This is a genomic window from Victivallis sp. Marseille-Q1083 (assembly GCF_903645315.1).
In the GTDB taxonomy this organism is placed as follows: Bacteria; Verrucomicrobiota; Lentisphaeria; order Victivallales; family Victivallaceae; genus UMGS1518.
Genome location: NZ_CAHJXL010000002.1, coordinates 288358 through 403700 on the forward strand (window position 1 = coordinate 288358; position 115343 = coordinate 403700).

Below are 115343 nucleotides of genomic sequence, written 5' to 3' on the forward strand. Positions count from 1 at the left end.
TCGGCAATCTGAATTATTTCCGTCCGGAAAAACGGCCGGCCGGTGCGGCGGACCGTTGTCTGGATTGTCCGCTGTGCGACAGTTGCATCTATTCGGCCAAAACCTTCTATCTGCGGAAGCTGTATTCCGGCGACCATTATTGGCCGTTGAATGTCATCACCCGCGATTTTACCGAGCAGGGCGTGTTGAATGCGCTGCGGGAAGGACCGTACGGCCGCTGCGTGTTCGCCTGCGACAACAATGTCGTCGACAACCAGGTGGTCTGCATGGATTTCGAAGGGGATGTTTCGGCCTCTTTCACGATGACGGCATTCACGCCGGACGGCGGCCGGGAAACCGAATTCATGGGGACGCACGGCCGGGTGTACGGCGACGGCCGCTATATCACCGTCCAGCGTTTCGGCGCGGAGGAGACCGTCACCTATGATACGGAAGTGGCCGGCGGCATGTTCTCCGGGGGGCACGGCGGCGGCGACCAGGCGATGATGCATGAATTCTACGAGGCGATCACCGCCAACGATCCTTCGCTGCTCTGTTCCGGGCCGGATATTTCGCTGATGGGCCATTTGATGGCTTTTGCGGCGGAGGAATCGCGGATCACCGGCAAGACCATCACGCTGAGTTGAAAGGCGCAGTCCTCTTGCCGGAGGCAAAAACGGGATGCGGGCGCCGCAGCGTCGCATCCCGTTTTTTTTTGCGAATCGGCGGTTCGTCATTTTTGGCAGTTTCGGATTGAAGCTGCTTGAAAAACTCCATTGCAGGAATCTAGTAAAAGGACGAATGAGCAATGGAACAGCGATGAAATAGAATTGTAACATGATTCAAAACGGTTTCAGCTATCTGGCGCTGCTGGTTTTCCTGGCCGGCGGCCTGAAAATTCTTGAAGAGCGCGTCAAAGGCAAGTGGTTCGAATACGTGCCGGCGGTGGTTTGCCTTTACCTGTTGACCATGCTGCTCGGCAGCTCCGGCCTCTGGGAAATGAATGAGGAGATCCGGCAGTTGTCTGCCGCTTTGCAGGCCAATTTGATGCCGGCGATGCTGTTCCTGATGTTGCTGAAAAGCGATTTGCGGCGTATTGTCCGGCTGGGCGGCCGGCTGCTGCTGGCATTCTTCATCGCTTCGTTCAGCATCGCCGCCGGCTTTATTCTGACGTTTGCCTTGTTTCGTTCGCTGCTGGAACCGGACAGTTGGAAAGCGTTTGCGGCGCTCTGCGGCAGTTGGATCGGCGGTTCGGCCAATATGATGGCGTTGAAGGGAATGCTGGAAGTGCCGAATGCCCAATTCGGTTATACGCTGCTGATGGATTCGGTTGATTATTCGCTGTGGCTGATGGTGCTGCTGGCCCTGGTGCCGTATGCGCACAAATTCAACCGCTGGACGAGAGCGGACAGCGGCGTGCTGGAGGAAATCACCCGCAAGCTGGAGCGGGAGGCGGAACATGACCGGCGGCATATCACGTTCGGCGATTTGATTTTTCTGCTCGGCCTGGGGCTGGGGGTGGCGGCGGTGGCCCAACTGGCCGGCTCCTGGCTGCCGGTCAGCGACTATATCCGGAGTTCGACCTGGACGGTGCTGCTGGTGACGGTGGCCGGCTGCCTGCTGGCGATGACGCCGATCGGCAAATTGCCGGGAACGCTGGAATTGTCCAATACGATGCTTTACATCCTGATCGCCCTGATCGGTTCGATGGTCAATCTGAGCGAACTGCAGGCGGCGCCGCTTTATATTGCGCTCGGCCTGGTGATCATTGCCTTCCATGCGTTGATCATGGCCGGCGCCGCCCGGCTGTTGCGCTTCGATTTGTTCACCTGCGGCGTCGCGTCGCTGGCCAATATCGGCGGCGTCGCGTCGGCGACGATCATCGCGGCGACCTATTCGCCGGTGTTGATTCCGGTCGGAGTGTTGATGGCGATGCTCGGCTTCATTACCGGCACCGGCGTCGGCATGCTGGTCGGCCGGATTCTTTCATTGCTGTGAAGAACTGTCCGGCGCGGGAAACGCGCCGTTGCCCAGCTTGGTCCGGGTTCAAGCTGGCAGACAAGCCGGGTTACTTGATGTCCTCGTCTCCGGGCAGGATGACGCCGGGATGCTTCTTCAAGCATGCCGCGCTGTTCACATCGAGACCGAAGGCTTTGAAGATCAGCGCCGCCATCTCCAGGTGGCCGAGCGCCCCCGGATGGATTGTTTCCCCGAGCCAGCTGTGCAGCACCTCCGGGTCGGATGCGTGTTTTTGCCAGAATTTGAAATGGTCGATCAGGATGACATCGTTGTCGGCCGCCGCCTGGCGTATCACCTCCATATAGGCGGGCAACTGCTCGTAGCGGAGGATATAGCCCTGATAATAGCCGTCCAGCGGTTCACCGTCCGGCGAGACGTAATATTCGATCGTGTTGCTGGTCTGCAGAATCGGAATGGCGTCGTCGGTTCGCACCCGCTTCACCAGTTCGTCCAGGTTGGCCCGGAACGCGTCCGGCGAAACGCCGCTCGGAATATCGTTGGAGCCGATCATGAGAAACACCACGTCCGGCCGCCGGTCGCGGACCATCGTGTCGTAATTGGCGAGCAAATCCTCCGAACGCCAGCCGCTGCGGGCGGCGTTGATGACGATGTCGCCATAATGACGCAGTTCCCAGGTGAACATCTCCTGGAAGATTTCCGGATAGGCGCGCCAGCCGTGGGTGTGTAGGGCGCCGTGGGTGATTGAATCGCCGTAAAACACCCAGGTGCAACGGCTGTTCCGGCCTTCTTTCAAACGCTGTTGAATGACCGCCAGATCTTCCGCCGCGCCGCCGCGTGCCATCAGCGGCAGCAGCCAGAGGCCGAGCAGCAGCACGGTCAGACTTTTCCATTTCGTATTGAACATGTTTCCTCCTTTACAGGGTTTGAATGTGAATGATCGCCATGATCCGTTTTTTCAAGCCAGCCGCAATGCCAGGCGGAAGGATTCGCTGAATTTGTTCACGAGCTTTTCGGAAAACTTGATTATTCATAACCGGAAACCGCCAGCAGCAAGTCGTCGTTCGCGTCATAGATGAGATGAAAAGAAAACCATTGAAATGGTGAAAAGCGATAAGTATAACGATAAATTTTAACCGGCTGGTCGAGGGGAAGCTGCCAGAGCGGAAAGCCGCCGGCTTCAATCTCGAACAAGGAGGCCGGCGTTTCGGCAAATTCGGACAATTGCTTTTTTATGGTACTCCGGGACGACCCGGGGAGTATGTCCCGATACGCCCGATCCGTGCGATTCAGGCAGAAATACACGCCTGCCATCGTCAATAATGCCAGAATTCCGACAATGCCGATAAACCAGGAAAAAAAAGTTTTAATTTTTAGTTTCATTGCCATCTCTTTGCCCCGGTTCTATTATAGAATGTCTCCTGGCTTTTTACCAGTTGGAATTGCCGCTTTTCAGCAATTTATGTCGTACGCCGGCCGGCGGCAATGGTCCGCAGCGTTTCCTGCGGTACGTTCCGCGGTCCGGAAGAGCCCGGAGCGAGATGGGAAAATGGCTCCAAGCCGTTTGACTTGGAGCCACTCCTGGCGGCGATGATCAAGGAAGAACGTCTTGTCCGGCAAGCCGGGCTGCGGTGGACAGGACCGCCTCGAGGCTGGCAAAATCACCCTGCAGCAGCCAGGTGGTTGCCTCCAGTGTGCTGCCGGTGACGCGGCCGGCCTGCAACGTCACCGGCGCCAGCGCTTCCAACTCAAAGAAGCCCAGTGGCCCGCCGGTGAAGATGCTGTAGACATCGCTGGCGGAAAAAACACCGTGCGGCTGGTCGTTGTCGGCGAAATTCAGATAGCGGCCGGCCGGATCGACCGGCGTCCGCCGGCAGATCAGGAGTTTGCGCTCCGGCAGCCAGGCGCCGATCAATTTCGGCTCCGCCGCCTGGCTGATGCCGAGCTGCAACCGTTCCGCCGCATTCAGGCGAAAGGTGAAATATCCCCGGCCGAATGTCAACTGCGGAGTCGGATCGCCATAGAAGTCGGTATTGACCGCCCGGCGGGAATCGCCGCCGACCAACGCGAAGCCGATGGCATCGCCGGACAAGTCGAATTGTTCCAGCGACCAGGCGCTGATTACGAAATCGTCGATCCGTTGCGGTTCCTTCAAGTGAAATGAATCCCGGGAGTGGTAACCGGTGGCGGCAACGGCGTCCAGTCCTCGAAACGCCGCCGCCGGCAATGGCCTGACGGTTCGCGTTCTGGTCATTTCCACTGCAATATTCCGCCGGTTGCGAAGGCGGATCGTCTGGCTGGCGGTAATCTGCCCGGCGGCGACTGCGACCGCCGGCCGAGCCGCGGCGATGCCGGGCTGAACCAGCCAGCCGGGTTCGCCGGGCAGATAGTTGAATGCCAGCGGGCCGCCTTCCGGCGCCGGCCACAGCGAGTTGCCGCCCAGATTGTCGTATCCGGCCAAACGGGGACCGGCTGCCAGGCGCCGGTCGAAACGGTGGAGCAGTTCCCCCTGGAGCGACGCCAGAATCCGTCCCTGGAAATGCGGACTGACCATCACTTCTCCGTCCCCGGACGGCAGGCTTGCCAGTTCCGGGTCGAGCTGCAGCAGCCGTTCCATTATTTCACCCCTGCCGCATAGTCCAGCGCCACTTCCGCCGCGGTCTTGAACCTGCCGCCGGCCGCTTTCAAGCCGGCCAGCACCCGGTCGAATTGGCGGCAGGCCTCTTCGCCGCAGTTCTGAGTGATAAACGGCAACGGCCGGACGCTGGCTTCGCCGTAGTCGATCGCCCCCGACGGCATCGGATGAAATTCCCACGGGTGGAAGTAAAAACACAACACAGGATGGACATGGCGTTCGCTGACGTAATCGACGAAGCCGGCCGCCTTGGCCAGCAGCGCCTCGGCGCCGGCGGTCCGGAACAGCGGCCACTGGTCCCGATCGCGCTGGCAGGGATCGCGGCTTTCCATCGCCAGGTCGCAGAAATTCGGAATTTCCACCAATTGCAAATCGCCGGGTTCCGTCCAGTCTGCCGCCGAAGGATGGTAGGGCGCCAGGCGGTTGCGGTAAAAGAACAGCGGCAGCGAAGCGTCGGCGAGATAGCCGAGCGCCTCGAGTTCCCGAACCACCCGGGTGCTGCCCCACAGCCGGGGACAGCGGAAACTGGTCGGCCGGGTTCCGCCATTGGCTTCCTGTACCAGACGGGTCGCCTCCCGGATGCGGCCGGCCACTTCAAAGTCGCAAACCGGCCAGTTGTTCGGCAGGGGAAACAGCGGATCGCCGAGCGTCTCATGATAGAGCGAATGACAACCGATCTCATGACCGGCTGCTGCAACCTGTCGGACAATCTGCGGATGCTGCGAGGCGGCATGACCGGTCCAGAAAAACGTGGCGCCGGCGCCATGGCGCTCCAGGAGTTCCAGCAGCCGGAAGGTGCCGAATTTGACTCCTTCGTAAAAATCGGTGAAACTGCCGATGTCATTTTCCATATCGATGCCGAGCACCACGTCGAATTGCGTTTCCATTCAAACAACCTTTCCTGAGTTTTCCTGAATATAACTTCAGAATTCGAAATGGTCCAGGTCGGAATGGCGTTTATCCAACGCCGGGCTGAACGGCACCGCGCCGGCGGCGGTGATCTCATAACCGCTTTCGATACGGATGCCGTTGAATTCCGGATGGCCGAAGAAACTGATGTCGACGCAGACGGTCATGCCGGGTTCCAGCACATCGTCGCTGTTCGGGCCGAAAAATGGCCCTTCCGCCTCGTTGAGGCCGATGGTGTGGGCGAACGGGCAGACCAGGTAGGACTCGAAGCCGTGCTGACGGAAATACCGCCGGGCCGGCGCGTCGATTTCCCGTCCGGTCAAGCCAGGCTGCAATTTTTCTCGGGTCAGGACGAACGCTTCACGCAAATACTTCATGCTCTCAATCTGCCGGGCCGAGTAGACTCCGTTGACCGGCAGAGCGTCGCCGACCACGCCGGCGTAACCGCATACTTTCGGCGCGATACCGATCATCACCATCTCGCCGTCCTGCATGATTTTGTTGGTTGAGGTCGGCACTACGGCGTTGCTGCGGCTGCCGCTGCCGACGATGGCGGTGAAGCCGAAGCCGGTGGCGCCGCGGCTGCGCGCGGCATATTCGCCGGCTGCCGCCACTTCGATTTCACTGTTGCCGACGGCGATTTTCGCTTTCATCGCTTCATAGGCAAAATCGGCCAGCTTGAAAGCGGCGCGAATCTGTTCAATTTCCCATGGTGATTTCCCGGCGCGGAAAGCCAGAAATTCGGTCGTGATGTCGGAAATTTCCACACCGGCGAAACCCGCTTCGATCTCGCGGCGGCAGCGGTAGGGCATCCGGTCGCCGCCGACCAGGCCGATCCGGCGAACGCTGCCGAGGGTTTGCTGCAATTCGGCGAACAATTCCGGAAAACCGATGATTTCGGCGGCCGGGTACTCTTCGTCCGGCACCATGAACACCGGAAAATTCCGGGTATTCTTGACCGCGCTGTCCTGCCGGGCGAACGGTTCGCTTTCGGGGCCGCCGAGCAGCATGGCCGGTCCCTTGCGGGGCACCAGCACCGCTCCGCTCTCGAACTGCGGACACCAGCCGGTCAGGTACCAGCCGTTGGCCAGGTTGCATTCATCGTAATAGACCAGGGCCAGGTCGAGATTTTTGGCCTCCAGCAATTTTTTTACGGCGTCGAGACGTTGTTCACTTTCACTCGCAATCAGGTAACTCATGAGCCTTCTCCTTGACTTTGGGACCATTTAGGGGTGGTGAAATGTTATATTTAACAGTTCTATGTTAAAAATGTCTGGATTTTCGGAAAAATCAAGCGCCGATTGGAAAAAAATCTTGTATTTTCACATTTAAATGTTATTTTTAACTTTATAAAAGCGGAAAACCAAACTGAAACGGGACCGAAAAAAGCCGGCATTTTCGAATGACGATCACTGTGAAATCAATTTAACTTTGCGGAGTGGGTGGAAAATGAAAGCGAGCAAATCCAAAGGGGTTTCGATCGAAATGATCGCCGCCGAATGCGGACTCAGCGCGATGACGGTAAGCCGGGCGTTGCGGCAGCAGGTCAGCGTGGCGGAAAAAACCCGGGAAAAGGTCTATGACGCGGCGGCCCGGCTGGGGTATTTGCGGTTGTCGCGGGCCGGGCGGAAACAGAATGAACCGGAAGCGCAGCACCGCCGGCTGATCCAGTTGATCGTCAGCACCCAGCAGGGATCGATGGCGCGGTTTCACTCCGAAGTGATTGCGCTGCTGGTCCAGGATCTGGCGATGCACGGTTTCGAGTGCATCATCCGGACGACGGACTGCAATTACACCAATTTCCTGCGGCTGATCGAAACGGCCAAAAACGCCGACGTCGAGCGGACGGTGATCATCGGTTCGTTTTCCGACGCCGAACGGCGGGCGCTGTTGGTCGCTTTGCCGAACTCGCTGCTGCTGGACGACTCCGGCCGGGACGTGCTGGAAGCGGCGTACAGTTCCTTCGCATTCGACAATACCTGTGCGGCGGCGCTGGCCGTGCAACATCTTTTGAAGAATGACCGGCAGCGGATCGCTTTGATCACCGGGCCGGCCGAACATTATTTTTCCCGGGAGATCGAATTCGGTTATCGCGATACGCTGGAAACCGCCGGTTTCGAACCGGACGATCAATTGATTTTATACACCGATTTTACGGCGGAAGGCGCCCAGGCGGCGGTCAATACGCTGCTGAACCGGCAGATTCCGTTCGACGCCATTTTCACCAACGATGAAATGGCCGCCGGTGTTTACCGGGCGCTGTACGAACATAACCTGCGGATTCCGGACCAGATTTCGGTCTGCGGCTGTGACGGCCTGCCGCTGGGAGAACAGCTTTATCCGCGGCTGACGACGGTGATGCTCGACTACCGGCAACTGGCCAAGCAGGCGGTGGAATGTATTTTGAACAGCAATGTCAACCCGATGAAAATCCGCCTGATCCCTTCGCTGCTGGTCCGGGAAAGCTGAGCGCCCCGGCGGCGGCTTGCCGGGATGAAATAAAGAACTTATTCAGCCATTCCTCCGCGCCGGCGATGCGGCCGCGGAACGGTTGACGATGTGTGCACGATGCAAAAGCAGGAAAAAGAAGGAGCTTGACGATGGAGTCGATGATGCAGGCGCCGGCCGCGCTGACCTTTCCGCATTTTCCCAATCCGGTATGCTGCTTTCTGTTTCGCAACTGGAATATCGTCCCTCTCGCGAAACTGGCGGGTTTGATCGGAGCGACACCGGCGCAATTGCGGGAGCTGGCAAAGCGGATGGGATTGCCGCCGGCCGATGACCGCCATGCCGCGGCATGGCGGAGCCGGGGTTATTGTACAATCATCCGCCAGAATTGGCATCTGCTGACCGAAGCGCAACTGTTGGAATTGCTCGAACTCTCGGCCGGCGAATTGGAACATATGCTGAAGGAAGACGATTTCCTGTGGGCGAAGCTGGGCTATCTGAAGCCGGCGGCGACCCCGCTTGGCTACCGGCCGCCGAGCGCTGAAGAGTGGAAGCAACTGGAAAAGTTGCGGCAATGGATCGAAGCGGACTTTCCGCCGGAACTGCGGTCGTTCCGGCCGTTTGAATTCCGTCCGGGTGCAGTGGCCGGGGCGGCCGGGTCGCCGCATCTGCGGATGATTTACCCCTATTGCGCCTCCTATGGCGACTGGTTGCTGGATGATGCGCTGTCCGACTTTCCGGAACAATTGCTGGCAGAATATCAACAGGCCGGCATCAATGCGTTGTGGTTGCAGGGGTTGCTCTATCAACTGGTTCCCTGGCCGGGCCGGGCGCCGGCTTTGTCGGCCGGTTTTGAACGGCGGCGGCGCAATTTGCAGCGATTGACCGAACGGGCGGCGGGGTACGGCATCCGGATCCTCCTGTATTTCAACGAACCGCGCAGCATTCCCAAACGTTATGCGGCCGAATTTGCCGATTTGAAAAGTTTCGAACTGGAGCGCGAAGTGACATTGTGCACGTCGCGGCCGGCCGTGCTGGATTATCTGCGCCAGGCGACAACCGAACTGTTCCGGGCCTGTCCGCTGCTGGGCGGCCTCCTGACCATCACCCGGTCGGAGAATCCGACCAATTGCGCTTCCCACGACCGCAAGGGCGAATGCCCGCGTTGTGCGAAGCGGCCGACGGCGGAAATCATCGCCGAGCTGCTCAACGCCTATGCCTCCGGCATTGCCGCCGCCGGTTCGGCGGCGCCGGTCCTGGCATACACCTGGGCCTGGGACGCAGAGGAGATTGAAGCGACCATCCGGCGCCTGGCCGGCAACATTTCCGTCCTGACGGTCAGTGAATGGGGCGTGCCGACCGATTGCGGCGGCTATTGTTCCGAAGTGATCGATTACTCGATTTCCCATCCGGGGCCGTCAGCGCAGGCGCGCCGCAACTGGCAACTGGCCGGACAAGGCGGCCTGGGAAGGGCGGCGAAAATCCAGATCAACAACTCCTGGGAGATGAGCGCGGTTCCCTATCTGCCGGTTTTCGCACTGGTCGAAACCCATCTGAACCGGCTGCGGGAGAGCGGTGTCGCGGATTTCATGCTCTCCTGGACTCTGGGCGGCTGGCCATCGCCGTTGATCGGCTTGCTGTCGGCCGACCGGGAAACGATCTTTCGTTCACTCTACGGCGAACCGGCCTTGCCGCTGCTGCTGCGGGCCGATGAACAACTGAGCCGGGCTTTTCAACTTTTCCCGTTCGACAAGGTGTCGGCGATCTATTACGCGCCGGTCAACTGCGGGCCGATGAATCTGTTGTTCGCGTCGCCGACCGGTTATCGCGCGTCGATGGTCGGCTTTCCCTACGACGATCTGGCCACCTGGCGCGGCATCTATCCGGAAACGCTTTATGCCGAAACCTTCCGGACGATGAGCGAGGCGTGGGACGCCGGCGTGAAGCTGCTGGAGGCGGCGGCGGACCTGGTGCCGGAAGCATTGCACGATAATTACGACGAGTTGCGGCGCTATGCGCAGGTGACCGGCGCCCATTTCGCTTCGGCCGCCAACCAGATCGCCTTCATTCTGCTGCGCTCGGAGCCGGAGAAAAATAAGGAAGAGCTGCGGCAGATTCTGACCGATGAGATTCGGTTGGCGGTCTTGGTCAACCAGTTGCAGCACGAGGACGCTAAAATCGGTTTCGAGGCGAGCAATCACTATTACTATACGCCGAACAGTTTGATGGAAAAAGTATTGAATTGCCGGCAGCTGCTCGAATCTTTGCATTGAAACGGGCGGTATGATCGATTGTTTGATTTAACATTTTTGTTGTTATTTATTTTGATTTTTGTTATGGAAAGGGGTTGACTTTTTTCGTTTTTTGTCCTATACTTTAAATATGGATAATATTTCGGCGAACAGTTCGTTGGGGTGGTAAGGAAAATTGCCGGAGTGTTGTGAAGCGGTACGGAATCAGAAATCTGAAACAGAAGGAAGGCGAGTCTGAAAGATGAAGAACAATGAAAAAATTTTCACATTGATCGAATTGTTGGTCGTGATCGCGATTATCGCGATATTAGCCAGTATGCTGCTGCCGGCGCTGGGCAAGGCGAAGGCGGCGGCCCAGCGGATCAAATGCACCAGCAATCTCAAACAGGTCGGACTTTATCTGACGATGTACGGCAATGACCATGACGACACGATCGTCCCGGCGCTGTCGGAAGGCCTGCCGTGGGGAATGCTGTTGTTCCGGGCCGGCTTTTTCGGCGGCAGCAAGACGGAACCGAATACCGACAGCGAATTCGAACAGGAGATTCTCTATTGCCCGGTGGCGAAAACCTATGTCGGGACGGAAGTGCCGAGCCTGGCCGGAAAGCAAAACTGGCTGAGCGGTTATTACGTCTACGGTCTCAACTGGTATACCGGCGGCGGCGATCTGGCCGGCTGGCCGAAGACGCTGAAATTCACCCGTCTGGAGACGCCGAGTGAAACGATGTTGCTGATGGAGACCAATCCGAATGGAATATGGACGGGGTATTATGCCAATGCGGATGCCAATTTGCATGACAAGCGCCATGGCGGGACGATGAACTGCACCTATTCCGACGGTCACCTCGACATCAAGAAATATCTCCCCGGCGAAGTCAACAGCGAAGATTTGCCGTTCTGGGGATTGAACAATACGATCACCTTCAATTGATGCGGACGATGAAAAGGAGATGGCTGATGCTGACCGGCATGGTCCTGGCCCTGGGAATGAGTGTGCCGTCCGGTGCGCTCGAAGCAGAATCCACCGTCGACGGCGCAGTCGTGCGCACATCAAAACTGGAGCTGGAAATCGCCGCCGGCAAGATCGTCCGGATCAGGGAATTGACTACTGGAGTGGAGTTCGGCAGCCCGGCCGGCGCCGCCGCCGGTATTCCGGCCGGATTGGGGGTGTTCGACGGCGATGCGGCGGAATTGAGCCGGACGCATATTCAGTGGGGCAATCTTGCCACCGGTTCGCTGTTGGCGCCGCAGACGTTCCGCCAGTATCACCGGCCGGTGGAAGGATCCGGATTCCACTGTGAAGTTACGCCTGATCGTGTGGTGCTGCATTACCGCGGGCTCGGCGGCGGTGAACAATTTTTTCCGGAAGAAACGCTGACGCTGACGTTGTCGGAGGCGGACGGTGCGGTGGCGGTCGTCGCCGCCGGTGCCGCGCCCGGCGGGATTTTCGGCGGGCAGTTGCCGGGGGTCGGTTTGCCGGTCGCCAGCCGGCTGGTGCTGCCGAATTTCGGCGGCATGGAATATCGCGGGACAGGGGCCGAAGGCATTATGCCGTTGGGCGGAGCACCGTTTCTCGAAGCGCCGGTCCTGGCGGCTGAACTGGACGGCGCAGCGCTCGGCCTGTGGCTGGAAGACGATCATTTCGGCCCTTATTACGCATTCATCAGCCGCTTGAACGGCCAGTTTTCGCTGGCTTTCGAGCCGCAGAATCTGATGCCGTTCGAGTCGCAGACTTCCCTGCGGCCGGTGACGCTGAAAATTACCGCGGTTCCCGGCTCCTGGCAGCAGGCGATGACTCCGTATCGCGATTGGTACCGCCGGAAATTCGCCGCTGAACTGGCGGTCCGGGATGCGGTGGAGTGGGCCGGCAGCATCCATGCGGTCATCGACGTCGTCGGCAGTGAGGACGCCGAACGGCTGGCGGCATATTTCCCGCCGGAAACGGTGCTGTGCCACGACTGGAACGGCCGGGCGCCGGACTTTGATACCGAACTGCCGGATTGGACGCCGCGGGCCGGTTATGTCGAAAAGGTGGCCAGGCTGCATGAATACGGCTTCAAAACGATGGCGTACATCAACACTTACTGCGTCAATGTCGGCTCCCGGATTTTCGAGCGGGAAAAGCTGGTGGATTTTTTTCTGACCAGAAAAAACGCGATCTATCAGTACAACCTGACCCGGAAACCGGCGGAGGTCAACGAATTGCTGACTGGCACCATCGTACCGCAACTGCCGGGGGCCGGGCCGCTGGACGGCATCCGGCCGGGACAACTGCTGTACGGCGACCCGTTGTCAAGGCGCTGGCGCGAATTCCATGCCGCCCAGGCCGCCGAATGGAACCGGGGCACCGGCACCGACGCCAATTATGAAGATACCGCCGGCTGTGCCGGCGATTTCGGCAACGGCGTCGTCGACGGGCTTTCGGCCGGGGAGGGGACGGTGGAACAAATGCGTTTGCTGCAGAAAACGCAGCCGCAGGTGCCGATGGCATCGGAATACGGACCGCCGGAAATCGCCTTTGCCGTCAAGTGGCCGCTGAATTACGCGCAAGTCTGGGGAGATGACGCCTGGCGGCGTTACCGGCTGCATCATCAACTGCCGGTGACGGCTTTCCTGTTCGGATATTCGACCTGGGTGCCGTCGGTGGCGGCGGAACGCGATTTCCTCAAACATACGCTGATGGCGGTTTCCGATGCGGCCGGCGGCATGGGCGTCGTCATGGGGGCGGCTTTCGAGCCGGAATCGGTCGGCGGTTTTGCCGGCCTGATGACGCTGCGGACCCGCATTTTTACGACCAAACGCTTGAAGCCGTATTTCCCGCCGCAACCGGCCGGCGAATACATTCGCTGCGTTTACCGCGGCATCGACGGCATTTATCGTTATTATGACGACGGCACACTTCAACAGATGCTGGATCCGGACGGCGTACCGCTTTACGGACGGCTGGACGGCGCCGGTTCCTATGCCGGCAGCTTGACTCTGCCGGGCTGGCCGCTGCGGCGGGGAAATCGGCTGGAAGGATTGGATCCGAAACGTTCCTATGCGCTTTTTCCGGCCGCGCCGGAGGAGGGGGATGCGGCGGCTTTCGAGTTTGACCCGTTGCCGGAGGGCGTCTGGCTGGAGCGCTACTGCGATACCCCGGAACTGGTTTACTGCGAATTCGTTTGCGCTCCGGAACGCATGCCGGAGCGTTTCAGGCTGAAATGGCAGGAGACTTTTGCGGAAGTATCGGTCAATGGCCGGCGTTGTCCGGCCGCCGGGCAAGTTGACCTGGCCGGTCCCTATCCGGTGCGGATTGTTGCGCTGCGGCAAGCCGGCCGGCCAGTCATTCCCGGAGAAACTCTCGAGACGGCCGGTGTCATGGTGCGGAACCTCGGCAGCAGCGGCATCGGCGAGGGGGAAGCCGAACCGTTGGCCGTATTGCATCGCGGAAGGTTTGCCGACGGCGAGGAACGCTATCGGCTGGACGGCCGCCGGGTCCGGCGGCTCGACTGGTTGATCAAAGCGCCGGAAGAAAATTCGGAATTGCTGTTCCACTTGCAGAATGCCGCCAATTCTCACGGCAACGGCACGGTTGTCCGGCTGCTGGTGAACGGTGTGACCGTCAACGAATTGGATTGCCGGCCGGAAGCGACTACCCAGGTTCCCTGGGCATTGTCCGGCGCATTCGACACGGATTTGCATGAATGGCGGGTGCCGCTGGAGCGGTACTGCGGGGAAAATGTATTGATTACCGTCGAAGTGGACCCGAAAGGGGACAGCAACGGCGACGAGCAATATATTTCGATTCCACGCCTGGTGCGAGCCGGCGACGGGCTCTGACCGAACAAGTGCATCGATAAGGTGGATTCAGACGATTTCGCTTTTGAACGGGCAGATCGTGTCAATCCGGCCTTATCGATGAATTCTATCGGTTTTCCCTTAGCTCAAGCGTCGCCAACTGCCCCGGCGGTAATAGCCGAGACCGATCAGCGCCGGCGGCAGCGTCGAAAGCGCCATGCCCCAGCAAACGCCAACGAATCCGCCCCCCCATACCATGCCGAAAAGCCAGCAGAGCAGCAGCCGCAGCAACACTGCTTCCAGCAACGCGTTGAAGAGAGCCAGCGATGCGGCTCCGGTTCCGGTGGCGAAGGCATCGCAGGTGTACATCACCGCGTAGGCCAGGCCGCTGAAGGAGCAGAAAATCCGCAAGTAAACCACGCCCGTCCGGATCACCTCCGGATCGGAGTTGAAGCAGCCGATCACCTGGGCGGCGAAAAGCTGGATCAAAACCACGGCGGTTCCGGTCGAAAGCAGGCTGAGCCGGATTCCGGCCAAAGCGGTTTCGGCAGTGCGGGCGATTTGGTTGGCGCCCAGATTCTGGGCCGCCATGGCGGTGACGGCCTGGCCGACCGCCCAGCACGGCATACCGGCTAGCGTACTGATTTTCAGCCCGATTCCGGCCGCCGCCGCGACGGCGACGCCATAGCGATTGAACATCCCCGTTACCAGCAGAAATGCCAGATTGACCACCAGCATCTGCAAGGCGGACGGAATGCCGGTTTGTAAAATACCGGCCACCTTGTCCGGCCTCATTACCAAGCTCCGCAACCTGAAGCCGCAGAAGAATTCCCGCTGTTTCAGATGGCCGAGCGCAACCGACAGGGCAACTCCCTGGGCGGTTACCGTCGCCCAGGCCGCTCCGGACGTTCCCAGTTGCAGCCAACCGACCAGCAGTAAATCGAGGACGACGTTGACGACTGCCGCCACCGCGACGAATTGCAGCGGCCGCCGCGAGTCGCCGCGCCCGCGCAACAGTGCGCAAACGGCATTGTAACCGAAAATGGCAATGGTTCCGCCGCTCAAAATATCCATGTAGGCGACAGCCTCCGGCAGCGCTTCGTCCGGCAATTCCAGCCAGACGAATATCTGTCTGCTCAGCATCAGGCCGGCGACCGTTACCGGCAGCGCCGCCAACGCCGTCAAGGTAAACAATGTGCCGATGGTTTCCCGTTCTCCCCGGCGATCACCCGCGCCGCGGGTGCGCGCCACCAATACCGTACCGCCGATGGTGATTCCCTGGCCGATGCCGGCGATGATGAAGCAGAGCACCGAGGCATTGCTGACCGCCGCCAGGCCGGTGCTGCCGACGAAACGGCCGACCACGATCATATCGGTGATATTGTAAAACGCCTGCAGCAGATTGGCGAAAAACAATGGGACGGTAAAGCGGAAAAGCTGTTTCGATACCTTTCCAACCGTAAGATTCTGCGCGAATTCCTTCATGATTCCGATTCTTTTTTTAAATGACTACACAAAAAAGCTGCGGACGAAACTTCGTCCGCAGCCTTCTGGTATACGACAAACCCTTGCCGCACGGCGAATGCTCGCCGCCGAACAGCCTGTCGATGAAAAAGAATCAGTTGATCAGCGCCCCGGACAATGTTTCATCGTATCCATTGTCGGAGCCTGCTTCAATGCAGAATTTTCCCAAAGTGAAATCGATCATATTTTCAGTCTTCCTTATGCCGTTTACTATAACGATGTTTTCGCCCGCTGTCAACCGCTCTCAACCGTCAGAAACGGAAAATCGCTCCGATTTTCTGCCCCAGCAGCGCTGCCGCTGCTCCGAGGGCGGAAGCCAGAAACAGCATCGCCCAAACGCCGAAGGCACAAGCGATGAACGGACCGGAACCCATGATCTGGGAGAGTTCGAAAATCGCTTTGGTGATCGGATAGAATTCGCTTTTCTGGGCTAAAATCAGCGAATCCGATACTTCCAGCATCGAAAAGCTGAAGGCGAACAAGGCACCGACGATCAGGTTGGCCATGATCAGCGGTACGACGATTTTGCGTAAGGTCATGATCCCTGAGGCACCCAGATTGCGCGCCGCCAGCTCCAATTCTTCCGGCGTCTGCTGTAAACCGGCGCTGACCGCCCGAACCACATACGGCAGCCGCCTGACCGCATAGGCCGCCGCCAGCAGCCACAGCGGGTTGTTGATGGGGTCGAAAAGCGTCCGCGCCCAACTGTATTTGATGCTCATTCCCATGAAGCCGAAGGCCATGACGATTCCCGGCACCGCCAGCGGCAGCATGGCCAGCAAATCCAGCAGAAAACCGCCCTTGAGCTTCCAGCGCACCGTCAGCAGGGCGGTCAGCACGCCGAGCCCTACCGCCACCGCCATCGCCAACAGCGAATAACGAATGCTGTTGATGATGCTCGGTACCACCAACTTGTTGGACAACGCCTGTTCGAAATGGAAGAACGTGAACCCTTCCGGCCAGACACTGCCGTACCAGTCCCGGGAAAAGGCGGTCAAAACCAACGCCAGATGCGGTGAGACCGCCAGCAATGTCACCGCTGAAAACGCTCCGCCGGGCAGCCAGCGCTTCCAACCGGCCAGGGGCCGGGCGCCGCTGCCGGCAATTCCTTTCGACAGGGAACTTGCCCCATCCCGGCCGACCGCCAGCCTGCCGCCGAGATAAAGCGCCGCGGCAATCGCCAGCATCACCATGACCAGCGTATAAGGCAGCGGATTGCTTTCCAGCTCGGAAAGACCGTTGAAAATCTGCACTGCGGTGATCCGGTTGTAGCCGAACATCAACGGCGTGCCCAATTCGGTAAAACTCCAGATCAGCACGATGCTGCCGCCGGCGAACATGCCGGGCCGGATCAGCGGCAGGGTAACCCGCCGGAAACGATACCAGGCGCCCGCGCCCAGGTTGCGGCCGGCTTCCTCCAGCGCCGGGTCGAGGTTGGCCAGCGAAGTCACCAAATTCAAGTACAGGATCGGATAGAGATGCAGCGCCTCAATCAAACAGACCGCCCAGAACCGGCCGCCGCCGCCCAGAAAATCACAGCCGGGCAACCCCAGATGGCCCAGTGCCGCATTGACCACGCCATAATGGCCCAGCAACTGTTGAAAACCGAGCGCGCCGACGAATGGCGGCAGAATCATCGGTGCCATGATCGCCAGGTTGCACCAACTTTTTCCGGGAAACTCGTAACGGTCGTACAGCCAGGCCAGCGGCAGCGAAATCAGGAAAACCAACAACGTCGTCACCACGGCCACCGCCAGAGAATTCCATAATCCTTCCAGATAAATCGGACTGCGGAAGATTTCCAGCAGCATCGTCCAATTCAACCCTTCGGCGACGACCGTATAAACCGGCCAGACCAGGAAGACGGCGAAAAATGCCGACAAGCCGCCCGCCGCCAGATATTGTAAAATTTTTCTTCGTCTCATTTGCCTTGCCTCGCCAGTTCCGCCGCCCGCAGATAATGCTGTTGCGCCTGTTTCGTCCATTCCCGCCGCAACGCCACCACCTGGGCCATCGACCAATTTTGCTGCGGATACAGTAATTCATCCAGGCGGCCGGCCTCTTCATAGGCGAACGGCAGCCAATTGAACTGCGCCATCGCTTCCGGCACCGCCTCCGGACCGCCCGCCTCCAGAATGGCCTGCCAGGCCGCCTGCAATTCATCCAGCGGGTCGAGCACCACGCATTTGATCAGGACCCGGATCAAATTGAAATAAGCGCCGGTCAAACGGCCGTCGTATTCGAATGCTCCGCCGCCTTCGTAGGGATTGTAGTCGCCGTCGGCCAGAAACGGTTTGAATTCTCCGACGTAAAGATCCCGGCGGATCGGCGGCCGCCGGATGACATATTTGACCGGGCCACCCGGGGTGCCGACCTTAAAATCCCATAACTTCTGGCCGTCGAGCGACAGCAGGAAATCAAGAAACGCTTCCGCCGCCGGCCGGTTCGGTGCTCCGCGCAACAGTTGAACCGGGTCGGCGGTGATAGAACTGCCGCTTTCCGGCAAGACATAAACAATCCGGGAAATTCCATTGTTCTGGCCGGCCGTCCATTCCGCTTCGGCGAACGCGTAGAAATCGATACACATCCCGGCGGCGGCATTGCCGGAAGCAACATCCCGGGTCACCTTGCCGGCACTGTCGGTAATCGTGACGGCGTTGCCGGCAATCCGCTTGATCAGATTCATGCCGTTCGCCCAGCCGTCCGCCACCCCATGCTCCAGATCGGATTTCTGTGCCTGCTGCATGTTTTGCTGCAGAATCATTTCGAAACATTTGGTGATCGAGCCGGATTTCGTCGGATCGGCCACCGACAGGGTTCGGAAAAACTTTCCCTCTCCCAGGTCGCTCCAGGAGTGCGGCGGCGTTCCGCCCAGTTCAGCCAGGCGGTCCGGATTGTAGCAAATGCCGAATGAAGAAAGACAGACGCCATAGGTGCGCCCCTGTAAATCAAACAGCGTCTCGCCGCTGAAACTGGCCGGAATGACTTCCGGCCGGAAAATATCCGGATGACGCCGGGCAACGCCGCCGTCCACGGCAAATCCCCGCGCCGCATGTTTTTGCTGATCGTACATGCCGCCGCCGAAAAAGAGATCGACGCCGATGCCGACATCCGAATTCAAGAACAGTTCCCGTGCTTTTACGGCGCGCGGCGAAGCCGTCGCCGGATTGAGCCGATGGTTGGCGTAGTTGACGGCGATCTCCTCATCCCAACCGCCATTGGCCGGATCGCTCAGAAAATATTCGCGGAAAGCCGCCTCATAACGGTCGTCGATGTAGCGGACGATATCGGAAGAACCGCCCGGGCTTCGCCAGTCGATGACGATATCCCGGCCATAATGTTCCCGGTAGTATTTTTGAAACGCCCGTTCAAACTCATAGCGGATCGATTCGGAATGCGGGGTCAGGACGACCAGCGTTTCCGCTCCGTCCCTGGTCAGGCGATCTTCCGCCGCCGGCTGCAGCAAAAGCGGGATTGCCAGCAGCAGCAGCGGCAGCAGTGCCAGCCCATTCTGCCAGCGTTTTTTCACCGTTCCGCCTCCAGAATGACGATATCTTCCGGCGCCACTTGCACCCGCAGGGTGTCCCCGGGCAGCCGCGGCCGCGGCGACAGTTCGTTCATCACCAGCCGGCTGCCGTCTCCGGCCTTCAAACTCCAACTGCCGCTTTCGCCAAGGAACGTTCCCTCCGTCAATACCGCTTCAAAGCTATTTTCCAATTCTTCGTCCGCCGCCGGCCGGATGCTTTCCGGCCGGATCAGCAATTCCACGCAGTCTCCGGCCGCCAACGGCTTGGCCGGCGACGGCACCGACAGTTCTCCCCAGCCGCACGCCACCCGGATTCGAACTGCCGTCACCGCCGTGATCGTCGCCGGAATAAAGTTGGCTTCTCCCAGAAATGCACCGACAAAACGGTTGCAGGGCTGCCGGTAAATCTCCTGTGGCGTCCCGATCTGCTGCAATTTGCCTTGATTCAAGACCGCGATACGGTCCGCCATGCTCAACGCCTCCTTGCGGTCATGCGTCACATAGATGGCGGTCTGGCGGCGTTCCTTGCAGATTCGGCGGATTTCCAGCCGCATGATATCCCGCAAACGGGCATCCAGATTCGACAACGGTTCATCCAGCAGCAGCACCGCCGGTTCCACCGCCAGGGCTCTGGCCAACGCCACCCGCTGCTGTTGTCCGCCGGATAAGGATGGAATTTTACGGTCGCGCAATTCTCCGAGCTGGACGATTTCCAACGCCTCCGCCACCCGGCGGTTCAATTCCGCTCCTTTGACGCCGCTGGCCCGCAAGCCGAATGCCACGTTTTCGAACACCGACAGATGCGGCCACAGCGCATAACTTTGAAATACCATCGCCGCCTGGCGTTTCTCCGGCGGCAATTGATCGATTCTGGCCGCGTTGAAGAAAATTTCGCCTTCATCCGGCGCGATCAAGCCGGCTAGAATCCGCAGCAAGGTGGATTTGCCGCAGCCGGACGGCCCCAACAAAAAAAACAGTTCTCCGGGTTGAATCGACAAATCGATCGGCTCCAACACCCGTTTGCCGGGCTGGTAAGCTTTGCAGATTCCTTTTAAATCAATTGCAGTCGCCGTCATTTTTCTTGAATTTCTACTGGTTGAAGAGATACGAATCGGCCCCCGAAGGGAAAATGTCCCTTCGAGAGCCCTGAACCCGCTGTGATTGCCTCAATGTTGCCGCCAGCCGTTGTAATGAACAAAATCGGCCCGGTAACGGGTGCGCGCTTCCGGCGTTTCCAACGGATAGCCGAGGACAATTCCGCCGACCGGAATGATCGTCTCCGGCAACCGGCACAATTTGCTGACCGGGAGCAGCCGTTCTTCGCGAGGATGAATGCCGACCCAGCAACTGCCCAGTCCCAGCCCGGCCGCCGCCAACAGAATATTTTCAATCGCCGCCGAACAGTCCTGCAGCAAATAGGAGAGGTGGCCGATATTGGCCGCCTCGATATCACCGGCGACAATGAGGACCGCCGGCGCGTCTTGCATGAATTTTCCGGTCGGCAAAGCTTCGGCCAATTGGTTTTTCAGTTCCATCTCGGTAACGACGATAAAGCGCCACGGGTCTTTGCAGCGGGCGGAAGGCGCCGCCATCGCTGCCAGCAACAGTTCATTCAGGATTTCCGGCGCAATCGCCCGTGGCTGGAATTGCCGGACACTGCGCCGGCGATAAATGAAATTCAACGCTTTATCCATGTTACACTTTTCTCCTTCCGTTACTCCGAATAGCGGCCGTCAAAAATCTTCAGCCGTTCGGGAGAACGCAGTTTCTTCAAAATTTTGATTTCCAATTGCCGAATGCGCTCCCGGGTCAGATCGAAATGCTGGCTGACTTTCATCAATGTCTGGGGTTGCCGGTCGAACAGACCGAAACGCATGATGATGATTTGCTGTTCCCGTTCCGACAACGTACTCAGCAATTCCCGCAACTGTTCATGAACAATCTTATCAGTGATGGTGTCCGACGGATCCAGCGCATTTTCGTCCGGCAGCATTTCCTCAAGACAGGAACTTTCCGCCGAACTGTCGACCGGCGCCTGCAAAGAGATGGTTTGCCTGGCCATTTTCCGGATGGCGCTGACCCGCGCTACCGGCAAATCCAGTTCGGCCGCTAATTCTTCGATTTCCGGTTCCCGGCCGTGCTCCAGAATGAAATGCTGTTCGGCATTGTTCATCGCACTGATCGTATTGATCATGTGGGAAGGGATCCGGATGATCCGGGTTTGTTCGGCAATCGCCCGGGCGATATTCTGCTTGATCCACCAAATCGCATAGGTGCTGAATTTGTGGCCGAGATGAAAATCGAATTTTTCCAGCGCCCGCAACAACCCTAGATTTCCTTCCTGAATCAGGTCATTCAAAGGCAAAACCTTGTGCCGATAGCGATGGGCGACGCCGATCACCAGGCGCAGATTGCCCTCCAGCATCGCCTGCCTGGCCCGATGCAGCGCTTCGCGGGCGGCAATGATTCTGGAACGCGCCTCAAGAAACTGATCGAAAGTCATCAGGGTTTTCTTTTCCAGGTAGCGCTTCTGGTCGGGTAATATCTTGCCGCTGGCATCGCGCCGGGAAGAAACCGTCCCATACATCTCTTCCATCACGTCGAACCATTCGTTCAACTGGTCGCCGACCATCTGGTATTCCAACATCGTTTCCACGGCGACCTGGCGGAATTCTTCCAATTCCGGATCGCGTTCGGCAAATTTCCGTACCGCTTCGTCATACCACGCGGTGAGTTCTTCCCGCCATTTCAGCATCCTGTTGTTGAAATCTTCCGGATCCTGCTCCAATTCCAGTAAAGTCGAGGGCTGCAAAATATCGCTGAACGGCAAATCTTCCGATTCGTAGTGTTCTTTCAGCAGCCGGATGTGTTCACGCAAAACAAACCCGATTCGGTACAATTCTCGCCGGAAATTCAAATCTGACCGCAATATCTCATTGCCAAGCTCCTCCTGCCGCTCCGCCGTCAACGGCGGCAGATTGCCGACCTGCCGCAGATAGCTCTGCAGCGAATCAGTGGTCGCCTCCAATTCGATAGACTCAAGAATTTCCGGCTCCGTCAATGACGAATCGAAATTTTCAGATGTCATTGGATCAAGATTATCCATAAAGTCTTTCCAGTTTTCATTGAAAAACTGTCGCAATCCCCTGTTTTTTGCCTGAATGTCCCCGAATTCCGCCGTTTCTGGTCATTCTTATGGAGATAATGTAACTTTTCTTGAGAATTATTCAAAACGACTCTTGATTTTTTTTCGAAAATATGTATTGTAAAGGCATTGATGAATGGGGCTGTAGCTCAGTTGGCTAGAGCGATACGTTCGCATCGTATAGGTCATGGGTTCGACTCCCACCAGCTCCACCATTTTTGAGGTTAAAAAGCTCGAAACGGTACCACAAAGTACCATTTCGAGCTTTCTTTTTGTCAAAACACGTCTATATTGGCTAAATCCGGTACTCTCGTAAGAAAGGATCGAAAATGGCCATCCAGAAAATTAAACTCGACATCGGAACCGTCTATCAGAAAGAGGAAGGCGGCGTCTATTACTTTCGCTACCAGGTCAATGGAGCCCGTAAGGCAATCAGCCTCAAAACCCGGAATCAAAAGGAAGCCTTGAAAGAAGCGAATAAACAGATTCCCTTGTTGAAAGCAACTTCAACGGAAGTCATCGCCGCTCATGTACAACATGCCCGCGGCCTTATTACTCCGGAAAAGAATCTGCCGCTTTCCGAAGCCTGGGCAGTCTATGAAAAGAGCCCGGAACGTGCAACTTCCGCCACGGTTGCGGAAGCTCAATCCTACCGCGCCACATTTCAGGAGTTTCTGGACTGGCTTGGCGCTCCACAGAAGAATGTACGCGACATTACCCCGGAAATAGGAGAGCAGTACGCCGAGTATATGCGTAATCAGAAAATCGCCGTTTCCACCCATAACCGTAAAATCAAGCGGCTTCGCCGTATCTTCCATGTCCTCCGGGAATATTGGAGCGGCAGCAATCCGTTTCACTCCGCAACGCAACTGCGACGGGAGCGGGAAGAGCGGGAACAGGATGTCCGCCGTCTTTCCTTCACTCGGGAGCAGGAACAACTGTTGCAGGCTGTCCTTGACGACGACAAGTACACGGTCATGAACAAACCGGAAGTCCGGGTGGTTTACTATCTCGGCATGTTTACCGGCCAGCGGCTGAAAGACTGTGTACTGCTGCGTTGGAACAAAATCAATTTCAACCTGAAGCGGATATGGGTGAAGCAGTTTAAGACCGGCAAGGAAGTGACGATTCCGATTGCACCGAAGCTGCTGGAGGTTCTGCAGGGTGCTTTGGCGTGGAAGGCCGGAGAAACCGATTACGTCTGTCCCAATATTGCCGCACGTTACAACAAGACCGACGCTCGCGGCAAGAACGTCGGCAACAACCTCGTGAACATCGACATGCTCCGGGTAATCCGCTGGATTGGCTTGGAGCCGTCCGTGGCCGTTCCCGGCAGGGATAAAAAGGTGACGGTCTACGGCTTCCATTCGCTACGGCATTCGTTCGCGTCCTATTGTGCTGAGGCCGGGGTGCCACAGGCAACGGTCCTTTCCATCCTCGGAGCCGATTCCGAAATCGTCAGCAAATTCTACACGCATATCGGAGATGAAGCCCAGCGGCAGGCCATCGCCGCGATCTCGGGCGAAATCAGCGGAAAATCCGCCCAACAACGTATCAACGAAGCATTGGAACTGATTCGTACTTCCACAGAAACGAGCGACGAAGTACTGAAAAAAATAAGGGCTATTTTAGAGAAATAGATACAAATCCGCCATTCTCCCGGTCCGGAAGAATGGCGGATTTGAAATCATTTTTTGTTGATTCGATCATTAATTGCAGTTTTTCCCAACCCCAACATGACACAGGCATTATCACGCCCGTAACCTCGATCTATATAATTATTATAAAATATTTTAAGGGTCTCGTTTTCGTCATAGCTCGGATCTACCGAATGCCACAGTTTATCCTTATTCGAATATTGGATTTGGAAAGGTTTCTTCAGCTTTTTGGGAATTCCGTAACGGTCATCCCCATATTCAATTGTTACAGGATCTTCCAAATCCTCCTGCACCACATCTGTCCTGGTAAGTTTCAGAGAAAGCGCCAACCCCTGGCACTTTTCTTTCAAGCCCTTTGCTTCACCTTCATGATTCGCGTGATGAACGATCAGTATGGCAATGTTCCTGCTTCGCAGTTTATTCATCAGATCTCTGAAATTACTCGGTGTTTGCGGAGTTTCCCCATGAACAAATGCAGAATACGTGTCGATAACCAGAAGATCAACATCAACTCCCGGTGTTCCGGAGTTTTGCGCATCGTCAATCATGTCAAGCAACTTCTGATGATGTGCAGGAAGCGTCCAATCTATGTCGCTGCCACTCATATCCTTCATCAGCAAATCAGGACAATTCGCTGCATCAGGCAAATAGGCATCCTGAAATTTTGTTTGATTATTGCTTATATTCCCTTTGTTCTCAAAATCCAAATACAAAACCTTATGTTTTCCTTTAGCTGCCCACCATTGCTCCGGAACTACCATTTTACTTGCAGCACTATTTCCGGCGGCAACTCGCGCTGCAATACTGTACGCCAAAGCACTCTTTCCTGTTTTTTCTTTGGCATACAGCATTGTGACCTCCCCTCGAATCAGAATGGGATGCATTACATAACTGATTGCCGTGAGCGATTTTTTTTCCTTTTCGATCAAACGGGATTGTTCTCCGCTGGAGTTTTCTTTTTCCCACCACTCCGCCGGTTTGGAATGGATAAACTCCACCGCTTTTTGATACTGGACCTCGAAATCGGTATCGTTCTCCAACAAAAGCAGACTTTCCGGTTTGACTTCCGGTTTCCGGTTTCGGTAACAATCCAATAGCGTATCGACCGATTCAAAGTGGCGCAGGATGGGATATTCAACCTTGAGCTGGATATATTTCAAACTGATATCTTCCTGTGCCAGCAGGAAATCGGCGATGTCTTTGGCTTTCAGATAAGCAGCTTCGAGGCTGATCCCGGAGTGATTGGCAACCAGATACCAGACCTCCTTCTCCCGCAACGGCGACCAATCGACTTGTTCGTAGCATCCCGGCGAGCAAATGAAACTCGTAAAGACGATACCGGCGGGAGCCTTGCGCTGGTTTGAATCGGCCAGCTCCACACTGTCGGTCAGGATAACCGTTTCCGTTTCCGAATCGAGCAGCAAGTCGAGGTTATAGAGCGGCTGCTTGTCCTCCGGCAGCGGAACGCAGAAGTATTGATTGTAAGGGTAATTTCCGCGCATCCAAGTCGTTACTGGAATCAAGCATTTGGTCTGCGTTTCCGGATCATACAATTTCATCAACTGCATCCGGATTTCGCCATACTCATTCCGAAATGGAAATACCTGGCAGAACCAGTTGTCGTAATATTTATTGGAAAGCTGCGGTTGTTGTGGCCCGGCCAAAGTGCAAGGTAGTATTTGCTGGAGATTCCATTGAAGTACTCGTTCTTCCGTCCATTGCATCTGCCCGTCCTGCCGGTCAACTGCCGGAGCAGCCTGTAAAAAGCAGTCCGGATGCATGTTACCGCTCTTTAGCTTCGCAAAAACCTCTCCCCGACTTCCGAAGAACCGACAAATCTGTTCCGGTGTTTTATACGGAGAAACTCGTGTACAAAGCCGGTAGAGAGAACAATACTTTTTCTGAATTGCATCTTCCACCACCTGAAATCCGGCAAGTAATTCACGATTATGAACATTATTCAAACCTTGTTTATTGCAATTCGTGAATGAAGCCAAATTCATTCCATTCTCTATTTGCCGCCGATCTCCAATCCACAACTGAATATGATTCCAACCGGTAGCTTTATCGGCAATAATTACCGAAGACTTGGAGACTTTGAACTCAGGAAAACTCCACTGCAATTGAAACGTTCCTTGAGAAAGCTTATTTTCACTCTTTGCGCTAATGGGAGAGGAGAGGCGGAAAATCCATCCAGTCCCATCATGCCGACCACACTTCATGAATGCGGGAAAAAGCTCGCCGATGCAGTTCGCTTCAATCAGCAACGATGCACGTGCTTCCATGCAACTCGAATCACGCCGGGTAATATCTTCTGAGATATTATCTACTGGCACGAAGCCATCTGCGAAAAATTTTCGCATTCGTTCATTGGATGAGGCTGAGAAATTCATGTTGAAAACTCCTTTTCTATAAGTGTGAAAATCTGATCGTATATTCCGACATTATTTCAATTATAGATCAAAGGAGTTTCAAAAGCAACTAGCCCATCTTTTCATCAATGAATGATGAAAAGTTTTGTTTCAAAAATTTCAAGTCCCTCGATATTTACTATGATCATTTCTCTAATTCAGCAGGAATAACAAAACGGCTTTGTCCATCATCATCATAGATAAACATCTCTCCTGTTTTTGGATCACTTTCTGGGACTTGATATTTTTCTCGAATTATTCTTTGGTATTTTTTAAACTTTTCCATCTTTTCCCATTTTTGGTAATACCGCCGAAAAGTTGAATACGATACACCGTTCTTATAGATTCGGCAATTAACATACGTGCAATATTTGCTTGATGGTGTATATTATCATCATGGAAACTCAAGATGCCCGAAAACTCGATAAGGTCGCTCTTGAAGAGCGGCGCAAGCAGGCCGTGAGATTGTATCAAAGCGGCAAATGTAATAATTGTACAGAAATCGGAAAAATCGTCGGAGCGCACCGCAACACGGTGGGCAAGTGGATAAGCAAGTGGAAAAAAAGCGGCTTGTCTGCTTTGAAAGTAAAGAAATGCGGTCGTCCAGTCGGCTTTGGACGCCGTCTGCTTCCGCATGAAGAGAGTAAGATACGGAAAGATTTGGTCGATCATTGTCCGGATCAGTTAAAATTGCCATTTGCGCTCTGGACTCGTCAGGCGGTACGGTTGCACATCAAGATTTCGTTTGGAATCGAAATACCAGTCCGAACCATGGGGGAGTACTTGAAACGCTGGGGATTTACGCCGCAAAAACCAGTTAAGAAAGCTTATCAGCGCAATGAGGCGCACGTTCAAAAATGGCTGATTGAGGAGTATCCCCGAATCAAAAAGCTGGCAAAATCAGAAGATGCGGATATCTTTTGGGGGGATGAAACAGGAATTCGCAATGACGAGGCCAAGGGCCGCAGTTATGCGCCGAAAGGCAACCCCCCGGTGCAAGCAGTCAATCCGGTACGCGAAAAAGTTAATATGATCAGCGCGATTACCAACCAGGGGAAAACTCATTTCATGTTTTACAGCGAAACGATGACAGCTCAACTCCTGATCCAATTCATGGAACGTCTGATTCGTCAAAATGAGCGGAAAGTGTATTTGATTCTGGATAACCTGCGGGTTCACCACAGCAAAACGTTGACTGGTTTTCTGCAGGAAAACGCGGCTTTCATCAGGCTATTTTACTTGCCGAGCTACAGTCCCGACCTGAACCCGGATGAATATCTCAACCGCGACTTGAAATCAAATCTGAGCAACAAGCCCTTGGGGCGCGCCAAAGGAAAAATAACCGAACATGCCAAGCAACATCACGCCTGTCCTAACAAACTTTTGAAAGGGTGAAAAAAGTGGAGCCAACTTGTCCGTAATAGTATATTACGGTTGCCTAAACCACAAGGAGGCTCCGTAATGAAGAATACATCAGTCAGTCTTTTTCGTCAAGTGTTGGATTTGATACCGAAGCGAGAATTTGAAGAAATAGTCATGAAACACAATGGAGACAAGCGAAAACAGTCCTTTGACAGTTGGGCACATTTTGTGTCGATGATCTTCTGCCAGTTGGCGCAGGCCAATAGTCTGCGAGAGATTTGCGGAGGTTTGAAAACCTGTGGAGGCAAATAGAATCATCTTGGAGTGGAATCCGCTCCAACCAAATCCAACTTGTCGTACGCCAATGCCCATCGCTCTCCGAAAATGTTCGGCGATATTTTCCATATGCTTCTGGGACACTGCCATGCAATTGCGCCACGGCATGAGTTTTCGTTTCCCAAGAAACTTTACAGTCTCGACGCAACGCTGATTGAGCTTTGCGTTAAAGTTTTTCCATGGGCAACCTATCGGCAAACCAAAGGGGCAATCAAGCTCAATATGCTGTTGGATCACGATGGTCATCTTCCCGTGTTCGTTGATTTCACCAATGGAGATGTTCATGAGGTAAACAGCGCCAGACGAATGGAACTCCCGCGTGACAGCATGGTGGTTTGTGATCGCGGATACGTTGATTTTTCCATGCTGTATAAATGGAATCTCTCCGGTGTGGATTTTGTCACGCGCCTCAAGACCAATACGACCTACGACATCCCGGAATACGATGTCAAGCAATATCCCGGAACCGTTTTGAGCGATGAAGTCATTTTTCTGCGTGGTTCGCAAGACAAATATCCGGAACGTCTCCGCAAAGTGGTCGTCTGCGATGTGGAAAACCATCGGACATTGACCTTGCTAACCAACAATTTTGAGCTGGACGCACAAACGATCGGCGACATCTATAAGGCTCGCTGGCAAATCGAAAGCTTTTTCAAGATGCTCAAGCAGAACTTCAAGATCAAAACGTTTATCGGCACCAGCGAAAATGCGGTTCGGATTCAAGTTTGGACAGCGCTTATCGCTATTTTGCTGACCAAGTACCTGAAGTTTTTGTCGAAAGCGCAATGGCATTTTTCAACCCTGGTCACTTTCCTGAAATGGAATCTATTTGTTTACCGCGACTTGCGCCAATGGCTGGATCAACCATTTACCAAACCACCGGAGCCGGAATCATTTCAACCAGAGTTCGCTTTTTAGGACAGCAGATTTACAACAAAGGGGGGCTACTTTTGAGAATTGGTGTGAAATAGATGAAAATGAGGGGGCGTAATCAGAAAATTACGCCATTTTGAAAATTGTTAGGACAGGTGTGAGAAAATATATAAAAACGGATTGGCTTTATACCAAGAGTCGTCACCTATGTCAGAGAAGAATAAACTGGCGGTTCAGCTCTTTAAAATAGCGGCTCAGGAGGGATATCTACCTGCGCAAATATATCTGAGTGGGTGTTATTTTCAGGGCATTGGTGTCCGTAAGAATATAAAAGCAGCACAAAAATGGTATACTTTAATTGCGGAACAAGGAATTATTTCTGTACAATATAAATTGGCTACCAGTTATTTGCACTCTAACGACAGTGGGATTCCAGACATCGATAAGTGTATTTATTGGTTAAAAAGAGTTATTTCCAATAGGGAGGCTATCGAAGTAATAGATGAACAAGAGTATAGATATACGGTCCATGGAAGAGAACTAAGTTCTTCTGAAATAAAACAGTTGCTATGGTAAAAAGGAATGAGGTAGCGGTTATGAAATGAAAGAGGCTGATTCTCAAAGATGTGATACTGTAAAATAAGACATCGGCTCTGACGGACAGAGTCATGCAGACAGTTAAAACATCACAAAAGGAGATGGTATGATAAATAACTGACGTTCGCGGAATCAGCTTTCTGCGTGTAATTTATGGCGATTAACTTACACGTTTGGAAGCGGACAGGTTGCAGACTGAATGTTTCAATGAGGCGCATCAGAAACGATGACGACCCCGGAAAGGAGATTAGTCAGATCTGTAAACCAGAGCGCCACCGTAGAGAGCGACTGATTAATCGACTACTCTGTATGGGAGGATGGTGAGGCCGTGACAGCAGTTCCGCTTCGATTCGTGAAAAACGAATGGAGGCAGAGAATGATGACAAGTTTTGTTGGAGTGGATTTGCACCGGAACAATTTTACTTATTGCATCCGGGTAAATGGGGAAGAACGGAAAATCGGCAAGTGTGAGATTACCGAACTGAAGGGCTTTGCCGCAATGCTCGGTCCGAACACGGCGATGGCGGTGGAGGCGACCGGAAATACGTTCATGTTTTGCAGCTCGCTGAAAGCTCATGTCGGGCGACTGGTGGTGGTGAATCCATCACAGTTCAAAGTCATCAGCATGTCCACCAAAAAGACGGACAAACATGACGCAAAAGTGTTGGCGGAGTTCCTGGAAAAGGATATGCTTCCGGAGGTAAGAGTGAAAGACGATTTGCAGGCGAAAATTTCAAGTCTGACGCAGACCAGGGAAAAACTGGTTCAGTTGCGTACCGTATTGAAAAACAAAGTCAACAATCTGTTAGCAGCTAACTTCATCGTGCTGAATCGGGAAGATCTGTCCACGGAGAAAGGGCTTATGAAAGAATTGAGTTATCACTTCGACCCGATAACCGACACGGAAATGCTGGTGGTTGTCGAACAGATTCGCAGTCTGAACAAAAGCATTGAAAAACTGGATAAGGCGATTGAGGATCACGGCAGCAAGATGGACGGCTTCGACAACCTGAAATCCATCAAGGGAATCGGCTCGAAAGGTGCGGCGATCCTGTTGGCAACCATCGGCAATATCGCTGATTTCCGATCGGCAAAGCAGTTGGCCGCTTATATCGGAATCGTCCCCAGAGTGAGCAATTCAAATGACACGGTTTGCCACGGAAGAATCACGAAGAGCGGCAGCAAGATCGCCAGAACCGCTTTGGTGCAATGCGCTTTGATCGCCAAACGCTACAGCCCGTATCTCAATGCCTTTCATGAATCGGTAAAAAGTCGGCGGGGAGGTGCGAAAGCCAATATCGCCTTGGCTCGCAAATTCCTCGATATCGTGTATAGAACATTAAAAAACAATTGGATGTTTGAGAATTTTACTCAATTCAAGCTCGTAAAAAATTGAGTTTTTCTCGACATCGAAGTGGAAATTTATCATGGGAGACATCAGCCATGAGAAAATGTAGCACGGTATCGTTCGAAGGTCAAGTGATATTTGTCGGAATTGATGTGCACAAGGAAAGTTGGGTGGTGAATTTGCGGCATTGCCACCGTGAACTGGACAAGTTCAGCATGAATCCGAGCCCTGAGATGTTGGCGAAGTATCTGAAGATGAACTATCCGGGCGCCGAGTACCGGAGCGTTTACGAGGCAGGATTCAGCGGATTCTGGGCGCACCGGCGATTGTGTGAGCTCGGGATTGAGAATATCGTAATCAACCCGGCGGACGTGCCGACCAGCGGCAAGGAGCGCGACCGCAAGAACGATGCGGTGGACAGCCGAAAATTGGCGCGGGAACTGGAGAACCGGACATTGGAAGGGATCTATATTCCGCCTGAAGATAATTTGGAATTGAGAAACCTGGTCAGACGTGAAACGAAACTGACCGGCAATATAACCAGGGTCAAAAACCGGATCAAAGGACACCTGAATTTCATGGGGTTGAAGTTTGGAAGTTGGTCTGGAAGTTCTTTGAAAATGATGTATGCGGACGCGGCAAAGCGTTACGATTATGCCTTGCAGAGCATGTTGCGGGAACTGCGTTTTCTCAGAGAAGAGAAACTGCATGTGATCCGCGATGAACGGCGGTGTCTGAAGCGTTTGAAGCGCGACAAAGTACAGAAGCATCTACAGAGTATACCTGGCGTCGGGTTTCATACGGCGGTGATGCTGCAGGCCGAATTGTGGGACTTGCTGCGCTTTGAAGACAAGGATTCGCTGAGCTCGTATGTGGGATTCGCACCGAGGTTGGTCGGCAGCGGCGAACACGAGGCCGTCAAATCCGCCGGGAATCGCAAGAAAAAGCAACTGCATGCCATCCTGATCCAGTCGGCGTGGAGGTCGGTGTCGTACAATCTGGAGATTCGGGCCAGATATGGAGCCTTGCTTCATAAGGGGGCCAGTCCACAACGGGCTATTTCGATCATCGGCAAGAAATTGCTCTATGCGCTTCGGGCCGTGTGGCTCCAGGAACGTGATTACATGGTATCCGCAAGTGAATAAGATTTAAGTAGTTTCGGAGATTCTGTTTGCTGTGACTGTGAAATTCGGTTCTTTTTAGCACGTCGTTCGTTTGCTCCTTGATCCGAGGGGATCATGTAAAACAGTTTGCGAGTGCTATTTCAGAGTGGAACAGCAAAATGCGAAACCTTGAATTCATTCAAGAGTTGTCGTCAATAATAGTGTCCGATTTTTGCCCGAACCGCAACCAGAAGATAATCTTTAATTGGAAGACTGTAAAAATATTTACAGATGGAAGTCCTCTGCCCTTTGAGGCGGAGTTTCGCAAATAACAACAAATAACAGGAAAAATACAAACAAAGAAAGAGTCAGTCTCTTGACTTTTTCATAATAGGAGGCAATCAATTTACTTGTCTCACTCACCTGTAAAAGTATAGAAATAGAAGCATTGCAACATGATCCACCTGATTTGCGGTCACCGGAAGAAATAGAATCTCTGCTTAATGCTAAAATAAACCCGAGTGCATTACGTGAATTAGGACTTTCCTATTACAATCAAGAACAATTTTCTTTTTCCTCAAATGATAAAAAAGCTCTCTATTATTTTACGAAAGCTGCTGAACTAGGTGATTGTGAGGCTCAGTTCCATCTGGCATGCATGTATTACGAAAAAGAATCTCTGAAAGACATAGAAAAAGCCTTTTACTGGTGGTCTAAAGCTACTGAACAGGGAATGCCAGAGGCTCAAAGCAATCTGGCATACATGTATTATCGCGAAGAATCTTTGAAAGACATAGAAAAAGCCTTTTACTGGTATTCTAAAGCTGCTGAACAGGGAATGCCAGAGGCTCAATTCAATCTTGGCCAAATGTATTATCACGAAGAATCTCAGAAAGACATAGAAAAAGCCTTTTACTGGTGGTCTAAAGCTGCTGAACAGGGAATGCCAGATGCTCAAAACAATCTGGCATGCATGTATTACGAAAAAGAATCTCTGAAAGACATAGAAAAAGCCTTTTACTGGTGGTCTAAAGTTGCGGAACAGGGAATGCCAGAGGCTCAAAACAATCTGGCAAACATGTATTACACCGAAGAATCTCAGAAAGACATAGAAAAAGCCTTTTACTGGTATTCTAAAGCTGCTGAACAGGGAATGCCAGAGGCTCAAAACAATCTGGCAAACATGTATCACACCGAAGAATCTCTGAAAGACATAGAAAAAGCTTTTTACTGGTGGTCTAAAGCTGCTGAACTAGGTAATTGTGAGGCTCAATTCAGTCTTGGCCAAATGTATTATCAGGGAGATGGAGTTGTAAAAAATTTAGAAAAGGCTTTGTCGTGGTTTAAAAAAGCCGCCGCCCAAGGTGTAACGGAGGCTGAGCAGTATTTAAGAAATGAGCTGAAAGATAAAGAAACGTTGCAGAAATCATCGGATTGAAACGAGTTGTTCAAACGTAAAGCAAAGATGTTGTTCAAAAATAATCAGCGATATATAACTTCACTGACGTAAGCAGAAAACGTCTTAATTCAGCCTCGGTGGTCATTGAGATCACCGGGGCTGTTGTCTTTTAAACTCATGGAGGTACGAAAATGAAGATCAGGAAGGGTGTGTTGCTGGAAGCGTTGAAGGTGCTCGGCAAGGTGGTGTCGCAGACTTCGCCGGTGGAGGTACAACGGTCGGTTCGTTTTTTCGGCGTCGGGGAACAGGTCTGGCTGACGGCGACCGATGGCGTGGAATCCGTCACGATCGAGGTGACTGGCGATGCTGGGGATATGGAGGAGTTCACGGTCGAGTATAAGGCGTTGCGTGAACTGATCCGTTCCACGCGCGGCGGCGAGGTTGAAGTGACCGGCAAGCGGCTTGATTGGCCGGAAACGGAGGCCGTCCCGGATGATGCTGTGACGGTCGAGTTGTCACCGGATTTCGGCAACCTGCTGGCACTGGCGGCCCCGGTGGTGAATCTGCGTGAAGCGCGGCTCGCGTTGCGGGGGATTAATCTCTCCCGCGATGGTGTGACCGCAACGAACGGCAAAGAGTTGCTCAATTTGCCGTGTCCGTTGAAAATTCCGGAAGATATGACGCTGCCGTTTCCGCTGGCATTGCTGACCGCTCGGCCGGAGGGAGCTGGAGCGCTGCACGTCTGGCGCTGCCGGAATGAGCGGTTGTTCCGCATCGTGATCGGCGGTTTCCAGTGGCAGGGGAAAGTGTTGCCGGGCAACTTTCCCGATTGGAAACAGGTGATTCCTGCCGACAAGACGCTGGATTATCAGATCGAGATTCACGAGCCGGAACGGGTCATCACGTTTCTGAAAGCGGTTCCCGACTGTCCGCCGTTTCACGCGATCGAGCTGAACGTGGTTCCGGGCGGCGTCACCGTGATTCCGAATAACTTCCCGGATATGGAGTTGCGGTTGGAGGCGACGGTGATCGGTGCTCAGCCCCGTGCTGTGCTGGCGCTCAACAAGTATATCCTGCTGCGGATGCTTCAGCAGGGCTATACGAAGTTCCGGGTACATTCGGACGGTAGGATACCGGTCATCGCCGAGGGCGGCAGCGGCCGGTATCTCGCGATGCCGATTCACATATTACCCAAACATCAACCCGAAAAGGAGACAAGCAAAATGGAAAACATCAAACGCATCGAATCCACCGAAACCGCAGCCGAGGAGACTGCCGAGCCGGTGAATCCGATGGAGGAACTGAATCACTCCATCGAGGAACTGCGTGGCAAACTCAAAACGCTGCTCGACGAATCGGCGCTTCTGGCCCGCAAGGTCAAGGAGGCTGTGCTTCAGCAGAAGCAGCGCGAACGCGAGTTCGTTCAGGCGAAACGCGCCATCGAACGAATCAGGATGGCCATCTAACGAAACAACACAAATACAAACGGACGGATAGCCGGGGGCTGCGAGGCTCCCGGCTATCCGTCTTTTATGGAGGAATGATTATGTTGAAACTCAACGCATCGTATTCGAAGAAGGTTCCGGCAGGAGAGGAATACTCTTCGCAGTCCTATCATGCTTCGGTGGAGGTCGAGCTGCCGGACGGGTTAAGCCCGGATCAATTACAGGCCCGTATTCACGAAACGTTCGATCTGGTGCGTAATTCGGTCGAAGCTGAATTACACGGAAATAAGCAAGGGAATAGCGGGAATAATACCGCATATCATGGGCCGAAAGGCAACCCGCAAGGGGGTAGGTCACGTGCCCGTTCCAACGAGGCTCCGGCAAGCCCGAAACAGCTCTCGTATCTGCTCGACCTTGCCCGGCAGCGCGGCATCACTCCGCAGCAGATCGCGGCGCGGTTTCAGGTGCCGGACATCCAACATCTGACCCGGCAGCAGTGTTCGGATCAGATCGACGAATGGAGGGCGGCGTAATGGCGACGATAGACGAACTGCGACAGGAACCGCACTGGTCGTATTCGGCGCTGAATACGTACCTCAACATCTGTCAGGCGCAATTCATGTACCGGTACGTGGATCAGGCCGAAGTTGAACGTACTTCGGTCTGCTTCCCATTCGGCAAGGCGTTTCATGCGGCCTTGACCGCTCAGGCGTGGGAGTGCATGATGGGCAGCTCGCTGACCCGCGATGAAATCGTTGACCGGTTTGAAGAGGCGTTCAAGATCGAAGCCGACGCTACTCCGAACCTGGTCTACAAGGAGGGCGAGAACTTCGACACGGTGATCGATCTTGCTGCGAAGATGCTGGATGCGGCGCTGGCGAACTGGTCGGATTACTACACGATCAAGGGTGTCGCGCAGGCGTTCAAGGGTGACGTTCCCGAACTGGACAAGCCCCTGATCGGTGAGTACGATCTGATTGTTCAGGACGGACGGGATGCCTGTATCGTGGACTGGAAAACCTCGGCCAGTCGCTGGCCTGCCGGAAAAGCCGACCGCGATCTTCAAGCTACCGTGTTCAGTTACGCCTATGAGAAACAGAACGGCACGGCTCCGCTCTTTCGGTTCGATGTCATCACCAAGACCAAGAATCCGGGTTGTGAATCGCACTACACCAGTCGCGGCTTTCACGACTTCCGGCGCTTCGAGGCGCTGGCGAACCGGGCGCAGTACGCGATCAACAAAGGCGTGTTCCTGCCGAATGAAACATCATTCGCCTGCGGCGAGTGTCCGTATCGGGACCGTTGCAGGACGTGGCATCTAAAGAAATGGAGGTAAATCATGGGACTGATGATGAGTGAAGGCAAGTTCGTCGGGCGTGACGAGATTGCACTGGTTCCGACGCCTGCGGCGACTGCGAGCTGGAAGCCGGTGCCGCACAGTGAGGTGATCGACGCAGTAACCGATGTGGTCAGGGCGCACAACTGGCAGATTCTCGACGAGCAATACGGTCTGGCCCGTGACGGTCAGCGGATGTTCGGTGTGATCCGAATCAACCGGAGTTCAAGCACGGAGTGGTCACGTTGCATCGGTATCCGTAACAGTCATGACCGCACGATTGCGGTTGGCTTGGCCGCCGGATTGAACGTACAGGTCTGCGCGAATCTCATGTTCGGTGGCAGTACGGTTCTGAAGCGACGGCATACCTCACGGATTGAGCTGAACGGTCTGGTCGTGGAAGCCATCGACGCACTCGAAGATGATTTCCTGACGCTCGAAACCGTGGCCGAAGACTTGAAGATTCAGTATGTTCGGGAAGATGCCGCCCGTGCCGCCATCGTCAAGGCGGCGGAAGCCGGTGCCGTCAACTCCTCGGACATTCTGCCGATCTTCCGGGAGTTCAAAGAACCACGTCATGAGGAGTTCGCCGAACCGACCCGCTGGGCGCTTCTGAATGCGTTCACCGAGAACGCCAAGAAGTACAGCCCAGCCCGTGCTGACATCTGTTATCGCGGACTGACCCGCCTCTTTGGTCTCGACGGCCAGCCGCCGACTTTGTGGAAATAATGCTCCTCATCCGAGGAGGCACGCCCTCTGCCGGAACATGGTGCACCCGGCAGAGTATCACGCACCCCGGCAGCGTAATACCTGCCGGTTTTTGAACCGAGGAATCCGTTATGGAAAAACAGAATAAGAATAAAAAACATGGATGTTTCCCGCGCCCGGACTGGCGTAACGAAATCATCGACGCGCTCGGCATCGGCTTTGCCGCCGGAGCCGCCGCGATGATTGCCGCAATCAAGCTGTTCCGGCAGCTTCGCGGTCAATGACCATGTACCGCCCGTATGAAGCAAAACCTTCCGGGCGGTTTATTTTTTTATCGCTCTGGATGCCGGATGTTCAGACATCGTTTCCAGATTTCCGGGACATCATCGGAATCGCCGAAGCGTTCTTTCAACGCGGGTTGCTTCAGTATCAGGTTGATGCGGACATCTTCCGGAAGAGCATCCCAACAGAAACAGTGCTCAATCAACTCCGGGCGCTTCCGCACGACCATCCACCATTCAACGGGACCGAACGCCTTCCAATCGATGGCGGCGGGAACTTCTGAACCGCTCGCAATCAGAGCGGCCTGAAGCGGCGGCGTCAACGGATACGGGCAACGGTCGAGTAACTGCGGCTGATTCAGCAGCAACATTTGCCAGTTGTGTTCAGAAAAAAGCTCCCACCTGTCACATTGTTCCGCAAATTGGGGTTGCCGCACCAGAATCAATGCCCATTCATTTTCGGTGAAATGAACAAGGCAAGGACACTCCGAAATAAGCGTGGGAACCTTTGCCGATACGGTCGCCCAGTTGCGGGAACTCCAATTTTTTGTTTCACACCGGGAACGCAAGTGCGGATAGCGGGACAGCAATTCGCTCCAATCCGCTGCGTTGAATTCATTCCAACAGTCGCATTCCGACTCGAATCCGATATTCTGTTCAAGCAGGAGCCGTTGCATTTTATGGTCCAGCTTACCGTGTTTCCGGCAGTACGTCCACAAGTCAGGCTGTTTGTTCAACAAACGCCGCCAGTGGTTTCCGGTAAGCCGATGCAGAACCGATTCAAAACATTCGATCCATTCCGGGGATTTGCCGAGCAGTCGGACGATTTCACCCCCGCTGTAAGAGTCTGGCGGCCAATACCGGAACAGTTGCGGATGCCGGGATAACAGTTCTGCCCGCTCCCAATGATCGAAGCTCTGCCGACAATCACAGTGTTCGGCAAGTTCAGGGTGAACCAGCAGAAGATCAAGCCAATTCGTAGTTGTGAAGCCGGCGGTCAGTTCGTCATCAGAAACCAATTCCGGTTCAGCCATCAGAAGCAGAAGTTGCACGTCCTGCCTGAAGCTGTCGGGAAAAGCTGTTTGCCGTAATATCTCAAGAATACGGTTTCCGCGCGCCTGTCGACGCTGTTCCATGTCTGCCCCCCAATACCGGGGTTCCTCCAGCACTTTCGACAATTCGGAAGCGTTTTCCAGCACGAGTAATTGAATCAATTCTTCTTCGGTCATCTCTTCAACCTTTCTGCTTTTGGGATTACAATCAGCATATTATGATGCATTGGCACAGAGGATAACAGTTAATGATATTAGTGTAAATACTTCTATATACGTAGCTTGATTTGAGGCAGCGTTCGCCTCGGAACTTCATGCGGAGTTATTTTTTATATAAAACGCATAATCCTATGCTTTCTCACATCTCAAGGAGTTTTTTCTATGCCACACCCTATCATCACTGGAACCGAATACCGGGGCTTTTCTTTACTGGATTATACGGGTCCTAATGCCGGTTACAATTCAGCGATCCTTGATCGAATCATCGACCGCATTGACTTCATGCTTTCCCGGCACAGCCAGGTCTTGCTGGTCCATCTGATTGTCCGCTATCCTGCCAATGTCACCGCCTCAGGCGACAACGACAGCTTTCAATATTTCATGGAGGAATACCGCCGTTTTCTCTCCCAATTCAACTACCAGCCGCATTACATCTGGGCACGGGAGCAGCATAACTCCGGCAATCCCCATTATCATTTGCTGTTGCTTTTGAACGGAAACGCTATCCGCTTTTATCTTGCTTCGCACAGGGCGAATAAACTTTGGACGGCCGCCCTGCGGAAGAATTTTCCCGACGCTGAAATTTCCGGGAGCGGCCTGATTCATCAGGCTTCCATCGGCAGCAGCCAGCATGGGCTGATGCTTCAGCGCGGCAATGAATATCTCAGGAGGGAAGCCATCCGCATTTTCTCTTACCTCGCCAAACTTAACACCAAAGGGAATGCGCCTCTCGGAATTCGTGAATTCAATTGCTCCATATTGAAGAAAGGATGACCATGTTTATTTTGGATCAGGAACAGGAAACTGCTCTGAAGCTCATGCGGAACGGGAAGAATGTCTTCCTGACCGGGAGCGCCGGAACCGGAAAATCCGCCGTTATCGACGCCTTGCGTCAATATAAGAATCGATTGGTTTGCCTTGCCCCAACCGGTTTGGCCGCCCGCAATCTCCGACAGGCCTCCACCATTCACGCCTTCTTTTCTATCGGACACTCGACGGATGAAACAGCCTTACGCAATCGCCTGCGGGCTGCGGAGACCATTCTGATCGATGAAATTTCCATGGTCCGGGTCGATCTGTTTCAGAAAATCGACCGGCTTTTGCGGCTCCATGTCGCCGACCGCCCCTTCGGAGGGAAACAGATCATCGTCGTTGGAGATTTCCATCAATTGCCGCCGGTCGCCGAATCGGCTCCAATTCAAGAGGCATTGGAAGAGTGCTACGGAGGCATATATGCCTTCAATGCGCCGGCCTGGGAGCAAGCGCACTTTGAGACGGTTCGCCTGAACCGGATTCACCGGCAGACCGACCGGAAATACATCAACTTTCTCGAAGCCCTCCGAGCCACAGCTCCAAGCTTACCGGATTATTTGAAGCTGAGTGAGTCATGTGATTCTTCGCGTCCTGCCGACTGGCCGGCTCTCTGCTGTACACGCCATGCGGCGGCGCTGATCAATGCGGGGGAAATGAACCGCCTAGCCGGGGAGGAAACCTGTTTCAATGGAAAAATCACCGGACGCTTTCCCATTCATGAACTGCCGGTCGAACTGAATCTGAAAGTGATTGAGGGAGCCCGGATGATGTTGTTGGCCAACCGCTACGACACTCAGCCAGGAGGGCAGTATGTCAATGGGGATATCGGTGTTGTCAGCACATACTCCTCACTGGGGAATTGGATTGAAGTTCTGCTGGATCGAGGCGGCACCGTACGGGTTACGCCCACAATGTGGAGCAATTGCGAATACGAGGCCGAAGTGGATAACGGAGAACTGGAATTGCACGTAAACGAAATCGGATATTTCCGGCAGTTTCCATTGATCCCGGCTTATGCGACAACTATCCACAAAGCCCAAGGGCAAACCATTCCGAAAATTCATTTGGTTCTCGGGAAAGGATGCTTTGCTCCGGGACAACTTTATACCGCATTGTCGCGCGTTCGTTCCTTTGCCGACCTGACGCTCGACCGTCCGATTCGGTTTGAAGAGACCATCGTTGATCCGCAAATTCAGGATTTTCTCCGGCGGCTCGAAGTGTAAACGGGGTCCCGTCTGTATTTTTTTATCCGCACCGACATGCTATACGCTCAAAGGAGGGGCGTATCGCATGTCATACCCCATTCGTCATCAGACTGTTATTCTCATTGGTAAGCTATTGCATCCGCTGACGGAATCCAACCTGATCCCGTTCCCCGAGTACCGGGAAATCATCGCGCAACTCAAACATCTGGCCGCCAAAGGCGAGCCGCTGCCGGACGTCGTTCCGAAACTGGTCGATATGAACGAGGCGGCACAAATGCTCGGCGTCAGTCTCGCCAACTTCAAAAAGCTGGAACCGCAACTACCCTTCAAGCGCAAGATGGTAGGTCACGCGGTCCGGTTCCGCAACACCGACATCATCCGCTACATTCTGGCAGATGAACCAAACCCAATCGAATAAACTGCGTTTTTCGCTGTTCCTCTATCCCGAGGAACAGCGGGAGACCGATAACAAATATTTTTGACATATATCATGATTTTTTCTTGAAAAACAAAAGTTTTGAATGTATACTTGTAAAAATGGAGGAAATATGAAAAATCGCCCTTTATATCTGAAAGAGCTGCAAAAGTACCGGGATAAGAGTGTCATCAAAGTTGTGACCGGCATCCGGCGTTGCGGCAAATCAAGTTTGCTTCAGCTTTTTGTGGAGTACCTGAAAGAACAGAAGGTTCCGGAGGGACGGATACTCCAAATCAATTTCGAATCGCTTCAATACGACGGAATGATTTATCGGGAGCTTTACGACCGGGTGATGGAGAAAGCGAAGGCCGGCACTGGAAAATTTTATCTGTTCCTGGATGAAATTCAGCGGGTGGAGCATTGGGAAAAGGCGATCAATTCCTTTCAGGTGGAGCTGGACGCCGACATCTACATCACCGGTTCAAACGCCTATTTGCTCTCGTCGGACCTGGCGACTTATCTGGCCGGACGCTATGTTGAAATCAGAATGCTGCCGCTCTCTTTCCGGGAATTTCTGGACTTCCATACCTTTCCGGAAACCGTTCCAGCGGAGACGAAATTTGAGCATTATCTCCGGTTCGGCGGTTTTCCCGGCCTGGCGGAATTCGACTTCAATGAGAAACAGATTCATGAAGTTCTGGAAGGCATTTACGCTTCCGCCGTGCTGAAAGATATCTATCAGCGGCTGGAAATCCGAAATTCCGATCTGCTGGATAAGGTGTGCCGTTTCTTCGCCGACAATATCGGCAATACTTCAAGCGCCAACCGCGTCGCCGGAGTATTGGAAGCGGAAGGCAATCTGCCCAAAGCGAAAAAAGGCATCTCCGCCGGGCTGGTTTCGGGGTATGTCGACGCGCTGGTGAACGCTTTCATTTTTTACCGTGCGGATCGTTATGACATCAAAGGCAAAGAGTTGCTGAAAACGCTGTCGAAATGGTACATCGTTGACATGGGTTTCCGCAACCTGCTGCTGGGTTACCGCAATGCCGACCGGGGGCATGTCCTGGAAAATCTCGTTTATCTGGAATTGCTCCGGCGCGGCTATACGGTTTCCATCGGAAAAATAGGACCGCTGGAAGTGGATTTCATTGCGACGAACCAAACGGAAAAACATTATATTCAGGTCACGGAAACCATGCTCGGCGAAGAAACCCGCGCCCGCGAACTGGAACCGTTGCGGAAAATTTCGGACAACTACCCCAAAACGGTTTTGACCATGGACCGGAATTTCCTGACCAACGAGGATGGCATTGAAATCGTCAATCTCATCGACTGGCTGCTTGGGTGATGGACGGCCTGTCGCAAAAGATCAAAGAGATTGAAAAGCGATTAGCCGAAATTGCGGCGGAACGAACGGCATTGGAGGGAGAGCTAATTTCTCTTCAACGGCAGTTCCGGAAGCAAAGCGAAAATATGTTTTCGCCAGAAGAGAAAATTGCGATTTTTCGACGTTTGTTCCATGGTCGCCAGGATGTTTATCCGCGCCGTTTCGAGAGCCGGAAAAGTGGCAAATCCGGGTATCAACCGGCTTGTGCCAACGAATGGCGTCGTGGAATCTGCAATAAGCCGAAAATCAAGTGCGGCGTCTGTTCTTCACGGCAATATCTTCCGGTTACTGACCAAACAGTTGAAATGCATCTGCGTGGAGACGATGGCTTCGGGCATGATTTCACCATGGGCGTTTATCCGTTGCTTGAAAATGACAGTTGCCGATTTCTGGCGGTGGATTTCGACAAGAAGGAGTTCGAGCGTGATGCCACGGCGTTTCTGGAGACTTGCCGCCACTACAAAATTCCTGCGGCGCTGGAACGTTCCCGGTCAGGGAACGGAGCACATATCTGGATCTTTTTCAGCGAAGAAGTTCCGGCGCGGCAAGCGCGACGTATGGGATGTTTTCTGCTGACCGAAACAATGGAACACTGCCCCGAGCTGGGGTTTGATTCTTATGACCGTTTTTTTCCGAATCAGGACAGCATGCCTTCCGGCGGTTTCGGCAATCTGATCGCCTTGCCGCTTCAGGCCAAACCCCGGCGTGCGGGAAACAGCGTTTTTCTTGATGAGGATTTTCAGCCCCACTCCGATCAATGGAAATATCTTTCCGGGCTTACCGCCATGAGTTGTGAAGAAGTGGATTCCTATGCAAACCGTGCGGCTGAAACCGGCCGGATTACCGGCGTGAAAATGCCGGTAATGGAAGATGATACGGAACCGCCGTGGGAACAGCCGCCGTCTCGGCAAAAGAAAACGGAGAACCTGCAGGCCGGATTGACGGAAGTAATCGATATCGTGATTGAAAATCAGTTTTATTTTCGGAAGTCACAATTGACGCCCCGCTTGCATACCGCATTATTGCGTCTGGCCGCGTTCCAAAATCCGGAATTTTATCGTTGTCAAGCGATGCGGATGCCGGTATATGATAAACCGCGGATTATCTGCTGCGCGGAAGAGTTCCCCGAATATATCGGTCTGCCGCGCGGCTGCGCCGATGACATTGCCAAGCTTCTGATTGAAAACAAGATCCGTTATCAGGTGCAAGACAGGCGTTTTACCGGAATCCGTCATCCGTATTCTTTTACCGGAGTTCTGCGAAGGGAGCAGGAAAGGGCAGCCGAAGCGCTGCTGAAATATGACCTCGGCGTATTGTCCGCTTCCACCGCTTTCGGAAAAACCGTGGTGGCGATCCATCTTTTGGCAAAGCGTTCGGTGAGCACCCTGATTCTGGTTCACCGGGTGCAATTGCTGAACCAGTGGAAAAGCCGCCTGACGAAATTCCTGACGATTTCGCAGGAACAGATTGGCTTCATCGGTTCCGGAAAACGGAACGCTACAAAAATCATTGATGTCGCCACCATTCAAAGTTTGGTAAAGAAAGGTGTTGTCGATGATATCGTCGCCGATTATGGAATGGTAATTGTGGATGAATGTCATCACCTTTCCGCATTTTCATTCGAGGCGGTTATTCGTCAGTGCAAGAGCAGATATGTTCTCGGCCTTTCTGCGACACTGACCCGAAAAGACGGTCACCATCCGATTATTTTCATGCAGTGCGGTCCAGTGCGCTATCAGGTGGATGACCGTCACCAAGCCCGGGAACGGCCATTCGACCATCGGGTCGTCGCCAGAGAAACTGCGACGGTTCTTCCTGAAGCCTTGAGAGCCAAAGAACGAATCGCAATCCATGAAGTTTATGATTTGCTGATCCGTGATGAACACCGGAATGCCATGATTGTTGCAGACGTTCTTGACGCGTTGAAATGCGGCAGGTCTCCGGTCGTAATTACCGAACGCAAGGAACATTTGTCCTGTTTGGAAGAGAAATTCGCCGGAGTTGAAAATCTGTTTGTACTGCGCGGAGGAATGAAGCGCAAGACATTTGAACAAACCTTGTGGCAGTTGCAGCAAGTACCGGATTCATCCCCTCGTCTGCTGCTGGCCACCGGAAGATTTCTCGGAGAAGGCTTTGATGATTCCAGACTCGACACCCTGTTTCTAACCATGCCTATTTCATGGCGTGGAACTCTAGCGCAATACGCCGGCAGACTGCATCGGTTGTATGAGCGGAAAACAGAAGTCGTCATTTACGATTATGTCGATCGAAAAATCAGAATGACGGAAAAAATGTTCGAACGGCGGCAGAAAGGGTATCGAACGATCGGTTATCGCATTTCCGATGAAAATGAATTATCCTTTTCGGATGGATGCATTCAGCCATCCAATGATGCCTGACAACTTCGCCGAACGCCTCATATAGATTCCGGCTTTTTGCCAACCGGACACGGACTTTTGAGGGAGAATGTCCGTTTTGTCGTGTCCGGCTAAAACATAAGTTTGTCCGTTTGGACAGTGGAATCGTCCGGAAGGAAGCAACAGAAATCCGTCCAGACAGCACTTGTGTCCGTCGAAAAGCGGACTTTCAACAGAAATTCTGCCGAATTTGATTTTTTCGAAAATTACACGTATATTTTATTGTAAAATAATACGTATAAAGGATTATCATGGCAACGACAAAACTGACATTGAGCGTTGACCCGGAAGTGATCGCCAAGGCCCGCCGAATCTCGAAGCTGAGAAAGACGAGCGTGTCCGCGATGTTTTCGCGTTATATCGCCACCTTGGAGGAGAGCAAACAGAGGGAAACTCCCTTGCCGCCGATGACCAAGCGCGCTCTGGCGCTCGCGGCCGGAACCGCCCCGGTGCCGGAGAATTGGGATTATCGCGATGAGCTGAAAGATATTCTTGACGAAAGGTACGGCCTTAAATGAAGAAGGTATTCATCGATACCAGCATTCTGCTGGATGTCTTTTTGAATCGGGAATCTTTCGTGGAACCAGCGGCGGCAGTCTTTGCCGACTGCGAGTCCGGCAAAGTCAAAGGCATCGTTTCGGCGATTTCTCTGAACAACGTGCATTACATTCTTTCCCGGCATATCGGGAAGAACAAGGCGTTGGAGGCGGTGCGGATTGTGCTGAACGTTTTTACTGTTGCTGCTCTGGACGAAAAAATATTGCGCCTTGCCGCCGATCTGTCGCACAAGGGTTTCGAGGATGCGATCCAGTTCCATTCCGCAGTCGCGGCCGGAGCAACCTGCATCATTACGCGCGATGCCAGCCATTTCCCGAAGGATGAAGTTCCGGTTCTGTCACCCGCCGATTATCTGGAAATGAATTTGTAAGTTCGGATTTCAGGGAGACGATTTGATTTTAGCGAAATAACATCTATAGTAAAACGGCACCGTAACATGTGCCGGGTTCATTATAGACAGGGTGCCACATCGGTACCGTTGATACTTGATTGCGATGCTGTTGAAAGGAGGAATTTTGAAATTTTCTTCCTATTTTCGCTCTTGATGGACAAAATGGGAGTTTCATGCAGGAAAAGACCCTGAAACGGTATCGAAAACGAGGTGTCAAACAGTACCGTTTGGAGACTCGAAAGTGCCGAAAGGTGCCTTTTCAGGCAGGTTGAAGCGTTCGGGGACCAAGAAGCTAAATTGGAGAACGGCTTCTTGAAAGAGAACGTGTTAGACCATATTTCAAGCTCAGAATATGGAATTGGTCAGTTCACACCAGCTCCACCATTTTTGAAGTCAAAAACCAGTAGTAATCAATGAGTTACTGCTGGTTTTCTTTTTGTCTGAAATGCGTGAAAAAACCTGCAAAAACCCGCTTTTTGATGCAAAGAAAATAAAAAGTTCCGCATTTTTCGGAGCCGTTTTTTGAAACAATTTCATATCGTAACTTTGTAAAGATTAAAGATTTATCACATCTGCTGAAATAGCATTTTTGGGCTATACTCGGCAAAAAAACGTTATTTTCACACCTGACCACGGAACCAATAATTGGTTCCGTGGTCAGGTGGTCAGGTTTCTACGTATTTGCAAGATAAATTACCAAATACGAAGGAAACCAAGAATGTGCCGGCAAGGTTTGCCGGCAACCCACTTAATGAATTCTGCGAAATATGGGCTAAGTACAATACTGCTTACTTAAAACTTGACATTTGCAGGAACAATGTTATATTATTCCTCAAATCCCCCCGGAGGACTGTATGGCGCGTACAAAAGCTTGTTTGTCGGCTAATTTTCGTGAAAGTGATTTTTTGACCTTAGCCTCTCTGCTTGGAGTTGTTTCTTTCGATGCGCTCACCAATGCGATGCAAAAATGCGGTCTTGCAACAAAACGCTATCGCAAATTGCCGTTGGAATTGATGGCATATTACGTTATTTGTCTTTCGCTCTACTCGAGCGTGTCTTTGCAGGAAGTTCTTCGATGCCTCCTGTAAGGTATGCAGTGGCTGAAGTTAAAACTTCCCTGCGGAGCCATTGAAGGCCGCGGAGGAATTTCACGCGCAAGAAAACGCTTGGGCAGTAAGTTAATGGAAGTCTTATTTCAAGATGTTTGTCGCCCTCTGGCCTCGTCGGAGTCAACATTTGCTTTTTACAAAAAATGGCGCTTGATGGCGATAGACGGAACAACTTTCGCTCTCCCGGATGAAAAAGCGAACAGTGATTATTTTGGTCTCCCGCCTTGTTCTCGCGGAACCACGGCGTTTCCTCAATTACGTTTGACGGCAATGATTGAAGTCGGCACACACGCCATCACAGCTGCAACACATGGACCTTTCCGGGAAGGCGAGAATACTCAAGCAAAGCGTTTGATTCCTCACTTGGACTCAAGCATGCTGTTGATTGCCGACCGTGGCTTCGGCTGTTATCCATTTTTTGCGGAAGCTATGACATCCGAAGCTGCTTTGCTGTTTCGGATCCGAAATAATATGAAATTTGAATGTGAAAAGATGTTGCCTGACGGCTCATTTTTGAGTACATTTTACAGCGGTTTAGAACATCGGAAAAAGATCAATGGAATTCAGGTGCGGATTATTGAATATACACTCAAAGGTGCGAAAGAGAAATACCGCCTGATCACAAATATACTTGTGCCGGAAGAAGCTCCGGCAATTGAACTCGCACAATTGTACCAGGAACGATGGGAAATTGAAATTGGGTATGACGAGTTAAAAAATCACTTGAAATTGCCGGGGACAAATCTACGAAGCAAAACCCCGGAATTGGTTATTCAGGAACTTTATGGATTTTTCCTTGCACACTATACGGTACGGACATTGATGTACAAGGCGGCACTGAAAAAACACATTGATCCGGATTCGTTATCGTTTAGCGGAACTGTCAGGATTTTGCGGAGAAAGATCACCTCCGCGCGTTTTCCCCCTCAGTAGGAATCTGATTAAAAATATCCGACGCGAAATTATTGAAGAAATCGCCGCTACGCGATGCGTATCCTCACGCGGTGTTACTCGCGAATGAGCGGTGAAGCGAAAGTCAAAGGATGGAATATAAAAAAGTGTTTTTTGTCGATTCCAAGGTGTCAACAATGCATGATTTTAACTAAGTAAGCAGTATTGTACTTAGCCTGAATATTGCATGAAGCTTTCAAATTGGCGAGAAATGTCGTAGCGCTCCGAAAGTTTTTATTTCCAAGTCGCCTGTTGCCGTTTTTTCCGTAATTTGGGCAGATTCCTCCTTACCCGCGTTGTTGTTCGGCAAGCCGGGGACAGCTCTCCAAAGTTTTATTCCCAAGCGATGATTTACGCAGCGATCAAGCGGAGGAGGTTCTGATTGGGATAATCACTTGAAAGAGCAACATAAATTTTTCTGGTATTCCGTCGCACAATGGGCCGATTTTCACCAGGTATAACCGAATATTGCCGCAGGTAGTCTCGACAAATTCAGTTCCAGTCAACAGCAATGCCCGAAACCGTACCATGAGAATATAGGCCGGACTTGAAAGCAGAAGCCGGAACTGGTTTGTTACAAAATCATGGCAACTCGTCCGATCGGCAAAAAGGTCAAGTTGTTGCTCCTTGATCATATTTGCAGGATTCATTCTGTTGCTATGACAATTGATTCAATAGTGTAAACACTATTAAAATGATTCTTTATCACCGACAGTTATATAGGAATGAAACGGTGGTGAGAGTCATTGCGGCTCGGCTTTTTGGTTATTCATCTTGACGTGGGAATCGGGATGGTGTATACTATCTGAATGAGTTCGATCATCCATATCACCAAGCCTGAAGCCAGGCGTTTCCTGGTTCGTTATCATGGTCTCGACGGGGCTGCTTCGTGGGAAGGCGCTGACGGGATCATGCAGTGTTTCGAACGGCTTGGCGCTATCCAGTACGACCCGCTGGATGTGGTTGGCCGCAATCCCGATTTGGTGCTTCAAGCCCGGATTGCCGGTTATCGTCGCGGCCAGATTGACGAACTGCTCTATCGGGAACGTCTGCTGGTCGATCAGTGGGATAAGCAGATGTCGATTTACCAGACTGCCGAATGGGCGCACCGAACCCGGCTTCGGACGGCTTATGCCGAAGCCGTCCACCATTGGTTAAGGCATTACCGCAATTCCGAAGCCGCGTTGGAGACCCTCGACGCGGTCTTGGCGGCATTGGCCGAAAAGGGGCCGGTGTTGCCGGCTAGGCTCGATTTCGGCGCCGTGCCGAATCATTCGGGGTGGGGATCGCGCAAAGTTGCCGGCGTTGCTTTGGAATATCTGGCCGCTCGTGGCGAAGTCGGAATCCATTCCAGGCGCAATACCCAGAAAATTTATGCGCTGATCGGCGATCTGTTGCCGCCGGAAGTGTTGAATGCCGCCGAACCTTTCGCCGATGAACACGAATTTCTGTTGTGGTATGCGCTGCGCCGGGTGGAGGCGGTCGGCCTGGCGGCGAACCGCTCCGGCGGCACCTGGTTGGTCAATCTGCTCGATTCGACGCCGCGGCGGACGCCGTTGCTGGAAGAACTGGTGGAGCAGGGGCGTCTTTTGCGGATTGCGGTGGACGGGAGCCGGGAGCGACTTTACATGCCGGCGCGTTACCGTCGGCTCCTGGAAACCTCGGAGGAAAGGGAACGGAGGGTACGCTTCCTGGCGCCGCTGGACAATATGCTTTTCGATCGCAAACTGGTGGCGACGGTGTTCGGCTTCGAATACTCCTGGGAAGTATATGTGTCGGAAGCCAAACGGCGTTATGGCTATTATGTGCTGCCGGTGTTGTATGGCGATGAATTGATCGCCCGTTTCGAACCGGAGCTGCATCGGGGAGATGCCCCGTTGGTCATCAAAAACTGGTGGTGGGAACCCGGCGTGCGCCGCACTCCGGAATTACGCCGCGCCATCACCGCCGCCAAACGGCAGTTTCACACTTTTCTGACGGTGAAATCACCGGAGGTTGCCGCTAAATAGGACTGCAATCAAAGACAACTGCCTCCGGGAGTTTCCCTCTCGAAAGCAGTTGTGACAGTCTATTGTTTAGATATTAGAAACCAACTTCTTTCTCTTCATTGCTGGCATCATAAACCCAAATACTTCCCAGTTTGCCGTAAAGCCATTCACAGCCTTTGAATTTTGACATTTCATTGATGTGGAAACTCGTAGCATGCCCATCCATGAACGACATATTCAATTTTCCATTGTGCCGCGCTTGCAATCCTGGAGCACCGCCGCCGTAGAAAGCGATATCCGTCGACTGAGTTCCATCAGATTTGCGGTAGGAATCAGCAGTTAGATAGTATTCCGAGGGACGTTCTACTTTACTGACCACCACCGGCAGCGGTTTGACAGTACCGTCAGCCGGAACGATGCAGCCATGATAGCCGACATCCCAATTATAAGCAGTGGTCGGCGAATCGCTTTGAGAAACAGTGGCATAACCGACGTAATGGCTGATTTTTTCCGGGCCGCTCGGGCAAAGATGAATACGAGCGTCATTGATAGGCAGGTAACCAAGGCCTAACGTCGGATTATTATCGATTGCCTTGCCAAGGATTTTGTTATCACTGTCCGGAGTCCCGTAAATGACTGGCCATAAATAGGCAGTCCCCCAGCTTTCATTGCGCACTTGGGTGTTGATATAATTGTCATAATCGTTGCTGTACAGAATCATCGCTAAAGAGATTTGTTTTTGATTGCCAACGCATTTGATCGCTTGGGCTGCTGCTTTGGCTTTTCCCAACGCCGGCAACAGCATGGATGCCAGAATAGCGATGATCGCAATGACGACCAGCAATTCAATCAATGTGAATTTCATACTTCTCATTTTACTCGGTCCTTTCATGTCTTTATCTTTCATGATACTTTTGGGATTACGTTATAAGTATAGGGTATTTTCCGTTAAAAGACAATAGCACAAGGCTTGATTTAATGATCTTATTCTAGCACAAAACGCTTTTTGTAAAAATTGCTTCCTGATTTTTTGAATATGATTTTTATTCAAAATAATTTTGGTTATAAACAACATAACTCTCATCAATTCACTTTTGTTTCTTTCAGGAAAACCATCGTTTCCCCGGATGTTTTTGTCAAAATAGCACACAATATCGGAATCGATCGCCATATGAAGATGGACAATACGCTGTTCGTTTGGTTCGGGGATTCGGGAAAAACAGCCGGTAAAAATCGAAATATCCGGTCCCGGCCGTCCGATTCGCCCATTGCGGTCCGCCTGTTGCCGCCATCGGTCTTACTGGCATGGCTTAATATTGTGAACATCGGCCGCCGGCCGGCCGGCACTGAGCGCCAGGCCGATCAGCAGACAACTGCCGAACATTGAACTGCCGCCGTAGCTGACCAACGGCAGCGTCAGGCCGGTCGGCGGCAACAGAGCCAGGTTGATGCTGATATGGAGCAGGGCTTGAATGGCCAGCAAACCGGCGGCGGCGACGACAAAAAGCCGTCCGGTCCGGTCCGGAGCGGTCATGCCGAGTTGCCATAAAAGGTAGATAAGGGCGGCAAAAGCGGTCAAATAAGGTAGGACGCCGAAGAAACCGACAGCCTCGGCCATCGCCGCGAAAATGGAATCGTTGTAGGCCAGCGGCAGGTAGGTGTTGCTCCAAAAAGCGTTACCCAGTTCGGTGCCGGTCCAGCCGCCGCGGGCGATCGCCAATTGAAATTGCCGGATATGCCAGCCGGAATGCAGCAGATCGCCGTCCGGATTCCAGAAGGCGGCGAATCGCCGCCAGACATAAGGCGACCGCCAGGCTGCCAGCAGTGCGGCGACCGGCAATGCGGCCAGAAACGCGAAGAGATAATGGCGGTGGATCCCGGCCAGCATGGCGATGAGAAAAAACGCTCCGCAGTACAGCAGCGCCATGCCGTAATCCGGCTGTAGAATTAGTAGCCCGACTACCAGACCGGTAAAGCCGGTGGCGATGGCCAACTGCCGGAACCGCAACGGGGTGGCGGTAAAGATGCCTGCCAGCACCAGCAGCACGGCTGCTTTAAGCGGTTCGGAGGGCTGCAGCCAGAAATCACCGCAGGAAAACCAGCCAAGCATCCCGTTGAGACGGACGCCGAAGAGAAGTACGCCGGCCAGTCCGGCAATCGTCAGCGCGGCCAGCCATGGCAATGCAGCGAGAATATAGCGGAATTTGAGTTGTTGCAAACCGAACATTGTGACAAAGCCCAACCCGAGCCAGCACAGTTGGCGGCTCAAGAAGCCCCAGGTATCGTCACCGCCGCTCTGGGTGGAATAAATGGTCAGGCACCCCCAGAGGCCGATCAGGACGGTCAGCGCCTCGATCAACAGCGTCCGGCGGTAATATTGCGACAGCGGACGGCTCATGGGGCACCGGCAATCAGTTCGGCCAGCCGATCAGGCAGATGGACATCCTGGCCCGGCACGATTTCGGCGATCAGTTGCCAACTGCCGTCGATCCATTGCCGGTGCTGGTCGAGCATGACCGAAAAAATACCTTCCCGGCCGGCCAACTGTTGATCGTATTGGCGTTCCCAGCCGGACCGTCCGGACATTGTATTGTTGCGGATTTCCACCGTGCCGGCCAATTCCCGGATGCGGGGATGGTCGTATACTTTGCGTCGCAGGTAGGGGACGATGGCGAAATCGGGCGAAGAGCCGATCAGTTTGACCAGACGCTCCAACTCTTCCGGCGTCAATTCGGCTTTTAAAACCTGCGGGGATTGCGGATTGCAGCCGGCGCTCGGCCAGCGCAGCTCCGGAAACTGCCGCTGCAGGGCGGGGAAGGCCTTTTGGCGGCAACTTTCCGATTGAAAACCGGCGACGGTCAGAAGCAGATCGAAACTCCGCTCGCTCCAGCACAGCGGTATGCCGTCGGCCGAGAAAATCGTGCCGCGCGGCGCCGGCAGGACGCCTTCGTAGCGGGACATCGAAACACTTTCATCCAGAAAACGATGACGTCCCGGACCGGCCAGATCGAAAAAAGCCGCCGCCGCCAGCAAAGCCCAGATGCTCAGTATCGTCAATAAAATTTTTGCCCGCAGGCTGAATTTGGATGCATCTTTCATAATATTTCCGGTCAATTTTCCGCTTCTCTAAAAGATACAACCGGAGCGGGGGCAGTGCAATTATTTTTTCAGAATCTTTTAACTAAATTTTATCGCCCAAATTTGAATCGGCTCGAAATATGGTTATATTAACTGGCTCGTAGTAATGGTTTCATCAAAGATGGAATCCGGTACTGGTAGACACGGCAATAGGAATTTATTAGTCAGAGAACAGTGAAAGGGAAGGCCGTGGTGGAAATGATAGAGTTGGTTCGACAATATGGAGTGTTGTTGCTGTTTCCGCTTGGAACATTTCTATTGGCGATGTTTTTGACCCGGCTGTGCATTGCCTGGCTGCCGCGTTTGGGGTTCATTGATTTGCCGGATCCGCGCAAGATTCATCACAACCCGATTCCCCGCGGTGGCGGGATTGCGGTGATCATCTCGTTCTTCTGCGGTTTATTCGCTTATACCTACTGGTTTGCCCCGGATGATTCAATGCAGCGGATGCTGTATCTGCTGTATCCGTCTTTGTTGATTTTTGTGATCGGAATCCTGGATGACCGTTTCATGCTGTCCGCTTTGCTGAAATTGGTGATGCAGGTGGCGGCCGGCGTGATTCTCTGGTCATGCAGGGTCCGGATTATGGAGGTGTTCGGCTGGGAGTTGCCGATCGTGTTTTCGCTGCTGGTGACGGTATTCTGGGTGGTGGCGCTGATCAACGCGTTTAATCTGATCGACGGGCTCGACGGGCTCTCTTCCGGGCTGGCGATTGTCGCGTCGTTGTGTCTGGCCAGTTGGGCGTTGTTGAACAAAGATATCGTCAGCATGGTGATGATGCTCATTCTGGCCGGCGCCTGTCTTGGTTTTCTGCGTTACAACTTTACGCCGGCCAGAATTTTCATCGGCGATACCGGCAGCATGTTTCTGGGGCTGGTGTTCGCTTATGCCGGGCTGCAGTTCATGAATACTTCGGTGACGCTGACTTCGGTGCTGGTGCCTTTGCTGGCGGTCGGCGTGCCGGTTTTCGATGTATTTCTGGCCTTCTGGCGCCGGCTGATGCGTAAACTGTGCGATCCGCAGCAGAACGGCATTATGACGCCGGACCGGGAGCATCTGCACCACCGTTTTCTGGATAAATTCCACGACCAGAAAAAAACCGCGCTTTATATGTATTGCATCGCCTTCGCCTTTGCGGTGGTGGCGCTGGTGATCACCTTCATCGGGCAGACGATGCGGGTGCCGGCTTTTTCCTATGCCATTCTGCTGATTACAGTTTTCATTGTCGTCAAGCGTTTTGCCAATATTGAACTTTACCAGTCCGCCCGTTTTATCCTGTTCGGCGTTCCCCGGCCGCGGCGGAGTTTGATGATCTTTTTGCTGCATCCTTTTTTCGATCTGGCGGTGATCACCTTTGCCTACGTGATAATCGCCTTTTCTTTTCCGGGCAAGTGGCGCGACATGTTTTTGTCCACCGGCTGTATCATGCCGGTGTTTCTGGCGTTGCTGCTCAGCGGCGTCTATCGGATTTACTGGCTGCGGGCGAATATCAGCGATTACTGGTTTCTGGCGGAAGTGATTTTTGTCGGCTGCGCTCTGGCCTTCGGTTTCTACAGTTATTATTACGCCACGGAATACGTCCGCTATTTCTATACGCCGTTTCTGACCTATTTTCTGTTGGTGCTGGTGTTGATCGGCGGGGAGCGCTACCTGTTGCGTTATGCGGAGAGTTTCATGTTGCGTTCGATGTTCATTCGCAAGAGCGGTCTGGAAGGGATGCAGAAAGTGCTGTTGTACGGCGGCGGTTTGAATTGCCGGTTGTATCTGTCCAGCTTATACCACCGTTACGAGCAGAAGACCTGGAATGTCATCGGTGTTGTGGATGATGACAAGGCGCTGCAGGGATTGCGTTTGAACGGCTTGCGGGTTCTGGGCCGCGGCGAGAATTTGGAAGAAATCTTTGCGAAATATCATTTTGTCCGTCTGGTGATTACGACGAACAATATCAGTGAGGAACGGGTAAAGGAACTGCAGAACTTCTGCCAGCTTCACGGCATTGCATTGCGACGGTTCAAAGTCGGGGAAATCAAGTTGAACTGAACGGTTTTTGAGGATAAAATCCCATTTATTTTCAAAAAGCAAGCTTGTATTTTCTGACAGACAGATTATTTTATAAAACATTTCCGGGCCAATGTAGCTCAGTCGGTAGAGCAATTCACTCGTAATGAATAGGTCATCGGTTCGATTCCGATCATTGGCTCCAGTTTAAAACACTGGAATCCAGCAGGTTGCAGAAGCAAACCACGCTGGATTTCTTCTTTTTTACCCAAATTGCCAGTTACCACACGTTACCCTCAGATACCACTGGAATAATGGTACATTTGCCAACAATTTGCCAACACGATTTTCCCCTCAAAAACGGACTGAAAGTGCGATTTATGCCGGACTTTTCGATCACTAAAGGAAAAATATCCGGAAAAAGCCGTCAGGAAGCGAACCTGCCGAGCTCAATTCTCTTTGTGAAGGTGCCGGAAGTTTGACATGCGAAGCCCCTGTCGGCAAATTTTTGCCGACAGGGGCGTAATCTGGATGAAGATGAACTAAGCGGCACAAAATTGTGTCCGATATTTGATCAGGCGCACCTTATTGATCAGCCAACACAACGCGGCGTGCCAAAGCTGTGTGCGCTGCAGCTTGGTAAGCTCGTAATAGATCGAAAGAGCCCACACGGTTTCCGGTGTACTGCATATTGCAGCTTCACCATCGCTCTCCTGCGGACAGCGGCAGCAGAACTCCCGATATGCCTGCTGCAAACAGGCCAGTACCGGAATCTCGGAAGCCTCCTGCCATCCCAGATCGATGACCGACGGTGTTCCGACTAATTCATCCGGCAGGCGGTCGAGATGCCGGGTCAGGATTTCCCACCATAGCTTCAAGGAAAAATCCCAGCCACGATACGCCTCGATTACTTCCGGTATACAGATCGTGTCGCCTGCGGTGATTGGCGTGACCAGAAAAATCCCTGCCGCCGTCCGGCAACGCGACAGTGCAGTATAAAGCTGTCCGGAGGCAAAGCAGCCACTCCCCAACCGCAGTTTGAGCTGGTTGAACGTCATCCCCTGGCTCTTGTGGATAGAAATCGCGTAAGCTGCCTTCAACGGCAACTGCGTAAAGCTCCCATCTTTTTTCAATGTCAGCCGCTCTCTGCCGTCATCGTCGTGTGCCACGGAATATCCCCAATGTTCCCATTCCATGCCTTCCACCGTAATGACCGGTCCGCGATCCAGCCGGACGATAACTCGTGGCTGGTCCTGAGATAAAGTGTCGATCCGTAAAATTACTCCAAGATCGCCATTGACATAAGGGTCTTCCGTACGGTTTTGGTTGCGTAACAGCATCACCCGTAATCCTGCCTTCAATTTCAAATCCTTGTCCGTCGGATAGCTTTGCCAGGGAAAATCTCCGGATATAACTGCCCGAGAATGGATAACTTCCCCGGAAAGTTTTTTGAGAGCCTGACGATTCAACCGTTCAGCATCAGCATTACGGGTGCACAGCTCAATGATGGATTCACCTTCCGGAACCTCTTTGCAGAACACCCGATTGGCTTCACACAGCCATTTTTCCGATTCCGAAGGTATCCCGTACCGAATGTCATTGAGGCGATTAAGAAGCCAATTGTCTTTCTGCCGCATCACCTGATGGAGGACAATGGTTCTGATTTTTGCATTCTGCCATAGCTGCGTCTGAAATGCCAGACAGCCCCCGAATTGCCGCGCCAGCCAGGCGGGAAGATCGAAATCCGGTAATGGTTTGACCACCGGCAGCAATTGACAGAAATCACCGCAGAAAACCATCTGTTTGCCGCCGAACGGCGAATTGATACCGGCAGCGTCGCGCAGCCGTTTGTCGATTGCGGCCAGACAGTCGCTGCGCAGCATGGAAACTTCGTCAATCACAATTGTTTCAACGCGCTGCAGAACTTTTCTTTTCTGATCATCCAGCGGCTCCAGCAATTCCGGGGAGAGTACCGCCAGAGGTTTCAAACTGAAAAAGCGGTGACAGGTTTCGCCGTTGATCTGCCGGGCCGCCATCCCGGTCGGAGCGAGAAATACCACGCTTCGTGCCGTCTGCTTGCGAAACGCCATCAGTACCGTACTTTTTCCCGTCCCTGCCTTGCCGGTCAGAAAAACATTTTTTCCCCTTATCAATTCCCGCAAAGCCTGCTGCTGTTCTTCCGTCAAGATCACATTTTCACTCATATTGCCTCCCGAAATTATAAAGACAATATAATACGCGCCCCCTGAAATATCAACACAAGATATTTATATGCAAATGGTTAAAAGGCATGCCAAATGATGAGCCATGAGAATAAATGAGAACCTGTGATTCAAAAAAAATTTTTCGTTTATCACATAAATTTTTGAAGAAACTGAAATTTATCCTTCCCTCGCGTGACCCGTTAATCTTGATACGAGCAGATGAAAGGCGGATATTGCGATATGACTTTTCCGGAAGCATTGAAAAATCATTTTGCAAACGACATAGTGAATGCTATATTTGATACAGTATAATGAATTTCGGGAAATTTTGAGATGCCTTCCATGGAAAATATTGCGGAACAACTGAAAGCGCTGCGCCGACAGCGCGGCTGGTCGCAGGAAGACCTGGCGCGAGAACTCGGCGTCAGCTTCTCCACCGTCAACCACCGGGAAAACGGCAAGGCCAGGCCTTCCGGACTGGCGGGAAATCAAAATTTCCGACTTCTTGATAGAAATGATGTGAGCCATTAAAGCGTTTCTGTTTCCACGAAATGGAAATAGGTTTATAAAAATCAGAAGGGCCCAATATGTCTATCTTTCAGTTGAAACAGAACAGCTTAAGCCAAATCAAGGAAATGCCGTTCAAACTGGAACGGGAGATTCAAGGTTTAGTTGAAAAAAATCTCGATATTTTGTTAGGTCTTGAGTTTGTCAAGTCGGAATTTACCATCTCCGGGACGGTTCAGCAGCTTCGGATTGATACACTTGCTTTTGATTTGAAAAACAAGGCATTTGTCATAATTGAGTACAAGCAGGATAAAAGTTTCAGTGTCGTCGATCAGGGGTATGCCTACCTCTCTGTTATGCTTAACAACAAAGCCGATTTTATCTTGGAGTATAACGAAAGCAGTGGCAAGGTTTTAAAAAAAGCGGATGTTGACTGGTCGCAATCGCGTGTTATCTTCATTTCTCAGGCATTCACTCCGTATCAGAAAGAGGCGATCAACTTCAAGGATCTCCCGATTGCATTGTGGGAGATCAAACGGTTCAGTAATCAGACCATCAGCTTCGAGGAAATTCGTAAACTCAACGCGACGGAAAGCATCAAAACGGTATCAGCAGGCAATAGTGCCGTGGATTCTGTCAGTAAAGTAGTTGTGGTGTATACTGAGAATGACCGTTTGAAAGATATTCCGGAAGATATACTTGAGCTTTACGGGCAGCTTCGTGAGAGAATCCTTGAGCTTGGAAATGTAGAAATCAAGGCAACGAAACTTTATGTTGCTTTCACCGTCAACGGCTCCAATTTCACTGATATCGCCATTCAGAAAAAAGCATTGAAACTCTGGATTAATCTTTCCAAAGGCGACTTGGAAGATCCGTACAAACTGGCCCGTGATGTAGCCAATATCGGCCACCATGGGAATGGGGATTATCAGTTGAGCATTTCCAGTGCCGACAAACTTGATTATATTATCACTTTGATCAAGCAGGGTTATCAATCGAAAGTATAGAATTCGCGTACATCGGATGCTCATTCTGGACGCAGATAAGAAAACAATATGAGAACAAAGAAAAAGACAACCTCGGCTCCGACAATTCGCAGTTCTGCTGCGGAATACTTGACTTACGTTGCTTCTATCGGCAACATTGAGCAGAATGTCGAGATTCGTTACGAGGACGAAAATATCTGGCTGACCCAGAAGGCAATGGCGTTGCTTTATGATGTGGAAACCAATACGATTAATTACCATATCAAAAAAATATTTTCCGATAGTGAGCTTCAGCCGGAATCAGTTATTCGAAAATTTCGAATAACTGCCGCCGATGGAAAAAACTATTCGGCAAACCACTATAATCTTCAAATGATTATAGCGGTCGGATTCAAGGTTAATTCCGAACGTGCCGTTCAGTTCCGCAAATGGGTCAATGAGATTGCCGCCACCTACACCATTAAGGGGTGGGTAATGGATGAGGAACGCCTCAAGCGCGGTACTTTCCTGACTGATAAATACTTTGACGAGCAACTGAACGAATTCGGGAGATTCGTGCCAGCGAGCGTAAATTCTATCAGAAGATCACCGATCTTTATGCAACAGCTTTGGATTACGACAGAACTGCCTTGGCAACCAAGCGCTTCTACGCGACAGTTCAGAATAAGATGCACTTCGCGGTTCACGGACATACTGCGGCAGAGCTGATTGTTACTCGTGCCGATGCGGAGAAGGATCACATGGGGCTGACCACCTGGCAGGATGCCCCGGAGGGGAAAATTCGAAAATCTGATGTTTCGGTGGCGAAAAACTATCTGATGGAACCGGAATTGGCTCAGCTGAATCGGATGGTTACTGCCTATTTGGATTTTGCAGAGAATATGGCTTTACGCAAGATCCCGCTCACAATGGCAGACTGGGAAAAGCGCTTGAATTCATTCATTGAAATGTTTGAATACGGCCTGCTGAAAGACGCAGGCAAAGTGACAACTGAAATCGCAAAAATTCATGCTGAAACAGAATTCGAAAAATACCGCGTGATTCAGGATAAGCTGTTTCTCTCCGACTATGATCGGTATCTGCTGGAACTGGAAGCGAAAGCCGAAGAAGCAAGATATAGTCCTAAAGAATCTGTTCGATAGTTCAGATTTAAGCCAGACTATTTCATCAAACACACATCTCCACGCTATTGGAGACAGTAAAATCCCTCATAGCAATAAGAACCAAAAGCAAACGGTGAAGCCCCGCTCACCTGAATCTTGATTTTTTTGCAGTAATCCCAAAACAACACTTGACAATTGCAAGGACTTGCGGTATAATAAAAGCAGAAAATAAAAACAACAGTAATGAGGTTACTGCAAGTTGAAAGTGAAATTAAAAGATCTGACCGATATTCAAACCGGATATCCATTCCGGGGCGCTATTGTTGCCGGATCGTCAACCGAAGGCCTTGCGGTTATTCAAATGGGAGATTTGGCCGAAAATCTTGTCCCGGATTTGAAAAATGTTATTCGGAGTGGATCTGTTTCTGTTAAAGCGGGACATGTTCTGAAATCCGGAGATATCCTATTTCGGGCGAGAGGAAATTTTCCGGCGGGATATTGGCTGAAAGAACTCCCTGAACGTATGATTGCGGCAGCGCCACTGCAACGAATCCGAATCAGAACCAACGTGCTTTTACCGGGGTTTCTGGCATGGTACTTACGGCAGAGTGCCGCACAGTCTTATTTTGAGGCCAATTCCCAGGGATCTTCTTTGCGTATGGTGGGAATCGACGTTCTGGAGAATCTGATGATTCCGGTTATTCCCTTGGAAAAACAGCAAAAAATCATTGAGCTGGTGGAGCTTTCTGAACGGGAACGGGAGCTGGCTCAAAAGTTGATCGCATTAAAATCCGTCTATATCAATAAAACCGTCAATCAGTGGCTTGGAGAATGACAATGGCAACCGATAAAATCAAGCAGGAAACGATCAGCAATGCGGCGTGGAGTGCCTGCGACACCTTCCGCGGAGCAGTCAGCCCGGAACAATACAAAGACTATATTCTGGTGATGCTCTTTTTGAAGTACATCAGCGACACCTGGAAAGCGCACTATGCGGAATATCGCAAACAATATGGGGATGATGACACGCGGATTCGACGTAAATTGGAGCGGGAACGCTTCATCCTTCCGATGGTCGATTATAAAAAAGAGAATCCCCTGACCCGGAAAATGGAAATTCAGGATACGTTCGAAGCGAGTTTCTACAGCCTGCTTGAGCGTAAAAATGCGCCGAACATCGGAGAACTCATCAATATTACCCTGGATGCGATTGAAGAGAAGAATAAAGCGAAACTCGAAGGCGTGTTCCGCAACATTGACTTCAATTCCGAAGCCGCACTCGGACGGATTCAGGACCGCAACCGCCGCTTGGCGTTGCTGCTGGAGGACTTCAACAAGCCGGAACTTGATCTGAGCCCGAACCGGGTGGATGAGGATATCATCGGCAATACCTATATGTTCATGATTTCCAAGTTCGCGGCGGACGCGGGGAAAAAAGCGGGTGAATTTTATACGCCGACATCCGTTACTGAATTGGTGGCCAAATTGGCAAATCCCAAACCGGGACAGCGGATTTGCGATCCGGCCTGTGGTTCGGGGGGCTTGCTGCTGGCGGCGGCGCGTGAAGTGGGAGAGAACAATTACGCCTTGTACGGCATGGAAGTAAACGGAGCAACCTGGGCGCTCTGCCGGATGAATATGTTTCTGCATAATGCCGACAGCGCCAGAATCGAGTGGTGCAATACCTTGACGGCTCCGACGCTGGTAGAGAATGACCAGTTGATGAAATTCGATATTGTCGTCGCCAATCCGCCGTTTTCGCTGGATAAGTGGGGGGCGGAAAACGCGGAAGCGGATCGTTTCAACCGCTTCTGGCGCGGCGTTCCGCCCAAGAGCAAGGGGGACTGGGCGTTTATCTCTCATATGATCGAGGCGGCAGAACCGGGTTCCGGCCGGGTGGCGGTGGTGGTGCCGCACGGGGTATTGTTCCGTGGCAGCAAAGAAGGAATGATCCGCAAGGCGGTGATAGAAGAAAACCTGCTGGATGCGGTGATCGGTCTTCCGGCCAATTTGTTTTTCAGCACGGGAATTCCGGTGGCGATTCTGGTCTTCGACCGCAGCCGGGAGCGCGGCGGCGTCAATGAAGCGCGCAAAGACATTCTGTTTATCGATGCGTCAAAAGAGTTTGTTCAAGACAAAAAGCAGAATTCCATGAATGACGCGCAAATCGCGCGGGTGGTTGAAACCTGCCGTAACCGTCGGGATGTGGAAAAATACGCTCACGCGGCTACGCCTGCCGAAATCAGAGAGAATGATTTCAATCTGAATATTCCGCGCTATGTGGACACCTTTGAACCGGAAGAAGAGATCGACATCGACACCGTCCAGTCCGAAATCGACCAGCTTGAAACCGAACTCGCCCAAGTTCGTATCAAGATGGCTGAACTGCTGAAAGGGATCAGGCGATGAAACTCCCTGTTGGTTGGCGAAAAATTAAATTGAAGGATTGTGGCAAATGGTTAGGTGGAGCGACCCCTTCTAAAGATAAAGCTTCTTTTTGGAATGGCGACATACCATGGGCATCGTCACAAGATATTAAGTCCAGGACGCTAAAGTCAACAACATATTCAATTACAGTAGAAGGGTTGAATAATTCATCTTCAAATCTCATACCGGTAAACTCTTTGTTGATGGTAACTAGAAGCGGAATTTTGAGACACACTTTTCCTGTCTCTAAGACATTATTTCCGGTAGCAATTAATCAGGATATAAAAGCTCTGATTCCGCATATTGAGTTCAGCACTGATTATATTCAAGCCTTATTATCCGTTGATAATGTTAATATATTAAAATTGTGTTCCAAGGTTGGAACGACTGTTGAAAGCATAGAATATGATGCATTGAGATCATATCTTTTATTGTTTCCTCCCTTGCCGGAGCAGCGACGGATTGCGGAGTTTCTGGGGACCTGGGACGAGGCGATTGAGAAGTTGGAACGACTGATTGAGGCGAAGGAGAAACGCTTAAGTTGGATTCGTGCCAATATTCTTACAGGCAAGGTTCGCATTAATGGATTCAGCTCAAAGTGGAAACAAATAATTTTTTTAGAAATCGCCTCTCGTGTAACAAGAAGTGTAGGAAAAGCGAGAGTTGCACCTGTTAGCATTTCCGCGGGCAAGGGCTTTGTCTTGCAGGAGGAAAAATTTGGACGGAATATAGCAGGGAAACAGTATTCGAAATATACTCTCTTATTTCCAGAGGAATTTACATATAACAAAGGAAATTCAAAAACTTACGAGTGCGGTTGTGTTTATCAGTGGCGAGGCAAAGCCCCCGTTGCTGTCCCTAATGTTTTTGTCAGTTTCTCACTTAATGCTAAACTAGCAGATGCACGATTTATCTCTCATTTTTTTGAAGCAGATCTTCATGCAAATGAACTGCGCAAGTTTATTAATAGTGGAGTTCGTAACGATGGATTACTTAATGTAACACCAGATTGTTTCTTTAAAATCATACTATCGCTTCCTGAGTTACCGGAGCAAAAAGCAATTGCCAATATTCTTGACACAACTTCACAAGAGATTGATATTCTACGTGCCGAGCTTATAATGTTCCAAAAGCAAAAGCGCGGATTGATGCAGAAACTTTTAACCGGAACTTGGAGGGTATGAGAATGGAAAATAAAACAAAATCGTTCTCAGCCACATTTCGGTTGCTAAAAGAGCATAAAGAAATTGCAGATGCGTTTTCTTTAGAAAATAAATTAGAGCGTATCCCCGTCAATACTACTACGAATAATATATTGGCAGATGTTCAGGTATATGCAGGACAAGTTTATGAAAGTGATCCTAGTTGGCTTGGCTTAATTTCTGAAATAACAGAAAAACCTCTTGAATTCAAAAATAAAGGTGCTGCTGTTGTTATTTTTATACCTATAAGTGAAAGATGGTTTGCAGTTTCTTTTGGCATGGCACAAATTTGCCTGAATCGAAATGCTTTTGAGTGTGATTTTGGGTTGAAGGTGTGTCTCAATAAAATTCCTCGTGATAAGATAAGAACACTGGATACTGCGTCACCAGATAGTACTACCATTCAAAAAAGAATTCAGGCAAGTGCGGAATGTGACTTCTCTTTATTTTCTATGGATATAGAAAAAGATATTCTACGTTTATTGTCAGGAAAGCCTACAGATAAAGAGTTTGCATCAAGCATGACCGGTCGAGATACTTTACAGATGACCTGTAAGATTACTATTCCTTCATTAAAAGAAAAATGCCAAGAGCTTTTAGAGACTTACCAATCAGAGGAGTACAAAAAAATATATCCTTGGATTGATCACATAAAACAGATTCGAGATGATGAAATTATCTCTATCTTAAATAGAAAATTGTCTGATGAGATTCAAGCTCTACGAGATGGGAGACAAAATAGTCTCTATCTAGCCATACCAGAAATCATTGATCCTGCAGCTGATTATGCCTATCGATATAATGGATTATCGTACCGCTCTCGGAAATATCTTACCCTATCTATTGAGGATTACAAAACGGAATTGCAGAAAGAATTGCCAAACGAGCTAAGCGATTATACTAAACACAGAATTTCGATAATCAGCAGCAATTTCCCGTGTATGGAATTCTCTATATTCGAATGCTTAAATTTTGAAACATCAATCGATGATAAGAATTATATATTATGGAATTCATCTTGGTATGAAATCGATACCGATTTTGCTCGGGAAATAGAAAAAAACTGGCAACAAGCATTAGTAGCAAACGAGTATCTGATACAAGAAACCCCAATGCCAACAGAAGAAAAACTGATTGAGGATTTAGAGAGGAAGAAGACGACTTGGCAAAAATTGGATAAGAGGAAAATTAATCCGTCCAATACTAGTTATGCAAATATTGAACCTTGTGATTTTTTTGTTCCACCAAAAAGTTTTTACCACTTAAAGGACGGCAGTAGTTCTGCTTGCATTAGCCATTTATGGAACCAAGGTCTAGTTTCTGGAGAATGTTTCCTTAAAGATGAGAAATTTAGGCAGGATTTGCGGAAGATGCTTAATGATTCTTTAAAATCAAAAGTACCTGCAAGAAAAGATACAAAGCCTGTAGCAAATGAATACAAAATTATTTTTGGAATCATGCGTAAGCCCTCGCAAGATGGAAACATCAATATTCCATTTTTCAGTAAAGTTAGTTTTCGGTCTGTATTTCAACGCTTAACTGAGCTAGGGTTTCAAGTATTTGTGAATCCCATAAGAAAGGTGTAAGTTAAATCATGAACAACTTATTCCCTGAATTTGTGATTACGCCGGTAATGGTTTCGTTGGTAGCGGCGATTTGTGAACGGCTTGGACGGCTACACGGGACGTTCCGGCGCGATTTGCGGCTGCGGCGGATCAGCCGTATCCGGACGATTCAGGCGTCGTTGCAGATTGAGGGAAATGTCTTGACCGTAGAACAAGTGACCGCCGTTCTTGACGGCAAAAACGTCTTGGCTCCGGCGCGCGATGTGCAGGAAATTCGCAATGCGCTTGCCGCTTATGATAAATTGGACACCTGGAAGGCCGCTTCGGTTGCCGATCTGTTGGATGCCCATAAAACGTTGATGACCGGATTGGTTGACCGTCCCGGGGAGTTCCGCTCCGGCAGCGTCGGAATTCAAGGAGGGCAGGAAATCCTGCATATTGCGCCACCGGCTCATCTGGTTCCCGGGTTAGTGACGGCCCTGTTCGACTATCTGCATTCCGAAGAGATGCATCCGCTGCTCAAAAGTTCCATTTTTCATTATGAGTTTGAATTCATCCATCCTTTTGTTGACGGCAATGGTCGGCTCGGACGCCTTTGGCAGACGTTGATGCTGCAGAACTTCAATCCGATCTTTGCCTATATTCCGATTGAAAATATGATTCGCAACCGCCAAACCGAATATTATCAGGCACTCAATCAGGCCAATGCCTCCGCGAACAGCGCATGTTTTGTGGAATTCATTCTCCAAACGATTTTCGATAGCCTGAATGAAACTGAAATCCATCAGGATACCAATCAAGTTACCCATCAAGTTAAATTGTTGTTGAAATGTTTGCGGAACGGTTCGGAGTTGAGTTCATCCGAATTGTTGAGCAAGCTCAAGTTGAAAGATCGGGTGAATTTGCGCAAAAACTATCTCGTTCCGGCATTGGAAGCCGGATTGATTGAATATACCGTTCCGGAATCCCCCACCAGCCGCAACCAGAAATATCGGCTGACTGCACGTGGAAAATTCGCTATGGGAGGAAAATAATCATGTTCTCGGAAAAGTACGAATCACAAATTCCGGCGCTGCAGCTTCTTGCCGCTTCCGGCTGGACGGTGCTGCCGGTTCCGGAGGCCGACCGTTTGCGCAACGGCAAGCGTTCCAATGTGCTTCTGGAATCAATGCTGACGCAAAAGCTTCAGGAGATGAATTCCATCAACCACAAAGGCGGCGTATACAAATTTTCGGAAGCCAATATTCAGGATGCAATTCAGCGGCTGAAGAATATGCCTTACGACGGGTTGCTTCGGACCAATGAAAAAATTTACGATCTTCTGACGCTCGGTTGCTCGCTGGAACAAAATATCGAAGGAGATCAGCGCAGTTTCAATTTGAACTACATTGACTGGCGGCATCCCGAGGCCAACGTTTATCACGCTGTGGCGGAGCTTCCAATTGAACGGCGTGGGAGTCATGAAACGGTCCGTCCGGATATTCTCCTGTTTGTCAACGGCATCCCGTTTGTCTCCATCGAGTGCAAGGCTCCGGGCGAAGAGATCGAACAGGCCATCAGCCAGACGTTGCGGAATCAACAGGAAGAGTATGTTTCAAAACTTTTTACCTATATTCAGTTGACGCTCGCCGTCAACCGGCAGCAGGCTTTTTACGGCACCGTCGGAACACCGCGCAAATTCTGGGCGGTCTGGCGTGAACAGCAGGATCGACCGGAAACTGTGAATGCATTGGTCAATACTCCGCTGTCGCCCATGCAGAATGACGCCATCTTCTCCGGCCCTTTTGCAAGCGCCCGGGCCGATTTCGAAGAACGGGCGGCCCTGCCGCGCGAAGTTACCGCGCAGGATGAAACCCTCTACGCTCTTTGCCGCCCGGAACGACTGTTGGAACTGGCGTGGCGTTTCATCGTATTTGACGGCTTAGAGCGTAAAATTGCCCGTTACCAGCAGTTTTTCACCGTCAATGCGATTTTGCAGCGGATTCAAACTTTCACGGAAGACGGTTCCCGCAAAGGCGGGGTCGTCTGGCATACGCAAGGTTCGGGGAAGTCGCTTACCATGGTAATGCTGACCCGCAGCCTGATGCTTTGCTCCGGCATTCCCACCCCTAGAGTCGTTCTGGTAACCGACCGTGATGATCTGGACAAACAGCTCGGCAATACCTTTCGCGCCTGTTCGCTGGAGCCGGTGCGCGCCACCAGCGGTAAGCATCTGCTGGAACTGGCGAAATCCGACAAAGCGGCCATTATCACAACTTTGATCCAGAAATTCAACAAAGCATTGAATTCCAGAAGTGAAAAAATCGATTCACCCAATATTTTTATTCTGGTTGATGAAGGCCATCGAACGAATTACGGTCCATTAGCCAGTAAGATGAGGTTGATGTTTTCCCGTGGTTGTTACATCGGCTTTACCGGTACGCCTTTGGCTAAGAAAAACAAGAACAGCTTCGAAAAATTCGGCGGCCTGATCCGCCCGGTTTACTCCATCCGTACTGCGGTCGAAGACAAAGCTGTTGTTCCGCTGTTGTACGAAGGTCGCCATGTCGATCTGGAACAGAACCGGAAAGCCCTTGATCTCTGGTTTGAACGGCATACGAAGGATCTTTCCGACGAACAGCGTCGGGATTTGAAGAAGAAATTCGCTCGGGCGGAGATGCTGAAAAAGTCAAAAGCATTCGTCTACATGTGTGCGTACGACATCTCGGAGCACTACCGAGACTTCTGGCAAGGGACCGGATTCAAAGCGCAGCTGGTCGCTCCGGATAAGGAAACCGCCATTCTCTACCACCAGTATCTGAATGAGCTCGGTGTCGTCAGCAGCGAAGTGATTATTTCCGCGCCGGATACTCGCGAAGGCAGCGACCCCGAAGGCAGGGTTTCACCCGATGTGGTGGAGTTCTGGAACAAAATGATGGTTCGCTTCGGAAAAAAGGAAGAGGAATACAACAAGCAGATCACTGACGCATTTAAGACCGCTTCCGCTCCGGAAATCCTGATCGTGGTGGATAAGCTCCTCACCGGTTTTGATGTACCGCGCAACACGGTGATGTATCTCTGCCGCTCCATTCGGGAACCGGCTACACTGCTCCAGGCGATCGCCCGTGTCAACCGGCTGTGTGAAAACAAGGAGTTCGGCTACATCATCGATTACGCTGGCGTTCTGGATCTGCTCGATGATGCCTTGCTCAAATACAGCGAAATGGAAGGGGTATCCGCGGAGGATCTGACGTCGCAGGTGATGCCTGTTGCGGACGAGATCGCAAAACTTCCTCAGCAATATGCAAAGTTATGGGAGATGTTCAAATCCGTCCGCAACAGCAACGACAGCGAGGCTTTTGAACTTTTGCTTCAGCCGGAGGATCTCCGTGAGGCGTTCTATGAAAATCTGAACGCGTTTGCCAAAAAACTCGAACTCGCGCTCTCCAGCATCAAATTCATGCGGGAAACGCCGGAAGAACAGATTGAAAAATACAAGCGTGATTTGAAGCGTTTCTGGAACTTGCGCTCCGCTGTCAAACGCCGGTATGCGGAAGCGGTGAACTATCGGGATTATGAACCGAAAATCAAGAAACTGCTCGATACCCACATTCAGGCGAATGAGGTGATTCAGCTCAACGAGCCCGTCAATATCTTTGATGAGAATACGTTCCGGGAAGTGCTCGAAAAACAGGGAATCAATCATGTAAAAGAGCAATCTGCGATGGCGGATTCGGTCGCTCACGCCACCAAGCGGTATATTACGGAACATATGGAGGAGGATCCTGCGTTTTACCATAAGTTTTCGGAAATGATCCAGCAGGCAATTGATGAATTCCGCGAAAAACGGTTGCACGATCTGGAGCATCTCGACGAGATTGTCCGGACCTATTGGGAAAAGGTTAACCACATCCGACGGATGGTGACAACCCGGACTCACGACGATATTCCGGAGATCATTTGTCATCGGGAGGACGCTATGGCCTGCTACGGCCTTCTGCTGCCATTCCTGAACAATCAGGAGGAGCAGACTGCGGAGGACGCACTGCAGATCAGCGACATCATAAACAGTTTCACCTCGCGGATTCAGTTCTGGGACGATATGGATGCGCAGAATCAGTTGAAAAACGCCATTGATGATTTCCTGTATGATGAAGTGAAAGCAAAACAGAAAATTGATTTGACTACAACACAGATGGATGAAATCATTGAACAATTGATCACGCTGGCGCGAAACCGGAGCATGCGTTCATGAGTTATGTTGTCAATTATGGTCAACACCGGATTTCTTACTCAGTGGAGTTTCGCGATCGTACCACGATGGAGATTGCTGTGTTGCCGGATGGAACAGTTCGGGTAAAAGCCCCGCTGGGAGCGGAAGACTCTCGTATCCGCGAAAAAATTCATCGCCGGGCGGGATGGATTGTGAAACAGCAGCGTTATTTTGAACAATTCGCAATCAGAACGCCAAAGCGGCAGTATCTCGGCGGCGAGACGCATTTGTATCTGGGGCGGCAGTATCGTTTGAAACTCGTTGTACATCCCAAAGTAGAGGTAAAAATCAGCCGAGGATTCATACAAATATTTTCTCCCGATATTTCGCCTGACGCAATCCAAAAAATTTTGGACCGTTATTACCGAAAACGGGCAAAAGAAAAATACCCTGAATATCTGAAGATCGTTGCAGGTCGTATTGGTTTGGCGACACTTCCTCGTATGCAAATTCGAGCGATGAAAACCAACTGGGGCAGCATGTCGCCAACAGGAATCCTATTGCTGAATCCGGAGTTGATAAAAGCACCGGTTCAGTGTTTGGAATACGTAATAACCCATGAACTTTGTCATTTACGATACCGGGAACATGATTCTGATTTTTACGGATTGCTACAATCTTACTTGCCAGATTGGAAAAAAAGAAAACTAAGGCTCGAATTATCGTTGCTATGAATGTTCATTTTTTACTCATTAGTCAAAGAGGATTTTAATGCATGGTGTAATCCAAAATAATTGACATATATATTACCTCCACGAAATCAGGATAATCCTGTTTGTGATCGGCTCCGGCGGTCGTAAGACTGCCGGGGCCGGTTGTGTTTTAACATCATGGAGGTATGAAAATGAAGATTAAAAAGAGTGTGTTACTGGATGCGTTGAAGGTGCTCGGCAAGGCGGTGTCGCAGACTTCGCCGGTGGAGGTACAGCGGTCGGTGCGTTTTCTCGGTGTCGGGGCGCAAGTCTGGCTGACGGCAACTGACGGCGTGGAATCCGTCACGGTCGAAGTGAGCGGCGATGCCGGGGAGCTGGAGGAGTTCGCGGTCGAGTACAAGGCTCTGCGGGAACTGATCCGTTCCACGCGCGGCGGCGAGGTTGAAGTGACCGGCAAGCGGCTTGACTGGCCGGAAATGGAGGCCGTCCCGGATGACGCGGTGACGGTCGAGTTGCCGCCGGATTTCGGCAAACTGCTGGCATTGGCGGCCCCGGTGGTGGATCTGCGTGAAGCACGGCTCGCGTTGCGGGGGATCAACCTTTCCCGCGACGGTGTGACCGCAACGAACGGCAAAGAATTGCTTAACCTGCCGTGTCCGTTGAAAATCCCGGAGGATATGACGCTGCCGTTTCCGCTGGCGCTGCTGACCGCTCGGCCGGAGGGAGCAGGAACGCTGCACATCTGGCGCTGCCGGAACGAGCGGCTGTTCCGCATCGTAATCGGCGGTTTTCAGTGGCAGGGCAAGGCATTGCCGGGCAACTTCCCCGATTGGAAGCAGGTGATTCCTGCAGATAAGACGCTGGATTATCAGATCGAGATTCACGAGCCGGAGCGGATCATCACGTTCCTGAAAACGGTTCCCGACTGCTCGCCGTTTCACGCTGTCGAGCTGAACGTGGTTCCGGGCGGCGTCACCGTGGTTCCGAATAATTTCCCGGATATGGAGCTGCGGTTGGAGGCGACGGTGATCGGTGCTCAGCCCCGTGCTGTGCTGGCGCTCAACAAGTATATCCTGCTGCGGATGCTTCAGCAGGGCTACACGAAGTTCCGGGCACATTCGGACGGCAGGATACCGGTCATCGCCGAGGGCGGCAGCGGCCGGTATCTTGCGATGCCGATTCACATATTGCCCAAACATCAACCCGAAAAGGAGACAAGCAAAATGGAAAACATCAAACACATCGAACACACTGAAAACGCAACCGTGGAGGCTGCCGAGCCGGTGAATCCGATGGAGGAACTCAATCACTCCATCGAGGAACTGCGCGGCAAGCTCAGAACGCTGCTTGACGAATCGGCGCTTCTGGCCCGTAAGGTCAAAGAGGCTGTGCTCCAGCAGAAGCAGCGCGAACGCGAGTTCGTTCAGGCGAAGCGCGCCATCGAGCGGATCAGGATGGCAATCTGAAGTCCATCAGCTCCATTTGATATTCGGTTTTACCTTGCGTTTGGCGCAGTCGGTCAAAAACGAATTGATAAGCGTCTGGTACGGCAGTGACACTTCGCTTGCCAGCGATTTGAAATACTCCACGGTCGCCGGATCAAGCCGGATTGTCACCGCTGTTTTCCGAGGCTTCACATAAGGGTTTTTGACTGCATTGGAAAAATCGTATTCCGCTCTCATTTCATTTCCTCCTCTTGTAGGTGGAACTTTCATTCCGGGTTGCTTTCCGTGCGGAAATGATCCGGATCACATCGTCATTGGCGCGATAACAGTGGCAGACCACTAAAATCCGCAAAATGGAACTCATTCCCAACAGGATGAAACGGTCTTCATCCTCCGAATGGTCGGGATCGAAAATCTGCAGCGCATCTTCATCCTGAAATACCGTTGCAGCTTCCTGAAAAGTGATTCCATGTTTTTGCTGATTGGTTGCCGCCTTATTTTCATCCCATTCAAAATTCATTCGCGCCTCCTTCGTCAATATCAATATAATGTAAATACAAAATATTTCAATAGGAACTCGAAAAAATGTTAAAACTCAACGCATCGTATTCGAAGAAGGTTCCGGCAGGAGAGGAATATTCCAGCCAGAGCTATCATGCGTCAGTCGAAGTGGAGCTGCCGGACGGTCTCACGCAAGATCAGTTGCAGACCCGTATTCACGAAACGTTCGATTTGGTACGGAATTCTGTCGAAGCCGAATTACACGGAAAAAGCCCCGCGAATTACGGGAGAAAATGGTCGGAAAAGCCCTGTAAAAACGGGCCTCAAGGTAACCGGTCAGGGGGCCGTCAGAATGATGTTCCGGCGAGCCCGAAACAGCTTTCGTATCTGCTCGACCTCGCCCGGCAGCGCGGCATCACTCCGCAGCAGATCGCGGCCCGGTTTCAGGTGCCGGACATCCAGCATCTGACCCGGCAGCAGTGTTCGGATCAGATTGACGAATGGAGGGCGGCGTAATGGCGACCATCGACGAACTGCGGCAGGAACCGCACTGGTCGTATTCGGCGCTGAATACGTACCTCAACATCTGTCAGGCGCAATTCATGTACCGCTACGTGGATCAGGCCGAGGTCGAACGGACTTCGGTCTGCTTGCCATTCGGCAAGGCGTTTCATTCAGCATTGACCGCTCAGGCGTGGGAGTGCATGATGGGCGGCTCGCTGACCCGTGATGAAATCGTTGACCGGTTTGAAGAGGCGTTCAAAATCGAAGCCGAAGCGACGCCGAACCTGATCTACAAGGAAGGCGAGAACTTCGACACGGTGATCGATCTTGCCGCGAAGATGCTGGATGCGGCGCTGGCGAACTGGTCGGATTACTATACGATCAAGGGCGTTGCTCAGGCATTCAGGATCGACGTTCCCGGACTGGATAAGCCCCTGATCGGCGAATACGACCTCATCGTTCAGGACGGACGGGATGCCTGTATCGTGGACTGGAAAACCTCGGCGAGCCGCTGGCCTGCCGGGAAAGCTGACCGCGATCTTCAAGCTACCGTGTTCAGTTACGCCTATGAGAAACAGAACGGCACGGTTCCGCTCTTTCGGTTCGATGTCATCACCAAGACCAAGAATCCGGGTTGTGAATCGCACTACACCAATCGCGGATTCCACGACTTCCGACGCTTCGAGGCACTGGCGAACCGGGCGCAGTACGCGATCAACAAAGGCGTGTTCCTGCCGAATGAAACATCGTTCGCCTGTAACGAGTGTCCGTATCGGGATCGTTGCAGACAGTGGCATTTAAAAAGATGGAGGTGAAATTATGGGATTGACGATGAGTGAAGGAAAGTTCGTCGGGCGTGACGAGATCGCAATGGTTCCGACGCCGACCGCTACCGCGAGTTGGAAACCGGTTCCCCATAGCGAAGTGATCGACGCTGTTACCGATGTGGTAAAGGCGCACAACTGGCAGATTCTCGACGAGCAGTACGGCCTGGCCCGTGACGGTCAGCGGATGTTCGGCGTGATTCGGATCAACCGGACTTCAAGCGCAGAGTGGTCACGTTGCATCGGCATCCGCAACAGTCATGACCGCACGATTGCGGTTGGCTTGGCTGCCGGATTGAACGTACAGGTCTGCGCGAATTTGATGTTTGGAGGCAGTACGGTTCTGAAACGGCGACACACCTCACGGATTGAGCTGAACGGTCTGGTCGTGGAAGCCATCGACGCACTCGAAGATGATTTCCTGACGCTCGAAACCGTAGCCGAAGACCTGAAGATTCAGTACGTCAAGGACGATGTTGCCCGTATCGCTATCGTGAAAGCAGCGGAAGCCAGAGCCGTCAACTCCTCGGATATCCTGCCGATCTTCAGGGAGTTCAAAGAGCCGCGGCATGAAGAGTTCGCCGAACCGACCCGCTGGAGCCTGTTGAATGCGTTCACCGAGAACGCGAAGAAGTACAGCCCCGCCCGCGCCGATCAATGCTATCGCGGACTGACGCGCCTCTTCGGTCTCGACGGCCAGCCGCCGACCTTGTGGAGATAAGTGAAAATGAAGATCTCATGTCCGCACTGTGGTACCGCCTCCAGGCCGATTACACGAGGTCAAACCATCGGCTCTGTCCTCGGAATCACTTCGGGCGGAATTTTGGCCCTGCTGGGAACAGTACGGGAAACCTCAGGCTATGGCCCGGTGGAACGTGCCGCTGCCGTTATTCTGGGCATATTGGGTGCGGCCTCCTTCGGAGGGCTTACCGGCTCGCGGGTCGGTAAACTGATTGATGAGCACGCCATCCGGCATTATCGGTGCCCGAAGTGCCGGAAAGAGTTCCGGTTGTCTTGATTTTCAGGCCCCGCCAACGGAAAAGCTTCCGCTTTTTCGGACCTGCCTGAAACCCGTGTCGTCCGGGGCCGCAAGGCAAAGGCGGCAAGCCGCGCGGAAAACCTCCGCGCGGTCTTTTTTCTGCAACCATCTGATGCTGTAACCTTGACAACCGAACGAAAGGAGGTTATGTTACAAGTACGGCTTTCTTTGAAGCCAGTTGATTCAAAACCGTATATTTTCAGCAAAATACACTCGTAAACCCGCCAAGTGAACCTTGTTATTTTGCCCTTGCAAAGATTCTGGAAATACCGGTGAGATTGTGTCTTCACATCTTACCGGGCGCTTCCTTATGTTTGCAAGGCAGGTTCTTGGCGGGACCTTCGAGTGTGCATCTGGAAGCGTCCGCCTTTAAAAATTGTACCTCGGATTGCTTCACGATGATCGTTTATCGTGAAGCTTTTTTTATTTTCCAGATAGTTAGTTTCCCTGCTTACGGATGTTATCGTAATTTAACATATTGAATTCAGGAGGTCTGCTGATGGTTTTCCATTTATCTTTATTCAAGCCATGGCTTTGAATGAAGCAATGCTTAACAAGTGGCAAAATCAGTAAAAAGAAAGAAATAATGTATGGGTATTCTGTTTGCTTTTATCGCAGTATTATTGGAGCTGGTTATTGCCGGCCTGATTATTTGGCAAGCTCAAAAACGTTTCGGAAAAAAAGGAGTATTGATGGCAGTTTCGGTATTCGCCGCATTGATCCTGTTCGGCTTCATCTGGAATTGCTGTACCAGCTGGAACCCTCATGCCCATCTGTCTGAAAATTTAACAACCGGAACCAAACGAACGATCGGTAAACATTATGTATTCTGGAAACAATTGATTACACCGGCGGGAAATCAGGGCACCCGTTAACAATAACATAGAAGGAGAATTCTAAAATGAATGAAACAATGAAATGTCCGATGTGCGCGGAAGAAATTGATTCTGGCGCGAAAAAATGCCCCATTTGCAAAAGCGATTTGGAAACTCCTGCGGTCGATCCGATCGATGCCGTCGTTGAGCCGACTTTCAACTTCGTTTGGAAAAACATTGTGACCGCCGGTTTTTACAGTGTTCTTTGGTTGAACCGATTCCGGTGGTGCGTCGGTGAAGCAATGGATCGGGTGCGCATGACGTCGGGGTTGGTGAACGCTTTGATGTATACGATAGGTGGGGCTGCGTTACTTTACACAGTTTCGTTTGCTGATGTTTCACAGATCATCCACTTGGATACAGGAGAACCGGTAATTGTGGGAGGCGATCCGGTCTACTCATTAGGTATTGGCGAAAATCTTTACTGGTTGGCGCAGCTTTGTGCAATGGTCTCCGGCATCATCTGCATACGTATCGCGTTTCTGCTGCGTTCTTACGTGAAAGATAAAGCCGCCCGATTGGGCTTGACCGATTACCGGATGAATACATTCCTCCTGGTGATCTTCAATCTCTTTTATATCAACTATTGTCTGGTGGAACTGAAAAACCGTTCCGCACAATCAAAACAGTAAAATCAATCAGAGCCGGGAGAATGGAATTATGAATCAGGAAAATACCAAACGCTGTCCGCAATGCGCTGAAGTCATTAAAGCGGAGGCCGTCAAGTGTCGTTACTGCGGAAGTGACTGCCGTTCAGATAAAATGACAGCCGAAAAGCCGCAACCAGCAGCAGTAAAAAGAAAATCCCCATGGAAATTGGGATGTGTGATCGTTGTGGGAGTTTTCGCGCTTCTGCTGATATTGTTTATGCTGGGAGGCGGAGAACCTACCATCGACTGTTCTTCTCAAGATGCCTTCAGGGAATCAAGTGGAGAAGTCATCGAATATATTGAAGAGGAAGCTAAGGAACTGCTTGAGGATGCACAACAAAAAGAATTCAAAGGTATAGATACATCTGCAGAAAAAAAACGTTTTGAAGACCTCAAACGAGCAATTAACAATTTGATAATTCTCGTTGGATATGGCCAAGGCGAACAGGTTCAGGTTTTGGACGGAATGACTCCCGAAGAAGTCGTCCAGTATTTCAAAAAACAAGAAGAGGAGAAATACAAAGGCGGATTACTATAAATGAAACGTTGCATTTTCTGCAATGAGCAGATTCAGGATGATGCGAAACTCTGCCGCTATTGCAAACGGCGGCAGAGTGTTCCCGCTTCATCAATTTTGGAAAGGATCAAGGAAAGCAGACGATTGCAGTTCGGCGGTGGCTTAGGCAAATCCCTGGGGATTTTCTTCGGGGCTAACCTCGCCGCCGTTCTCTTTCTTATTCTGCTTGGCGCTTTTCTCGCTCCTGAGCTCGGTATGCTGGCTGGATTGGGTGTCCTCATTCTCGGAAGTACAGTGCCATTTGTGATGCTGCTTTTTTCAAAGCAGATCGCGCGATGGCAAACACCGATGAAAATCCTCAAACCGGATGACGCAAACAATACCGATCAGGAAAAATCCCTGTTGGCACTGGTTGCTGCTCTGGCGGATCGTGCCGGTTTGCCAGTTGTTCCGGAGGTCGGGATTTTTGAGAGCACTGAAGTCAATGCTTTTGCAACCGGCCCGTCACGAAGCAACGCCCTGATCGCCTTCAGTTCCGGTCTTCTGGAGAAAATGGAGGAAGCGGAAGTTGCCGCAGTCGCTGCCCATGAGACTGCCCACATTGCCAATGGTGATATGCTGACCATGACTTTGCTGGAAGGTCTGGTGAATGCGGCCGTAATTCTCGTCGATTTCACGATCAGTTTGAGCGATTGGTACGAGGAATTGGAGGAGCGTATCGGCTGGTTGTCCGCCGTTGTCCGCTTCGCCATCGTCAACGTGCTGATGCTCGGTGGAAACCTGGTATTACTTTGGTTTTCGCGTCATCGGGAATTTGAAGCGGATGAGGTTGCAGCCCGATTGACCGGTATTGATTCCATGATCAGCGTACTGCGTCACTTGGAAGCCGGGGAAGCCGCTGAAAATCCAACTTGCTCCGATGATTCGGCAGCAGCCATGATGTTCTCCGCGCCTCCCGGCTGGTGTGATATTTTCTCAACGCACCCGTCTTGTGAAAGGCGAATAGCGCATCTTGAACAAGTCCTCGGCAATCAATAACTCAAAGCGAAACATGTAAAATACTGCGTTTTCTGATCAGGGAAACGCAGTATCTTTTTTATGATTACCAACAGTCAGGATGTGGGCGACGGTGTGACAGTTGCGGATATTTGGACACAAGCAGTTGCCAGTCTTTTGCTGAGAATTGTTGAATATGCGGACACTGTTTTGCCAACAAGGGAAAATCAAGCAGAAGGCTGAGCCAGACTTCCGGCGACAAATTATGAAGAATTTTCAGTGGACAATTCGAGGCAAAATCAGGCCGGGCTTTCAGCAGATACCACAACTCCCGTTCGTCAAATTCATCCCATGGAATCACCTCCGTCGCGTTATCTTCAAGCTCGCACAGCCGATCAATTTCCCCCTGCCGGTCCGTTCCTGCCAACATGTTTTTCATCCAAGGGCGAGCTCGATTTTTCGGCTGTTCAGAAGGGACTTCCCAACTTCTATTCCGATTCTGCCGCATTGATTCGGCTGCCTTTTCGATCTCCAAGGTATTATGGAATTCTTCATTTTTCATGATCAGCATCAATTTTATTGTTAAATTTTTCATTAAAAGTATAACTATAATTCGGGGAATTATTTTTGATATGGCTTTATTTGATAGTAATTATTTTTTTGTGTGTTCGGCAACCGGGAGGAAAACAGTTCGCGTTGCCCCGGCGGGGTCTTATCTTTCTGTTTTCCCTTGGCTGTATAGCTCCCCCAGTGAAAACACCGATTGATTTTTTCCTCATATTCAGGATCGCTCTTGCTGAGCATAATCCCATTCTCCTGCGGAGAACCGTAACGGCTCTTGGTGCAGTCCTCAATCAATCCCCTGTTCTTTTTTCGACATTCCGGCGGAATATCACGCTCGTCTTCGTCGACCGGCGGTAAGCCCAACTTGCGTTCCCAAATCTTTTCGGCTGAGTCGATAAAAGGCTTAAGTTCAGGCTTGCTGACAACGCCTTTGGGGTCAGGAGAAACATTGACCAAAACAATCTCGCTGTAATGCTGGTTGCTGCTATTTTCCTGTTCCCTGACCGCGACATAGCGGACATCATAATTTGCCCTTTGCAGCCCTTTCACATAATCGGCTTGAAAAGCGCAGAATTGCCGGTTGTCCCGAGGTGCGGTGTATCCCTGAGGATAACGGATATCGAACCGAAAAAAATAAACGTCATCATGTCGCGCAAGCATGTCGTCCATTTGTGATTCAATGCGTTTTAAGATCGGGGTACTGCATCGCAGCCCCTTGGCGCAGTTGGTCATGATCGGTTTCGACTTTTCGCCGAATGTCGGCTTGTCAGTCATGTTCGCATGTCTCTTAGGCATGGGGTCTCCTTGGTGTATTTTGTCTATATTATGTACACCAAGATAATTAAATACAACGGATCTCCCTTTCTATAGCTACGCGCGTATATATGCACGTGTATGCACATGTGTTAGATATTACCTAATAGGCGGGGCTTTATCTGGAAATGCCCTGTACAGCCACAGTGGTCAAGAACAAAAAACCTTGCCGCGGCAGGAAAATGGCAATATGGGCAGATGTCTGAATTAGGGATCGATAAGTCAGAAAGCAGGCAAGCGTGTTCCTGCCCTCAAGAGGTCGGAATTATTATTTATTGTAACCGGCCATTCGATAGCTAAGACGAAAGGAAGCTATCAATGACCAATAATGAACTGTTCGAGCAATTTTGCAAGGAGTGGCCTCCTGTTTTCCCCGCCGTTCAGCTTGACCGGCTTACAGGAGGCGCACTGCGCTGGACTACGATTCAAAATCTCCGCTCCATTAAGGATAAGAATAAACTGAAGCGCAAAGATGGCAGCGAAAAATCTATCCCCCCGGAAGCTTGTTTTCGCCGGGATGGATGCCGAAAAATTCTAATCATACGGGACGAATTGCTGCGTTGGTGGCTCAGTACCCTGAGTTAACAATTTCTGTTTCGCGGCATCCTGTGCCATGAAACGTTTTCTGATATAGCTCGGGGACGTTTTCAGTCGCCGAGCGATTTCATTTACTGGCAGGGAGCCCCTCAACGCCGCAATTTTTTTATCCATTCCGGTACGCCGTTTCCGTTTCAGCGGCGCATTTACTCTGATACCCGCTCGCCGCTTGATCTGTCGTAACGTATAAATACTCAGATTCAATTGCCGGGCGATTTCTTTTTCTCCTTTCCCATGGGCAGATAATTCCTGGATTTCTCGTCCCAGTCCGGCATATTTACTGCCGAATATCTCATTTTTGGCATCTGCCGAGCAGCGGTATTGTTTAGGACGGCTATCGACTCCGATAGTTGTATGTTTGGTAATAAAAAGTTGCTGTCCGTTTCGACCGGATTTGCGGATGACTGAAATTTTCTCCTGCCACTTCATCTCTAAGTTGTCAATTTCACTATGCAAACACAGCCAGACATGGTATCCGGCATCTAATAGCTCTTGGAAAAACAAACCGAGAGGACTATCTGGGCGGGGAATCAATTCACTGTCCCAGATCAGAACTTGTGCCTTACGCGAGAAAAATTCATGACAAAGCTTCCCGGCCAAGACTTCAGTATCTTTTATTGCTGACTTGGCAAAGCTGATGACCGTATGGCTGGTATTGTGGTCCAGCCATTGAATATAACCATTTTCTATGATAATATTGGTTCCGTGATAGTGGCGTATCTGGGAAAGCAAGCAGTCACCGACATCGGAGATCATAAGAATTGGGGCGATTATGTCGAGAACAAACGGAAGGGTTTTATGCCGCAGTACCACTTGGATATATTGTGCAAGAACTTCGCGGTTATGCGGAGTGGTTTCAAAAACCAGCAGCTTTCCGGCCGGCTGGGATACTGGAGCCAGCTTAGGAAGGGAATGCTTTGTCAACTGCCGATAGTCCAAAGCCAAAAACAGCTTCTGCTGTTGCTCAAAAAGCTTCTGATGAGTAAAAACGGAAACAACCCACTTTAACTGTTCCTCTATACGGAATGCAACAATATATTGCAATCTCTGCAAATGATTAAATTTTTGGGCAATTTGACAGGCCCGTTTAAAACAATCGTAAATCGTTTCTGTGGCTTCCTGCACGATAAGAAAATAAGTTTTTATTTGTTGTGGGATTTTCGAGAATGCCTTTTCGATGTTGTTGAAATCTTGTTCAAAAACCGGTAATGGATATGGCAACATCGGCCCTCGAAAGAGAATGGGCGGAATATGGAATTCTAATTCCGGATCATTGAAGAAAATTATATTGGCCCAAGCCGGAAATTGCAGACGGTCCAAGTATTCCAAACAGCCAGAAAACTTCCAGGCACTTTCCTGCAGATAGAAGCTTCGGTTGACCCATTCGGTAGTGAACTCATCAATTTCCGAAGAAGTTATTTTGTTTGTCCACATAAATTTATTTCTTTCCACGATATTCAGCGTTGTTTACTAAACAACATACAAAACAACATATCACTTTCTGTGGTGTGGAGACGCAAAAAATAAGTCGATTATTTAGGAAAATGTTCAATTTCATGTTGGGATATTCGGACGGCGCGTTTCCCCGATTGTACCTTGTGCAAACGTCCTTCCCGGAAATAGCGGTAAATCGATTTCGGGTGGCAGCCAAGAAGCTCGGCGGCTTCTTTTACCGTGTATAATTTCTCTGGCGCTTTCGGTCGGCTTTCGCCGCCGGAAGCCGCCAGCTTCAGAAGTTCATTCAACCGCCTGCCGTCAAGCAGGCCGTTTTTCACGGCTGGGGCTAAAAAGTCTTTGACCACTTTGATCTCTTCCGGAGTCAGGATCATATTACCCTCCACTGCGGTTGACTTGACCGATGTTATCCGAAAATCGGCTCATTTTACCACTATGCCGGTATCTTTGAAATTGAGAAATCTGATGCCGTCGATTTCCGGCGTCAGATCGCCGGAATAGATGACGAAACCGGGCTGGAATTTCTCCGACAGTTTGCGGAACTTCAAGAGATTTTTGCAGAAATCCTTGTTCCAGGTCATGCCGCCTTTGATTTCCACCGGTATCAACGTTTGGTTGTTCTTGCGAAACAGGAGGTCGGCCTCCAGCCCCTGCGAATCCCGAATGAAGTACAGTTCCGCCGTTTCGCCCGCGTTGAAGCGTTGTTTCAGCGCCTCAATGACCACCATGTTTTCAAAAAGGCCGCCGAACAGCGGATCGCGGGCAACCTGTTCAGGAGAATTGATTCCCAATAGCCATGTCGCCAGACCGACTTCCGTAAAGTAGAGTTTCCTGCTCTTGATCAGGCGTTTGCCGAAATTCTCATAGTATCCCGGCAGTTGAAAGATGATGAAGCTGGCTTCCAGTACGGAAAGCCACTGGGCGAGCGTCTGTGACGATACGCCCACATCTCCCGCCAGTGAGGCCAGATTGACCAGTTGCCCCACACGGCCCGCCAGCAGCTTCACAAATGTTTCAAACTGACTGAGGTCCTTGATATTCAGCATCTGACGCACATCCTTCTCCACATAGGTCGAGAAGTAATCACGGTAGAGGTTCTTCGGATCAAGCGTCGTGTCGTAAAGGCGCGGCATAAAGCCGGAATAAAGGTATTGATCGCGCTCCAGCGTAATACCGGAGGCGGTCAGCTCGGAAATGGAGAGCGGCAGCAGTTGCAGAATGCCGGTACGCCCGGCCAGCGACTGTGAAACGCCGGCCCCCAAAGCCGGTTGATGGCTGCCGGTCAGGATATACTGTCCATAGGTTTTGTTTTCATCCACGGCAGTCTGAATGAAGCTCAACAGCTTCGGGACGCGCTGGATTTCATCGAAGATGACCGGCGGCGCGTAGCTCTTCAGAAATCCCCTGGGATCGGCTTCGGCCATCTGCCGGATATCGAAGTTTTCCAGATTGACATACTGGTGCTGCGGAAATGTCATCTTCGCCAGAGTGGTCTTGCCGGACTGTCGGGGGCCGGTAAGCGTGACCACCGGATACATGGAGGCTAACTTGAGCAGTTGTTGTTGTATTTCGCGCTGAATCATTCCATGCCTCCTTATGCAGAAAAAATCCTTATTTGTTTGACTGGGGCATCAATACAATAGCATTCACTATACGGATTTCAAGTTCAAGTTTGATAATGTTTAGGCAAAGCGATACAGCTTATGCAGCCCCCCGAAAGGTTGACAATACATCTTCCAGTAAGAATGCTTTCCCACAAAAAACAGGAGGTTGATCATGGATATCGATAATATCGTTGATGCGCTTGAGGAAAACAGTAAATTCAAATACTATAAATTTGTCACGGATAAGGGGCCAACTTCATGTGCCAGATACTTGGCGCATGAAGGAAAATACTATCGGAAAGATGAAGCGCCGGCTTTGCCGATTCATCCGAACTGCAAATGCAAATTAGAACTGATTGATTCCGATCATTGGCTCCAGTTTAAGTCATGGAAATCCAGCGGGTTGCGAAAATGAATTCCGCTGTTTTTTTTTATTTTCCGAAAATCGATGTTTTCAGATTGCTGAAATTCGGGATAGGGTCAGACGTACAGTTTCCAATCGCGGAATTCCGGCAGATATTGAAGCAGCAATTCGCGGTCGAAACCGCCGCGGGCGATAATATCCCGGTAGAAATAAGCGCTCGGCTTCGGTGTCCGGCGGAAGGTTTTGAAATCCACATCGACCAGGCCGAAACGCGGCACGAAACTGGACCACTCGTAATTGTCGAGGAACGACCAGTAGAGATAACCGTCGACCCGGGCGCCGCGCCGGATGGCTTCCGCCAGCGCCTGGAGGTGGCGGGCGATATAGAGGATGCGCAACCGGTCGTCGTCGCAGGAGAGGCCGTTTTCGGTGATGATGACCGGTTTGTCGCGCAGCCGGTCGATTTCAAGGATCAGGCCGTCCGGGTAGAATTCTTCGAGATAAAAGGGACGGTCGATCATCCGGATGTGATCGCAATCGTGCCGCGGCGCGTTTTCAAACGGTTTGCGGGCCGTCAGGTAATGGCGCGTATAATAATTGAGCGCCCAATAATCGCAGGAATCCTTAAGGCCCGGAATCTGTTCGGCTTCCCGGTACGGCAGCAGCAATTCGCCGGTCCGGATGGCGTGAAAGAAGAAACCGTTGGTTTCCCAGTCGATCAGCCTGGTTTGGGTGACGTCGAATTCATCGAATTCCTGTTCCGGCGCCCAGTGGACCAGCGCGTGGGCAGTGCCGATCGGCGCGCCGGAATATTGGCGGATGATCGCTGCGCAACGGGCATGGGCGTGGAGCAGATTGGCTTTGCGCTCGTTGGCGCCGGCGCCGCGCGGCAAATTGAATTCGTTGATGATATTCCAGTTGCTGACGAACGGCGCGACTTGCGGTACCAGAAATTCGACGTGCCGCTCGAAGTATTTGACATTTTCCCGCAGCCGGAATTCGCCGAGATCCTCAAACCAGGCCGGATGAGAGAAGTGGTGCAGGGTCAGGAATACTTTGATTTGGTGCGCTTGCAGGCATTCCAGCACTTTCAGGTAGCGCTGAAGTGCCTGGCGGTCGCGCCGGCCTTCTGCCGGCTCGATTCGGCTCCATTCGATCGACAGTCGGAAAGCCCGCTGGCCGAGTTCCGCGGCCAGCTCGATGTCCTGTTCGTATAACTCCCAGGAATTGCAGGCCGAGCCGGAGGGTTCGGCAAAATGGGCTTCCAGTTCGTGACGGTAATTCTGACTGTGAAGGTTATTTCCCTCAATCTGGTGACCGGCCGTGGCCGAGCCCCAGAGGAAATCCGCCGGAAATTCGACCGGACGGGGCAGTGAAAAAATCCCGAGCATAATCTTTCCTCCCGCATTGTTTGAATTGTCATGGTTGCATGAACTTGCTCCGGCCGGTTGCGAATTTTCATTCTCGACAGAACGGAAGAACACGCACGGGCCGGTGTGAGATTACAGGTAGCTGACCGGAATTGTTTTGTCAATGAGAAGCGGATGAAAATACCGGAAAAACGGAGGAAGTTTTCAGCATTCCCGAGGTTTCCCGGGAAAAATCGTCAAAAACCCTCCACGGGAGATTGACATTTGGGAAGAAAGGTGATATCCTTAGATTGTATAAGATAGTTATGAATGGTGATAAAGTCGTGCGGCTGCCGGGATGTTCCGGAAGGCGGGGCGAATGCCGACGGAAAAAATGGAACTGGGCGAGGGAGGGGGATTTTGGGGTACAGGTTGGTTTTTGATTTGAAATCCGTGTGAGGAAGTGATATGCTTTGGACGAGATTGGAAAACCTGGAATTCAGCGATTAAAAACGGGATGAGGAAATGAAGTTGTCGACTGGGAATGAAACTGGTGGTAGGAAAGAAAAAAATTTGCGTATTTTTTCCTTTGGAGAAATTCTGTTTGATGTTTTCGCCGACGGGGCGCACCTGGGCGGTGCGCCGTTGAATTTGGCGGTTCATCTGCACCGGCTGGGGGCCGAGGTCGGATTGATTTCGGCGGTGGGAGAGGATGAACTCGGGGAAACCGCCAGGCGGGAGGTGGCCAGGCAGGGGCTTTCGCTCGCTTATATCGCCCGGGTGCCGCAACCGACCGGAACGGTTACCGTAACGCTTGATGAAGCCAAAGTTCCCTCATACTTTTTTCAATTGGACTGCGCCTACGATCATATTCCGGTTCCGGAGTTGGCGGATCCGGCGATGGATCTGTTCTGTTTCGGCACGCTGGCGCAGCGGGGGGAGGTTTCCAGAGCTTCGCTGTGGAAATTGCTGGATCAAGTGGCGGCGCCGGTCTTTTGCGATGTCAATCTGCGGCAGAATTTCTATTCGAAAGCCGTTTTGGAGGCCTCGCTTCAAGTGGCGGATATCGTCAAATTGAACGACGAAGAACTGCCGCGAATCGCATCGATGTTCGGCATGGCGCCGGAGTGCGAGGCTCTGGCCGACCGTTTCCAATTGCAACTGATCGTCGAAACGCTCGGTCCGGACGGTTGCCGGATCTGGCAGGACGGCCGGACGGTGGATTCGCCGGCCTATCCGGCTGAAATTGTCAGCACGGTGGGAGCCGGCGATGCGTTCAGCGCCGCTTTCCTCTATCATTTTCTTTCCGGCTGCGGCATTGAAGCGGCGGCAGCGGCCGGCAACCGTCTGGCGGCGGAGGTGGCGGCCCGGCCGGGTGCCTTTTAGCGTTGTAAAAAAAACAGGCGGCGGTCGGCCGCCGGAACAAGTTTCAATTTTGGAATAGGAGAAAATGTCATGATGATCAAAGGGCGGCTCTGGTTGTGGGCGGTTACTTCGGCGTTGGCCGGCTTTCTGTTCGGTTTTGACACCGTGGTCATTTCCGGAGCGGAAAAGCAGATTCAGGATCTCTGGTCGCTGAGTGGAGCGATGCATGGTTGGGCGTTGAGTTCGGCATTGTGGGGTACGGTGCTGGGCGCGTTTTGCGGCGGTTTTCCGACGTCCCGCTGGGGGCGTCGGAAAACATTGATTCTCAACGGTATTCTCTATGTGGTATCGGCGATCGGGTCGGCGTTTGCCTGGGATGTGTCGTCGTTTATCGTCGCCAGATTCATCGGCGGCGTCGGGATCGGCATTTCGACGATTGCGGCGCCGCTTTTCATCGCCGAAATTTCACCGGCCGACGACCGCGGCAAACTGGCCGGGCTCTTTCAGTTCAACATTGTATTCGGTATCCTGATGGCTTATCTGTCCAATTTCATCATCGGCAATGTTTGCGAGGCGGAGGTTGCCTGGCGCTGGATGTTGGGAGTCGAGGCGTTGCCGGCGATCGTTTATATGTCGCTGTGTTTCCTGCTGCCGGAGAGTCCGCGTTGGCTGATTGTCAATGCGCAGCGGGAAGCGGAGGGGGCCGAAGTATTTCGCAAACTCAATCCGGCGATGAGCGAAGCGGACATTCGGACTTTGGTCGCCTCGGTGGCGGCCACCGGTACGGTGGTGACCGAAAAGAAGTCGAAATTCTGGTCGAAACGGCTGCGTTATCCGATTCTGTTCGCTTTTCTGATCGCTTTCTTTAATCAGCTGTCCGGCATCAACGTCATTTTGTATTTTGCGCCGCGCCTGCTGGGGCTGGCCGGGATGAGCAACGCGCTGGCGGCTTCGATCAGCCTGGGCATCACCAATTTGATTTTTACGTTTGTCGGCTTGTGGCTGATCGACAGGCTGGGGCGGCGGACCCTGCTGTACATCGGTTCGGTCGGTTATATTCTGAGCCTCGGCGTTTGTGCGGTCGCCTTTTTCTCCTTCGCCGAATTCAAAGTGGTTTCGGCGGCGATCGATACGGCCGGCGGCGCCGACCTGCAGATGCGTATCGAAACGGAGGAGGGCTATCTGACCGCTGCCGACCAGGAACGGGCTCTCCGGGAGTATCGGACGGCGCGGGAAGCGCTGATGAAGGCCACGGCGTCGGAGCGTTACGGCGGCGATGAGGTGGTGATTCCAGAACAGGCCACGCCGCAGGAGGTTAAAATGATCGCCGCGCATTCGCAGCAGGAGGCTTCGGCTTTGCTGGGCTCTTCCAGTTGGATTGTGTTGGTCTGCATGATTGTGTTCATTGCGGCGCATGCGATCGGTTCCGGGACGATCATCTGGGTGTTTATCGCCGAAATTTTCCCGAACGACCAACGGGCGTCCGGACAGGCGCTCGGCAGCTTCACCCACTGGATTTTCGCCGCGCTCCTGACGCTGGTGTTTCCGATTGCCATCAAGGCTTTCGATGCCGGTTACATGTTCGCCTTTTTCTGCGCGATGATGATCTTGCAGTTGATCTGGGCGAAGACGATGATGCCGGAAACCAAAGGCCGCTCGCTGGAAGATATCGAAAACGAGTTGAGTCCGGTGCGATAAGGTCCGCGTTGCCGTTTCAATTCCCGTCGGTGCCTGGCGCTGACGGGTTTTTTTTCTGTTCCGGAAGCACCGAACGACCAGGGCCGGTGTCAAATATACCAAATAAAATGCAAAAGCTGTTTGTGTTTTGCCGGAAATAATTTACATTAATGTCCGATTGCGAAGGAAAGTTCAATTGGAGTGGAGCAGAAAGACCTGTTGCGGCGGCGGCGGGCTTGGCTGACCTGGAAATCGGTCGTGAAGAGGAGAGGCAATGATAGGCTCGGGTGTGTTTCGGAAATGGTGTCTGTGGATCGCGTTATCGATCCTGACTGGTTTGGCGGCCGGCGGGAATCCGCCGGCGGATCATAAAAATCAAAGCGTGCTGTGCATCTCTTCCTACAGTGCCGATTCCCAGTGGATCAATGATATTTTATTCGGATTGCGCAGCTATTTACAGCAGGGCAATCAACCGGTCGCCTTTGAATTGTTCGAGCTGGATGTCAATTTGCAGCCGGCCGCCCGGCCGCGGCCGGAAGACGTGGCGAGGCTGCAGCAGCGGCTGGATTTGCATCCCTATCAGGCGTTGATCGTTCTGGGCGATCCGGCGTTGGAACTGGTGCGGCGGCGGGAGCTCCGGTTGCCGGAGCAGTTGCCGATGGTTTTCGGCGACTGCCGGCTGGCCGGCGCAGCGTTGTGCCGGTCGCTGCCGGCCAATATGACCGGTGTGGTGATGCCGCCCGGCAATCTGAACAACCTCCGACTGGGGGTGGAATTGTTTCCGGCGACCCGGGAAGTGGTCGTGTTGTCCAATGCGGCGGAAGACGGTTCGAAACTGCTGGAAGAATTGAGCGCACGGCAGGCTGAGCTGGGGTATGACGGAAAAATAACCGTATTGAGCGGGGCGGAATATGATTCGGCGGCACTGCTGGCCTATCTGGCCCATTTGCCGGCCGATTCGCTGGTCATCTACAACGACTGGTTTGCCGCCGGCGAAGAAAATCCGTTATCCCGCAATCGGTTGCAATATGAATTGCAGAAAGCGGCCGCCCATCTGCCGGTTTTTGCCGCCTGTGACGAAATTCCCGCTTCGCTGGAATGGGGAATCGGCGGCGTTATGGTATCCGGGCGGAAGATGGGAGGGCAGCTCGGCGAGCTGTTGCTTCAGATTTTAAACGGCAGGAATCCGGCCGAACTGCCGCCGGAGACGGCGGCGACGGAAGTTAATTTCGATTACCGGGAGCTCCAGCGGTTCGGCATTCCCCATGAAGTTTTGCCGCCGGGGGCCATTCTGCACCATGTGCCGCCTTCCTTCGCCGATGCCCATGCGAACTGGCTGTTGCTGTCAAGCATAATTCTGGGCTTGCTGGTGGCCCTCGGGGTGGTCGGCTGGCTGATTCGCCGCCGCTATGCCCGGCGCATGCGGGCAATTTTCGAGGCGCTGCCGGCGCGGATCGTCGTGGTGGACGACTCCGGCAGGCTCCGCTTTTCCTGTGCCGGGGCGCATGACTCCTACCGGGAGAAATTATTGGACTTGAAACGTTTTTCGCCGCTGGAATACGAAGGATTGTGGAGTTGCGCGCAACGGGTTTTTGCCGACGGCAAACCGCATGCCGTGGATTATGCCGACCAGGATGGCCGGCGGCGGAAAGCCGAAGTGCGGAAATTGCCGGCGGCGGCGTTCGGCCGCGACGCGGCAATCTGGGTGTCGCTGGATGTCGAAGAACTGCATCGGCTGCGGCTGGACCACCAGCAGATGGCCGAACAGTTGAGCTTAACGCTGGAAGCCATCGGTGACGGGGTCATTGTCACCGATCCCGAAGAGCGGGTGGTCCTGCTGAACAAGGTGGCCGGCGAGTTGACCGGTTATTCGGCGGCGGCAGGAATCGGCCGGCCGCTGGATGAAATTTTTCAGATCGTCAGTCATCCCGACCGGGCGCCGGCCCCGTCACCGCTGCGCCAGGCGCTGGAGCAGCGGCGGATCGTCATGCTGGCGGAGCATACCGATTTGATCGCCAGGGATGGAACGCGGCGGCATATTGCCGACAGCGCCGCGCCGATTATCAATGCCGAAGGTGTTTTGACCGGAGGCGTGCTGGTTTTCCGGGATGTCTCGGTGGAATACGAACGTCTGGCGCGGCTTCATATTCAGAACGCGGTGCTGGAAAAGGCCTTGGAAGCCGGCCGGATGACATTTTTCCGCTGTGACCAGCGGCAGCAGTTCATCCAGGCGCCGCCGGAACAGCTCTGGCCGTGCCGTGACGGTGTGCCGCTGCCGGTGTCGGAATGGATGCAGGAAGAGGATGCGGAAGGGTTCCGGCATCAGTGGGAAGCGCTGTTCCGCGGTTCGATCCGGGAATTTTACGGTTCGTACCGCGTGCAGCATGACGGACAGTGGCGCTACTATGAAATCCGGATGTTCGAGGAGATTTCCCCGGTCAGCGGCCGGAAGGAGTTTTTCGGCATCATTCAGGATATGACCAGTTTCCGGGAACGGGAGCTGAATTATCGGAATACTTCGGCGCTGCTGCATAACGTCATCGACAACATGCCCGGCTATGTCTGGGTCAAGGATGCCGAAAACGACAGGCGGCATCTGCTGGTGAGTCGCAATATTGGGGATTTGGTCGGCCGGGATGCGGAGAAGCTGGTCGGTTGCCTCGATACCGATTTTCTGGAGCCGGAGGCCGAAGCGGCGTTCCGCCAGGCGGATCTGGCGACGTTGCGGGACGGCCGCTGTGAAATGCGGGTCGCTTTGGCCGATACGGCCGGCTCCGTTCACGACCTGAAGGTCAGCCAGACGCTGCTGACCCGGCCGGCCGGCGGCCGGCTGCTGCTGGGGATCGGGGTGGACATCACCCGGGAATTGAAGATGGAGAGACAATTGCAGGAAAAGAACCGGCTGCTGGAAGACATCCTCGACAATTTGCCGATTCCGCTGTTCATCAAAGATTTTTACGATGAAGGCCGTTATCTGCTGGCCAGCCGCACCTTCATCTCGATGTTCGGGCTGGATGAAAAAATGTTGTTCGGCCATACCGATTTCGAGGTGATGCCGACGGAGGCTGCCCGGAAATTCGTCGAGGACGATACCGATACCATGTTCCGCGAAACACCGCAGGTCGTCTTTGAAGATGTCACGTTGCCCAATGGCCGGGTGGCCAAATTCCAGACCTGGAAAGTGAAGCTCCGGCGCAGTTCCGGCAATGATTTGTTGTTGGGAGTCGGAATCGATATCACCGAGCTGACCGAGAATCGCAACGAGTTGAAACAGTCCAACAATCTGCTGCGGGCGATCATGGACAATTTACCCTGTTCGCTGTTCGTCAAAGATGCCGACCACGACTTCCGCTATCTGATGTTCAACCGGGCGTTTGCCGAAGCGTTCAGCCTGGTCGGGCGTGAAGTGATTGGTCACTGCGATCCGGAGTTGCTGTTGCCGGAAAATGCCCGTTCCTGCGGCGAGAGTGACCGTGCTACTTTGACGATGGGGACGACCGATACCGAGGAAGAGGTGAAATTCGAGGACGGCTCTCGCCATATGTTGCGGAGCATCAAGAGCATCGTCACCCACGAGGACGGCCGGAAGCTGTTGCTGGGAATCTGTTTGGATGTTACGCCGGAACGGCAGTTGAGCCGGGAACGGCAGCGGCTGATCGAAGAACTGCAGGCTTACGGCGACCAGCAGCGCGCTTTGAACGATGCGCTGAAAGAATTATTGCTGTCCAATGATTTTGCGTCGGCGATCGACAAAGTTCTGCTGTTGATTGGCGAACAGGTGCAGGCCGACCGCTGCTATATTTTCTACCGGGATCAGGGCGAGAATTTCTATCGGAATATTTTCGAATGGACGGCGCCCGGCGTCGCGCCGGAAATCGATACGCTGCAGCACCTGCCGAGCGAGTTGATGCCGGCGTGGGTGAACGCGCTGGAAAATCATGAAATTATTTTTTCCGCCGATCTGGAGCGCGACGCTTATAATCCGGCGATTCTGGAAGGCCGGAAGGAATTGCGGCGCCAGAACGTCAAATCCATTCTGGCGACCGGTATCTGGTCGGATGACCGGCTGTGGGGCTTTCTCGGCTTCGACTATGTCAAAGAGCGGGTTGCTTTCCCGGAAATCACCCAGAAGATGCTGATTGCGGCGGCGCGGATCATCGAGATTGCGTTGCTGCGGCAATTGCGGCAGCAGGACCTGGAGCGCAGTGAATATGAGAAAAAATTGATCATGGATACGATCAAAACGCCGATCATTTTGTACGACAAGAATATGAAGCTGCTGCGAGCCAACCATGCCGCCGAACGGGTGTCGCTGCTGCCTTTCGACCAGGTGGCGCCGGATACGCCGTGTTACAAATTCTTCTGCGGCGAAGAGCATTGTCCGGAATATTGTCCGGTCCGGCAGACGCTGGACGATTGGGTCGAACATAGCTGTGAAATGCATATTCGGGACCGGGATTATTTGATTACCGCCAATCCGATCCTGCTCGACGGCCAATTGGATTACGTGCTCAAGACGATGCTGGACATCACCGACTTCAATTTGATCGAGCAGAAACTGAAACAGGCGGTGCTCGATGCGCAGAATGCCAGCAAGGCCAAGAGTTACTTTCTGGCGACGATGAGCCATGAATTGCGGACGCCGCTGAATGCGGTGATCGGATTCAGCGAACTGCTGCGCAACAATACGTTGCCGCTGCAGGAGCAGAATGAATATCTGCAATCGATCAATCTGGCCGGCAACGCGTTGTTGACGTTGATCAACGATATTCTCGATCTTTCCAAGCTGGAGGCCGGCCAGGCCCCCATCGTGCCGGAGAAGTGCGACTTCCTGGCATTGTGCCGGGAAATCCATGCTATTTTCAAATTGCAGGCGGCGGAGAAAAAGCTGGCGTTCAAACTGGAAGCTCCCGAAACATTGCCGGCGCTCTATCTCGACAGCCAGCGCTTGCGGCAGGTGCTGTTGAATTTGATCGGCAATGCGTTGAAATTCACCGAGCGGGGAACTGTCCGCCTCTGCATCAATTTCCTGCCGGAGGAGGGACGGCAGGGAACCTTGACGATCCGGGTGATCGATACCGGCATCGGCATTTCCGAAAAGGGGCAGCGGACCATTTTCGAGCCGTTTGTCCAGGACAGCGAAGTGCGGGGCAGCCACGCCTATCAGGGCACCGGGCTGGGGTTGACGATTTCCTCGCGGCTGATCGACCAGATGGGCGGCAAGATCACGCTGGAGAGCGAGGTCGGCAAAGGCAGTTGCTTCACGGTGACGTTGCGACGGGTTCGTTCTGAAGTCATGGCGTTGCCGGCGCCGCCGGAGACGGAAGCGCATGCGGCGGAGGTCCCGGCGGAAGTGGCCGGAACGGAACGGCCGCTGGCAATCCTGCTGGTCGATGATGTGCCGATGAATTTGAAGGTGCTGGAGGCGATGCTGAAGAAACTCGGCATTGTCACCTGTTGCGCGGCTTCCGGTGCGGAGGCGCTGCAATGTCTGGAGCATTTCGAGCCGGATCTGGTGATGACCGACATGTGGATGCCGGCGATGAATGGCGTGGAACTGGCGGAAAAGATCAGGAAAAACGCTCCGAAAGAGGAATTGATGATCGTGGCGGTGACCGCCGATACCGAATCGCGCGCCAATTTCGGCATGGATTTGTTCGACGCCGTGGTGTTGAAGCCGCTGACGCTGGAAAAATTGCAGAAATTGATCGCTTATTACCGGCAGGACTCGCGACCGCCCGGCGGCATCGAATTGTAAAATGCGGCAATTGGCGGTGCCGTCGTCAGAGCGGGTGATAATAGTTGAGGCTGTAATCGGTGTCGGTGACCGGCTCATAAAGATAATCGGAATAGTTTCCGGCATAATACATTTCCTGCGGTTGGCGGCCGGACAACTCTTGCGCACCGATGTTGAAAATGAATGAAACGGCTGAAAGGTTTCTGAGAACCGGGAAAAGGCTGGCAAACGTCGTGCTTAAAATCCGCCAGGGCAAGCGATGCATTGATATTTTGAAATTATAGCTGCCTATCGCCGGGACAATAAACGCCCAGAGCGGCAGACTGATTTTCCTGCCTTGTACCGGCAAAGTACGATTGTCCGGGCTGGAGACGGTACTGCCCGGTGTGAAAAAGCTGAATGCGGCAACTGCCAGTATGATCGCGAGGAACGCCGGCCGGGGGTAGATCGCCGGAAATTCCAGGAAGCGGGAAAGGCAGAGGAGAACCAGCAGTAGGACAAGATAACCGCTGCGGTGGCCTGCAAAATTGCCGGATATCTGGCAACCTCGAAATATGCCGGAGAGAAAATTTTCTGGTACTGGTCGAAGAAAAAGACCGGACGGACCCGAAAAATCTGGCATTTGTCCAGTCGCTGCTCGCCAATGGATATTCGGCGGAATGAATTGTCTTCGACATAGTGAAGAAGGCCGGTTTGTACGATGAATGGCCGATGCTAAAGATGGTGGGAGTAGACATTATTGGGATGGCGCCGCGGCCGGCGGCTCCGGTTTGGTTGCGGGGGGCTGGGTACGGGGCGGCGCTTTCCGGTTCAACTGGGCCAGTACTTTGGCGGCGAAGGTTTCGCCGATGCCGGGGACCTTCTGCACCACTTCGGCGACGCTGGCTTTGCGCAGCTCCCGGACGGAGCCGAACGTTTCGAGCAGTTGCTTTTTGCGCTGCGGTCCGATGCCTTCGATTTCATCGAGCAGCGACTGCTGCAGCCGCTTGTTGCGCAGTTCCCGGTGGTAGCCGATGGCGAAACGGTGCGCCTCGTCGCGCATCGCCTGCAGCATCCGCAGCGCCGGGTTGTGGCGGTCGAGTCGTACCGACTGGGGACGGCCCGGCCCGAAAAATTTTTCCTGCTGTTTGGCCAGCCCGATGACCGGGAAGGGCGGGCAGCCGCATTCGACCAATGCGGCGATCGCCGAGGATAATTGCCCCTTGCCGCCGTCGACGACCAGCAGGTCCGGCAACGGCCGGTTCTCCTCCAGGCAGCGTTTATAGCGCCGGGTGATCACTTCATGCATCATCGCGAAGTCGTCGCTCTGGTGGACCGTTTTGATCCGGAAGCGGCGGTATTGGTCGCGGGCCGGTTTGCCGTTTTCAAAGCAGACCATGCTGCCGACTGCCAGCGTGCCGAGGATATTGGAAATGTCGAAACACTCCATGTGGCGCGGCGGCTTCGGCAGCCGCAGCGCCTCCTGCAATGCCAGGACGGCCGCTTCGCCGCTCTCCACCGGCAGGAAAGCCCGGGAGAACGAACGGTTTTTTTCGCCGAAAACGGTTTCCAGGTTGGTCAGCACGTCGCGCCAGTGGGCGGCCTTTTCGAATCTCTGGGCGGCGGCCGCCTCCTTCATCCGCTGCTGCAGGATGGCGGAAAGCTCCTTGATGTTGCCGTTCAGCACCGACAGCATTTGATCGACCTTCTGCCGGTACTCTTCCGGCGTCACCTGGCCGGTACAGGGCGCGCAGCAGTCTTTGACGATGCGTTTCAGGCAGCGCTTGCGGGTTTCATCGTCCGGCTGGGCGGTACGGCAGGTGCGCAATCCGAAATGGGAAAGCAGGAATTCCAGCGTCGATTTCAACGCTCCGCCATTCGGAAACGGCCCGAAGTAACGGTAGCGGTCGTCCTTGCGCACCCGGGCCAGCGTCAGGGTCGGAAACGGTTCATTCAGATTGATTTTCAGCATCAGATAACGCTTGTCGTCGCGCATCAGGATGTTGTAATACGGCGCGTATTCCTTGATCAGCCGCGATTCGAGGATCAGCGCCTCGTTTTCGGTACGCACCGGATAGAAATCCCAGTTGGCGATCGTGTTGATCAGCGAACGCAGCTTGGCGTCGGCGTACCGGGTGCGGGACGGCTGAAAATACTGGCTGAGCCGCCGCCGCAAATTGACCGCTTTGCCGACATAGATCACCTTGGCGAAACGGTCGCGGAAGACATAGACGCCCGGTGTCTGCGGCACGTCGCCCGGATGGAATTCTTTCTGAAGCTCACTCATAAAGCGACGGATCAGCGGACCAGTTGGGAGATGGCCTTGAACTGCGGGTGCTCCGCGCCGCGCAGCAGCATGAACAGCAGCGCTTCGCTGGAGGTGATCACCGCGCCGGCCTGACGCATCAGTTCGAGCGCCAGCGCGACATCGCCGGGCTTGCGGCTGGCGACGGCGTCGGCGGCGACGAAAACTTCATAGCCGCTGGAGAAGCCGCTGTTCAGGGCGTCCAGCACTGTCTGCTGCACACAGACATGCGCTTCGATGCCGGCGACGATCAACGCGCGCGGCGAAACGAAGTCGACCGCATCGACGAACAACGGTTCCCCGAAACAGGAAAAAGCGGTTTTGGCCACCACCGGCGTTCCCGCCGGCAATGCAGCGGCGATTGCCGGGACGGTCGGCCCCAGGCCGCGCGGATATTGTTCGGTGACGATGACGCGCCACCCCAGCAGCCCGGCGCCCGCCAGCAGCATTTGCTGGCGGTTCAGGCAGGATTCGATATCGCTCATCGCCTTGACCAATCGTTCCTGCATGTCGATGAGCAGGAACACGCTCTCTTCGATAACCGGCAGATTCAACATAAAATCAATCACTCCTTCTTTCGGAAATTAAGAACTTTTCTTGCCGTAATGAATTTCTTTCAGTTGCAGCACCGGCGCCGGCAGCGGTTCGCCGGCCAGGAAGCGCCGAACCAATGCCGCCGGATCCGGTTCGCTGCCGCCGCGCAGCCAGTGGATGACGGCGCCTTCGCGTTCCATTTTCCGGAAAAAGATATCCTGCCGTTTGGCGAACTGCCGGATCTTGCTCAACAATTCGTCGCGCATCGTCTGAAAATCCAGTCGATTTTGCAGGTAACGGCCGACGTAACGGTATTCCAATCCGAAAAAATCCAGTTTTTCAAAAGAGACACCATAATGTTCGTTTAGTTCGCGCACCTCTTCGATCATCCCGGCGGCCAGCCGGGCGTCGAGCCGTTCGGCGATCCGCCGGTGGACGATATCGCGCGGATAGTAGACCCCGAGCAGCAGCGCCTGAAAATCCGCCGCCGGCATTTCCGCCGCCGGCGTTTGGCGATGCCGGGCGATCTCGATTGCCCGGCGCAGCCGGGTCTTGTTCGTGCGATCCAGAAAGGTCCGGTAAAATTCCGGCGCCAATCCGGCCAGTTCGGCGTTCAGAGCATCGAGCTCCATGGCGTCCAATGCGGCGCGTTCGGCCGGGTCGGGCGCGGTGCCGGGCAAAGCATAGCCGCGCAGCAGAGCGTCGATATAGAGCGCCGTGCCGCCGCAGATGACCGGCAGCCGGCCGCGGCCGGCAATCGCCGCGATGCATTGGCGGGCATCACGGCAGAATGCGTGGAGGTTGTACGTTGCATCCGGCGGCACGCAATCGATCAGATGAAACGGCACCGGCGTTCCGCCGGCACTGTATTCGGCCAGGTCTTTGCCGGTGCCGATGTCCATGTGCCGGTAGACCTGCCGGGAGTCGGCGCTGACGATTTCGCCGTCGAATTGGCGGGCCAGCCGGACGGCCAGCGCGGTTTTTCCGGTGGCCGTCGGACCGGTAATGACGATAATTTTGGGCGATTCGGCCATAAATTTCATTCGGTTGCAGCGAAATAAGTTTAAATTTCAAAATATGCGTACTATATTATGACGTTTCAATCGACAAATACAAATTTTGAATGAGAAAATATTCATGATGGAAAAACAGCATACCATTGAGCGGCCGGCTTCGGTCTCCGGCATCGCCTTGCATACCGGCGCGCGCGCCACGTTGCGGATTTTGCCGGCGGAGACCGACCGCGGCATCATCTTCCGGCGGGTGGACCTGCCGGGCACTCCGGAGGTGCGGGCGCTGGCCACCAACGTCGTCGACGCCCGCCGCGGGACGACGATTGCCTGCGGCAACGCGGTCGTCTATACCGTCGAACACATCATGTCGGCGCTGCATGTGGCCGGCATCGACAATGCCGTCGTCGAAATGGACGGCCTGGAGCCGCCGATCGCCGACGGCAGCGCCATGCCGTACTGGGAGATGGTCAAGGCGGCCGGCCGGGTCGAACAGGCGGCGCCGGCGGAATTCTTTCATTGCCGGGAGATTCTGCACCTCAAGCACGGCGACACCCAGATGGTGATGACGCCGGCCGAGCAGTTGGAAATCAGTTGTCTGGCTTCGTTTCGCGGCTGTCCGTTCGATCCGCAGTACCAGTCGTTCGTCATCTCGCCGGAAACTTATGAAAAGGAGATCGCCGGAGCGCGGACTTTCGTCGAATACAAGGACCTCGAACAGCTGTTGGCAATGGGCCTGGTCAAGGGCGGCAGCCTGGACGCGGCGGCGATCATTCACAACGGCGCGATCATCTGCAAGGAGCGGCTGCTCTTTCAGGATGAAATCGTCCGGCATAAAATTCTTGACGTCATCGGCGACATGTATCTGTGCGGCCGCCGGGTCAAGGCCAATATCATTGCCATCAAGCCCGGTCATTCGAAAAATGTCGAGTTGGCCGGCATGATGATCAGGCAGATGTCGGCGCAGTAATTTATTTTATCGATAAGAGAAAGAAAACACAGGAGAAGAATACAATGATCGAGCCGGGCAAAGTAATGGGGCCGAAAGAGATCACTGCCGTTTTGAAACAGCGTTATCCGATGTTGATGCTGGACCGCGCCATGCTGGAAAGTGAAAATCGGATTGTCGGCGTCAAAAATCTCTGCATCAACGAGTTGTTTTTTCAGGGACATTTCCCGAACCATCCGATCATGCCGGGGGTACTGCAACTGGAAGCGATGCGGCAGCTGGGGGAACTGGCGGTGCATGACCGTTTGAAGCCGGACGATTCCCGGCAGGTCTATATGCGGGTTATCGAAAAAGTCAAATTCCGCAAGCCGATCCTGCCGGGCGACCGGATGAAGATCGAAGCGGAAGTGCTGGAATGTGCCGACGGCGAAGCGGTCATCCAGGCGAGGACCGGCAACAGCGGCGGGCTGACTTGCGAAGCGAAAATCACGCTGGCGATGCGGGAGAAGAGTTCGCCGGCGGCGATGCCGGAGTTGTACAATGAGTTCGACCTCAGCGAACATACGGCGATGGATGTGACGAAAATCATGGCGATGGTGCCGCACCGTTATCCGTTCCTGCTGATCGACAGCGTTGCCCGGATCGAAGGAGACCGGATCATCGCGATCAAGAACGTGTCGTTGAACGAAGAGATGTTTGCGGCGACGGCGACGGATTTTGCGGTGCTGCCGGAGGCTCTGCAGTGTGAAATCATCGCCCAATCCGGCTGCGCCTGCGTATTGTCCCGGCCGGAAAATCAGGGCAAACTGGGATATTTCATGTCGATCGACCGCGCGGAATCGTTCGGGCCGATTTATCCGGGCGACCAGTTGATCTGTGAAATCGTCCTGCCGCCGAGCAAGTCGCGCTTCGGCAAGGGAACCGGCACGATCCGGGTCGGCGAGCGGGAAGTGTTCCGCATTACGCTGATGTTCGCGATCGTCGATGCCTGACAAAAATTGACAACCAATGGGGAGCGAGGAAATGGCGATGGTACGGAAAATTTGGAGGATGCCGCTGCCGGCATTGTTGTTGACGCTGCTGGTGGGCTGCGTTAATTTCAGCTATCAGGGCGAGGAGTTTGCGCCGACCGAGAATGTCTCGGTGTTTTACAGCGCTTCCGAGGTGCCGGCCGATTTTGCCGTCATCGGCAAAGCCAGGGCGTCCGGCAATTACAGCGAAGTGACCAATGACCAATTGGTCGACAAGTTGATTGAGGAGGCTAAGTCCAAAGGGGCCGACGGGGTGCTGATCACGCAGACGCAGGTCAAGCCGGAGGAGGAAGACAGTGCGCTGACCCAGGAGGACGCGCGCGAGGTTTTTCCGAACAACAGTGCGGAAAATACCGGTTGGAATACCCTGCTAGCCGATTTCGGCGGCGGTTACGGCAGCGTCAATGATTCGGATTCCGGTTGGTCGAAAACGTATATCCGGATCATCCGGGCCGATTTCCTCCGCAAACAGCCGGCGGCGAAACCGTGACGGATTTTTTATTTGCCTGGCCCGTTTGAAATATCGGGAGGATGGGAGCCGGCAAGTCTCCGAAGTGAGTGGGCCGCCAGACTCCTTCCGGCCCCGGGGAACCGACCGGAGCCGGGGTGCGCGAGAAGGCCATGACGCAGTTTGAGGAGACTGGAAGGAATGACCATGCGAATCGGCTATTTGATTTTGGGGCTGACCGCCCTGGCGGTGCCGCTTTTCCGGGTTGCCGCGGCCGACCTCGAGACGCTGGACGGCAAGGTCTACCGGAATTACGAAATACGCAAAGTCCGGGAAGATTCGCTTTCGATCATCCATGACGGCGGTTTTTCCACTGTTCGTTTTGAAGTATTGCCGGAAGCGTTGCGGCAGGAGTACATCGGTTCGGTGGAGGACTTGATCGATCGGCTGCTGGCGAATGACTGGGACGTGCGCTGCGGGGAAAAAATTCCGGCGGCTCTGTTTCAGGGGAATGCCGGCAGTTCCCCCGGCGAAACGGATTCGGCCGCCTGGCTGATCCGGCCCCTGAAGCGCAATGTTTATTTCGACCGTTTTCTGGCGGTGACTTCGGCGGTCGCGCCGGAAGTGTACGGCATCGCCGCTTTCAGCTTGCTGCCGGGACGGACCGAAGCCAATGCGACGGCCGATTTGAATTACATCCGCGATTATCTGCAGAAAGCCCACGGCATCGCGTTGCAGCCGGCGGCGGAATGGGTTTACCGGGCAGAACTCGGCGACCGGCGGGAATTGGTCGTCCGGGCGGACCGGCAGCCGCCGAACGGCATCCGGGTCAGCCTGTTTTTCTGGGACCGGCGTTACTATGTCGAAGCGCCGGACAGCCGGGCGTTCGGCATTCGTTTCGGCGAGGCGTTGCCACCGGAAACGGTGGTGCGGATGGAGGAGCCCAACTGTTATGTCATCGATCCACCGGAAAAATTGCCCGATTTCCAGATTTACCAGGCCAGGCGGACGCCGGTTTCGCAAGTGGTTTTTCAGGTGACCGGCCAGGCCGATTTTGCCGGCCGGGAAGCGTTTGAGCGGCTGGAAGCGCTGAAAGCGCAGTTGGAAACGAAATACGCGGCGGCGCCGACGGCCTTCAAAAAGAAGGCGAAAGGCAGCGGTTACCGTTTCGATTTGCCGCACACCGAAATTCTGCTGGTGGCGCTGGAGCGGCCGCCGGAACGTTCTTGCCTGGTGATCATCTGTACCGATCGCCGGTTGGAGGCGTGCAACAATCGGGAGGTTGCTGACCTTGACCGGCGGTTGCGGCTGGTTTCGCCGCCTGGTTCGTGATTGATCGACGGAAAAACTTCATACATGGGGAAAGAGTCATGAAAAAAATGGCAGTTTGGTTGTCGCCGGTGCTGGCCGGCGTGCTGGCCGGTAGCGGTATGGGCGTCGAGCCGGGAGAGGAGGCGACGGCTTCCGGCTGGCAGATGGCCGATGGCGGAATTTACCGGCGGAATCCGGTGGGGTGCCGGGATCATTTGGCGATGGCCGGCCGGGCGATGGATGTCATTCTGGAGTGGCAGGTGGATGAGGACGGACGATTTTCGGCGGTTCGGGCAGCCCGTTTTCCGATGCTCCGGACGCTGCCGGACAATACTCATGCGGCGCTGTCCGTCGCCTTCGACGATGCGGCGTTGCCGCCGGTGGAATGCGACCGGCAGCCGTTGAAGCCGGGCCGGGTCGGCGAAATTCGGATTCGCGGCCGTTTCGAGGTGGTCAGCCGCCACGGAGACGACGTGACCTCCCGCCGCGTGATCTTTCCGGCTTTGAATGCGCCGGCCCTGCTGGAGCTGGTTACTTTGGAAAATAGCGCCGGCCGGCCGTTGGAAATCACCGTCCCGGCTTATGATTCGGCGACCGATACCGCGCCGGGGGTGTTCGGCGTTTATACGGTCCGGACCAACATCGTCGGTGACGGGACGTATCGCCTGGCTCCCGGCGCGGCGCTGTCCTATTGGGTGGTGCGGTCGGCGAGGTTGGCGGAGGAGCCGCCCTATTTTGCCGATGCGCTGCCGGAATTGGCGGCCCGGGAGGCTTTGACGGCGGCTACGTTCCGGGAATTGCGTCTTGAGACGCCGGACGAGGCATTGAATCTGATGTTCGATTTTGCCAAATTCCACGCGGTGGAAAGCATCTTCGCGACCCGGGGCGGACTGCTGCACGGCCCCGGCGGTTACAACCGCTATCTGGCGGCGATCTGGGCCAATGACGAAGCGGAGTATGCCAATCCGTTCTTTCCATTCCTGGGCGATGCCGCCGGCAATCAGTCGGCGTTGAATGCTTTCCGGCATTTCGCCGGTTATATGAATGAGGAATACCGGCCGATTCCCAGTTCGATCGTCGCCGAGGGGCGGGGAAATTGGCACGGCGCCGGGGATCGCGGCGACATGGCGATGATCGCGCACGGGGCGGCCCGCTTTGCCCTGGCTTCCGGCAATCCGGCCTGGGGACGCGAGCTGTTGCCGCTGATCACCTGGTCGCTGGAATATTGCCGCCGGCAATTGACGCCGGAAGGGGTGGTGGCTTCCGACAGCGACGAACTGGAAGGGCGTTTTCCGGCCGGGAAAGCGAATTTATGTACCGCGATGCTCTACTTCGACGGGCTGGAACGCGCTGCCGATCTGTTGGAGGCGTTGCAGGAGCAGCCGGAAAAAGCCGGCGAATACCGCCGGCAGGCGGCGGCGTTGAAGCGGGCGGTCGAGTCGTTCTTTGCCGCTGAAGTGGAAGGATTCGAGACCTATTGCTATTACGAAGGCAATACGACGTTGCGCAGCTGGATCTGCATGCCGCTGGTGTTCGGTTTCGAGGATCGGGCGCCGGAAACGGTGGCGGCGCTCTTTTCCGACCGGCTGTGGCTGGGCGACGGCCTGCTGACTGCCAGCGGCACCGAAACGTATTGGGACCGTTCGGCGCTTTACGCCTTTCGCGGCATTCTGTTCTGCGGGTTTCTCGAGGAAGCTCTGCCGCGCCTGATTGCTTATACGCGTTCCCGGCTGCTGGGAAAACATGTCTCGTATCCGGTCGAAGCGTATCCGGAAGGCAACCAGAGCCAGCTTTCCGCCGAAAGTGCGCTTTATTGCCGGATTTTCACCGAAGGACTGTTCGGCATCGTGCCGACCGGTTTCCGGCAGTTCTCTCTGAAAGCGCAATTGCCGGCCGCCTGGGATCGGGCCGCGTTGCGCCGGATTCATGCCTTTGGTACGGTTTTCGATCTGCAGTTGCGGCGGGTGGAGGCCGGAATCGAGGTCATCATCACCGACGAGAGCGGAGCGGTTCCGTTCCGCGAGACCGTCCGGGAAGGGACGGCGCTGGAAGTGAAGCTGTAACTCGGCCCGCCGTCATTCGGCCAGATGACGGTAATACCATTCGGCCGCCTGCCGGAGGCCGGTCTGAACATCGAATTGCGGCCGGTATCCGAGCAGCGTCCGGGCCTTGCCGATGTCCGCCAGCGAATGCGGAATGTCGCCGGGCCGCGGCGGGCCGTACTGCGGTTCGATGGCGACGACGGCCGGATCGAACCGGCCGAGCGAGTCGCGCAGAGCCTGGAAAAGCTGCAGCAGAGTGGTTCGTTCTCCGCCGGCGATGTTGTAGACGGTGTTGAGCGCTTCCGGGCATTCTGCCAGCAAAGCCAGTTCGTTGGCCTGCAGTACATTGTCGATGTAGGTGAAATCCCGGGAGTAACTGCCGTCGCCGTTGATGACCGGCGGCCGGTGTTGCAGCAGTGCGGCGGCGAATTTCGGTACCACCGCCGCATAGGCGCCTTGCGGGTCCTGCCGCCGGCCGAAGACGTTGAAGTAGCGCAGGCCGATCGTTTCGATGCCGTAGAGTTCGGTGAAATTGGCGGCGAAAAGTTCGTCGACGTATTTGGTGATCGCGTACGGGCTCAACGGCTTGCCGATGGTCTCCTCGCGTTTCGGCAGCGCCGGACTGTTGCCGTAGGTCGACGAGCTGGCGGCATATACGAACCGCTTGACCCCGGCGGCCTGGGCGGCGAAAAGCAAATTGACGAAACCGGAAACATTCACTTCCGTCGTGGTGACCGGATCCCGGAGCGAACGCGGCACCGAACCGAGCGCCGCTTCGTGCAGGATGTAATCGATGCCGTCGACCGCCCGGCGGCAAAGCTGCCGGTCGCGGATATCGCCTTCGAGCAGCCGGAACGCCGGGTGGGCGGCATACCCGGCCAGGTTGTCCCGCCGGCCGGTCATGAAGTTGTCGAGCGCGACGACTTCATTGTCCCGAGCCAGAAAATATTCGACCAGATTGGAACCGATGAAACCGGCACCGCCGGTGATCAGGATTCGGGCATGGCGCAGGGAGTGTTCCATCGCTTTACAGCCTTCCGTCGGTCCACTCTTTGGGCAGAACCCCTTTGATATCGTAGATGACCGTCTGCGGATTGCCGAATTGCCGGACGTCCAGAGCGGTGAATTCGCGGTGCGCCACCGCCAGTACGATGGCGTCGTAGCCGGCAACGGCCAACTCTTCCGGACATTGGGTCGAATGCAGCCGATATTCGCGTTCCACCTCTGCCGGCGCCGCCCACGGGTCGTAAACCGTCACCCGGCAGCCGAATTCCTCCAGTCCCCGGGCGACGTCGACCGCATGTGAATTGCGGATGTCCGGACAGTTCTCCTTGAAGGTGATTCCCAGCAGCAGCACTTTGGCGCCGGAGATCCGCTGTTCCTTGCGGATCATCAGCTTGACGATCTCCACGGCGATATATTTGCCCATGCCGTCGTTGATGTGCCGGCCGGCCAGGATGACTTCCGGCAGATAGCCGAGCGCCTGGGCTTTGTGAGTCAGATAATACGGATCGACGCCGATGCAGTGACCGCCGACCAGCCCCGGCTTGAAATTCAGAAAATTCCACTTGGTGCCGGCTGCTTCGAGCACTTCGTTGGTGTCGATGCCGATCAGATGGAAGATTTTGGCCAGTTCGTTGACAAAGGCGATGTTCAAATCGCGCTGCGAGTTCTCGATGACTTTGGCCGCTTCCGCCACCTTCAGACTGCTTACCCGGTAGGTCCCGGCGGTCAGAATGCGGTTGTACAAGGCATCGACGGCGTCGGCGGCTTCCGGCGTCGAGCCGGAGGTGATTTTCAGGATTTTCGTCAGCGTGTGTTCCTTGTCGCCGGGGTTGATGCGTTCCGGGCTGTAACCGCAGAAGAAATCCCGGTTGAATTTCAAGTTGCTGTATTTTTCCAGCACCGGTACGCACTCCTCTTCGGTACAGCCCGGATAGACGGTGCTTTCGTAAACGACGACGGCGCCGGGTTTCAGGGCCTTGCCGACCGTTTCGCTGGCCCGGAGCAGCGGCGTCAGGTTGGGACGGTTGTAGCGGTCGACCGGAGTCGGCACCGTGACGATGAAAATATCGCGGTCCCGCAGGCTGGCGGGGTCGTCTGAATAACGCAGCAGGCGGGCTGCCGCCAGGTCTTCCGCGGCGGTCTCCAGCGTCAGGTCGACGCCGTCGCGCAGCATTGCCAGGCGTTCCGGCTTGACATCGAACCCGACGGTATCGAATTGCCTGCCGAACTCCACCGCCAGCGGCAAGCCGACGTAGCCGAGGCCGATCACGCCGATTTTGATTTCGCCGGCATTGATTTTTCGTAACGTGTTCACTTCTCCAGCTCCGTTTCTCGATGGTGATTTTTGCTTGCTGAAACATTGTTTCCGGTTCCGGCCAGGCCGCGGTATTCGGCAATGGTCCGGCGGATGCCTTCCGCCAGCGAAACCGCCGGCCGCCAGCCCAGCGCCCCGGCTTTGGAACTGTCCAGCAATTTGCGCGGCATGCCGTCCGGTTTGGCCGGGTCCCAATTGATGGTGCCGCGGAAGCCGGCGGCGGCGGCGATCAATCCAGCCAGTTTCCGGATGCTCAACTCCTCGCCGGAACCAATGTTGACGAACTCCGGATCGTCATGATGCTGCAGGAAAAAGTAGACCGCTTCGGCCAGGTCGTCGACGTGCAGGAATTCCCGCAGCGGAGCGCCGCTGCCCCACAGCGTCACCGCCGGCACTCCCCGGTCGGCCGCTTCGACGAACCGGCGGACCAGCGCCGGAAAGACGTGCGAAGCGACCGGATCGTAATTGTCGTTGGTACCGTAGAGATTGCAGGGCATCAGGCTGATGGTGTTGAATCCGTACTGCCGGGTCAGATAACGGCACAATTTGTAACCGGCGATTTTGGCCAGGGCGTAGCCCTCATTGGTCGGTTCCAGCGGGCCGCCGAGCAGATACTCCTCTTTGATCGGCTGCGGGCAGGCGCGCGGATAGATGCAACTGCTGCCGAGGAAACAGAGTTTTTTGACTCCGTGCCGGAAAGCGGCCATGATGACGTTATTCTGAATTTCCAGGTTGTCGAGCAGGAATTCGGCCGGCTGGGTCAGGTTGGCCTGGATGCCGCCGACCCTGGCCGCCGCCAGGACGACATAATCGATCGGGTTGGCGGCGAAAAACGCTTCGACGGCCTGCCGGTCGCGCAAATCCAACTCCCGGCGGGTTCTGGTCAGCAGCTTCTGGTAACCGCCCCGGCGGAAACGGCGCTCGACGGCGCTGCCGACCATGCCGCGGTGACCGGCGATATAGATGGCGGCGTGACGGGGAATCGTTTCCATAGAATTTAAAATCCCAGTTCGTATTTCGGGTTGTCTAGCAGCCGCAGGTCCGCTGTCGTCATGATTTCGACCAGTTGGTTGAATTTGACCGTCGGCGTCCAGTTGAGTTGGCGTTTGGCTTTGCCGGCGTCGCCGAGCAGGCGTTCCACTTCCGCCGGCCGGAAATAACGCGGATCGACCCGGACCACCGTCTGGCCGGTGGTGGTGTCGATGCCGATTTCGTCGACACCGCAATTGCGCCACTCCACCGGCCGGCCGACCAGCGCGAAGGATTTCTCGATGAATTCGCGGACCGTGTGCATTTCGCCGGTCGCCGCAACGTAGTCATCCGGCTCCTCCTGCTGCAGCATCAGCCACATCATCTTGACGTAATCCGGCGCGAAGCCCCAGTCGCGGCCGACATCCAGGTTGCCGATGTACAAGCATTCCTGCAACTGGCGGTGAATCCGGGCGACTGCCATGGTAATTTTGCGGGTGACGAAAGTTTCGCCGCGGCGCGGCGACTCGTGATTGAACAGGATGCCGTTGCTGGCGTGCAGCCCGTAGGCCTCCCGGTAGTTGCGGGTGATCCAGAAGGCGTATTGTTTGGCCACCGCATAGGGCGACCGCGGCGCGAACGGCGTCGTTTCCGACTGCGGTATTTCGAGCACCTGTCCGAACAGTTCCGAGGTCGAAGCCTGATAGAAACGGGTGCGGACTCCGGTGGCGCGGATGGCGTCCAGCAGGCGCAGCGTCCCGACCGCATCGACGTCGGTGGTGTATTCCGGCAGTTCGAAGGAGACCTGAACGTGGGATTGGGCGCCGAGGTTGTAAATTTCATCCGGCTGGATTTCGCCGATCAGCCGGGTCAGGTTGCTTGAGGCGGTCAAATCGCCGTAGTGCAGAAACAGCCGGACATTTTCTTCGTGCTGGTCCTGGTACAAATGGTCGATGCGCGCCGTGTTGAACGAGCTGGCGCGCCGGATGATGCCGTGGACCTCGTAGCCCTTCTGCAGCAGCAGCTCCGCCAGATAAGAGCCGTCCTGACCGGTAATGCCGGTGAGCAAAGCCCGCTTGGTCATAAAATCGTTCTCCTTCCTGTTTTCACACTGCTTAATGTATCACGGCCGGCGGGGACAGTCAAGGCGGCGAGGAACAATTGAACCGCTCCGTGATTGGCAATCTCCGGCAGCCGCGTGTATATTTTGATTTCAGATACCGTTGAGCAGGGATGGAATGAACGAAACAGAAGTGGAGAAATATAATGAATTTATATGCGGTGATCATGGCCGGCGGGCGCGGCGAGCGTTTCTGGCCGCTCGGCCGGCGGGATACGCCGAAACAGTTGCTGAAGCTGACTTGCGACAACAGCATGCTGGAGGAGACGGTGCTGCGTTTGCTGCCGTTGTTGAAGCCGGAAAATATCCTGGTGGTCACCAACCGGCAGTACGTCCGGCAGATTCAGCAGTTGCTGCCGATTCCGGAGGAGAACGTCATCGGCGAACCGATCGGCCGCGATACGGCGCCGTGCGTGGCACTGGCGGCCGGAATGATACTGCGCCGGTCCGGCGGTCCGGCGACGATGATCATGCTGCCGGCCGACCAGGCCATCCGGCCGGCCAAGCTGCTGCAGCGGACCTTGCAGACGGCCGCGGACGCGGCGCAAAGCGGCGCGCTGGTGACCATCGGCATCCGGCCGACCGAAGCGGCGACCGGTTACGGCTATATTCAGCTGGGACCGCATCTCGGCGGGGATTTGTACCAGGTCGACGGTTTCCGGGAGAAGCCGGGCAGAGAATTGGCCGAACAGTTTCTGGCGGCCGGTAACTTCCGCTGGAACAGCGGTATTTTCGTCTGGACGGTGGAGGCGATTGTCCGGGCGTTCGGTGAATGTTGCCCGGCCTTGCGGCTATTGACCGAACGCTTGGCCTCGGCGCCGGACCCGGCGGCGGTCATCGAACGGGAATTCCCGCGCAGTCCGAAAATTTCCATCGACTACGCGGTGATGGAAAATGCCGAAAATATCCAGATGGTCGACGGCCGTTTCGACTGGGATGATGTCGGCAGTTGGAAGGCGCTGCGCAAACAGTTCAAATCCGACCCGGCCGGCAACGTCTGCCGCGGCCCGGTGGTGACGCTCGGCAGCGAGGACTGCATTCTGATCAGTGAGCCGGACCATCTGCTCGGCGTCGTCGGCGTCCGCGATCTGGTCGTCGTCAAGGCGGGCAATGCGACGCTGGTTTGCCCGGTCGAACAGGTGCAGCAGGTGAAGGTGCTGGTGCAGCAGATCGCCGAGCGCCAGTTGGACGAATATCTGTGACCGTTGCCGGCCGGTGATATGAAAATGATAAAATTTAATCGCGACTGGACTGGAAAACATTCATAAAGGAGTTAAATTACTCCGTTTTGTTGTTTTCAGAGACTTTGGATCGACTGAAAGACTTTTTCGCAGATTTATCTGATTGGAAGGAAATGGTTTGGCGCGGAGGCGGGCCGACGGACTGAAAAAGGACGGCCGGACCTCCGTCAACCAGGGAAATGCAGTGATTTATGGGTAAGAATATTTTGTGTATTGGCGCCGGTTACGTCGGCGGCCCGACCATGGCGGTGATTGCCGACCGGTGTCCCGACTACAAAGTGACCGTCGTCGATATCAACGCCGACCGGATCGCGGCATGGAATTCTCCGCAGTTGCCGATTTACGAACCGGGGTTGGAAGACGTGGTGGCGCGCTGCCGCAACCGCAATTTGTTTTATTCGACCGATGTCGCCGGGGGGATCCGGGAGGCGGACATCATTTTCGTCAGCGTCAACACGCCGACGAAGACTTTCGGCGCCGGCGCCGGCCGGGCGGCCGATCTGCAGTATCTGGAGAAAACCGCCCGCAGCATCGTCGAATATGCCGACCGCGATAAAATCGTCGTCGAAAAAAGCACGCTGCCGGTGCGGACCGCCCAAGCGATGAGCCGGATTCTGCACTCCAACACCAAAGGGTTGAAATTCCAGATCATTTCGAATCCGGAATTTCTGGCCGAAGGGACGGCGATCAACGATCTGCAGAATCCGGACCGGGTGCTGATCGGCGGTATGGAAACGCCGGAAGGACAGCGGGCGATTGAGGAAGTGGCGGCGATCTATGCCAACTGGGTGCCGCGGGAGAAGATCATCACCACCAATTTGTGGTCGAGCGAATTGACCAAGCTGGTTTCCAATGCGCTGCTGGCCCAGCGGGTTTCGTCGGTGAACAGCATTGCAGCATTGTGCGAAAAGACCGAGGCGAACATCACCGAGGTGGCCGCCGCCGCCGGCCGGGACAGCCGGATCGGTCCGAAATTCCTCAAAGCCAGCGTCGGCTTCGGCGGCTCCTGCTTCAAAAAGGATATTCTGAATCTGGTTTATCTGTGCGGTTACTACGGTTTGCCGGAAGTGGCGGAGTACTGGGAGCAGGTGGTCAGGATGAATGATTTCCAGGCGCGGCGCTTTGTCAGCAATATGTTGTCGGCGATGTTCAATACGGTGGCCGACAAGAAAATCGCCATTCTCGGTTTTGCGTTCAAGGCGGATACCGGCGATACGCGGGAATCTCCGGCGATCGCGGTTTGCCGGCAGTTGCTCGAAGAGCACGCCCGGCTGGCGATCTTCGATCCGAAGGCGCTGGAGAATGCCAAACTGGACCTGGCCGGGGAATGCGGAGAGATCACTTATTGCCGGTCGCCTTACGAGGCGGTCGAAGGGGCTCACGCCGTCGCGGTGCTGACCGAATGGGCCTGCTTCCGCGAACTGGATTACCGGCGGATTTTCGATCTGATGGAAAAACCGGCTTTCCTGTTCGACGGCCGGAATCTTTTGGACCACCAGACACTTTATCGGATCGGCTTCAATATCTATCCGATCGGGCAGAAGGCATTGACTCATTTTTAAAGGGGAATCGTTCCAGGATGCGCACACAGGGAGAAATCAGGAATATTTGTGCGAAATTTGTCGTATACGGCGACTTTCTGGTGGCGGTGCCGTTCGGTACCGGCCACATCAACGACACTTATCAGGTTACTTACGATCAGGGCGGCATCCGGCTGCACTATACGCTGCAGCGGATCAATCATATGGTTTTTACCGATCCGCGCCGGGTGATGGAGAACATCGACCGGGTAACGCAGCATCTGTTGCGCAAAATTCACCAGAAACGGGTGGAGACCCGGCGCCGGACAGTGCGTTTGCTGCGCACTTTTGCCGACCTTCCTTACGTACAGGCCGACGACGGCACCTTCTGGCGGATGTATATTTTTGTCGAACACGCCAGAAGTTATGACGTGCTGGAAAATGAGGCGCAGGCGTTCTGCATCGCCAAAGCCTTCGGCGAATTTCAGTGCGATTTGACCGATTTGCCGGGGCCGCGGCTGCACGAGACGATTCCGGACTTTCACAATACGCCGCGGCGGATCGAGCACTTGGAAAAGGCGTTGAAAGAAGACCGGGCCGGCCGGGCCAAAGAGGTGCAGCGTGAAGTCGATTTCATCATGCAGCGCAAGGATGAGACCGGATTGCTGTTGAAATTGAACGCCTCCGGCGATATTCCGGAGCGCATCACCCACAATGACACCAAAGCCAACAATATTCTGATCGACGATTTGAGTGGAGAAGGCATCTGCGTCATCGACCTGGATACGGTGATGCCCGGATTGGCGCTGTACGACTTCGGCGACATGGTCCGCTCCGGCACGACGCCGGCGGAAGAGGATGAAGTCGATTTGAGCAAGGTTTATATGCAGTATTCGATGTTCGAAGCGCTGCTGCGCGGTTTTTTCAGCAGTTGCCGCGAGTTCCTGACCGAAGCCGAGCGGGAATACCTGCCTTTTTCCGGTAAATTGATCACCCTGGAAATCGGCATCCGTTTCCTGACCGATTACCTGAACGGCGATGTTTATTTCAAAATACGGCGTCCCGGCCAGAATCTCGACCGCTGCCGCAACCAGTTGAAGCTGGTTGTGTCGATGGAAGAGCAGATGGACCGGATGCTGGGGCTGTTGAATACGCTGTAATGAGGCAAAGTTTGGGAAACGCCGCCTCAAAGCGGCAGCGTTTCCCAGGCGGGGAGCGTTGCTGCTGTCCGGCTTGGGGTGCCGGGAAGGGGCTGGCGCGACAGCAGGCGGGCGGCCAGAAAATTCCGGAATGCTTCCAGATCGTGCCAGGCCACCGCCGTGTCGATCCGGTTGCCGGCCGCCGGCCGGACGACGGTATGGCCGTCATCGGTGACGGCCAGCGGCAAGGTTTTGAAGTGCAGGAAGCGGCGCGAGAAGGTCATCAGGGCCGCCACCGTATCGAATAGCGTGGAACTGCTCTGGTCGACCGGCCACGGCGCCTGCACTTCCCGGTGCCACAGGCGGTATTGACGGAAGAGGCTTTGCAGCAGCGGATCGGCGGAGTGGTACAAACGCCGGTAGAGTTCACCGTCGAGCCGGACGAGGCCGCAGGTGTCCAGCGGGGTGATGGCCATTGAGCGCCACGGTGCCTGAAAGACTTTCCGGGCTGCTGCGACATCCATTTTGACATTGTACTCCGCGACCGGTCCGGGTTCGCCGCCGATGCCCTGGCGGATGCTGCCGTGCATGCCGACGAAATCTACTTTGCCGGCCAGGTCGGGCCGGCGTTCCAGCAGTTCGGCGACGTTGCTCAGCGCGGCGATGCCGGTCAGCGTCACCGGAGTTGGCTGTTCATCGATCAATTCGATCAGCGCGGCGATGCCGTCCGGATAGACTGTCCCGGCGTAATCGGCCAGATCGTCATCGGCGACATAGGCGGCGACGGTCCGCCAGGCGGCTTCCGGCCGGGTCGGCCGGCCGATGCCGACCGGAATGTCGGTACGGCCGGCGATAGTGAGCATTTTGGCAGCGATTTTGGCGCTGTAGGTGGTGTCGCCGGTGGCCGTCAATACCATTTTGAGTTCCACTTCCGGACAATTCAGCAGAAAAGCCAGCGCCCAGGCATCGTCGATGTCGCCGCCGATGTCGGTATCGAGAATGACCGGGATCGGCTTCGGGTTTGAAAACATTGTTTTTGCGTCTTTCTTGGTTGGGTTGGATACAGGAGGAAACTCTCCTGCACGGAAACCGGCAGGAGAGTTTGAGCGATCAATCGAGCAATTCCAGCAGTCGCCGGTGCAGCCGGATGAAGTCGTCGTCGCCGGCCTGGTGGTAGCGATCCGGCGCTTCGATGATTTCGGCGGCAGTCAGCAGGGTGTTCACTTCATCCGGCGGGTTGCCGGCATAACGCTCGGCCAGCAGATGCAGCAGTTCGTAATCTTCGAAGCCGTCGCGGGTCAGTTCGGCCCGGATCGAAGGGTAGGGTAGCGATTGGCGGTCCGGCGCCGGATAAAACATCGAGCCGTCGCCGTTGCCGTTCGGAAAGGTTTCGGCGGTTTCCCAGGGATTTTTCCACCACCAGTCCAATTCCCAGTAGAGGTAGCCTTGCGCTCCATATTTGTAAAGCCACCAGCCGATCGCCCGGTGGGCGGTGCCGCAGGAATCGATTTTCCAGGTGTCCGGGTAAGTGGTGAATGCCGTGCCGATGCAGGTGTACATCCAGTACTGGTTGCCGGCGGCTTGGCGCTCTGCGCCGAAGGCCGGATCATAGACATTGATATGAGGCACGAAGATATCGGCATAACCGACATATTCGCTTTCATTGTCATGGCAACTGGTCAGGATGACGTTGAGGTTGTCGCCCTGTCGGTGAATCCAGTCGCAGACTTCTTTGATATTGTCGGCTTCCCCCGGCGGCGGTTCATCGAAGACATACAGATAGAAATAGTCTGCCCAGCCCTTTTCGGCCAGATGGCGGCTGATCAGCTGCAGCTTCTGCGCTTCGATTGCCGGAGCGGCGAGGTTGGATTTTTTATCCAGCCAGCCTGGATAATAATTTTTGAAGGTATTTTTGCCCTGTGCGAGCCAGTATTCGACCCGCCGGTCGAACTCCTGCCAGTCGGCGGCCACGTTTCCGCCGTCATCGACTTGAAAAACACGGTTCCAGGGCAAGGTATCCGGCAGGTCGAGTGTCATGTCGTAAGCGAAACGATCGACGGAAAAGCGGTATTTCAGGTTCTGGCGGATGAAGGCGTCGGCCAGTTCCGCCGTCCAGTCGGCGCCGTAATATTCCGGCCGGGCGAGGATGGCGTGATATGACCAGCTGGTTTTCAATTTTCCCAGTTTCGGAATCGTCGCGGCATAAACCTGCAACGTGACCGGCAGTTTGATTTCCGGCGCATTGGCCGCTGTGACGGTGATGAGGCCGCGGTAACAGCCCGGCGCGGCGTTGACCGGTACCCAGACCGAGAACCACAACGCCTGATTGTGAAAAGCGGGCACTTCAAACGGCTGGTTCGGCAGCAGGATATCCGGATAATCGCCGCGAAGGCCGAAGCCATAGCCCGGCCTGGTCGGATTGGCGACCGGAACATACCCGACCACCGAAAGTTCGGGGAACAACTGGTTGCCGGCTTCATCGGTCAGCGGGGTGCTGTGATAGGTGACTTCGCGCAGCGGCTTGCGGTTGGCGAAAACCAGCAACTGCCGGCTTTCCGCTTCGCCCCTGGCGGCATCCAGACGAATTTCCGTTTCCGGAACGGCTGTTCCCGGTACTTGGTTCTGCCGGAATTTCCGGGTTGGAGCGACCGGGTAGACGGTGAAGTCATCCTGGCGGCCGGCGAAAAAAGCCGCCGCCAAGGTCAATTGCTCCAATTGCTCCAGCCGGGGTTCCCGGCTGGCGGCGATTTTCGCTGACCGGTGCTCCGGGGCTGTAAAGATTGCCTGCCATTGTTCGATGTCCGCCAGTAACTGATCGGTATAGGCGGTGCCTTGGGTGGCCTGCAATTGTTGAACTGCCGTTTCCAGCCGTTTCAACTGCCGGCGGCACAGCGCTTCGACATTCCGGTGAGTGTACGGTTCATCGGCGAGGCGGATATCGCTCAGGCGGATGACCCGGTTTTCCGGCGGCATTTCCAGCCAGAGATCCCAACGGACCATTTGGGTGACGTCCAGCCGTTCGGCGAGTTCCCGGATTGGAATGATGCAGACGGTTTCTTCGCCTTTCGGCAGGAAAAAACTGGTGCCGTATTGGTTGCCGTGGGCATCATCCAGCCGGAAGCGGATGGTGAAGTCGGCCGATTCGTTGAAAACAGTCATGGCGAACGCCGCATAACCGCGCCAGTCCGCGGTCTGAAATTTGCCGCTGCCGCACTCCAGAATGGCGGCCGGCCACCTTTCCTGGCCTTCCGACCATTTCGGATAGGTCAATTGCAGCTGATTGCCCTCATCACCCGACAATACTTCAGTTTTCGTCGCCCGGAAGTTCCAGTAAGTTTCCGGGTACGGGATTTGAAAATCTTCCAGAATCAGGGTCGCTCCATAGCCGGAGGAGGCGCCGGCGGCGATACCGGCAAGTATGCCGAGCAGCATTCGCAGCTTTTTTCGAATCATTTTTTGTAACGCCTTTCGAATGGTGGTATGAGTCGGGCAGGGGTCAGTCATTGGTGTAGTCGATGGCCAGACCTTCCGGAAAATTCCGGGGACTCCAGCGTTTTTCCCGCCAGAGCAATTCCGGTGCTTTGACGCTTTCGGCATGGCCGTCCAGCGCGACCATATTGGCGCAATTGTTGTGACGGACCGCCACCGCGCAGCCCATCCAGGTCTTGCCCTGCGGATGCGGGTAACATGGCGCCTCCATCGAAATGAGGGTGCAGCGGTGCCAGACGCCCGAATCGAAAGCGGCGGCTTCGGCGGCGGTATAACTGTCGGCGGCGTAGATCATATCGGAAATTTTGCCGAACGGATCGAATTCGCTGATTTTGTGCGGTTTCCGGTACCATTCACTGGTGTAAAACGCCTGATAGCCGACACTCCAGTAATTGATGCCGTAACAGGCATTGCCGTTCCACAGGACATCGTGCCAGTCGACCGGGGTGGAGGACGAGGCCGGACAACTGATCGAACCGAGCCCGAAGCCGTAATCCTGGATCAGTTCATAAAAGAGCATCCAGCCGTCGTTGTCGCGTTTCAGCTCCGGGTTCATCACCCAGTCGTCGTAGTCGCCCTGATAGAAAACATTGGCCATGCCGATCTGCTTGACGTTGTTGAGGCATTTGATACTCTGAGCGGAAGCCTTGGCTTTGCCGAGCGCCGGCAGCAGCATACTGGCAAGAATGGCGATGATCGCAATCACGACCAGCAATTCGATCAATGTGAAGTCATGTTTTTTCATATTTCCTCCTAATGCTTGCTGTGAACTTTTTTAGGTTTTCGGGTTTGCAAACCGACTTTCTGTCAGTTATTATAGTAAAAATGACGGGAAAAGGCAATATCCCGTACTGGTAAATAAAACGCCATCTATAGCACAAATGAATCCTGGAGGGAATTGAAGCCGATGCTGGAAGCTTTGCCGACTTTTTCCCATGCCGGCCGTTGCCGGGGACAGCGGGTCGTACCGGTGCACGATCATGACGGCTGTGAGCTGGTCTACGTCAAATGCGGCCGCTGCGATTCGGTTTTTCAGACTGGCGCCGGGGAGGTGAGGCTGGGGGCGGAAACCGGGCAATTGTTCGTGATTCCGCCGCGGACGCCGCACAATCAGATCGATCTGGAAATGACCGAAACCATCTATGTCGTTTTTCAGCCGATTGAGGAGTTCGACAGTACCTTGCGGGTGACCGGGCCTTTTCATGACGAACTGTTCGAGGAGTGGCTGGCGGCGCTGCAGGTCCTGAACAATGCCTCGAAATTCCGGCAGTGCCGGGCTTTGCTCTATGCGCTGCTGATCCGTTTCTGCGATCTGGAGCAGCATCAGAATCAGAACGAACGGCTGCCGCCGCAGTTGCGTCGGGCCTTGCATTTCATCGATCTGCATTATACCGATGCCGGTCTGGCGATTGCCGATATCGCCGTCCATACGGCGGTCAGCATCGGTTATCTGCAGAAATTGTTCCGGCTGTACCTGGGACTCTC

Annotated in this window: 99 protein-coding genes, 2 tRNA genes and 1 pseudogene (2 of these 102 only partly in view); 64 read left to right on the forward strand and 38 right to left on the reverse strand. The window is 53.6% G+C overall.

What is annotated here, in order from left to right; translation table 11 throughout:
• Both HWX74_RS17215 and HWX74_RS17220 read left to right on the forward strand, forming a co-directional pair.
• Positions 1–626: the 3' portion of a Gfo/Idh/MocA family protein gene (locus tag HWX74_RS17215; RefSeq protein ID WP_176014822.1), read on the forward strand. Its footprint begins 625 nt before the window's first position; only the last 626 of its 1251 coding nucleotides appear in the window; its start codon lies off the left edge, out of view; the stop codon is at positions 624–626.
• A 190-nt stretch (positions 627–816) separates the two neighbouring features.
• On the forward strand, positions 817–1977 hold the full coding sequence (locus HWX74_RS17220; RefSeq protein WP_176014823.1) for a DUF819 domain-containing protein: 1161 nt from the start codon (positions 817–819) through the stop codon (positions 1975–1977).
• A 70-nt stretch (positions 1978–2047) separates the two neighbouring features.
• Here HWX74_RS17220 and HWX74_RS17225 read toward each other — a convergent pair whose 3' ends face one another.
• The 5 genes from HWX74_RS17225 to HWX74_RS17245 form a co-directional block, all read right to left on the reverse strand.
• Positions 2048–2863, reverse strand: coding sequence for an SGNH/GDSL hydrolase family protein (locus tag HWX74_RS17225; protein WP_176014824.1), 816 nt, complete (start codon positions 2861–2863; stop codon positions 2048–2050).
• 119 nt (positions 2864–2982) lie between these two features.
• Positions 2983–3180, reverse strand: a complete 198-nt coding sequence (locus tag HWX74_RS17230; RefSeq protein WP_176014825.1) for a hypothetical protein — start codon at positions 3178–3180, stop codon at positions 2983–2985.
• Between the two features lie 370 nt (positions 3181–3550).
• Positions 3551–4573, reverse strand: a complete 1023-nt coding sequence (locus HWX74_RS17235; RefSeq protein ID WP_176014826.1) for a DUF6786 family protein — start codon at positions 4571–4573, stop codon at positions 3551–3553.
• A complete protein-coding gene (locus HWX74_RS17240; RefSeq protein WP_176014827.1) occupies positions 4573–5478 on the reverse strand; it encodes a polysaccharide deacetylase family protein in 906 nt (301 codons plus the stop codon). The genes HWX74_RS17235 and HWX74_RS17240 overlap by 1 nt, the downstream gene beginning before the upstream one ends.
• 36 nt (positions 5479–5514) lie before the next feature.
• Entirely contained in the window at positions 5515–6699 is a 1185-nt protein-coding gene (locus HWX74_RS17245) for a Xaa-Pro peptidase family protein (protein ID WP_176014828.1), read from the reverse strand.
• Positions 6700–6949: 250 nt separating this feature from the next.
• Here HWX74_RS17245 and HWX74_RS17250 point away from each other — a divergent pair, with 250 nt between their 5' ends.
• The 4 genes from HWX74_RS17250 (at position 6950) to HWX74_RS17265 (ending at position 14022) form a co-directional block, all read left to right on the forward strand.
• Positions 6950–7969 (forward strand): LacI family DNA-binding transcriptional regulator, encoded by a 1020-nt coding sequence (locus tag HWX74_RS17250; protein WP_176014829.1) that lies wholly within the window; start codon positions 6950–6952, stop codon positions 7967–7969.
• Positions 7970–8100: 131 nt separating this feature from the next.
• On the forward strand, positions 8101–10221 hold the full coding sequence (locus tag HWX74_RS17255; RefSeq protein ID WP_176014830.1) for a hypothetical protein: 2121 nt from the start codon (positions 8101–8103) through the stop codon (positions 10219–10221).
• 220 nt (positions 10222–10441) lie between these two features.
• Positions 10442–11131 carry a type II secretion system protein gene (locus HWX74_RS17260; protein WP_176014831.1) on the forward strand — a complete coding sequence of 230 codons (690 nt, stop codon included), beginning with the start codon at positions 10442–10444 and terminating at the stop codon, positions 11129–11131.
• Positions 11132–11157: 26 nt separating this feature from the next.
• Positions 11158–14022: a hypothetical protein gene (locus HWX74_RS17265; protein ID WP_217705002.1), complete on the forward strand. Its 2865-nt coding sequence runs from the start codon at positions 11158–11160 to the stop codon at positions 14020–14022.
• A gap of 99 nt (positions 14023–14121) precedes the next feature.
• Here HWX74_RS17265 and HWX74_RS17270 read toward each other — a convergent pair whose 3' ends face one another.
• The 6 genes from HWX74_RS17270 to HWX74_RS17295 all read right to left on the reverse strand — a co-directional run bounded on the left by HWX74_RS17270 (position 14122) and on the right by HWX74_RS17295 (position 22118).
• Positions 14122–15465, reverse strand: a complete 1344-nt coding sequence (locus HWX74_RS17270) for an MATE family efflux transporter (protein WP_176014833.1) — start codon at positions 15463–15465, stop codon at positions 14122–14124.
• A gap of 290 nt (positions 15466–15755) precedes the next feature.
• Positions 15756–17429, reverse strand: a complete 1674-nt coding sequence (locus tag HWX74_RS17275; RefSeq protein WP_176014834.1) for an iron ABC transporter permease — start codon at positions 17427–17429, stop codon at positions 15756–15758.
• Positions 17426–19033 (reverse strand): ABC transporter substrate-binding protein, encoded by a 1608-nt coding sequence (locus HWX74_RS17280; protein WP_176014835.1) that lies wholly within the window; start codon positions 19031–19033, stop codon positions 17426–17428. The genes HWX74_RS17275 and HWX74_RS17280 overlap by 4 nt, the downstream gene beginning before the upstream one ends.
• Positions 19030–20106 carry an ABC transporter ATP-binding protein gene (locus tag HWX74_RS17285; protein WP_176014836.1) on the reverse strand — a complete coding sequence of 359 codons (1077 nt, stop codon included), beginning with the start codon at positions 20104–20106 and terminating at the stop codon, positions 19030–19032. Before HWX74_RS17285 ends, HWX74_RS17280 begins: the two co-directional genes overlap by 4 nt.
• A 90-nt stretch (positions 20107–20196) precedes the next feature.
• Complete coding sequence (locus tag HWX74_RS17290; protein WP_176014837.1) at positions 20197–20724, reverse strand: nitroreductase family protein; 528 nt, start codon at positions 20722–20724, stop codon at positions 20197–20199.
• 20 nt (positions 20725–20744) lie between these two features.
• Positions 20745–22118, reverse strand: a complete 1374-nt coding sequence (locus HWX74_RS17295) for an RNA polymerase sigma factor RpoD/SigA (protein WP_176014838.1) — start codon at positions 22116–22118, stop codon at positions 20745–20747.
• Between the two features lie 195 nt (positions 22119–22313).
• On the opposite strand from HWX74_RS17295, the gene HWX74_RS17300 reads away from it, so the two are divergent.
• Positions 22314–22390: transfer RNA gene (locus HWX74_RS17300), tRNA-Ala, on the forward strand.
• A gap of 114 nt (positions 22391–22504) precedes the next feature.
• Positions 22505–23815, forward strand: coding sequence for a tyrosine-type recombinase/integrase (locus HWX74_RS17305; RefSeq protein WP_176014839.1), 1311 nt, complete (start codon positions 22505–22507; stop codon positions 23813–23815).
• 47 nt (positions 23816–23862) lie between these two features.
• On the opposite strand, the gene HWX74_RS17310 is transcribed toward HWX74_RS17305, so the two are convergent.
• Together HWX74_RS17310 and HWX74_RS17315 are read right to left on the reverse strand one after the other, a co-directional pair.
• On the reverse strand, positions 23863–26226 hold the full coding sequence (locus HWX74_RS17310) for an AAA family ATPase (RefSeq protein WP_176014840.1): 2364 nt from the start codon (positions 26224–26226) through the stop codon (positions 23863–23865).
• Positions 26227–26389: 163 nt separating this feature from the next.
• Positions 26390–26530: a hypothetical protein gene (locus HWX74_RS17315; RefSeq protein WP_176014841.1), complete on the reverse strand. Its 141-nt coding sequence runs from the start codon at positions 26528–26530 to the stop codon at positions 26390–26392.
• A 110-nt stretch (positions 26531–26640) separates the two neighbouring features.
• Between HWX74_RS17315 and HWX74_RS17320 the strand changes: the two genes are divergently transcribed.
• From HWX74_RS17320 to HWX74_RS17370, 12 genes are all read left to right on the forward strand, one after another.
• Complete coding sequence (locus HWX74_RS17320) at positions 26641–27639, forward strand: IS630 family transposase (RefSeq protein WP_176014842.1); 999 nt, start codon at positions 26641–26643, stop codon at positions 27637–27639.
• Between the two features lie 66 nt (positions 27640–27705).
• Entirely contained in the window at positions 27706–27918 is a 213-nt protein-coding gene (locus HWX74_RS20560; protein WP_217704958.1) for a DUF4372 domain-containing protein, read from the forward strand.
• Positions 27919–27930: 12 nt separating this feature from the next.
• A complete protein-coding gene (locus tag HWX74_RS17325; protein ID WP_217704957.1) occupies positions 27931–28860 on the forward strand; it encodes an IS4 family transposase in 930 nt (309 codons plus the stop codon).
• Positions 28861–29022: 162 nt separating this feature from the next.
• The gene (locus tag HWX74_RS17330) at positions 29023–29391 is read left to right on the forward strand and encodes a tetratricopeptide repeat protein (RefSeq protein ID WP_176014843.1); all 369 of its coding nucleotides are present in this window, start codon (positions 29023–29025) and stop codon (positions 29389–29391) included.
• Positions 29392–29791: 400 nt separating this feature from the next.
• Positions 29792–30808: an IS110 family transposase gene (locus tag HWX74_RS17335; protein WP_176015298.1), complete on the forward strand. Its 1017-nt coding sequence runs from the start codon at positions 29792–29794 to the stop codon at positions 30806–30808.
• 47 nt (positions 30809–30855) lie between these two features.
• Entirely contained in the window at positions 30856–31905 is a 1050-nt protein-coding gene (locus HWX74_RS17340) for an IS110 family transposase (protein ID WP_176011898.1), read from the forward strand.
• A 406-nt stretch (positions 31906–32311) separates the two neighbouring features.
• Complete coding sequence (locus HWX74_RS17345) at positions 32312–33301, forward strand: tetratricopeptide repeat protein (protein ID WP_176014844.1); 990 nt, start codon at positions 32312–32314, stop codon at positions 33299–33301.
• 152 nt (positions 33302–33453) lie between these two features.
• Entirely contained in the window at positions 33454–34728 is a 1275-nt protein-coding gene (locus HWX74_RS17350; RefSeq protein ID WP_176014845.1) for a hypothetical protein, read from the forward strand.
• Positions 34729–34808: 80 nt separating this feature from the next.
• On the forward strand, positions 34809–35240 hold the full coding sequence (locus HWX74_RS17355; protein WP_176012133.1) for a hypothetical protein: 432 nt from the start codon (positions 34809–34811) through the stop codon (positions 35238–35240).
• Positions 35240–36043 (forward strand): PD-(D/E)XK nuclease family protein, encoded by an 804-nt coding sequence (locus tag HWX74_RS17360; RefSeq protein ID WP_176012132.1) that lies wholly within the window; start codon positions 35240–35242, stop codon positions 36041–36043. The genes HWX74_RS17355 and HWX74_RS17360 overlap by 1 nt, the downstream gene beginning before the upstream one ends.
• A 3-nt stretch (positions 36044–36046) precedes the next feature.
• The gene (locus HWX74_RS17365) at positions 36047–36772 is read left to right on the forward strand and encodes a DUF932 domain-containing protein (RefSeq protein ID WP_176012131.1); all 726 of its coding nucleotides are present in this window, start codon (positions 36047–36049) and stop codon (positions 36770–36772) included.
• Between the two features lie 110 nt (positions 36773–36882).
• Entirely contained in the window at positions 36883–37035 is a 153-nt protein-coding gene (locus tag HWX74_RS17370; RefSeq protein WP_176012130.1) for a hypothetical protein, read from the forward strand.
• 47 nt (positions 37036–37082) lie between these two features.
• Here the strand turns inward: HWX74_RS17370 and HWX74_RS17375 are convergent, their stop codons facing one another.
• The gene (locus HWX74_RS17375; RefSeq protein WP_176014846.1) at positions 37083–38261 is read right to left on the reverse strand and encodes a hypothetical protein; all 1179 of its coding nucleotides are present in this window, start codon (positions 38259–38261) and stop codon (positions 37083–37085) included.
• Positions 38262–38465: 204 nt separating this feature from the next.
• Here HWX74_RS17375 and HWX74_RS17380 point away from each other — a divergent pair, with 204 nt between their 5' ends.
• The 9 genes from HWX74_RS17380 to HWX74_RS17420 all read left to right on the forward strand — a co-directional run bounded on the left by HWX74_RS17380 (position 38466) and on the right by HWX74_RS17420 (position 47534).
• Positions 38466–39077, forward strand: coding sequence for an inovirus-type Gp2 protein (locus tag HWX74_RS17380; protein ID WP_176014847.1), 612 nt, complete (start codon positions 38466–38468; stop codon positions 39075–39077).
• A gap of 44 nt (positions 39078–39121) precedes the next feature.
• Complete coding sequence (locus HWX74_RS17385; RefSeq protein WP_254872369.1) at positions 39122–40339, forward strand: ATP-dependent RecD-like DNA helicase; 1218 nt, start codon at positions 39122–39124, stop codon at positions 40337–40339.
• Positions 40340–40406: 67 nt separating this feature from the next.
• Complete coding sequence (locus HWX74_RS17390) at positions 40407–40739, forward strand: hypothetical protein (protein ID WP_176014849.1); 333 nt, start codon at positions 40407–40409, stop codon at positions 40737–40739.
• Positions 40740–40869: 130 nt separating this feature from the next.
• On the forward strand, positions 40870–42087 hold the full coding sequence (locus tag HWX74_RS17395) for an ATP-binding protein (RefSeq protein WP_217705004.1): 1218 nt from the start codon (positions 40870–40872) through the stop codon (positions 42085–42087).
• Positions 42087–44525, forward strand: coding sequence for a DEAD/DEAH box helicase family protein (locus HWX74_RS17400; RefSeq protein ID WP_176015299.1), 2439 nt, complete (start codon positions 42087–42089; stop codon positions 44523–44525). Before HWX74_RS17395 ends, HWX74_RS17400 begins: the two co-directional genes overlap by 1 nt.
• Before the next feature lie 269 nt (positions 44526–44794).
• Positions 44795–45061: a DUF6364 family protein gene (locus HWX74_RS17405; protein ID WP_154418032.1), complete on the forward strand. Its 267-nt coding sequence runs from the start codon at positions 44795–44797 to the stop codon at positions 45059–45061.
• Positions 45058–45471: a PIN domain-containing protein gene (locus HWX74_RS17410; protein WP_176014851.1), complete on the forward strand. Its 414-nt coding sequence runs from the start codon at positions 45058–45060 to the stop codon at positions 45469–45471. The genes HWX74_RS17405 and HWX74_RS17410 overlap by 4 nt, the downstream gene beginning before the upstream one ends.
• Positions 45472–46346: 875 nt before the next feature.
• On the forward strand, positions 46347–46580 hold the full coding sequence (locus HWX74_RS17415) for a transposase domain-containing protein (RefSeq protein WP_176014852.1): 234 nt from the start codon (positions 46347–46349) through the stop codon (positions 46578–46580).
• Positions 46581–46583: 3 nt separating this feature from the next.
• Positions 46584–47534: an IS4 family transposase gene (locus HWX74_RS17420; RefSeq protein ID WP_176014287.1), complete on the forward strand. Its 951-nt coding sequence runs from the start codon at positions 46584–46586 to the stop codon at positions 47532–47534.
• A gap of 380 nt (positions 47535–47914) precedes the next feature.
• On the opposite strand, the gene HWX74_RS20760 is transcribed toward HWX74_RS17420, so the two are convergent.
• Entirely contained in the window at positions 47915–48223 is a 309-nt protein-coding gene (locus tag HWX74_RS20760; RefSeq protein ID WP_368506838.1) for a transposase, read from the reverse strand.
• Between the two features lie 138 nt (positions 48224–48361).
• Here HWX74_RS20760 and HWX74_RS17430 point away from each other — a divergent pair, with 138 nt between their 5' ends.
• Positions 48362–49561, forward strand: a complete 1200-nt coding sequence (locus tag HWX74_RS17430; protein WP_176014854.1) for a winged helix-turn-helix domain-containing protein — start codon at positions 48362–48364, stop codon at positions 49559–49561.
• 73 nt (positions 49562–49634) lie between these two features.
• Here the strand turns inward: HWX74_RS17430 and HWX74_RS17435 are convergent, their stop codons facing one another.
• From HWX74_RS17435 to HWX74_RS17445, 3 genes are all read right to left on the reverse strand, one after another.
• Positions 49635–50447, reverse strand: coding sequence for a prepilin-type N-terminal cleavage/methylation domain-containing protein (locus HWX74_RS17435; protein WP_176014855.1), 813 nt, complete (start codon positions 50445–50447; stop codon positions 49635–49637).
• Between the two features lie 390 nt (positions 50448–50837).
• Entirely contained in the window at positions 50838–51938 is a 1101-nt protein-coding gene (locus HWX74_RS17440; protein WP_176014856.1) for an FtsW/RodA/SpoVE family cell cycle protein, read from the reverse strand.
• Positions 51935–52639 carry a hypothetical protein gene (locus HWX74_RS17445; protein WP_176014857.1) on the reverse strand — a complete coding sequence of 235 codons (705 nt, stop codon included), beginning with the start codon at positions 52637–52639 and terminating at the stop codon, positions 51935–51937. Before HWX74_RS17445 ends, HWX74_RS17440 begins: the two co-directional genes overlap by 4 nt.
• A 237-nt stretch (positions 52640–52876) precedes the next feature.
• Between HWX74_RS17445 and HWX74_RS17450 the strand changes: the two genes are divergently transcribed.
• From HWX74_RS17450 to HWX74_RS17460, 3 genes are all read left to right on the forward strand, one after another.
• Entirely contained in the window at positions 52877–54718 is a 1842-nt protein-coding gene (locus HWX74_RS17450; protein ID WP_254872370.1) for a hypothetical protein, read from the forward strand.
• A gap of 87 nt (positions 54719–54805) precedes the next feature.
• Positions 54806–54881 (forward strand) — tRNA-Thr (locus tag HWX74_RS17455).
• 25 nt (positions 54882–54906) lie between these two features.
• Positions 54907–55158, forward strand: a complete 252-nt coding sequence (locus HWX74_RS17460; RefSeq protein ID WP_176014859.1) for a hypothetical protein — start codon at positions 54907–54909, stop codon at positions 55156–55158.
• A 60-nt stretch (positions 55159–55218) separates the two neighbouring features.
• Here HWX74_RS17460 and HWX74_RS17465 read toward each other — a convergent pair whose 3' ends face one another.
• Positions 55219–56880, reverse strand: a complete 1662-nt coding sequence (locus tag HWX74_RS17465) for an ATP-dependent RecD-like DNA helicase (RefSeq protein ID WP_176014860.1) — start codon at positions 56878–56880, stop codon at positions 55219–55221.
• A 333-nt stretch (positions 56881–57213) separates the two neighbouring features.
• Here HWX74_RS17465 and HWX74_RS17470 point away from each other — a divergent pair, with 333 nt between their 5' ends.
• The 11 genes and pseudogenes from HWX74_RS17470 (at position 57214) to HWX74_RS17520 (ending at position 71041) form a co-directional block, all read left to right on the forward strand.
• Positions 57214–57411 (forward strand): DNA-binding transcriptional regulator, encoded by a 198-nt coding sequence (locus HWX74_RS17470; RefSeq protein ID WP_217705007.1) that lies wholly within the window; start codon positions 57214–57216, stop codon positions 57409–57411.
• A 56-nt stretch (positions 57412–57467) separates the two neighbouring features.
• The gene (locus HWX74_RS17475; RefSeq protein WP_176014861.1) at positions 57468–58394 is read left to right on the forward strand and encodes a DUF5655 domain-containing protein; all 927 of its coding nucleotides are present in this window, start codon (positions 57468–57470) and stop codon (positions 58392–58394) included.
• 48 nt (positions 58395–58442) lie between these two features.
• Positions 58443–59515 (forward strand): annotated as a pseudogene (locus HWX74_RS20345) (virulence RhuM family protein).
• A gap of 226 nt (positions 59516–59741) precedes the next feature.
• On the forward strand, positions 59742–60311 hold the full coding sequence (locus tag HWX74_RS17485; RefSeq protein ID WP_254872371.1) for a restriction endonuclease subunit S: 570 nt from the start codon (positions 59742–59744) through the stop codon (positions 60309–60311).
• A gap of 2 nt (positions 60312–60313) precedes the next feature.
• Positions 60314–61885 carry a type I restriction-modification system subunit M gene (locus tag HWX74_RS17490; RefSeq protein ID WP_176014863.1) on the forward strand — a complete coding sequence of 524 codons (1572 nt, stop codon included), beginning with the start codon at positions 60314–60316 and terminating at the stop codon, positions 61883–61885.
• Positions 61882–63087 carry a restriction endonuclease subunit S gene (locus HWX74_RS17495; protein WP_176014864.1) on the forward strand — a complete coding sequence of 402 codons (1206 nt, stop codon included), beginning with the start codon at positions 61882–61884 and terminating at the stop codon, positions 63085–63087. The genes HWX74_RS17490 and HWX74_RS17495 overlap by 4 nt, the downstream gene beginning before the upstream one ends.
• 2 nt (positions 63088–63089) lie before the next feature.
• Positions 63090–64691 carry a DUF6119 family protein gene (locus HWX74_RS17500; protein ID WP_176014865.1) on the forward strand — a complete coding sequence of 534 codons (1602 nt, stop codon included), beginning with the start codon at positions 63090–63092 and terminating at the stop codon, positions 64689–64691.
• Positions 64692–64699: 8 nt separating this feature from the next.
• The gene (locus HWX74_RS17505; RefSeq protein ID WP_176014866.1) at positions 64700–65704 is read left to right on the forward strand and encodes a Fic family protein; all 1005 of its coding nucleotides are present in this window, start codon (positions 64700–64702) and stop codon (positions 65702–65704) included.
• 2 nt (positions 65705–65706) lie between these two features.
• The gene (locus HWX74_RS17510; protein WP_176014867.1) at positions 65707–68904 is read left to right on the forward strand and encodes a type I restriction endonuclease subunit R; all 3198 of its coding nucleotides are present in this window, start codon (positions 65707–65709) and stop codon (positions 68902–68904) included.
• Positions 68901–69596, forward strand: a complete 696-nt coding sequence (locus HWX74_RS17515) for a M48 family metallopeptidase (protein ID WP_176014868.1) — start codon at positions 68901–68903, stop codon at positions 69594–69596. The genes HWX74_RS17510 and HWX74_RS17515 overlap by 4 nt, the downstream gene beginning before the upstream one ends.
• 170 nt (positions 69597–69766) lie before the next feature.
• Positions 69767–71041, forward strand: a complete 1275-nt coding sequence (locus HWX74_RS17520) for a hypothetical protein (protein WP_176014869.1) — start codon at positions 69767–69769, stop codon at positions 71039–71041.
• Between the two features lie 6 nt (positions 71042–71047).
• Here HWX74_RS17520 and HWX74_RS20350 read toward each other — a convergent pair whose 3' ends face one another.
• Entirely contained in the window at positions 71048–71257 is a 210-nt protein-coding gene (locus tag HWX74_RS20350) for a BrnA antitoxin family protein (RefSeq protein WP_106052074.1), read from the reverse strand.
• Between the two features lies 1 nt (position 71258).
• On the reverse strand, positions 71259–71540 hold the full coding sequence (locus HWX74_RS17530) for a BrnT family toxin (RefSeq protein WP_106053551.1): 282 nt from the start codon (positions 71538–71540) through the stop codon (positions 71259–71261).
• 65 nt (positions 71541–71605) lie between these two features.
• Between HWX74_RS17530 and HWX74_RS17535 the strand changes: the two genes are divergently transcribed.
• The 7 genes from HWX74_RS17535 to HWX74_RS17565 all read left to right on the forward strand — a co-directional run bounded on the left by HWX74_RS17535 (position 71606) and on the right by HWX74_RS17565 (position 76968).
• Entirely contained in the window at positions 71606–72037 is a 432-nt protein-coding gene (locus tag HWX74_RS17535; protein ID WP_176014870.1) for a hypothetical protein, read from the forward strand.
• Positions 72037–72840 carry a PD-(D/E)XK nuclease family protein gene (locus HWX74_RS17540; protein ID WP_176014871.1) on the forward strand — a complete coding sequence of 268 codons (804 nt, stop codon included), beginning with the start codon at positions 72037–72039 and terminating at the stop codon, positions 72838–72840. Before HWX74_RS17535 ends, HWX74_RS17540 begins: the two co-directional genes overlap by 1 nt.
• Before the next feature lie 4 nt (positions 72841–72844).
• Complete coding sequence (locus HWX74_RS17545) at positions 72845–73570, forward strand: DUF932 domain-containing protein (protein WP_176014872.1); 726 nt, start codon at positions 72845–72847, stop codon at positions 73568–73570.
• A 908-nt stretch (positions 73571–74478) separates the two neighbouring features.
• Entirely contained in the window at positions 74479–74763 is a 285-nt protein-coding gene (locus HWX74_RS17550; RefSeq protein WP_176014873.1) for a hypothetical protein, read from the forward strand.
• 26 nt (positions 74764–74789) lie between these two features.
• A complete protein-coding gene (locus tag HWX74_RS17555; protein ID WP_176014874.1) occupies positions 74790–75395 on the forward strand; it encodes a hypothetical protein in 606 nt (201 codons plus the stop codon).
• Between the two features lie 28 nt (positions 75396–75423).
• Complete coding sequence (locus HWX74_RS17560; protein ID WP_176014875.1) at positions 75424–75951, forward strand: hypothetical protein; 528 nt, start codon at positions 75424–75426, stop codon at positions 75949–75951.
• Complete coding sequence (locus HWX74_RS17565) at positions 75952–76968, forward strand: zinc metalloprotease HtpX (RefSeq protein ID WP_176014876.1); 1017 nt, start codon at positions 75952–75954, stop codon at positions 76966–76968.
• Positions 76969–77032: 64 nt separating this feature from the next.
• Here the strand turns inward: HWX74_RS17565 and HWX74_RS17570 are convergent, their stop codons facing one another.
• From HWX74_RS17570 to HWX74_RS17590, 5 genes are all read right to left on the reverse strand, one after another.
• Positions 77033–77488, reverse strand: a complete 456-nt coding sequence (locus HWX74_RS17570) for a hypothetical protein (protein ID WP_176014877.1) — start codon at positions 77486–77488, stop codon at positions 77033–77035.
• A gap of 59 nt (positions 77489–77547) precedes the next feature.
• Complete coding sequence (locus HWX74_RS17575; RefSeq protein ID WP_176014878.1) at positions 77548–78285, reverse strand: hypothetical protein; 738 nt, start codon at positions 78283–78285, stop codon at positions 77548–77550.
• 552 nt (positions 78286–78837) lie between these two features.
• Positions 78838–80334, reverse strand: a complete 1497-nt coding sequence (locus HWX74_RS17580) for a helix-turn-helix transcriptional regulator (RefSeq protein WP_176014879.1) — start codon at positions 80332–80334, stop codon at positions 78838–78840.
• A 98-nt stretch (positions 80335–80432) separates the two neighbouring features.
• Positions 80433–80729: a helix-turn-helix domain-containing protein gene (locus HWX74_RS17585; RefSeq protein ID WP_176014880.1), complete on the reverse strand. Its 297-nt coding sequence runs from the start codon at positions 80727–80729 to the stop codon at positions 80433–80435.
• Between the two features lie 48 nt (positions 80730–80777).
• Positions 80778–81938, reverse strand: a complete 1161-nt coding sequence (locus tag HWX74_RS17590; protein ID WP_176014881.1) for an ATP-binding protein — start codon at positions 81936–81938, stop codon at positions 80778–80780.
• A gap of 193 nt (positions 81939–82131) precedes the next feature.
• Here HWX74_RS17590 and HWX74_RS17595 point away from each other — a divergent pair, with 193 nt between their 5' ends.
• Complete coding sequence (locus HWX74_RS17595) at positions 82132–82374, forward strand: hypothetical protein (RefSeq protein WP_176014882.1); 243 nt, start codon at positions 82132–82134, stop codon at positions 82372–82374.
• Positions 82375–82439: 65 nt separating this feature from the next.
• Here HWX74_RS17595 and HWX74_RS17600 read toward each other — a convergent pair whose 3' ends face one another.
• Positions 82440–83714 carry a glycoside hydrolase family 1 protein gene (locus HWX74_RS17600; protein WP_176014883.1) on the reverse strand — a complete coding sequence of 425 codons (1275 nt, stop codon included), beginning with the start codon at positions 83712–83714 and terminating at the stop codon, positions 82440–82442.
• Between the two features lie 531 nt (positions 83715–84245).
• On the opposite strand from HWX74_RS17600, the gene HWX74_RS17605 reads away from it, so the two are divergent.
• The 3 genes from HWX74_RS17605 to HWX74_RS17615 all read left to right on the forward strand — a co-directional run bounded on the left by HWX74_RS17605 (position 84246) and on the right by HWX74_RS17615 (position 92472).
• Positions 84246–85058: a carbohydrate kinase gene (locus HWX74_RS17605; protein WP_176014884.1), complete on the forward strand. Its 813-nt coding sequence runs from the start codon at positions 84246–84248 to the stop codon at positions 85056–85058.
• Between the two features lie 69 nt (positions 85059–85127).
• Complete coding sequence (locus HWX74_RS17610; RefSeq protein WP_217705012.1) at positions 85128–86735, forward strand: sugar porter family MFS transporter; 1608 nt, start codon at positions 85128–85130, stop codon at positions 86733–86735.
• Between the two features lie 253 nt (positions 86736–86988).
• Positions 86989–92472, forward strand: coding sequence for a PAS domain-containing protein (locus HWX74_RS17615; protein ID WP_176014885.1), 5484 nt, complete (start codon positions 86989–86991; stop codon positions 92470–92472).
• A 25-nt stretch (positions 92473–92497) separates the two neighbouring features.
• On the opposite strand, the gene HWX74_RS17620 is transcribed toward HWX74_RS17615, so the two are convergent.
• From HWX74_RS17620 to miaA, 4 genes are all read right to left on the reverse strand, one after another.
• A complete protein-coding gene (locus HWX74_RS17620; protein WP_176014886.1) occupies positions 92498–92716 on the reverse strand; it encodes a hypothetical protein in 219 nt (72 codons plus the stop codon).
• Positions 92717–93187: 471 nt separating this feature from the next.
• The gene (locus HWX74_RS17625; protein WP_176014887.1) at positions 93188–94717 is read right to left on the reverse strand and encodes an excinuclease ABC subunit UvrC; all 1530 of its coding nucleotides are present in this window, start codon (positions 94715–94717) and stop codon (positions 93188–93190) included.
• 11 nt (positions 94718–94728) lie between these two features.
• Entirely contained in the window at positions 94729–95292 is a 564-nt protein-coding gene (locus HWX74_RS17630; protein WP_176014888.1) for an isochorismatase family protein, read from the reverse strand.
• A 27-nt stretch (positions 95293–95319) separates the two neighbouring features.
• On the reverse strand, positions 95320–96303 hold the full coding sequence (miaA, locus tag HWX74_RS17635; protein WP_217705013.1) for a tRNA (adenosine(37)-N6)-dimethylallyltransferase MiaA: 984 nt from the start codon (positions 96301–96303) through the stop codon (positions 95320–95322).
• Between the two features lie 103 nt (positions 96304–96406).
• On the opposite strand from miaA, the gene lpxC reads away from it, so the two are divergent.
• The 5 genes from lpxC to HWX74_RS17660 all read left to right on the forward strand — a co-directional run bounded on the left by lpxC (position 96407) and on the right by HWX74_RS17660 (position 102081).
• Positions 96407–97249: a UDP-3-O-acyl-N-acetylglucosamine deacetylase gene (gene lpxC, locus HWX74_RS17640; RefSeq protein ID WP_176014890.1), complete on the forward strand. Its 843-nt coding sequence runs from the start codon at positions 96407–96409 to the stop codon at positions 97247–97249.
• Between the two features lie 44 nt (positions 97250–97293).
• Positions 97294–98220 carry a 3-hydroxyacyl-ACP dehydratase FabZ gene (gene fabZ, locus HWX74_RS17645; RefSeq protein WP_176014891.1) on the forward strand — a complete coding sequence of 309 codons (927 nt, stop codon included), beginning with the start codon at positions 97294–97296 and terminating at the stop codon, positions 98218–98220.
• Positions 98221–98257: 37 nt separating this feature from the next.
• Complete coding sequence (locus HWX74_RS17650; protein WP_176014892.1) at positions 98258–98749, forward strand: hypothetical protein; 492 nt, start codon at positions 98258–98260, stop codon at positions 98747–98749.
• Between the two features lie 159 nt (positions 98750–98908).
• Positions 98909–100039, forward strand: a complete 1131-nt coding sequence (locus tag HWX74_RS17655; protein ID WP_176014893.1) for a hypothetical protein — start codon at positions 98909–98911, stop codon at positions 100037–100039.
• A gap of 38 nt (positions 100040–100077) precedes the next feature.
• Positions 100078–102081: a hypothetical protein gene (locus tag HWX74_RS17660; RefSeq protein ID WP_176014894.1), complete on the forward strand. Its 2004-nt coding sequence runs from the start codon at positions 100078–100080 to the stop codon at positions 102079–102081.
• Between the two features lie 12 nt (positions 102082–102093).
• On the opposite strand, the gene HWX74_RS17665 is transcribed toward HWX74_RS17660, so the two are convergent.
• The 4 genes from HWX74_RS17665 to gmd are packed head-to-tail and all read right to left on the reverse strand — an operon-like array spanning position 102094 to position 106433.
• On the reverse strand, positions 102094–103083 hold the full coding sequence (locus tag HWX74_RS17665; protein WP_176014895.1) for an SDR family oxidoreductase: 990 nt from the start codon (positions 103081–103083) through the stop codon (positions 102094–102096).
• 4 nt (positions 103084–103087) lie between these two features.
• A complete protein-coding gene (locus tag HWX74_RS17670) occupies positions 103088–104380 on the reverse strand; it encodes a nucleotide sugar dehydrogenase (RefSeq protein ID WP_254872359.1) in 1293 nt (430 codons plus the stop codon).
• Positions 104377–105372, reverse strand: coding sequence for a GDP-L-fucose synthase (locus tag HWX74_RS17675; RefSeq protein WP_176014896.1), 996 nt, complete (start codon positions 105370–105372; stop codon positions 104377–104379). Before HWX74_RS17675 ends, HWX74_RS17670 begins: the two co-directional genes overlap by 4 nt.
• Before the next feature lie 5 nt (positions 105373–105377).
• Entirely contained in the window at positions 105378–106433 is a 1056-nt protein-coding gene (gmd, locus tag HWX74_RS17680) for a GDP-mannose 4,6-dehydratase (RefSeq protein WP_176014897.1), read from the reverse strand.
• 182 nt (positions 106434–106615) lie between these two features.
• On the opposite strand from gmd, the gene HWX74_RS17685 reads away from it, so the two are divergent.
• The 3 genes from HWX74_RS17685 to HWX74_RS17695 all read left to right on the forward strand — a co-directional run bounded on the left by HWX74_RS17685 (position 106616) and on the right by HWX74_RS17695 (position 110390).
• Positions 106616–107671, forward strand: a complete 1056-nt coding sequence (locus HWX74_RS17685; protein WP_176014898.1) for a mannose-1-phosphate guanylyltransferase — start codon at positions 106616–106618, stop codon at positions 107669–107671.
• A gap of 230 nt (positions 107672–107901) precedes the next feature.
• A complete protein-coding gene (locus tag HWX74_RS17690; protein WP_176014899.1) occupies positions 107902–109272 on the forward strand; it encodes a UDP-glucose 6-dehydrogenase in 1371 nt (456 codons plus the stop codon).
• 17 nt (positions 109273–109289) lie between these two features.
• Positions 109290–110390, forward strand: a complete 1101-nt coding sequence (locus HWX74_RS17695) for a phosphotransferase enzyme family protein (RefSeq protein ID WP_176014900.1) — start codon at positions 109290–109292, stop codon at positions 110388–110390.
• A 26-nt stretch (positions 110391–110416) separates the two neighbouring features.
• On the opposite strand, the gene HWX74_RS17700 is transcribed toward HWX74_RS17695, so the two are convergent.
• The 3 genes from HWX74_RS17700 to HWX74_RS17710 all read right to left on the reverse strand — a co-directional run bounded on the left by HWX74_RS17700 (position 110417) and on the right by HWX74_RS17710 (position 114603).
• Complete coding sequence (locus HWX74_RS17700) at positions 110417–111400, reverse strand: nucleoside hydrolase (protein ID WP_176014901.1); 984 nt, start codon at positions 111398–111400, stop codon at positions 110417–110419.
• A gap of 79 nt (positions 111401–111479) precedes the next feature.
• Positions 111480–113822: a DUF4091 domain-containing protein gene (locus HWX74_RS17705; RefSeq protein WP_176014902.1), complete on the reverse strand. Its 2343-nt coding sequence runs from the start codon at positions 113820–113822 to the stop codon at positions 111480–111482.
• 43 nt (positions 113823–113865) lie between these two features.
• Entirely contained in the window at positions 113866–114603 is a 738-nt protein-coding gene (locus tag HWX74_RS17710; RefSeq protein WP_176014903.1) for a type II secretion system protein, read from the reverse strand.
• Positions 114604–114765: 162 nt separating this feature from the next.
• On the opposite strand from HWX74_RS17710, the gene HWX74_RS17715 reads away from it, so the two are divergent.
• Positions 114766–115343 carry the 5' portion of an AraC family transcriptional regulator gene (locus HWX74_RS17715; RefSeq protein WP_176014904.1) on the forward strand. The gene runs 208 nt beyond the window's last position, so the window shows 578 of its 786 coding nt (coding positions 1–578); it begins with the start codon at positions 114766–114768; its stop codon lies off the right edge, out of view.

Coding starts and splice junctions, on each gene's coding strand:
- HWX74_RS17220 (WP_176014823.1), top strand. CDS start 817: ATGATTCAAAACGGTTTCAGCTATCTGGCGCTGCTGGTTTTCCTGGCC.
- HWX74_RS17225 (WP_176014824.1), bottom strand. CDS start 2,863: ATGTTCAATACGAAATGGAAAAGTCTGACCGTGCTGCTGCTCGGCCTC.
- HWX74_RS17235 (WP_176014826.1), bottom strand. CDS start 4,573: ATGGAACGGCTGCTGCAGCTCGACCCGGAACTGGCAAGCCTGCCGTCC.
- HWX74_RS17240 (WP_176014827.1), bottom strand. CDS start 5,478: ATGGAAACGCAATTCGACGTGGTGCTCGGCATCGATATGGAAAATGAC.
- HWX74_RS17245 (WP_176014828.1), bottom strand. CDS start 6,699: ATGAGTTACCTGATTGCGAGTGAAAGTGAACAACGTCTCGACGCCGTA.
- HWX74_RS17250 (WP_176014829.1), top strand. CDS start 6,950: ATGAAAGCGAGCAAATCCAAAGGGGTTTCGATCGAAATGATCGCCGCC.
- HWX74_RS17255 (WP_176014830.1), top strand. CDS start 8,101: ATGGAGTCGATGATGCAGGCGCCGGCCGCGCTGACCTTTCCGCATTTT.
- HWX74_RS17260 (WP_176014831.1), top strand. CDS start 10,442: ATGAAGAACAATGAAAAAATTTTCACATTGATCGAATTGTTGGTCGTG.
- HWX74_RS17265 (WP_217705002.1), top strand. CDS start 11,158: ATGCTGACCGGCATGGTCCTGGCCCTGGGAATGAGTGTGCCGTCCGGT.
- HWX74_RS17270 (WP_176014833.1), bottom strand. CDS start 15,465: ATGAAGGAATTCGCGCAGAATCTTACGGTTGGAAAGGTATCGAAACAG.
- HWX74_RS17275 (WP_176014834.1), bottom strand. CDS start 17,429: ATGAGACGAAGAAAAATTTTACAATATCTGGCGGCGGGCGGCTTGTCG.
- HWX74_RS17285 (WP_176014836.1), bottom strand. CDS start 20,106: ATGACGGCGACTGCAATTGATTTAAAAGGAATCTGCAAAGCTTACCAG.
- HWX74_RS17290 (WP_176014837.1), bottom strand. CDS start 20,724: ATGGATAAAGCGTTGAATTTCATTTATCGCCGGCGCAGTGTCCGGCAA.
- HWX74_RS17295 (WP_176014838.1), bottom strand. CDS start 22,118: ATGACATCTGAAAATTTCGATTCGTCATTGACGGAGCCGGAAATTCTT.
- HWX74_RS17305 (WP_176014839.1), top strand. CDS start 22,505: ATGGCCATCCAGAAAATTAAACTCGACATCGGAACCGTCTATCAGAAA.
- HWX74_RS17310 (WP_176014840.1), bottom strand. CDS start 26,226: ATGAATTTCTCAGCCTCATCCAATGAACGAATGCGAAAATTTTTCGCA.
- HWX74_RS17315 (WP_176014841.1), bottom strand. CDS start 26,530: ATGGAAAAGTTTAAAAAATACCAAAGAATAATTCGAGAAAAATATCAA.
- HWX74_RS17320 (WP_176014842.1), top strand. CDS start 26,641: ATGGAAACTCAAGATGCCCGAAAACTCGATAAGGTCGCTCTTGAAGAG.
- HWX74_RS20560 (WP_217704958.1), top strand. CDS start 27,706: ATGAAGAATACATCAGTCAGTCTTTTTCGTCAAGTGTTGGATTTGATA.
- HWX74_RS17330 (WP_176014843.1), top strand. CDS start 29,023: ATGTCAGAGAAGAATAAACTGGCGGTTCAGCTCTTTAAAATAGCGGCT.
- HWX74_RS17335 (WP_176015298.1), top strand. CDS start 29,792: ATGACAAGTTTTGTTGGAGTGGATTTGCACCGGAACAATTTTACTTAT.
- HWX74_RS17340 (WP_176011898.1), top strand. CDS start 30,856: ATGAGAAAATGTAGCACGGTATCGTTCGAAGGTCAAGTGATATTTGTC.
- HWX74_RS17350 (WP_176014845.1), top strand. CDS start 33,454: ATGAAGATCAGGAAGGGTGTGTTGCTGGAAGCGTTGAAGGTGCTCGGC.
- HWX74_RS17355 (WP_176012133.1), top strand. CDS start 34,809: ATGTTGAAACTCAACGCATCGTATTCGAAGAAGGTTCCGGCAGGAGAG.
- HWX74_RS17360 (WP_176012132.1), top strand. CDS start 35,240: ATGGCGACGATAGACGAACTGCGACAGGAACCGCACTGGTCGTATTCG.
- HWX74_RS17365 (WP_176012131.1), top strand. CDS start 36,047: ATGGGACTGATGATGAGTGAAGGCAAGTTCGTCGGGCGTGACGAGATT.
- HWX74_RS17370 (WP_176012130.1), top strand. CDS start 36,883: ATGGAAAAACAGAATAAGAATAAAAAACATGGATGTTTCCCGCGCCCG.
- HWX74_RS17375 (WP_176014846.1), bottom strand. CDS start 38,261: ATGACCGAAGAAGAATTGATTCAATTACTCGTGCTGGAAAACGCTTCC.
- HWX74_RS17380 (WP_176014847.1), top strand. CDS start 38,466: ATGCCACACCCTATCATCACTGGAACCGAATACCGGGGCTTTTCTTTA.
- HWX74_RS17385 (WP_254872369.1), top strand. CDS start 39,122: ATGCGGAACGGGAAGAATGTCTTCCTGACCGGGAGCGCCGGAACCGGA.
- HWX74_RS17390 (WP_176014849.1), top strand. CDS start 40,407: ATGTCATACCCCATTCGTCATCAGACTGTTATTCTCATTGGTAAGCTA.
- HWX74_RS17395 (WP_217705004.1), top strand. CDS start 40,870: ATGAAAAATCGCCCTTTATATCTGAAAGAGCTGCAAAAGTACCGGGAT.
- HWX74_RS17400 (WP_176015299.1), top strand. CDS start 42,087: ATGGACGGCCTGTCGCAAAAGATCAAAGAGATTGAAAAGCGATTAGCC.
- HWX74_RS17405 (WP_154418032.1), top strand. CDS start 44,795: ATGGCAACGACAAAACTGACATTGAGCGTTGACCCGGAAGTGATCGCC.
- HWX74_RS17410 (WP_176014851.1), top strand. CDS start 45,058: ATGAAGAAGGTATTCATCGATACCAGCATTCTGCTGGATGTCTTTTTG.
- HWX74_RS17415 (WP_176014852.1), top strand. CDS start 46,347: ATGGCGCGTACAAAAGCTTGTTTGTCGGCTAATTTTCGTGAAAGTGAT.
- HWX74_RS17420 (WP_176014287.1), top strand. CDS start 46,584: ATGCAGTGGCTGAAGTTAAAACTTCCCTGCGGAGCCATTGAAGGCCGC.
- HWX74_RS17430 (WP_176014854.1), top strand. CDS start 48,362: ATGAGTTCGATCATCCATATCACCAAGCCTGAAGCCAGGCGTTTCCTG.
- HWX74_RS17435 (WP_176014855.1), bottom strand. CDS start 50,447: ATGAAAGATAAAGACATGAAAGGACCGAGTAAAATGAGAAGTATGAAA.
- HWX74_RS17440 (WP_176014856.1), bottom strand. CDS start 51,938: ATGAGCCGTCCGCTGTCGCAATATTACCGCCGGACGCTGTTGATCGAG.
- HWX74_RS17445 (WP_176014857.1), bottom strand. CDS start 52,639: ATGAAAGATGCATCCAAATTCAGCCTGCGGGCAAAAATTTTATTGACG.
- HWX74_RS17450 (WP_254872370.1), top strand. CDS start 52,877: ATGATAGAGTTGGTTCGACAATATGGAGTGTTGTTGCTGTTTCCGCTT.
- HWX74_RS17465 (WP_176014860.1), bottom strand. CDS start 56,880: ATGAGTGAAAATGTGATCTTGACGGAAGAACAGCAGCAGGCTTTGCGG.
- HWX74_RS17470 (WP_217705007.1), top strand. CDS start 57,214: ATGCCTTCCATGGAAAATATTGCGGAACAACTGAAAGCGCTGCGCCGA.
- HWX74_RS17475 (WP_176014861.1), top strand. CDS start 57,468: ATGTCTATCTTTCAGTTGAAACAGAACAGCTTAAGCCAAATCAAGGAA.
- HWX74_RS17490 (WP_176014863.1), top strand. CDS start 60,314: ATGGCAACCGATAAAATCAAGCAGGAAACGATCAGCAATGCGGCGTGG.
- HWX74_RS17495 (WP_176014864.1), top strand. CDS start 61,882: ATGAAACTCCCTGTTGGTTGGCGAAAAATTAAATTGAAGGATTGTGGC.
- HWX74_RS17500 (WP_176014865.1), top strand. CDS start 63,090: ATGGAAAATAAAACAAAATCGTTCTCAGCCACATTTCGGTTGCTAAAA.
- HWX74_RS17505 (WP_176014866.1), top strand. CDS start 64,700: ATGAACAACTTATTCCCTGAATTTGTGATTACGCCGGTAATGGTTTCG.
- HWX74_RS17510 (WP_176014867.1), top strand. CDS start 65,707: ATGTTCTCGGAAAAGTACGAATCACAAATTCCGGCGCTGCAGCTTCTT.
- HWX74_RS17515 (WP_176014868.1), top strand. CDS start 68,901: ATGAGTTATGTTGTCAATTATGGTCAACACCGGATTTCTTACTCAGTG.
- HWX74_RS17520 (WP_176014869.1), top strand. CDS start 69,767: ATGAAGATTAAAAAGAGTGTGTTACTGGATGCGTTGAAGGTGCTCGGC.
- HWX74_RS20350 (WP_106052074.1), bottom strand. CDS start 71,257: ATGAGAGCGGAATACGATTTTTCCAATGCAGTCAAAAACCCTTATGTG.
- HWX74_RS17530 (WP_106053551.1), bottom strand. CDS start 71,540: ATGAATTTTGAATGGGATGAAAATAAGGCGGCAACCAATCAGCAAAAA.
- HWX74_RS17535 (WP_176014870.1), top strand. CDS start 71,606: ATGTTAAAACTCAACGCATCGTATTCGAAGAAGGTTCCGGCAGGAGAG.
- HWX74_RS17540 (WP_176014871.1), top strand. CDS start 72,037: ATGGCGACCATCGACGAACTGCGGCAGGAACCGCACTGGTCGTATTCG.
- HWX74_RS17545 (WP_176014872.1), top strand. CDS start 72,845: ATGGGATTGACGATGAGTGAAGGAAAGTTCGTCGGGCGTGACGAGATC.
- HWX74_RS17550 (WP_176014873.1), top strand. CDS start 74,479: ATGGGTATTCTGTTTGCTTTTATCGCAGTATTATTGGAGCTGGTTATT.
- HWX74_RS17555 (WP_176014874.1), top strand. CDS start 74,790: ATGAATGAAACAATGAAATGTCCGATGTGCGCGGAAGAAATTGATTCT.
- HWX74_RS17560 (WP_176014875.1), top strand. CDS start 75,424: ATGAATCAGGAAAATACCAAACGCTGTCCGCAATGCGCTGAAGTCATT.
- HWX74_RS17565 (WP_176014876.1), top strand. CDS start 75,952: ATGAAACGTTGCATTTTCTGCAATGAGCAGATTCAGGATGATGCGAAA.
- HWX74_RS17570 (WP_176014877.1), bottom strand. CDS start 77,488: ATGAAAAATGAAGAATTCCATAATACCTTGGAGATCGAAAAGGCAGCC.
- HWX74_RS17575 (WP_176014878.1), bottom strand. CDS start 78,285: ATGCCTAAGAGACATGCGAACATGACTGACAAGCCGACATTCGGCGAA.
- HWX74_RS17580 (WP_176014879.1), bottom strand. CDS start 80,334: ATGTGGACAAACAAAATAACTTCTTCGGAAATTGATGAGTTCACTACC.
- HWX74_RS17585 (WP_176014880.1), bottom strand. CDS start 80,729: ATGATCCTGACTCCGGAAGAGATCAAAGTGGTCAAAGACTTTTTAGCC.
- HWX74_RS17590 (WP_176014881.1), bottom strand. CDS start 81,938: ATGATTCAGCGCGAAATACAACAACAACTGCTCAAGTTAGCCTCCATG.
- HWX74_RS17595 (WP_176014882.1), top strand. CDS start 82,132: ATGGATATCGATAATATCGTTGATGCGCTTGAGGAAAACAGTAAATTC.
- HWX74_RS17600 (WP_176014883.1), bottom strand. CDS start 83,714: ATGCTCGGGATTTTTTCACTGCCCCGTCCGGTCGAATTTCCGGCGGAT.
- HWX74_RS17610 (WP_217705012.1), top strand. CDS start 85,128: ATGATGATCAAAGGGCGGCTCTGGTTGTGGGCGGTTACTTCGGCGTTG.
- HWX74_RS17615 (WP_176014885.1), top strand. CDS start 86,989: ATGATAGGCTCGGGTGTGTTTCGGAAATGGTGTCTGTGGATCGCGTTA.
- HWX74_RS17620 (WP_176014886.1), bottom strand. CDS start 92,716: ATGCATCGCTTGCCCTGGCGGATTTTAAGCACGACGTTTGCCAGCCTT.
- HWX74_RS17625 (WP_176014887.1), bottom strand. CDS start 94,717: ATGAGTGAGCTTCAGAAAGAATTCCATCCGGGCGACGTGCCGCAGACA.
- HWX74_RS17630 (WP_176014888.1), bottom strand. CDS start 95,292: ATGTTGAATCTGCCGGTTATCGAAGAGAGCGTGTTCCTGCTCATCGAC.
- miaA (WP_217705013.1), bottom strand. CDS start 96,303: ATGGCCGAATCGCCCAAAATTATCGTCATTACCGGTCCGACGGCCACC.
- lpxC (WP_176014890.1), top strand. CDS start 96,407: ATGATGGAAAAACAGCATACCATTGAGCGGCCGGCTTCGGTCTCCGGC.
- fabZ (WP_176014891.1), top strand. CDS start 97,294: ATGATCGAGCCGGGCAAAGTAATGGGGCCGAAAGAGATCACTGCCGTT.
- HWX74_RS17650 (WP_176014892.1), top strand. CDS start 98,258: ATGGTACGGAAAATTTGGAGGATGCCGCTGCCGGCATTGTTGTTGACG.
- HWX74_RS17655 (WP_176014893.1), top strand. CDS start 98,909: ATGACCATGCGAATCGGCTATTTGATTTTGGGGCTGACCGCCCTGGCG.
- HWX74_RS17660 (WP_176014894.1), top strand. CDS start 100,078: ATGAAAAAAATGGCAGTTTGGTTGTCGCCGGTGCTGGCCGGCGTGCTG.
- HWX74_RS17665 (WP_176014895.1), bottom strand. CDS start 103,083: ATGGAACACTCCCTGCGCCATGCCCGAATCCTGATCACCGGCGGTGCC.
- HWX74_RS17675 (WP_176014896.1), bottom strand. CDS start 105,372: ATGGAAACGATTCCCCGTCACGCCGCCATCTATATCGCCGGTCACCGC.
- gmd (WP_176014897.1), bottom strand. CDS start 106,433: ATGACCAAGCGGGCTTTGCTCACCGGCATTACCGGTCAGGACGGCTCT.
- HWX74_RS17685 (WP_176014898.1), top strand. CDS start 106,616: ATGAATTTATATGCGGTGATCATGGCCGGCGGGCGCGGCGAGCGTTTC.
- HWX74_RS17690 (WP_176014899.1), top strand. CDS start 107,902: ATGGGTAAGAATATTTTGTGTATTGGCGCCGGTTACGTCGGCGGCCCG.
- HWX74_RS17695 (WP_176014900.1), top strand. CDS start 109,290: ATGCGCACACAGGGAGAAATCAGGAATATTTGTGCGAAATTTGTCGTA.
- HWX74_RS17700 (WP_176014901.1), bottom strand. CDS start 111,400: ATGTTTTCAAACCCGAAGCCGATCCCGGTCATTCTCGATACCGACATC.
- HWX74_RS17705 (WP_176014902.1), bottom strand. CDS start 113,822: ATGATTCGAAAAAAGCTGCGAATGCTGCTCGGCATACTTGCCGGTATC.
- HWX74_RS17710 (WP_176014903.1), bottom strand. CDS start 114,603: ATGAAAAAACATGACTTCACATTGATCGAATTGCTGGTCGTGATTGCG.